The sequence below is a fragment of the Massilia sp. TWP1-3-3 genome (assembly GCF_049897805.1).
GTDB lineage: Bacteria > Pseudomonadota > Gammaproteobacteria > Burkholderiales > Burkholderiaceae_D > Telluria_A.
The window spans coordinates 56885-146922 of sequence record NZ_JAFCWX010000015.1 but is presented as its reverse complement, the minus strand read 5'-3'; the positions used below and the strand labels follow the sequence as shown (position 1 = coordinate 146922).

The 90038-nt window shown below is 64.2% G+C and carries 82 protein-coding genes (1 of these 82 cut by a window edge); 43 read left to right on the top strand and 39 right to left on the bottom strand.

From position 1 onward, the window contains the following. Nucleotides 1-115: 115 nt before the first annotated feature. Both ACP7D4_RS16685 and ACP7D4_RS16680 read right to left on the bottom strand, forming a co-directional pair. Complete coding sequence (locus ACP7D4_RS16685; RefSeq protein ID WP_426210192.1) at nt 116-682, bottom strand: SRPBCC family protein; 567 nt, start codon at nt 680-682, stop codon at nt 116-118. Between the two features lie 406 nt (nt 683-1088). Then, nucleotides 1089-1976, bottom strand: a complete 888-nt coding sequence (locus ACP7D4_RS16680; protein ID WP_426210190.1) for a GGDEF domain-containing protein — start codon at nt 1974-1976, stop codon at nt 1089-1091. Nucleotides 1977-2185: 209 nt separating this feature from the next. On the opposite strand from ACP7D4_RS16680, the gene ACP7D4_RS16675 reads away from it, so the two are divergent. The 4 genes from ACP7D4_RS16675 to ACP7D4_RS16660 all read left to right on the top strand — a co-directional run bounded on the left by ACP7D4_RS16675 (nt 2186) and on the right by ACP7D4_RS16660 (nt 5336). Next, on the top strand, nt 2186-2749 hold the full coding sequence (locus ACP7D4_RS16675) for a CBS domain-containing protein (RefSeq protein WP_426210188.1): 564 nt from the start codon (nt 2186-2188) through the stop codon (nt 2747-2749). 238 nt (nt 2750-2987) lie between these two features. Then, the gene (locus ACP7D4_RS16670) at nt 2988-4022 is read left to right on the top strand and encodes an alcohol dehydrogenase catalytic domain-containing protein (RefSeq protein ID WP_426210186.1); all 1035 of its coding nucleotides are present in this window, start codon (nt 2988-2990) and stop codon (nt 4020-4022) included. 11 nt (nt 4023-4033) lie between these two features. Then, nucleotides 4034-4570, top strand: a complete 537-nt coding sequence (locus ACP7D4_RS16665) for a hypothetical protein (protein ID WP_426210184.1) — start codon at nt 4034-4036, stop codon at nt 4568-4570. Nucleotides 4571-4637: 67 nt separating this feature from the next. Beyond that, nucleotides 4638-5336 (top strand): aspartate/glutamate racemase family protein, encoded by a 699-nt coding sequence (locus ACP7D4_RS16660; RefSeq protein ID WP_426210182.1) that lies wholly within the window; start codon nt 4638-4640, stop codon nt 5334-5336. Nucleotides 5337-5354: 18 nt separating this feature from the next. Here ACP7D4_RS16660 and trpS read toward each other — a convergent pair whose 3' ends face one another. After that, a complete protein-coding gene (gene trpS, locus ACP7D4_RS16655; RefSeq protein WP_426210180.1) occupies nt 5355-6365 on the bottom strand; it encodes a tryptophan--tRNA ligase in 1011 nt (336 codons plus the stop codon). A 31-nt stretch (nt 6366-6396) separates the two neighbouring features. Here trpS and ACP7D4_RS16650 point away from each other — a divergent pair, with 31 nt between their 5' ends. Together ACP7D4_RS16650 and ACP7D4_RS16645 are read left to right on the top strand one after the other, a co-directional pair. Beyond that, nucleotides 6397-6675 (top strand): hypothetical protein, encoded by a 279-nt coding sequence (locus ACP7D4_RS16650; protein WP_426102097.1) that lies wholly within the window; start codon nt 6397-6399, stop codon nt 6673-6675. A 61-nt stretch (nt 6676-6736) separates the two neighbouring features. Beyond that, on the top strand, nt 6737-7150 hold the full coding sequence (locus tag ACP7D4_RS16645; RefSeq protein WP_426102099.1) for a hypothetical protein: 414 nt from the start codon (nt 6737-6739) through the stop codon (nt 7148-7150). Between the two features lie 44 nt (nt 7151-7194). On the opposite strand, the gene ACP7D4_RS16640 is transcribed toward ACP7D4_RS16645, so the two are convergent. After that, the gene (locus tag ACP7D4_RS16640; protein ID WP_426102101.1) at nt 7195-7683 is read right to left on the bottom strand and encodes a phage regulatory CII family protein; all 489 of its coding nucleotides are present in this window, start codon (nt 7681-7683) and stop codon (nt 7195-7197) included. Between the two features lie 86 nt (nt 7684-7769). Here ACP7D4_RS16640 and ACP7D4_RS16635 point away from each other — a divergent pair, with 86 nt between their 5' ends. Further along, nucleotides 7770-8267: a hypothetical protein gene (locus ACP7D4_RS16635; RefSeq protein WP_426210178.1), complete on the top strand. Its 498-nt coding sequence runs from the start codon at nt 7770-7772 to the stop codon at nt 8265-8267. 305 nt (nt 8268-8572) lie between these two features. Here the strand turns inward: ACP7D4_RS16635 and ACP7D4_RS16630 are convergent, their stop codons facing one another. From ACP7D4_RS16630 to ACP7D4_RS16610, 5 genes are all read right to left on the bottom strand, one after another. Beyond that, complete coding sequence (locus tag ACP7D4_RS16630; protein WP_426102103.1) at nt 8573-9145, bottom strand: hypothetical protein; 573 nt, start codon at nt 9143-9145, stop codon at nt 8573-8575. 95 nt (nt 9146-9240) lie between these two features. Next, entirely contained in the window at nt 9241-10731 is a 1491-nt protein-coding gene (locus tag ACP7D4_RS16625) for an ATPase domain-containing protein (RefSeq protein ID WP_426102105.1), read from the bottom strand. Then, the gene (locus ACP7D4_RS16620; protein WP_426102107.1) at nt 10724-11221 is read right to left on the bottom strand and encodes a hypothetical protein; all 498 of its coding nucleotides are present in this window, start codon (nt 11219-11221) and stop codon (nt 10724-10726) included. Before ACP7D4_RS16620 ends, ACP7D4_RS16625 begins: the two co-directional genes overlap by 8 nt. 85 nt (nt 11222-11306) lie before the next feature. Next, nucleotides 11307-12245 carry a sensor histidine kinase gene (locus tag ACP7D4_RS16615; RefSeq protein ID WP_426210177.1) on the bottom strand — a complete coding sequence of 313 codons (939 nt, stop codon included), beginning with the start codon at nt 12243-12245 and terminating at the stop codon, nt 11307-11309. Between the two features lie 255 nt (nt 12246-12500). Beyond that, nucleotides 12501-12941 (bottom strand): hypothetical protein, encoded by a 441-nt coding sequence (locus ACP7D4_RS16610; RefSeq protein WP_426210175.1) that lies wholly within the window; start codon nt 12939-12941, stop codon nt 12501-12503. Nucleotides 12942-13045: 104 nt separating this feature from the next. Here ACP7D4_RS16610 and ACP7D4_RS16605 point away from each other — a divergent pair, with 104 nt between their 5' ends. Then, nucleotides 13046-15127 carry a putative bifunctional diguanylate cyclase/phosphodiesterase gene (locus ACP7D4_RS16605; RefSeq protein WP_426210173.1) on the top strand — a complete coding sequence of 694 codons (2082 nt, stop codon included), beginning with the start codon at nt 13046-13048 and terminating at the stop codon, nt 15125-15127. A gap of 67 nt (nt 15128-15194) precedes the next feature. On the opposite strand, the gene ACP7D4_RS16600 is transcribed toward ACP7D4_RS16605, so the two are convergent. Continuing rightward, nucleotides 15195-18179 carry an ATP-binding protein gene (locus ACP7D4_RS16600; RefSeq protein WP_426210171.1) on the bottom strand — a complete coding sequence of 995 codons (2985 nt, stop codon included), beginning with the start codon at nt 18177-18179 and terminating at the stop codon, nt 15195-15197. Between the two features lie 415 nt (nt 18180-18594). Here ACP7D4_RS16600 and ACP7D4_RS16595 point away from each other — a divergent pair, with 415 nt between their 5' ends. The 5 genes from ACP7D4_RS16595 to ACP7D4_RS16575 all read left to right on the top strand — a co-directional run bounded on the left by ACP7D4_RS16595 (nt 18595) and on the right by ACP7D4_RS16575 (nt 23198). Further along, complete coding sequence (locus tag ACP7D4_RS16595; protein ID WP_426102347.1) at nt 18595-19284, top strand: response regulator; 690 nt, start codon at nt 18595-18597, stop codon at nt 19282-19284. A 521-nt stretch (nt 19285-19805) separates the two neighbouring features. After that, the gene (locus tag ACP7D4_RS16590; RefSeq protein ID WP_426210169.1) at nt 19806-21107 is read left to right on the top strand and encodes a hypothetical protein; all 1302 of its coding nucleotides are present in this window, start codon (nt 19806-19808) and stop codon (nt 21105-21107) included. A 24-nt stretch (nt 21108-21131) separates the two neighbouring features. After that, nucleotides 21132-21455 carry a hypothetical protein gene (locus tag ACP7D4_RS16585; RefSeq protein ID WP_426102119.1) on the top strand — a complete coding sequence of 108 codons (324 nt, stop codon included), beginning with the start codon at nt 21132-21134 and terminating at the stop codon, nt 21453-21455. After that, nucleotides 21343-22152: a S8 family serine peptidase gene (locus ACP7D4_RS16580; RefSeq protein WP_426210167.1), complete on the top strand. Its 810-nt coding sequence runs from the start codon at nt 21343-21345 to the stop codon at nt 22150-22152. Before ACP7D4_RS16585 ends, ACP7D4_RS16580 begins: the two co-directional genes overlap by 113 nt. After that, complete coding sequence (locus ACP7D4_RS16575; RefSeq protein ID WP_426210165.1) at nt 22149-23198, top strand: S8 family serine peptidase; 1050 nt, start codon at nt 22149-22151, stop codon at nt 23196-23198. Before ACP7D4_RS16580 ends, ACP7D4_RS16575 begins: the two co-directional genes overlap by 4 nt. Nucleotides 23199-23293: 95 nt before the next feature. On the opposite strand, the gene ACP7D4_RS16570 is transcribed toward ACP7D4_RS16575, so the two are convergent. The 3 genes from ACP7D4_RS16570 to ACP7D4_RS16560 all read right to left on the bottom strand — a co-directional run bounded on the left by ACP7D4_RS16570 (nt 23294) and on the right by ACP7D4_RS16560 (nt 27160). Continuing rightward, nucleotides 23294-25849 carry a protein kinase domain-containing protein gene (locus ACP7D4_RS16570; protein ID WP_426210163.1) on the bottom strand — a complete coding sequence of 852 codons (2556 nt, stop codon included), beginning with the start codon at nt 25847-25849 and terminating at the stop codon, nt 23294-23296. Nucleotides 25850-25950: 101 nt separating this feature from the next. Next, nucleotides 25951-26661: a hypothetical protein gene (locus ACP7D4_RS16565; RefSeq protein WP_426102129.1), complete on the bottom strand. Its 711-nt coding sequence runs from the start codon at nt 26659-26661 to the stop codon at nt 25951-25953. Nucleotides 26662-26809: 148 nt separating this feature from the next. Then, the gene (locus ACP7D4_RS16560) at nt 26810-27160 is read right to left on the bottom strand and encodes a hypothetical protein (protein WP_426102131.1); all 351 of its coding nucleotides are present in this window, start codon (nt 27158-27160) and stop codon (nt 26810-26812) included. A gap of 184 nt (nt 27161-27344) precedes the next feature. Between ACP7D4_RS16560 and ACP7D4_RS16555 the strand changes: the two genes are divergently transcribed. Next, nucleotides 27345-27872 carry a hypothetical protein gene (locus tag ACP7D4_RS16555; protein ID WP_426102133.1) on the top strand — a complete coding sequence of 176 codons (528 nt, stop codon included), beginning with the start codon at nt 27345-27347 and terminating at the stop codon, nt 27870-27872. 232 nt (nt 27873-28104) lie between these two features. Here ACP7D4_RS16555 and ACP7D4_RS16550 read toward each other — a convergent pair whose 3' ends face one another. The 5 genes from ACP7D4_RS16550 to ACP7D4_RS16530 form a co-directional block, all read right to left on the bottom strand. After that, nucleotides 28105-28365, bottom strand: a complete 261-nt coding sequence (locus ACP7D4_RS16550; RefSeq protein WP_426210161.1) for a hypothetical protein — start codon at nt 28363-28365, stop codon at nt 28105-28107. Between the two features lie 4 nt (nt 28366-28369). Beyond that, complete coding sequence (locus tag ACP7D4_RS16545) at nt 28370-30733, bottom strand: PAS domain S-box protein (protein ID WP_426102137.1); 2364 nt, start codon at nt 30731-30733, stop codon at nt 28370-28372. Nucleotides 30734-30866: 133 nt separating this feature from the next. Continuing rightward, the gene (locus ACP7D4_RS16540) at nt 30867-31610 is read right to left on the bottom strand and encodes a SapC family protein (RefSeq protein WP_426210159.1); all 744 of its coding nucleotides are present in this window, start codon (nt 31608-31610) and stop codon (nt 30867-30869) included. Between the two features lie 159 nt (nt 31611-31769). Then, nucleotides 31770-33158 carry a M16 family metallopeptidase gene (locus tag ACP7D4_RS16535; protein WP_426102141.1) on the bottom strand — a complete coding sequence of 463 codons (1389 nt, stop codon included), beginning with the start codon at nt 33156-33158 and terminating at the stop codon, nt 31770-31772. Next, complete coding sequence (locus ACP7D4_RS16530; RefSeq protein WP_426210158.1) at nt 33158-34471, bottom strand: M16 family metallopeptidase; 1314 nt, start codon at nt 34469-34471, stop codon at nt 33158-33160. Before ACP7D4_RS16530 ends, ACP7D4_RS16535 begins: the two co-directional genes overlap by 1 nt. 190 nt (nt 34472-34661) lie before the next feature. Between ACP7D4_RS16530 and ACP7D4_RS16525 the strand changes: the two genes are divergently transcribed. The 5 genes from ACP7D4_RS16525 to ACP7D4_RS16505 all read left to right on the top strand — a co-directional run bounded on the left by ACP7D4_RS16525 (nt 34662) and on the right by ACP7D4_RS16505 (nt 40802). Further along, nucleotides 34662-35279 (top strand): LysE family translocator, encoded by a 618-nt coding sequence (locus tag ACP7D4_RS16525; protein WP_426102145.1) that lies wholly within the window; start codon nt 34662-34664, stop codon nt 35277-35279. Between the two features lie 109 nt (nt 35280-35388). Then, nucleotides 35389-36390, top strand: coding sequence for a hypothetical protein (locus ACP7D4_RS16520; protein WP_426102149.1), 1002 nt, complete (start codon nt 35389-35391; stop codon nt 36388-36390). A 136-nt stretch (nt 36391-36526) separates the two neighbouring features. After that, on the top strand, nt 36527-38140 hold the full coding sequence (gene kaiC / locus ACP7D4_RS16515; protein ID WP_426210157.1) for a circadian clock protein KaiC: 1614 nt from the start codon (nt 36527-36529) through the stop codon (nt 38138-38140). Continuing rightward, nucleotides 38137-38484, top strand: a complete 348-nt coding sequence (locus ACP7D4_RS16510; protein ID WP_426102153.1) for a circadian clock KaiB family protein — start codon at nt 38137-38139, stop codon at nt 38482-38484. The genes kaiC and ACP7D4_RS16510 overlap by 4 nt, the downstream gene beginning before the upstream one ends. Continuing rightward, nucleotides 38481-40802, top strand: a complete 2322-nt coding sequence (locus ACP7D4_RS16505) for a putative bifunctional diguanylate cyclase/phosphodiesterase (RefSeq protein ID WP_426102155.1) — start codon at nt 38481-38483, stop codon at nt 40800-40802. The genes ACP7D4_RS16510 and ACP7D4_RS16505 overlap by 4 nt, the downstream gene beginning before the upstream one ends. Before the next feature lie 25 nt (nt 40803-40827). Here ACP7D4_RS16505 and ACP7D4_RS16500 read toward each other — a convergent pair whose 3' ends face one another. Further along, nucleotides 40828-40974, bottom strand: a complete 147-nt coding sequence (locus ACP7D4_RS16500; protein WP_426102157.1) for a hypothetical protein — start codon at nt 40972-40974, stop codon at nt 40828-40830. Nucleotides 40975-41194: 220 nt separating this feature from the next. On the opposite strand from ACP7D4_RS16500, the gene ACP7D4_RS16495 reads away from it, so the two are divergent. Together ACP7D4_RS16495 and ACP7D4_RS16490 are read left to right on the top strand one after the other, a co-directional pair. Continuing rightward, complete coding sequence (locus tag ACP7D4_RS16495; protein WP_426102159.1) at nt 41195-41383, top strand: hypothetical protein; 189 nt, start codon at nt 41195-41197, stop codon at nt 41381-41383. Nucleotides 41384-41488: 105 nt separating this feature from the next. After that, nucleotides 41489-42481: an alpha/beta hydrolase family protein gene (locus ACP7D4_RS16490; protein WP_426210155.1), complete on the top strand. Its 993-nt coding sequence runs from the start codon at nt 41489-41491 to the stop codon at nt 42479-42481. 126 nt (nt 42482-42607) lie between these two features. On the opposite strand, the gene ACP7D4_RS16485 is transcribed toward ACP7D4_RS16490, so the two are convergent. Together ACP7D4_RS16485 and ACP7D4_RS16480 are read right to left on the bottom strand one after the other, a co-directional pair. Next, on the bottom strand, nt 42608-43909 hold the full coding sequence (locus ACP7D4_RS16485) for an NCS2 family permease (RefSeq protein WP_426210153.1): 1302 nt from the start codon (nt 43907-43909) through the stop codon (nt 42608-42610). Nucleotides 43910-43946: 37 nt separating this feature from the next. Then, complete coding sequence (locus ACP7D4_RS16480) at nt 43947-45212, bottom strand: glycerate kinase type-2 family protein (RefSeq protein WP_426210151.1); 1266 nt, start codon at nt 45210-45212, stop codon at nt 43947-43949. A 100-nt stretch (nt 45213-45312) separates the two neighbouring features. On the opposite strand from ACP7D4_RS16480, the gene ACP7D4_RS16475 reads away from it, so the two are divergent. The 6 genes from ACP7D4_RS16475 (at nt 45313) to ACP7D4_RS16450 (ending at nt 52118) form a co-directional block, all read left to right on the top strand. Then, nucleotides 45313-46230, top strand: coding sequence for a LysR substrate-binding domain-containing protein (locus tag ACP7D4_RS16475; protein ID WP_426210150.1), 918 nt, complete (start codon nt 45313-45315; stop codon nt 46228-46230). A 257-nt stretch (nt 46231-46487) separates the two neighbouring features. After that, nucleotides 46488-47345 (top strand): c-type cytochrome, encoded by an 858-nt coding sequence (locus ACP7D4_RS16470; RefSeq protein ID WP_426102167.1) that lies wholly within the window; start codon nt 46488-46490, stop codon nt 47343-47345. Between the two features lie 66 nt (nt 47346-47411). Continuing rightward, nucleotides 47412-48779, top strand: coding sequence for a cbb3-type cytochrome c oxidase subunit I (locus ACP7D4_RS16465; RefSeq protein WP_426102169.1), 1368 nt, complete (start codon nt 47412-47414; stop codon nt 48777-48779). Nucleotide 48780: 1 nt separating this feature from the next. Beyond that, nucleotides 48781-49611 carry a CbbQ/NirQ/NorQ/GpvN family protein gene (locus tag ACP7D4_RS16460; RefSeq protein WP_426210148.1) on the top strand — a complete coding sequence of 277 codons (831 nt, stop codon included), beginning with the start codon at nt 48781-48783 and terminating at the stop codon, nt 49609-49611. 6 nt (nt 49612-49617) lie between these two features. Next, a complete protein-coding gene (locus ACP7D4_RS16455; protein ID WP_426210146.1) occupies nt 49618-51684 on the top strand; it encodes a nitric oxide reductase activation protein NorD in 2067 nt (688 codons plus the stop codon). A gap of 50 nt (nt 51685-51734) precedes the next feature. Continuing rightward, nucleotides 51735-52118 (top strand): OsmC family protein, encoded by a 384-nt coding sequence (locus ACP7D4_RS16450; protein WP_426210145.1) that lies wholly within the window; start codon nt 51735-51737, stop codon nt 52116-52118. Nucleotides 52119-52139: 21 nt separating this feature from the next. On the opposite strand, the gene argP is transcribed toward ACP7D4_RS16450, so the two are convergent. After that, on the bottom strand, nt 52140-53027 hold the full coding sequence (gene argP, locus ACP7D4_RS16445; RefSeq protein WP_426210143.1) for an HTH-type transcriptional regulator ArgP: 888 nt from the start codon (nt 53025-53027) through the stop codon (nt 52140-52142). Between the two features lie 116 nt (nt 53028-53143). On the opposite strand from argP, the gene ACP7D4_RS16440 reads away from it, so the two are divergent. Together ACP7D4_RS16440 and ACP7D4_RS16435 are read left to right on the top strand one after the other, a co-directional pair. Beyond that, on the top strand, nt 53144-53758 hold the full coding sequence (locus ACP7D4_RS16440; protein ID WP_426102179.1) for a LysE/ArgO family amino acid transporter: 615 nt from the start codon (nt 53144-53146) through the stop codon (nt 53756-53758). Between the two features lie 52 nt (nt 53759-53810). Next, nucleotides 53811-54557, top strand: a complete 747-nt coding sequence (locus ACP7D4_RS16435) for an SDR family oxidoreductase (RefSeq protein ID WP_426102181.1) — start codon at nt 53811-53813, stop codon at nt 54555-54557. 21 nt (nt 54558-54578) lie between these two features. Here the strand turns inward: ACP7D4_RS16435 and ACP7D4_RS16430 are convergent, their stop codons facing one another. Beyond that, complete coding sequence (locus ACP7D4_RS16430; protein WP_426102183.1) at nt 54579-55190, bottom strand: RNA polymerase sigma factor; 612 nt, start codon at nt 55188-55190, stop codon at nt 54579-54581. A 234-nt stretch (nt 55191-55424) separates the two neighbouring features. Then, nucleotides 55425-56063: a transporter substrate-binding domain-containing protein gene (locus ACP7D4_RS16425; RefSeq protein WP_426210141.1), complete on the bottom strand. Its 639-nt coding sequence runs from the start codon at nt 56061-56063 to the stop codon at nt 55425-55427. Nucleotides 56064-56235: 172 nt separating this feature from the next. Here ACP7D4_RS16425 and ACP7D4_RS16420 point away from each other — a divergent pair, with 172 nt between their 5' ends. Together ACP7D4_RS16420 and ACP7D4_RS16415 are read left to right on the top strand one after the other, a co-directional pair. Further along, nucleotides 56236-57057, top strand: coding sequence for a class II glutamine amidotransferase (locus ACP7D4_RS16420; RefSeq protein WP_426210139.1), 822 nt, complete (start codon nt 56236-56238; stop codon nt 57055-57057). A 54-nt stretch (nt 57058-57111) separates the two neighbouring features. Further along, nucleotides 57112-57330, top strand: a complete 219-nt coding sequence (locus ACP7D4_RS16415) for a TOBE domain-containing protein (RefSeq protein WP_426102189.1) — start codon at nt 57112-57114, stop codon at nt 57328-57330. A 153-nt stretch (nt 57331-57483) separates the two neighbouring features. On the opposite strand, the gene ACP7D4_RS16410 is transcribed toward ACP7D4_RS16415, so the two are convergent. Next, on the bottom strand, nt 57484-57951 hold the full coding sequence (locus ACP7D4_RS16410; protein WP_426210137.1) for a hypothetical protein: 468 nt from the start codon (nt 57949-57951) through the stop codon (nt 57484-57486). A 289-nt stretch (nt 57952-58240) separates the two neighbouring features. Here ACP7D4_RS16410 and ACP7D4_RS16405 point away from each other — a divergent pair, with 289 nt between their 5' ends. After that, nucleotides 58241-58561: a DUF883 family protein gene (locus ACP7D4_RS16405; RefSeq protein ID WP_426102193.1), complete on the top strand. Its 321-nt coding sequence runs from the start codon at nt 58241-58243 to the stop codon at nt 58559-58561. 220 nt (nt 58562-58781) lie between these two features. Here ACP7D4_RS16405 and ACP7D4_RS16400 read toward each other — a convergent pair whose 3' ends face one another. Then, the gene (locus ACP7D4_RS16400; protein ID WP_426210135.1) at nt 58782-59885 is read right to left on the bottom strand and encodes a GDSL-type esterase/lipase family protein; all 1104 of its coding nucleotides are present in this window, start codon (nt 59883-59885) and stop codon (nt 58782-58784) included. A gap of 308 nt (nt 59886-60193) precedes the next feature. Here ACP7D4_RS16400 and ACP7D4_RS16395 point away from each other — a divergent pair, with 308 nt between their 5' ends. From ACP7D4_RS16395 to ACP7D4_RS16375, 5 genes are read left to right on the top strand one after another with little or no spacing between them, the layout of a single operon-like run. Then, on the top strand, nt 60194-61228 hold the full coding sequence (locus tag ACP7D4_RS16395) for an ABC transporter substrate-binding protein (RefSeq protein ID WP_426102197.1): 1035 nt from the start codon (nt 60194-60196) through the stop codon (nt 61226-61228). Nucleotides 61229-61239: 11 nt separating this feature from the next. Further along, on the top strand, nt 61240-61818 hold the full coding sequence (locus ACP7D4_RS16390) for an SCO family protein (protein ID WP_426102199.1): 579 nt from the start codon (nt 61240-61242) through the stop codon (nt 61816-61818). An 11-nt stretch (nt 61819-61829) separates the two neighbouring features. Then, nucleotides 61830-62285: a hypothetical protein gene (locus ACP7D4_RS16385; protein WP_426102201.1), complete on the top strand. Its 456-nt coding sequence runs from the start codon at nt 61830-61832 to the stop codon at nt 62283-62285. A 52-nt stretch (nt 62286-62337) separates the two neighbouring features. Beyond that, the gene (locus ACP7D4_RS16380; protein WP_426102203.1) at nt 62338-63096 is read left to right on the top strand and encodes an ABC transporter permease; all 759 of its coding nucleotides are present in this window, start codon (nt 62338-62340) and stop codon (nt 63094-63096) included. Then, nucleotides 63086-63826 carry an ABC transporter ATP-binding protein gene (locus tag ACP7D4_RS16375; protein WP_426102205.1) on the top strand — a complete coding sequence of 247 codons (741 nt, stop codon included), beginning with the start codon at nt 63086-63088 and terminating at the stop codon, nt 63824-63826. The genes ACP7D4_RS16380 and ACP7D4_RS16375 overlap by 11 nt, the downstream gene beginning before the upstream one ends. Before the next feature lie 13 nt (nt 63827-63839). On the opposite strand, the gene ACP7D4_RS16370 is transcribed toward ACP7D4_RS16375, so the two are convergent. Then, nucleotides 63840-64454, bottom strand: a complete 615-nt coding sequence (locus ACP7D4_RS16370) for a TadE/TadG family type IV pilus assembly protein (protein ID WP_426102207.1) — start codon at nt 64452-64454, stop codon at nt 63840-63842. Beyond that, a complete protein-coding gene (locus ACP7D4_RS16365; RefSeq protein ID WP_426210133.1) occupies nt 64451-65917 on the bottom strand; it encodes a pilus assembly protein TadG-related protein in 1467 nt (488 codons plus the stop codon). Before ACP7D4_RS16365 ends, ACP7D4_RS16370 begins: the two co-directional genes overlap by 4 nt. Before the next feature lie 209 nt (nt 65918-66126). Here ACP7D4_RS16365 and ACP7D4_RS16360 point away from each other — a divergent pair, with 209 nt between their 5' ends. Further along, complete coding sequence (locus tag ACP7D4_RS16360; protein WP_426210131.1) at nt 66127-66702, top strand: RNA 2'-phosphotransferase; 576 nt, start codon at nt 66127-66129, stop codon at nt 66700-66702. 96 nt (nt 66703-66798) lie between these two features. Here the strand turns inward: ACP7D4_RS16360 and ACP7D4_RS16355 are convergent, their stop codons facing one another. Beyond that, complete coding sequence (locus ACP7D4_RS16355; RefSeq protein ID WP_426210129.1) at nt 66799-68676, bottom strand: potassium transporter Kup; 1878 nt, start codon at nt 68674-68676, stop codon at nt 66799-66801. A 171-nt stretch (nt 68677-68847) separates the two neighbouring features. Here ACP7D4_RS16355 and ACP7D4_RS16350 point away from each other — a divergent pair, with 171 nt between their 5' ends. Genes ACP7D4_RS16350 through ACP7D4_RS16340 form a run of 3 tightly spaced genes read left to right on the top strand, consistent with a single transcriptional unit; the run spans nt 68848 to nt 73019 of the window. Further along, nucleotides 68848-71391 (top strand): ATP-binding protein, encoded by a 2544-nt coding sequence (locus ACP7D4_RS16350; RefSeq protein ID WP_426210127.1) that lies wholly within the window; start codon nt 68848-68850, stop codon nt 71389-71391. Continuing rightward, complete coding sequence (gene kdpE / locus ACP7D4_RS16345; protein ID WP_426102217.1) at nt 71388-72089, top strand: two-component system response regulator KdpE; 702 nt, start codon at nt 71388-71390, stop codon at nt 72087-72089. The genes ACP7D4_RS16350 and kdpE overlap by 4 nt, the downstream gene beginning before the upstream one ends. Nucleotides 72090-72116: 27 nt before the next feature. Next, on the top strand, nt 72117-73019 hold the full coding sequence (locus ACP7D4_RS16340) for a cupin-like domain-containing protein (RefSeq protein WP_426210126.1): 903 nt from the start codon (nt 72117-72119) through the stop codon (nt 73017-73019). Between the two features lie 23 nt (nt 73020-73042). Here ACP7D4_RS16340 and ACP7D4_RS16335 read toward each other — a convergent pair whose 3' ends face one another. From ACP7D4_RS16335 to ACP7D4_RS16325, 3 genes are all read right to left on the bottom strand, one after another. Further along, nucleotides 73043-75685, bottom strand: a complete 2643-nt coding sequence (locus ACP7D4_RS16335; RefSeq protein ID WP_426210124.1) for a hypothetical protein — start codon at nt 75683-75685, stop codon at nt 73043-73045. A 119-nt stretch (nt 75686-75804) separates the two neighbouring features. Beyond that, nucleotides 75805-77331: a family 43 glycosylhydrolase gene (locus ACP7D4_RS16330; RefSeq protein ID WP_426102223.1), complete on the bottom strand. Its 1527-nt coding sequence runs from the start codon at nt 77329-77331 to the stop codon at nt 75805-75807. Between the two features lie 89 nt (nt 77332-77420). Continuing rightward, complete coding sequence (locus ACP7D4_RS16325; RefSeq protein ID WP_426210122.1) at nt 77421-79070, bottom strand: M28 family metallopeptidase; 1650 nt, start codon at nt 79068-79070, stop codon at nt 77421-77423. A 142-nt stretch (nt 79071-79212) separates the two neighbouring features. On the opposite strand from ACP7D4_RS16325, the gene ACP7D4_RS16320 reads away from it, so the two are divergent. Beyond that, the gene (locus ACP7D4_RS16320; protein WP_426102227.1) at nt 79213-79692 is read left to right on the top strand and encodes a GNAT family N-acetyltransferase; all 480 of its coding nucleotides are present in this window, start codon (nt 79213-79215) and stop codon (nt 79690-79692) included. Here the strand turns inward: ACP7D4_RS16320 and ACP7D4_RS16315 are convergent. The 7 genes from ACP7D4_RS16315 to ACP7D4_RS16285 all read right to left on the bottom strand — a co-directional run bounded on the left by ACP7D4_RS16315 (nt 79676) and on the right by ACP7D4_RS16285 (nt 89429). Continuing rightward, nucleotides 79676-82171, bottom strand: coding sequence for a cellulose binding domain-containing protein (locus ACP7D4_RS16315; protein ID WP_426210120.1), 2496 nt, complete (start codon nt 82169-82171; stop codon nt 79676-79678). The two genes, ACP7D4_RS16320 and ACP7D4_RS16315, sit on opposite strands and share 17 nt — an antisense overlap. 126 nt (nt 82172-82297) lie before the next feature. After that, entirely contained in the window at nt 82298-84619 is a 2322-nt protein-coding gene (locus ACP7D4_RS16310; RefSeq protein ID WP_426210118.1) for a PAS domain S-box protein, read from the bottom strand. Then, nucleotides 84609-85424: an alpha/beta fold hydrolase gene (locus ACP7D4_RS16305; protein ID WP_426210116.1), complete on the bottom strand. Its 816-nt coding sequence runs from the start codon at nt 85422-85424 to the stop codon at nt 84609-84611. The genes ACP7D4_RS16310 and ACP7D4_RS16305 overlap by 11 nt, the downstream gene beginning before the upstream one ends. A gap of 48 nt (nt 85425-85472) precedes the next feature. Further along, nucleotides 85473-86681 (bottom strand): lysophospholipid transporter LplT, encoded by a 1209-nt coding sequence (lplT, locus tag ACP7D4_RS16300; RefSeq protein WP_426210114.1) that lies wholly within the window; start codon nt 86679-86681, stop codon nt 85473-85475. Further along, nucleotides 86681-87493, bottom strand: coding sequence for a GNAT family N-acetyltransferase (locus tag ACP7D4_RS16295; protein ID WP_426210112.1), 813 nt, complete (start codon nt 87491-87493; stop codon nt 86681-86683). Before ACP7D4_RS16295 ends, lplT begins: the two co-directional genes overlap by 1 nt. 10 nt (nt 87494-87503) lie before the next feature. Further along, nucleotides 87504-88553: a hypothetical protein gene (locus tag ACP7D4_RS16290; RefSeq protein WP_426102239.1), complete on the bottom strand. Its 1050-nt coding sequence runs from the start codon at nt 88551-88553 to the stop codon at nt 87504-87506. A gap of 132 nt (nt 88554-88685) precedes the next feature. After that, nucleotides 88686-89429 carry a lysophospholipid acyltransferase family protein gene (locus ACP7D4_RS16285; RefSeq protein ID WP_426210111.1) on the bottom strand — a complete coding sequence of 248 codons (744 nt, stop codon included), beginning with the start codon at nt 89427-89429 and terminating at the stop codon, nt 88686-88688. A 119-nt stretch (nt 89430-89548) separates the two neighbouring features. Here ACP7D4_RS16285 and ACP7D4_RS16280 point away from each other — a divergent pair, with 119 nt between their 5' ends. After that, nucleotides 89549-90038, top strand: partial view of a methyltransferase gene (locus ACP7D4_RS16280; protein ID WP_426210110.1) — the start only. 530 nt of this gene lie beyond the right edge of the window; the window shows 490 of its 1020 coding nt (coding positions 1-490); its start codon is at nt 89549-89551; its stop codon lies off the right edge, out of view.

Sequence of the window (90038 nt, the reverse complement as noted above, 5' to 3'; positions counted from 1 at the left end):
TCGCCGCGATACTGCGTCAAAAATGCTCGCAAGGCCTCGGCCTTGCTCCGCTTTTGTTCCTTGTCTCTCGGCGATTTCGGAACATTTATAAGCAACGAACTTTCAACTCAGGACACTAGTGGCTGGTACCGGCCTCGGGCTGCGGCGCGATCGTACCGCGCCAGGCGCCCGTTTCCTGGCCGCGCAGTTCGATCATTTCCTTGAAATTCTTCAGGTTGCCGCGAGCCGTGGCACGCACCGCGCCCAGTGCATCGCCCACCATTTCGATCCCATTCTGGGGTTCGTAATACATTTCGAGCGTGATCCGGGTACGCGAACGCGACAGGCTGCGGAAGGTGACGCTGCCACCGTTCGGCGTGCCCGACGTGCTGCGCCACGCAATGCGCTTGTCGGGCACCTGCTCGGTGATCTCGGCATCCCATTCGATATCCTTGCCAGCGATCGAAGCGTGCCAATGCAGGCGCTTGTCGTCGAGCTGCTTGACTTCGTGGACGCTGTCCATGAAGCGCGGGAACTCTTCAAACTGGGTGAACTGATCGTAAGCGACCCGCACCGGTACATTGACATCGATGTCTTCCTCGACGCTGGATGGGGACTGAACGCCACGTGATTGCTTCATTTGCTTCGCAAGCAGAGCACCGCCCAAGGCGAGCGCGGTCAGGGTAACGATTCGATACAGCATAGTGTTCCTCCTGGTCAATCAGGTTTAAGAATGCGCAGCTTCAACAGTCAGCTCGTTGCGAGGCGGCGCAGTGTGACCCGCCCCATCGCAAGCGCTCCATTATGTACTTTATAGCAAAGTTGCACACGACGCCCGTGCGAAATAGAAACCGACACCCAGCATCTCCGTGTCGGGATTAGTAGACGTCGTGACCAATTTAACCGGACGCCCACTGTGCGCAAATAGGTGCACCCCCGCCTATCCTGTAGGACCAGTCCTTCCCATCCGGTGCATGTTGAAGAAAAGCACGGGACCGACTCGCCAGTTTTTGTGCGCGCCTTTCGCAACCCTCGGCGCGCACATCAAGTGCGTTGTCGGCGAGGGCCGCGGCATGGAAGCGGCGCGGACACTGTCGCAACAGGCCTGCTCAACTGCCGATCGTCACGCAATTGCGCCCGTTTTGCTTGGCCCGGTACAAGGCGTTGTCTGCGCGCTGCAGCAACTCGGTGAGCGAACTGACTTCGTCGCGCGACATGGTCGCCACGCCGATGCTCACGGTGATCGGAACGGCGCCAGCCTGGGTGGAGACGGGCGTGGCGGCCACCGCCGCGCGCATTCGCTCGGCAACTTCGAGCGCGCCGGCGAGGTCGCAGTCAGGCAGCACGCACAGCATCTCCTCGCCCCCGTAGCGCCCCAGCGCGTCATAGGGCCGCAACCCGGCGCCCATGCGGCGCGTCACCTCGCGCAATACCTCGTCGCCGGCCAGGGGGCCAAGCGTGTCGTTGACGTCCTTGAAATGGTCCAGGTCGCAAAAAATGATCGACACCGCATGCTGCGAGCGTCCCTGGCGCGCGACCTCCTTGTGCAGCAGGTCGATAATTGCACCGCGACTGTAAATATCGGTCAGCGCGTCGCGCGTGGCGCGGTAACGCAATTCCTGCTCCAGCTCGGCGATGCGGCGCCCGGCCCGTACCCGTACCAGCACGTCCTGCGCACTGAAAGGCTTGGCGATGTACTCGTCGGCGCCGGCGCCCATGGCCGCGACGGCGGACTCGGCTTCGGTGTGCGCGGCAAGCAAGATCATATAGACATACCGCTCCCGCACGCTGTCGCGGATCGTGCGGCAGACGTCGATCCCATCCATCCCGCGCATCAGCGCGCCGAGAATGGCGACCAGCGGACCGTCCGGCGCGGCCAGCAGGCGCGCGGCGGCGGCGCCATCATCGGCTACCACGACCTCGTGGCCCCATTTGGTCAGCATCTCCTTTAGCAACAGGATCGAGGCGTCGTCGTCATCTGCGATCAGGATATTCATTCTCGTACTCCAAGGAAATGTCAAACCCAGCCTACCGTGTAAGATCTGTGTCTTATCTTATTGGTACGCGTTGGAAACAGCAAGTAAGTTTCTTGCTTCCCGAGCAATGTGTTCATTCGACAGCACAGCGTTGCTGCGTACGCTAACGAACAGTCAGGCATGGTGTGCCGGCTTAAGCTCCATGACAAATCGCACTTGAGGAGCCACCCGTGACCATTACCCCCCTGCCCGATATCGAACCGGACCGGCTGCCGACCTCCACCAACGAGATCGCATTTGAAACGGTCTCGTTCGCGGCGAGCGTTCCCGCATCCGATCAGCAAGTCACGGCGGCCGAAGTGGCGGTGGCCGTTGAACTGGTGTCCACCGTCGGCAAACCAATCTCGCAGGTCATGGAAGCGACGCTGTGGACGGTGCACGCCGAAGATTCGATCGAGAAAGTCGAGGAGATCTTTGCCGCGCAAGGCTTGGCCTCGGCCCCGGTGGTCGGCTCGAACGGGGCCATCGTCGGCATGCTGGGCGCGCCCGAGCTGGCTGCCTTTCATGCCGAAGGCAAAAATGCGAAGGCGGTGCAGGCCTGGGAAATCAGTCGCATCAAAACGTTCGAAGTGAGCCCGACCGACACGGTCGAAGAAGTGGCCAAGCTGATGACCGAAAACAAAATTGAACATATTTCCGTGACCGAATTCGGGCGCCTGAAGGGCATTGTTTCGGCCCAGAACTTGCTGCAGGAAATTCTCAACGTGCTGCCGCATGAGGCGCCCAAGGAATAAATCGGGCGCGATGCTGACTGGCGGCACCAAATGGCGGAAAAACCCGCCATTTTTTCTGTGCGCCTATCGCTATTGTTTTACCCTTCCCCTATGTTGAGTGCATGCGGCCCGCTGGTGCCGCTTATTGAGCTGCAAGTATTGGGCTGCAAGTAATGAGCTTCAGATATTGGGCTGCAGGTATTGAGCTGTAGATAAGGAGCTGCAATCTCACAGCAGGTTCATCAACTACGGGGGAACTATGATCGCCATGGATTACCGCGGCCCCTACCGCGTGCGCGCAACACTAAAACCCGACCCGGTCATCGAGCATCCGAACGACGCCATCGTGCGCGTCACGCGCTCGTGCATCTGCGGCTCCGACCTGCACCTGTACCATGGCCTGGTGCCCGACACCAGGGTCGGGACCACCTTCGGCCATGAATTTACCGGCGTCATCGAAGAACTTGGCCCATCGGTCACGTCGCTCAAGGTCGGCGACCGCGTGTTGGTGCCCTTCAATATCTTTTGCGGAGCGTGCTTTTTCTGCGATCGTGAACTCTACGGCAACTGCCACAACACCAATCCCGAGGCCAGCGCCGTGGGCGCCATCTACGGCTACTCGCACATGGCCGGCGGTTACGACGGCGGCCAGGCCGAGCTGGTGCGCGTGCCCATGGCCGACGTCGGCCCCATCCTCATTCCCGACGATATCGACGACGACGACGCCGTGATGCTCACCGATGCGCTGCCCACCGGTTATCAGGCAGCCGAAATGGGCGACATCGCCGAGGGCGACACGGTCGTCGTGTTCGGCGCCGGTCCGGTCGGCATCTTCGCCGCAAAGTCAGCCTGGCTGATGGGCGCCGGGCGCGTCATCGTCGTTGACCATGTCGAGTACCGGCTCGACTTCGTGCGCAAGTTTGCGCAGTGCGAGGTCGTCAACTTCAAGGACGTGCGCGACATGGCATTGCACATCAAGAAGATGACGGACTGGCTGGGCGCCGACGTGTGCATCGACGCCGTCGGCTGCGAGGCGTCGGGCAGCGCGGCGCAAACGCTCAGCGGGCGTTACCTCAAGCTGCAGGCCGGCGCCGCCACCGCCCTGCACTGGGCCATCAATTCGGTGCGCAAGGGCGGCAATGTGTTCATCGTGGTCATCACGCACCGCGTGCCGCTGGAGGAAGTGGCCGACGCCTATCACATGTTCTCGAGCAAGCTCGACAACTGCATCAAGACCATCCTCGTCACTCCGCCCCTGCGCGAGACGCTGAAGGCGGGCGGCACACTGCACTAACGGAGGCTCGCATGGACAATCCCAACGCACACATCGGCCATACCCACCCCACCCGCCGTTCGCGCGCCGAACTCGAAGCCATCCCCGGCTGGGGAGCCGACCTCGACCGCAAAGACCGTCCCGGCGTGCCCATGGAGCGCACGCCGCCCCGCGTCCATGATGGCAAGCACCGGGAGCAGCCGGAACAGCAACAGCGGAACATTGAAGTGTTCGTCTCCCCGGAGCGGCCCGGCCTGACGCCTCTTTTCGGCACCAGCGTCCCGCCCAGCGGGCTATCCCGCCTGATGCGTCGTTTTGCTTACAAGTTGACCGAAAACGATATTCGCCACTGGTTGCTGCTGTTGCTGGCCGACCGCGTCAACGTGATCGAAGGTATCGGCCAGGACCTGGGACGAGGTCACCTTCCCAACCTGCTCGCGGAGATGAGCATCAAGGCCGAGTGGCAGCATAACAAGGCCGGTCTGGTGCGCAAGGCGGCCATTGTCGCCGCCATCGCGGGAACGGGATACTACTTGCTGCAGCGGCACGACGACAGGGACGCGCGCTGAGCGTGGCAATGGCTTGCTGAAACTGCATGGTGTGTGGCCTAATACTTGTTTTCCTACGGACGGCAGCATGCAGACCAAAACGATCGGCCTGCTCGGAGGCATTGGCTGGGCTTCAACGGCGCAGTATTACCGCATCCTCAACGCCATGACGGCTGAACGCATGGGCGACGCGCACAGCGCCCGCCTCGTCGTGCTGAGCATGAACCAGTTCGACTTTACGTCGCGCGCGGGCGAGGCCACGCCGCACGCAATCGAGCAATTTCTGATTGAACAGACGCAACGCCTCAAGGCGGCCGGCGCCGATTTTTTCCTGCTATGCGCCAACGGTGCGCACCGCTTCGCGCCGACCGTCGTGGCGCAGGCGGCACTGCCCTTCATCAGCATCGTGGACGAGACCGCCAAGCGGGTGCAGGCGTCGGGCCTGCGCAAAGTCGCTTTGCTGGGCGTGCGGCAGACCATGTCCGGAACGTTTTATCATGCCGCTTTGGCCGCGCGCGGCATCGACATCGTCACGCCCGATGCTGGCGACCAGGACAAACTGCATGAAATCATTTACGCAGAGCTCGTTCACCACCGTATCACGGCAGCCAGCCGGCGCGTTTTCCAGCAGATCATTGGCAAACTGGCCGCCGCGGGAGCGCAAGGCGTCATCTTGGGCTGCACCGAAATACCTCTGCTTATCAGCCAGGCCGACGTTGACATCCCGGTATTTGACACGACCGCCATCCATTGCGAGGCCGCGCATGCGCACGCGTTCGCGCCCTGAAATGCGCGCGGCCTGGTCTTAAAAGTAGCGCAGGCCGAGCGCCGCCCTCACCTCGTCGGCAGTCCTGGCAGCAACGTCGCGCGCCTTGAAGGTGCCATCCTTGAGCATCTGCATGACCGCACCGGGATCTTGGGCAAATGCTTCGCGGCGCGCGCGGACTGGCGCCAGCATCTCTTGCAGCACGCCTTCCAGGCGCTTTTTGACCAGGCTGTCGCCCACGCCGCCGCGCACATAGCGCTCCTTGAGTCCGGCGAGCCCTTCCTGGTCCGGGTCAAAGGCATCGAGGTAGATAAACGCGACGTTGCCCTCCAAATGGCCCGGGTCGTCCACCCGCAGATGCAGCGGATCGGTGTACACCTGCTTGACCGCCGCGCGGATCTCATCGGCGCTGGCGCCGAGGTTAATCGTATTGCCGAGCGACTTGCTCATCTTGGCCTTGCCGTCGATGCCAGGCAGGCGTCCGAGTGCAGGCACCAGGGCCTTGGCCTCGACCAGGATCTCGCGCTGCGCCAGGCGGTTGAATTTGCGGACGATCTCATTGGTTTGCTCGATCATCGGCACCTGGTCGTCGCCCACCGGCACCAGGGTTGCCTTGAAGGCGGTAATGTCGGCCGCCTGGCTGGCCGGGTAAGTCAAAAAGCCGGCGGGAATATCGCGCTCGAAACCGCGCAGGCGAATTTCTTCCTTCACCGTCGGATTGCGCTCCAGGCGCGCCACCGTCACCAGGTTCAGGTAATAAAAAGTCAGTTCGGCCAGCTCCGGTATCTGCGACTGGATCAGGATCGTGGAGATAGCGGGGTCGATGCCCACCGCCAAGTAGTCCAGCGCCACTTCGAGCACATTGCGGTGCACCTTGCCGGTGTCTTCCATATTGTCGGTCAAGGCCTGGGCATCGGCGAGCATGATGAACTGGCGATAGTCGTGCTGGTAGGCCACGCGGTTGCGCAGGCTGCCGACAAAATGGCCGAGGTGGAGCGGGCCGGTCGGGCGGTCGCCGGTCAGGATAATGGGGAGCGTGGCGCGGGTCATGGGGTACCTGTAGTCTGAGCCGGAGCCCACCGTGCAGGCGAAAAAACCGCCGCATGGTCGGGGCGGCGTTGATGAACATCTCGTGGCTATTCACTGGCTCCGCGTTAAGGGCGGCGCCACCAGTTACGGCTCGTACGATGTGGATTTTGATTCGTCATGGCCCACATGGTTTCAAATTGCTGAAGGCTTGTCAAGTGCGCAGCAGCAAGCCGCTTACTCCGCCATGCGGTCGCATCGCAGCCGGCCGGCTCGGATGCGACGGCAATTGTGGCTGCCGATTACCGCCGCAAAGCCCAAAAATCGATGCTAAGCCCATAATATTGTTTGCTATAGTGTCGGCATTATTCATTCACCCGGCAGGAGAATCGAGCATGAACGGAGCAGGCGGGACCAGCGGTGGCATCGGCAAATTTTTACTCGGCCTGATCATGATGTGCGGAGGTTTTTACCTTTTGCTCAACGGCATTGTCGTCAGTTCGAATTTCGGTCTGGGCACGCGCCTGTTCGGCTCGGGCGCGATGGGGCTGACCGGCGGCATGATCCTGATTCCCCTGATCATCGGCATCGGCATGGTGTTTTACAACGCCCGCAGCTACCTGGGCTGGCTGATTGGCATCGCCTCGTTCGGTGCCTTGGTGTTCGGCGTCATTTCCTCGGTCAGCCTGAATTTACGCACGATGACCGCGTTCGAACTGCTGGTCATCCTGACGCTTGCCTTCGGCGGCCTGGGCCTGTTTCTCAATTCGCTGCGCCCATCGCGCGCCCCCCAGCCGCAAGCGCGCTAAGCGCCAAATTCCGGCGACAACCACCCTTTGGAACGGGGGCGGCTTTAGGGGCGCGACTCGGCTTGCATCTTCAGGCGCGCGCGCCACGCGCCCATTGCCGACAGCGCCGAGTGAAACTCGCGCTCGATCAGGTCAGCTTCGGCGATCGTCACCACGCCATCTCTTAACGCGCCCGAGACCGCCTCGGCCACCGCGCCCACCTCGCTCATTACCCTGCATACCGTCTGCGACAGGTCGTCGCGTCCCACGCAGTCGGGCTGCGGCACCAGGAACGCGGCCATCCCGTGACGCATCAGCATCGCGTGCAGCGGCAAGTGCGCATCCTCCACGCCCGCCTTGTGACAGTGCTCGACGATGACGGATACCTCTTCAAACGACGGGTAGTGCGACGAAATCGTCGGCGACAGCTTGTTGCGCAGCACGTTGGCGGAGATGCCGATGGTGACCGCCAGCGCTTCCAGCCCGCCCGGATAACGGCGCGCCACGGTGTACAGGGCGTCGTGCTGGTTCATGTCCATATATCTGCGAGTCATGGTGAATCTGTTCCTTTTTTACCGGTGCAGCGCACCATACGTACGATTATTCTTCTCTCAACTTTTACTTCTACTTAAGAACAACCATGAAGTCCACTCTTTTTGCCCTGCTGCTGGCCACGCTGCTGCCCGCCATGTCCGAGGCGTCAGCCAAGGCTTCGTCGGCGCGTTCGTTCAAGAGCGGATCTTCCTCTCAAAGAGCGGTCGCGACAAGTGGCAGCGCACGCACACAACCGCAAGGCCGGCGCGCCGCCGAGCACGCATGCACTGCCCCGCCGCCAGCGCCAACTTCGATGCCGCCCCCCGCGCCCATTCTCGTGCAGCGCGCGTCAAGCGGACCAGGCTACGTCGTCACCGGCTTTCTGCTCGGGCGCGCCACGTCGAGCGCGCATGCGCACCGCAGCAGCGATTCCGCCGCCTCCCCGAACACGGCCGGGCAACGGGCCCCGTTCGTCAGCATGCTGCTGCCTCTCTTGCCCTGGCTGGCCTTGCTGGCGCTGCTGGCTTGGCTGTGCTGGCGTGTGCGGCACATCCTGCGCCGCGCCCTAGCCTCCACCAGCGCCAATTATTCCTTCAAAAGGTAGGGTCCCGGGCGCCGGCCTGGGCGAACACGACGACACGCTTTGGCGTGAGCAGTTGGCCGACACGCTGCGCCTACATGGAAGAGTTACAGAAAATTTTAGATGCGCTCAGCCGGCGTTTGGCCGATTTTGATTCCCAGGCAAAAAGAGCCGTGCAGGCGCTGGCAACGGCTAATGCACGCAAATCCGCTCGACCAGGCGGCCGAGATCGACGCCATCCGCCAGTCAGTTCCAAACGGCGGGCGAAAGCACGCTGGAACGCTTGAAGCGGCCCGGCCGTAGCGGCGTGAGGGGGGCGTGAGGGAAGCCTATTCCGTACCGGCCGGTCCCGTCGCCTGCTTCACCGGCGCATCGAGGCGGTATACCGCCACCACCTTGAAGGCGCTCGTCTCGGTCGCCTTCTCGGTGTGGAGCTCGGTACAATCCTCGGCCACCAGGCTGCGCCAGTTGTACACGCCCAGCTTGGAAAACACGGGCGCCGCCTTGGACGTGGCGCCCAGGTCGATGGCGATCATGGCATTGCGCGGCGAACCGGTGTAGTTCACCGACAGCAGCTCAAAGCCGAAAGCGCCCAGCCACGGTTCCCACAAGGCCTTTTCGGTGCCCGCCGTGATCCGGGCGAGCATGTCGGCCAGCGTGATGCCTTTCTTGACGAGCGGGCGGATTGCCGCCAGCGACGGCGCATGGCGCGGATCTGGCGCCAGCTTGCCGGCCCCGCGGGCGGCGATCGCCTTGAGCTCCTTGATGATGGCCGCATCACGCTCCGTATAGTCGCGCATGCGGGCATACAGTTCGCCGTCCAGGAATGGATTGGCGACTTTTTCTTTCTGGGAGCGCGCCAGGGCGCGTTTGGTTGGTGCAGGCTTGTTCGGCGTGGTCATGATCTTGATGGGTAAATGGCAGGGGCGCAGTTTATCACCTTGCGGCGCCGCGCCCCGCCGCGGCGTTCCCACAGCGTTGCCTGCGCGGCTGCACCTCAGCGCGACAGGTACAAATTCTTGCGCGTGCGCGCGGCGCGCCGGCTGCGCACGGGCTGGCCCGACAGGATGCCGGAGAAGCCTGTCAAGCGCCGCCCGATGGTGATGTGCTCGCCGTTGATATCGAAAAAGCGCACGTCCTTGCTGTGCGCGCTACCGCGCACCTTGACCACGGAAACGACCCGCTTGAACTGGCCGTCCAGTTCAATGTAGCGCTGCATGATGATGGCGTCGGCCAGGAACGCATTGCCGTACGAGCTAAATTGCAGCACGGTGTAGCGGTCTTCCAGCTCGGCCGTCATGAGGACGGTGGCCCCCATCCCGGTCAGCACCGCCACCAGCCGGTACAGCGACTCGCGGAAGTTGTCGCGGAAAATGGACGACAGCGCCAGCTCAAAGCCGGACAGGGAATCGATTACCACCCGCGTCGCCTTTTTTTCCTTGATCATGGCCACCAGGTCGTGCAGGATCTCGTCAATCGACAAATCCAGCGTGCGGGTATTGATGATGCCCACCGCGCCAGACTCGACCAGCCGGTTGAGCTTTAAGCTGAGCAGCTGGTTCGGACTCTTTTCAAATGCGGCGATGACGCCCGTTTCGCCCAGGCGCGCCCCTTCGGCCAAAAATTCGGTGGTGAGTACTGTTTTGCCGGAACCGGACGGCCCCACCAGCAGCACCGAATAGCCTTGCGGCACCCCGCCGCCCATCATCTCGTTCAGCTCGGGCACGCCCAGCGACAGGCGCTTGTCGGCGCCAAAGCCGGGCCGCTCCGAGTCCGGTTCCTGCATCATTGCGCGCGGGAACACCTCGACCCCGGTGTCGTCGATGCGAAAGGTATGCGAGCCCAGCCGTTGCGAGCCACCCCGCATTTTCACCACTTGCATCTTGCGCACCATCGAATCGCCGCGCACCAGCTGCGACAGCCACACGATGCCGTCGGCCACGGTAAATACGGGTCCCGATTCAGCTTCGGGCTGCAGGTATTCGCCGATCAAGAACGTGGTCGCCTGCCAGCTCGTCATCTGCATGCCCAACTGCTGCACAAAGTACTGCAGGCCGGCAGCGCCATGGTCGTTGGACGGTGCCGACTGCGCCACCGAACGGAACGAATCGACGAACACCAGGCTCGGCTCGAACTCCTGGACTTCGTCGGCAATGCGCGCAAGCACGCGTTCAAAGTCGCCATCGACCATGTCCGAGGCCAGGTTGACGAACTTGATCGCGCTGTCGATCTTGTCGAAGTCAAAAAACTTGAATTGCTGCTGGTAGCGCAGCATTTTCAGGGGCGGCTCGCCGAGCACGGTAAAAAAGATCGCGCGCGACTGCGGGTTGGCCATGGCAAACATCATCTGGTGGGCCAGCGTGGTCTTGCCGCTGCCGGGCGTGCCGGCGATCAGGTTAAAGGAAAACTCGGGAACGCCGCCGCCCAACAGTTCATCGAAGCCTTGCACGCCGGTTGCCAAACGTTTGATTTCTACCCGCTTATCCATCGTGCTGTTCCTTGCTAATTACGCCTCCGCGCGCGCGGCCGAGTGCGGACTTCAAAATCAACTTCGTCATGTGCGATCCGACCAGCACGGTCAGGATGTCGACCAAGGTGCCAAATAATAGGATGCTGGCGGCCCGTACCCGCTCCGGTTCCTGGCCCGCAAAGCACAGCCGGAACAGTTCGAATTCCGGGTCGGCCGGACGGGCGCGCGGGTCGAATTGCATCCACGGAAAATCGCGTCCCACGCGTTTTGCGGTGCGATACAACAGCGACTCGAAGCCGTCTTCGCCGATGATATTCGACAATGCGTTGGCCAGCGTCTGGAGTAGTTCGATGCTGACATCGACGCTCCCATCCGGGCTGCCGGAAAGGACGCGTTCGATGATCGCGCGCGGTAGTTCTTCGTCTGTCGCCATAGGACCTGCAGAGGTGAGAATAAATAGGTAGTGGTCGTGCCAGCCAATGTTTGTCGAGGCGACGACCGCAATCACGCCGCTGTCGCATCATACCACTTCGTCCCAGGTTGTCGTTCCCCTGTGCGCGCTGCAGCGCCAGGGTAAACCTCATCGCAGCGCCTCATCGCGGGCCTGGCGCGCGCAGCGGCAGCACGACCGTAAACTGGCTGCCGCAGCCGGCCCCGGCACTGTCGACCCGCACCGAGCCGCCATGCAGTTGGGCGATCGAACGCACCAGCGTCAGGCCGATGCCCAGCCCACCCGACCAGGCGTGGGTGCGCTCGTCGCGGCCCTGCTCGAACAGATCAAAAATATGCGGCTGGTCTTCGCGGGCGATGCCTTTTCCCTGGTCGCGCACGGCCACCGCCACGCCGTCCCCGCGCAGCGAGGCGGCCACCACGATGGCCTGGCGCGGCGCCGAAAATTTGCTCGCGTTAAGCAGCAGGTTGGAGAACAACTGCGCCAGTCGCACCGGGTCGCCCTCGAGCGCCAGCGGCGCGGCCGGCAGTTCAACCTGCACTGCTTGCTCGCGCGCGGTCAACGCACTGTGCGCAATGTCGATCGCCCCCTCGATCACCTCGTGCAGCTTGAGCGGGCAAGTGCGCAGCGAAATCTTGCCGGTCGTAATACGGGAGGCGTCGAGCAAGTCGTCGACCAGGCGCACCAGGTGCGCCGCCTGGCGCTCCACGATGGCCAGCAACCTGGGCAGGCGCGGGTGATCGATGACCAGCGTGCGCATGACGCTGTTGGCCACGGCAATGGATGCCATGGGATTGCGCAGCTCATGGGCCAGCATCGACAAAAACTCCGTCTGGCGCTGCGCTGCGGCCTCGGTCGCGGCGCGCGCGTGGTCGGCGTCGCAAGCCGAGCGCACCAGGCGCTCGTTAGCCTGGCGCAGCAAGTTCAGTTCAACGTGCGCGTCGGTCAGATGCTGCTCTTCGTTCAGCAGGCGCCGGTTAAGTTCGGCCAGCACGCCCTTCAGAACCTGGTTTTCAAGGTGCAAGGCCGCGATCGCGTGCTGTGCGTCGAGCGGACCGGCTGCTGCCGCTATCTGATCCATGTTATCCCTGTCCCCTTTGCGCGGGATGCGTGCGAACCGCAGAAAAACCCCCGGCGACGGAGCCGGAAAGCGCGCTGTACAGCACTAACCTGGAATATGTTACTTGAAAGTTTCCTTCCAAAACTTTAATAATCGCTCGCAATTCGCCTCCAAACAACAGCGACCAACTAGCACGCCTTTGTTGCCCGAATTGACCGCAAGTTACAAGCAAGCCGGGATGAACTGACCGATAATGCGCGCGCAAGTATCCGTGCGCTAATGCTCGCTTTGCGGCAAAGGAAATTCGAAACACACACTGCTCACGGCAAGGACCGGGACCGCGTGCGTATCCCATTTCCGGCTGTAGTCGGACAGCGCGATCAAGCCTTCGATGTCGATCAGGATTTCAAACGCGGCGCCGCCCTTGAACATTTCGAGCAGCAGCGCAAAGCGCTGCGCCGACTGGTTCACCGCGACGCTGCATTGGGCGCGCTCGCCGGCGGCGGCGTAGCTGAGCGTAAACGGTTGCGGCGTGCACGCGCTGGTGATCGTCATCACCCAGCGCGCATCGTGCAGCGCTTGCGCGTCGGCCGTGTAGATCTGCGCGTCGCCCGTGGCGTGCATCTGGACGGTGATGGCCGGCGCGTGTTCGATTCCCGCGCTGTGCCTGAGTGACAACTGAACCGGGCCTGTCTCGAAACTCAATCTGGTCGGCATGGCGACTTTCCTGGTGGCTCGCATGGCGCGATCTTACCATCGGCGTCGGAACCGATCCTGTATTGGCGTGTCCAAGTGAATGGCAAGCAGAAAAAGGACCGGGTATGACGCTGGCGCGCTTCATCCACGAACAGATTGATGCCATTCTCGAAGACTGGGTTGCTTTCGCACGCGAGGTTCCATCAGCCCACAACTTCGACCTTGCGGTTTTGCGTGACCACGCGGCGGGCATTTTGGCCGCCATCGCCGCCGACCTTGATCACCTCCAGAGCGACGTGCAGCAAGAACAAAAATCAAAGGGTCTGGGGCCGTTAGGACCGGTCCCAAGTGAAGCCAAAATTCACGGCTCCAACCGGCTGCTCGACGGCTTTAGCGTCAACGATACGGTCTCCGAATTTAGGGCGCTGCGCGCTAGCGTGCTACGTCGCTGGAGCGCAGCGCCCGGCGATGTCGCCGGACCAGGCTGTATCGAGCTGACACGCTTTAATGAAGCCGTCGACCAGGCATTGACCGAGTCGCTGGCCGGTTTTTCTGACGACAAGGCGCGCAGCACACGCCTGTTCGACGCGCTGCTGTCGGTCTCGCCCGACCTGAGCTTCATTGTCGGCCTCGACGGCGTGCTTATCTACGGCAACCCGGCCCTTGCGCACGCCTTTGGCTCGCCGCTCAGCGCCCTGACGGGCAAACCGTTTGCGCGCGGCGCGGGCAGCGCCGGCTTCTTGCGGGATGTGCGTCTGGCGGCGCAAACAAGAGCGCCAGCACGCGGCGAACTACTGCGCAAGCACGAAGGTCGCGACCTCGTCTACGAATACCTGCTCGCGCCGGTCGAAGACGAGCAGGGCGGGGTCGAGGCCGTGGCCGGCAGCGCGCGCGACATCACCGAGCGTAAGGCAGCCGAAGATAAAAACCGCATCAGCGCGCACTACGACAACCTGACCGCCCTGCCCAACCGTTACCTGTTCGGCGACCGGCTCGACCAGGAAATCAAGCGCGCCGGACGCATCGGCTTGCCGCTGGCGCTGCTATTCATCGACCTGGACGGCTTCAAGCAGGTGAACGACGACCTCGGCCACGAAGCGGGCGACGACTTGCTGCGCCAGAGCGCGCAGCGGATCGGTCGCTGCGTGCGCGGCACCGACACCGTGGCCCGCTATGGCGGCGACGAATTCACCGCCTTGCTTACCGACATCACCAATTTACCGCACGTGGACATCCTGGCCCAGAACATCCTCGACGAACTGGCGCGCCCGTTCACGCTCGGCACCCGCAGCGTGACCATCTCCGGCTCGATCGGCATTGCGCTCTACCCGCGCGACGCCATCACCGCCGAAGAACTGGTGCGCCATGCCGACAAGGCCATGTATGCCGTCAAGCACGACGGGCGCAGCAGTTTCGCCTTTTTTACGCCCGAGATGCGCGCTGCGGCCAACGGGCGCATGAAGCTGATCGCCGAATTGCGCCAAGCCATGCCGCTGGGCCAGTTGCGCGTGTATTACCAGCCAATTGTCGAGCTCACGCACGGCCTCATCATCGGCGCCGAAGCCCAGGTGCGCTGGCAGCATCCGGTACTGGGATTGCTCGCCGCCGAGCAGTTTTTTGGCCTGGCCGAAGAAGCCGGGCTGGCCGGCCCGATCGACGAATGGGTGCTGGCCGACGCGCTGGCCCGCGCCCAGGAATGGCGCGCGCAGCGGGGCACGCAACTGCTGGTCAGCATCAACAAGTCGCGCGTGGCCGGCTCAGGCCTGGCCGACGGCGCCCACTGGGAAGCCATTCTCGCCACGCTGGCGCGCGCGCCCTTCCCCGTGGCCCTCGAAATCACCGAAGCGGCGCTGCTCGACACGCGCAGCATGGTTGGCCAGCTCACGGCCGCCGGCGTCCAGCTGTGCCTGGACGATTTCGGCACGGGGCGCTCGTCGATGAGCAGCCTGACCATGGTGCCGCTGACCGGGCTGAAAATCGATCCGTCGCTGGTGCACCGGCTCGACCAGGAAGCGCCGCGCGCGCTGGCCGCCGGCATTATCGTGGCCGCGCACGGCCTGGGCGTGAAAGTGATTGCCGAGTGCGTTGAAAGTGCGGGGCAAGCTGAACAGCTGCGCAGCATCAGTTGCGATTACGCGCAAGGATTCTATTTTTCCGAAGCGCTGGCGTCGGCCAAGTTCGCCGAACTGCTGAAGCGCAGCGCGTAAATGGCGCCGCAGTCCCCCGGCATCATTTTTCGAAAGAACCGTTCTGCGCCAGGGGGCCGCTGAAAAACTATGCTGCCTGCAGCAGCGGCGCGGCCCGGTGCGTGATCGCCGCGAGCACCTTTTCCAGTAAGGGCAGGTTGAGTGGCTTGACAAAATAATGGTCGAACCCGGCCGCCATGGCTTCGGCCCGGTCATACTCGCCTCCGTAACCCGTGTTGGCAATGAGGGTCGCGTTGGCATTGTGCGCAAACCGGCGCAGGCGGCGCGCCAGCTCGTTGCCGTCCACGCCAGGCAAACCGATGTCGAGTATATACACGTCATAAGCAGTGCTGGCAGCGCGTTCCAGCACCGCCTTGGCCGAATACTCGACGCGCACTTGGTGCCCGAACGTTTCCAGCCACATGCCAAGGATGTTGGCGGCATCGGCGTTGTCGTCGACAATGAGCATGCGCAGCGGCGCAATCGTGGCGGCCTGGCCAGGCCGCTCCGGCGCGGGGGTGCCGGCTGGCGCATCCATCGCCGGCAACAGCACCGTGAAGGCCGAGCCGCGTCCGGCCCCATCGCTCTGGGCGCGCACGGCGCCGCCATGCAGCGTCACCAGGCGCTGCACCAGCGCCAGGCCCAGTCCCAGCCCGCCCTGCGAGCGGTCCGACGAACGCTTTTCTTGCGAAAACAGCTCGAACACATGGGGCAGCAAGTCGGCATTCATGCCGACCCCGTCGTCGCGTACCGTCATGGCCACTTCGCCGCCGGCCTGCCGCACTTCGACCTGGATGTGCCCCTTGGCGGGCGTGTACTTGGCCGCGTTTTGCAACAGGTTCGTCAGAATCTGGACCAGCCGCTTGCGGTCGCCCATCACCATCGCCGGCACGCCCGGGTTGTCGATCGACAGGCGGTGAGAGCGCTCCTGCATCATCGGCATGACCTGCTCCACCGCTTCGCCCACGATGCTCCAGATATCCTGGGCCGAGTGCTCCAGCGTGACCAGGCCGGAGGTGACGCGCGAGACGTCGAGCAAGTCGTTGATCAGGCTGGTCATGTGATCGGCCTGGCGCGCGATCACGGCGCCCATGCGCTGCACCTGCTTGCCGTCGCCGTGAACCATGTCGAGCAGCTGGGCGGCGGCGCGGATGGGCGCGAGCGGGTTGCGCAGCTCATGCGCGAGCATCGCCAGAAATTCATCCTTGCGCACATTGGCGTCCTGCAGCGCCTGTTGCGCGTTTTTCAAGCCCGTCACGTCGATGGCCACGCTGCGCACCGTACGCGCCACGCCGCTCTCGTCGGCGATGAATTTGCCGTGAATTTGCAGCCACAGCGGTTCGTCGACGCCGGCGCGCTTGATGCGCACCACTTCCTCGTAACTGCCGCAATGCGCTTCGGCCGCCTCCCCGGCGCGCGTGAGGCGCTCGAGGTCTTCTTCCCAGACCGACTTCCAGACGTCGCCAATGCTGGCCCAGGTGCCGCCGAATACTTCCCGCGTATTTTGCGAAAACGTGATCTGTTCGGTGACCAGGTCCCAGTCCCAGATCGCCATGCGCGCCGCGACCATGCCTTCGCCCATCCGCTCGCGCGTGGTATCGAGCGCCTCCTTGGCCAGGTGCCGTTCGGTGGTGTCGCTGCCCTCGACAAAAATGCCGGTGACGGCGCCATTGGCGTCAACGATCGGCTGGAACACGAAGTCGACATACACCAGCCTGGCCGGCTCGCTGGCGCGCGCTTGCATCAGCAGCGGCACATCGTGCGCGGCGCGCGGGGTGGCGCTGGCGTAGGCGGCGTCGAGCAGCTCGAAATAGCCCTGCCCTTCGACTTCGGGCAGCGCGTCGCGCACGGCCAGGCCGAGCAGCGCGCGCTCGCCGACCACGCTCATATAAGCGGCGTTGACGAATTCATACACATGCGCGGGGCCGCTGAGCATGGCCATGAAGCCGGGCGCCTGCTCGAACAGCGAACGCAGGCGCTCGCTTTTGGCGCTGCGCGCAAAGGTCAAGGCGCGTTCGGCCTCGCGCTGGCGCTCTTGCGCATCGGCGTGCTCCATCGCGTTCCAGATGCGCTCGGCGATATCGCGCACCAGCGGGATGTGGCTGGGCGACCATTGACACGGGGCGTCCTGGTGCAGCGTCAAGATGGCGACCAGGGCGCCCGCCTTGATCACGGGCACCTTCATGCAGGCGCGCGTTTGCAAACCGGCATACGCGGCGGCATGCGCGGCCGTGCGCGGGTCGGCTTGAACGTCGGCAATCGTGACGACCTCGGCCGCGCAGAGGGCAGCGCTCACGGCCGGGCCGTAGGCGTCGATGGCGCCGCCCACTCCCGCCAGGCTGGGCACGCGCTCGGCTTCCCATGAATGACGCGTGACAAACCGGCTGCCGCCGGCGTCAACTTCGGCGTAATCGATCTGCGACACGGGCAAATAATCGCTGAGCAAATGAAACGCGGCGCTCGCGATCGCGTCCGAGTCGGTCAGGCCGCGCAAGGTGTCGGCGATCTGCAACTGGAGCGTGCGATTGCGCTCGCTTTCTTCGCGCCGCGCAATTTCGTCGGTCAGGCGCTGGTTGATCGCTTCGAGCGCGACCCTGGCGCGGTGTTCGGCGCTGACGTCGCTGCAAATGACCAGCACGCCGCAGACGCCGCCCTCGTCGCGGATCGGGCTGTAGCCATAGTTCCACCAGAGGTCTTCGCGCGCGCCGCGCCGGGTGACGGGAATGAGTTGGTCTTCGTGCCAGGTGGCCGGGCCGCCGGCCATGATAGCGTCCACTTGCGGGCCGATCACGGACCAGATTTCACCCCAGGTTTCCCTGCCGCTCTGGCCCAGCATGCCAGGGTGGCGCTCCGGCCCCAGTGTATCGCGATAGCTCTCGTTATAGAACTGCACCAGTTGCGGCCCCCACCACACCAGCATGGGCTGGTGCGACGCCAGGATCAGGTGCAAGGTGTGCTTGAGCGTGTCTGGCCAGGCGCCGGGTGCGCCCAGCGCCGTGGCCGCCCAGTTTTTTTCGCGCATCAAGGCGCCGAGTTCACCACCCTGAGCGAGAAATTCCGGGGTTAATTTCATGTAGTTTTTTCCACCGGCGCTACTGTACTGACAACTGCCTGGGACGCCGAATCCGCAAACGCTGCTGCTTTGGCGACCCGCCCCGCTGCGCCGGGCGCGCCCACTAACCTGCTTTCCGACAGTATTGCTCCTTACCGCTCGCGTGTATGCCGGGTACCGAACACAGTGCGCGCGACGTGGGCGTTTTTACCGAAAATTGAAGAAAAGGGAGCGGGCGTACAAATTCGCTGGACATTTTTGCGGCAGTGCAGCATTATTAGCTCGTCTCCTCCAACTTCTACCAAGAATTGGATTTGCCTGCCCTTCGGGGCAGGCTTTTTTTTGCCCGTCGCATGTCGCCGCGTATCAGGCCGCCAACAGGAGCGCGGTGACAGGCGCCGTGTCGCGCCACGGCGCCCTTTGCTATCATGGTGAAATGAACAATGTGCTGCTCATCGACGACGACGTGGAACTGGTGGAGATGCTGCGCGACTACCTGACCCGGGAAGGTTTTGGGATGGGCATGGCGTACGATGGCGCAAGCGGCGCCGCGCTGGCGCTCGGCGGGCAATTTTGCATTGCCATCGTCGACGTGATGATGACGCGCATGAACGGCATTCAAACGCTGCGCCTGATCCGCGAAAAAAGCCGCTTGCCCATCCTGATGCTGACCGGGCGCGGCGACGACACCGACCGCATCCTGGGGCTGGAACTGGGCGCCGACGACTATGTCACCAAGCCGTGCACGCCACGCGAACTGACGGCGCGCATCCGCGCCATCTTGCGGCGCGCCCATCCGCCGCCGGACAACAGCAGCGGTCCGGTCACGCTGGCGGTGGGCAAGCTGCTCATGGTGCCGTCGCTGCGCCGCGCTTCCTGGAACGGCGCCATGCTCGCGCTCACCAGCACCGAATTCAACCTGCTCGAAGTGCTGGCCATGCATCCGGGCCGCCCCGTGAGCAAGAATGAACTGTCCGAGCTGGGCCTTGGCCGGCCGCTGGCGCGCTTCGACCGCAACATCGACGTTCATCTGTCGAGCCTGCGCCACAAGCTCGGCCTGCTCGACGATGGCCGCTCCTGCCTGCTCACCGTGTATCGCCAGGGCTACCAGTTGATCAGCGAGTAGCCACGCCAGTGACGAGTGCAAGCAGCTGGTCGTGCCCGGGGCCGGCGCCAAGGACGTGCTGAACTCCGGCGGCCGCGCCTGGACCTTGGCATTACCCTGCCCGTGCCGGCCCCAAAATAAAGTCTGAACTCTGCGCCCTGCCGCGCGCCTAACTGGACACGGGCGCCGGCAAACGGGCCGGCGCCACCAGACGGGGCATGCCATGGGCGGCAAACTGCATCGCTGTGCAATAACCATGCTGCTGGCCATCCTGGCCGGCGCGCTCGCCGTCGCCCGGGGGGCGCCGGTCAGCCTACCGGCCTACGGGGTCGACGTCACGCAAAGCTCGGTGTCGGGCCTGTCGGCAGGCGCCTACATGGCGGTCCAGATGCACGTGGCGCACTCGTCGATCATGCAAGGGGTGGGCGTGTTCGCCGGCGGCCCTTACCACTGCGCCGAGGGCAATGTCTTCATCGCCCAGACGCGCTGCATGAGTCCCAACCTCTTTTTCCCGGCGCCTACGGCGGGCGACATCGCGCGCTTTGCCCAGCTCACGCGCGCGCGCCGCCGCCGGCCTGATCGACAACCCGGCCAATCTGGCGCGCCAAAAGGCCTGGATCTTCGTCGGCACCGACGACGACGTGGTGCGCCCGGCCGTGGTCGACACCCTGAGCGCCTACTACGCCAACTTCATGCCGGCCCAGAACATCGTCTACCGCCATGACATCGAGACCTTCCATAACCAGGTTGTGCTCGAAGGCGACCGCCGCGTGCAGCCTTGCGCCTACAAGAACAACGCCATCTTGCGCGACGCCTACGTCAACGACTGCGACTATGACGCCGCGGGCGAACTGTTGCAGCATATCTACGGGCCGCTCGCGCCGCGCAACGGCGGCGTGCTGTCGGGCAGCTTCATCGCATTTAACCAGAATGAATTCATCGCCGGCGCGCGCAGCGCAGGCATGGACGACAGCGGCTGGGCCTACGTGCCGGCCAGCTGCGCGCAGGGCGCGCAATGCCGGGGGCACGTGGCCTTTCACGGCTGCTTTCAGTATGCACAGTATGTCGATGACGCCTATGTGCGCAACAGCGGCCTGAATCAATGGGCCGACAGCAACAGGTTGATCGTGCTGTATCCGCAGACGGTAAGTATTGCGCTACGCAACCCGAATGGCTGCTTCGATTGGTGGGGCTATACCTCGCCCGACACTTACGACACGCGCAACGGCGTTCAGATCGCGCCCGTCAAGCGCATGCTCGACCGCCTGGCCGCGCCCCGCACGGCGGCCGGCGGCGGCGGCGCCGGCGAGGTACACCAGCTGGTCTTTGCCAGCAATGCCGCCGACGACGGCTACGTCAAGGCGCGCGCCGGCGGCGGCGCTGCCGAAACGGGCGTTTTTTCCAGCCTGGCCACTGGCCGGGGCAGCGACGGCAAATTTAATCGCGCCGTGCTCTCGTTCGACACCAGCGCCATTCCCGCCGGCGCTACGGTCGTGCGCGCCGTGCTGCGCGTAACCCATCACTGGCGCTTTGGCCACCCGTGGGACGACGCCGCGGCCGGCCCGATCACGATCGACGTGGCGCGCGGCGTCTTTGGCGCGCGCGCCAGCGCCGAGCCGGCCGACTGGGGGGTATCACCCACGGCCGCGGCAGTGGCCAGCATCGCCCGGTTCACCGGCGCCGGCCTGTCGGGTCCATTTAGCGCGGCCGGCCTGGCGGCGCTCAACCAGGGCAGCGGCGCCATCACTCAACTGCGGCTGCAATTTTCCGACAAGCAGAGCGCACCGGGCTATGTACGCATCGCCGACGGTGCGCTCGCCACGCTGAGCGTTGACTACCGCTAGCGCAACCATCACCAGGGAGCAAACATGACCGACACCACATTTTTCTGGCAGGGCGGACGCAAGATCGCGGTGCGCAAGGACGACGCCGACATCACGATCCGGGCCGCCACCGCCGAACAGGCGCAGCAGGCGGCGGCGCGCGCCGGCGTCAATCTGCTGCAAGTGCAAAGCGTGGCGCCCGGACTGGTGCGCGCCACCGTGCCCGGGCCGGAGCGCGAACGGGTCGGTCGACGCCATGCGCGCGGCCCGCCATGTCGTGCACCACGTCTACCGCGACCGCGAAAGCGGCGAGACCGAATACCTCATCACCGAGAGCTTTTTCATCAAGTTCAAGCCCGACACGCCTGACGAGCGCAGCAGTGCCTATTTGCAGGACCGGCACCTGGTGCGTGAGCGCGACCTGGGCAACCTGACTTACCTGGTGCGCGTGACCGACGCCACCGGCAGCAATCCGATCGGCGCGGCCAACGCCGCCGCAACTGACGCCGACATCGAGTACGCCGAGCCGAACATCATCCGCCCGTTGACCAGGTTCGCCTTCATTCCCGCCGACGAGCGTTTCGCCCAGCAGTGGCATTTGCATGCGCCGGCCAGCGTCGCGCCCGACCTGGTGGCGGGGGCCGGGATTTTCGCGCCGGACGCGTGGGACAGCACGCTGGAACGGCGCGACATCGTGGTGGCCGTCGCCGACGACGGCTTCGACCTGACCCACCCCGACTTCCAGGGCCAGGACAAGGTGCGCGCGCGCCTGAACGCGGTGCTGGGCGGCGATGCCGACAATGCGTCGATCGCCTGGAACGACGACGTGCAGCCGCGCGCCGGCAACTACCATGGCACGCCCTGCCTGGGCGTGGCCGTGGCCGAAGGCAATGGCAGCGGCGTGATCGGCGTGGCGCCCGGCTGCGCGCTGGTGGCCGTGCGCTTTCCGCTGGGCGCCATGTCGGACGCCCATTTCATCGTCATGTTCGACAAGATCTCGACGCTGGCTGACGTGCTCTCGTGCTCTCGTGCTCATGGGGCGTCGGTCCCGCCGACGCCCCCATGAGCCGCGCGCTGCATGATGCCATGGCCAGGCTGGCGCGCAGTGGCAGGCGGCGCGGCAAGGGCCTGGTGTTTTGCATTGCGGCGGGCAACAGCAATTGTCCGGTGGCCGACCTGGACAATACGCTCGCCTACCGCTACCGCTACCGCGACCACGACGGCGCCCTGCGCAGCTACCGCGGCCCGATCGATCGCTGGGTCGCCGCCCACCCGGACGTGATCACCGTCAGCGCCAGCACTTCGCGCAAGACGCGCGCCCCCTATTCGTCCTGGGGGCGCCAGATCAGCGTGTGCGCACCGTCCGACAACTGGGACAACCTGGGTCTGTCCACGCCGCCCGGGCGCGGCATTACTACCACCGACAACGAAGGCGCAGGTCCAGGGTCTGACTTTACGCCCGACTCGCGCTTTACGGGACGCTTTGGCGGCACCTCGAGCGCCACGCCGACGGTGGCCGGCGTGTGCGCTCTGGTGCTCTCGGCCAATGCACAACTGTCCGCGCTGCAGGTCAAGACCCTGGTGCAAGGCACGGCCGACAAGGACCTGTCGCTGGCTACCGACACCGCCGTTAACCGAGCGGGCGACATCAACGCCGACGGCTTCAGCCTGTGGTTCGGTTACGGCAAGGTCAACGCGGCGCGCGCGGTGCGCCAGGCCTTGGCCGGCGCGGCCGACACGCGCCGCATCGACCTTGGGCAAGAGCCCAACCTGGCTATTCCCGACGCGGGCGCGCCGGTGGCCAGCGCCATCGACGTCAACGACGACGGGCGCATCGGCGACATCCGCCTGCAGGTGGACATCCGCCACACCTATATTGGCGACCTGCGTATCGAGCTCATTGCGCCCGACAACAGCGCCGTGCTGCTGCATAACCATGCCGGCGGAGCGGCGCACAACCTGGTGCGCGCCTATACGCCGCAAGACACGCCCGGCCTGCGCGCACTGCTCGGGCGCCCGATCCGTGGGCGCTGGCAGCTGAACGTGCGCGACGACGCCGGCTTCGATGTGGGACGGCTCGCCGCGTGGCGACTGGCCGCGCGCGTGACGTAGCAGCCAGTGACGTAGCAGCCAGTGACGTAGCGGCCAAGGACGTAGCAGCCAGTGACGTAGCAGCAAATGACGAGCCGCCAGTCACGGCACGCGCATCAGTCGTCAGGCAGCTCGCGCGCTCGTCGGCCGCTGCGTTTTTCGCGCTCGCGCTGGCGCAGCACGTCGATCATCACATTGAAGGTGCGCGCCAGGCGGCCGATCTCGTCGGCGCTGGTGACCTTGATGTTGGCGCCCTCGTAGTCGCCTTCCTTGAGCGCGTTGGCGGCCGCAGTCAGGCGCGCAATCGGGCGCACGATGCTGCGCGCGAACAGCACCGCGAGCACCAGGAACAGCACGCCGACCAGCACCACGCTGAACAAAACATTTTGGAACAGCTTGCGCAACGGCGCTTCGAACACGCGGCGCGATTCGCTCACGCCCACCACCCAGTCGTGGCCCTTGACCGGCGCAAAGCCTGCGTGTTCTTCCTCGTCCGACAGCGTCGACACGTAAGTGACGCTGCCGGGCGCCGTGGCGCCCACCAGCGTGCGCGCCAGCTGTGGCATGTGGACGCTGTCGATGTGCTCGCGCGCAAAACGCTTGTCGGCCACGATCCGCTTCTGGGTTGGCGCCGACAGCACGCCCAGGCTGCGATACAGGTGCTTTTCGTCTGGATAGTAGATCAGGATGCCGTCGCCGTCGATCATGAAGGGCACCCGGTCGGTCCCGGCGGTAATCCCCTGCAAAATGTCGGCAATGCTGCTCGCCTTGATGCGCAGGACCACCACGCCCAGCACCTTGCCGGCGCTGTCGACAATCGGATTGGCGTAAAACATGCCCCGCTTGCCGTCGCTCGCGCCGACCAGGATGCCGGTGCGCGCGGCGCGCCCCTTGACCGCCTCTTTAAAATACTCGCGAAAGCCATAGTTGTTGCCTTCGACATTGGGCCCGCTGGCCGCGAGCGCCAGGCCATCGGGGTTCATCAGGAAAATGAGGGCAACATCGGGGTGGGTCCGGATCAGGTTGCCCATCTTGGCCAGTACCACCTGCTTGCGCGCCGCGTCCGCGCGCCGCAGGTAGTCGATGAATTCGGCCTCGGTGGCCGCGTAGTTGGCCAGGTTCTGGCTATCCTCGACCAGTTGCGCCACCTGGCCGGCGCTGCTGGCGGCAATGCGCTGCAGATTGCGCATTTCGCTGGCCGACACCGCCTTCACCGAACCGTTCAAGTTGTAGTAGGCCGTCATCAGCATCGGCAGCAGCGCGGCGAGCACCATCGCGATCGTCATCTTCAGCACCAGCGGCCAGGAGATCGGATGGGTCACCGCGCGGCCCAGCCGCACGGCGCGCCGCTTGAGCAAGCGCGGCGAGTCGAGCAAGGCGCGCCAGCTCGCGTTGCCCATGCCGATGTCGGCGTCGGTGTCGGTGTCGGTGTTGGTGTCGGTGTTGGTGTCGGTGTCGGTGTCGGTGTCGTCTTCACGCAGCGCGTCGCGCAGCGCCAGGCTGCCCGCGTGGGCGGCGAACAGCTGGCGCGAAAACGCTTGCAGGTTCTGCGGACGGGCCGCAGGGTCGAGCGCCAAGGCCCAGTCGACGGCGCCCAGGAACGCGCCGCTGTAGCGGCCCTGCCCCGCTTCGAGCGCGCTGACCATGGTGGCCGCGCCGCGCTCGCGCTGCGGGGCGGCGGGCGGCTTGGCCCCGGTAACCATCCAGTACAGCGTGGCGCCGAGCGCATAGATGTCGGTCCACGGCCCTTGCGCCGCACCGCCGTACTGCTCGGGCGGCGCGTAGCCGGGCGTGACGACGTCGGCCAGCGTGTCAGCTTGGCCGGCCGCCAGGCGCGCCGCGCCGAAGTCGAGCAGCACCAGGCTGCCGTCGTCCTTGCGCCGGTAGATGTTGTCGGGTTTGACGTCGCGGTGCAAAAAGCCGGCCTGGTGCACCACGGCCAAGCCGTCAAGCAAGGGCTGCAGCAGGCCGAGCAACTCGCTTTCGGCGGTGGCCCTGCACTGCGGCCACCATTGCTTGAGGCTCTGGCCGCGCTCGTATTCGAGCACCATATAAGCGGTGCGGTTGGCTTCGAAAAATCGCGCCACGCGCACGATGTTCGGGTGGCGGAAGGTGGCCAGCGTGCGCGCCTCGACCAGGAAATTATCCAGCCCGTCCTGGTACAGGGTCCCGACTTCGGGGCAGCGCGGCGACACCGACTTGTCGCCCGAGCGCTGCGCCAGTTCGCCCGGCAGGTATTCCTTGATTGCGACCTTGGCGTTCAGGTGCACGTCGGTGGCGAGGTAGGTCACGCCAAAGCCGCCCTGGCCCAGCACGGCGTCGATGCGGTACTCGGCCAGGTGAAAGCCAGGCGCGAGAACCAGGGCGGTTTCGGACGTGGCCACTTTGCCGGGCGTGGGCGTGCGCGGGTAGAGCACGGTGGCGTCGTCGATGGCCGGGCCAGGGCGGTGCAGGACGGTGGAGTCGTCGTCCAGCGGCGCGCCGGGCATCGGCAACGGCGCCCGGCGCGGTGCAGGCGCAGCCAGGCTGAGCGTGTGGACCGCGCGCAGGCGCCGTTCCATGGCGACGATCTTTTCCAGGGCGGCCACGCGCCGTTCGAGGACGGCAGCGCGTGTGGCAGCTTGTGCCCGCAGCGCCTGGTCCGGTCCGTCGACTGTTTCGCTGTCCGCCATGGAGAACCTTATCAAAAAGTACAGGCGGATGCTAGCATGACGCGCTCTGCCTTTGGCGATTTTCCCGCGTCCGGCGCCGAAACTGGCGGAGCCGTTCCTCGCTATTTACCCAGTAGCAGAAGGCTCTGGGTCCATTGGGGCGCCCACGCAAACAGAAAATCATGCGTCTCGAACGCGCGGTTCAGGCGCGAGATGGGCACCCGGTGCACCTCGTTCAATCCAAGCGCGAGCGTGACGGGATTCCACAGCGCCTTGTTCCTCGATTGTTTCGCGCTGCCCTTCACGCGCGCGCCATCGTCCCCGAAAATGCCGCCCGCCTCGGCCAGGGCGCGCTCCAGATCGATCCTGACCATGCCGGCAAAGGCGAGCAAGACCTGTGCACCGCTGATGCCATCGCGCGATTCCCGGGCTGGCTCGACTTTGACCGGCTGCGCTTCGGCGGCGCGCTTGCATTGCGCGGCGAGGCGCTCCAGGTCTTTCTTGAGGAAGCGCAGCTCGTGCAGCGCGCGCCGAAAGCCGGGCGGCGGCAACGTGGCGACAATCTTGTAGGCATCCTTGGTCATGGTGATCAGCACATCGTCGCTGCCCGCAGCCAGGCGGGCAATATCCTGCTCGAAAAAGATCGGCGCGGCGTACCCGCCGTTGGCGTCGCCAAACAAGGCGGCATGCGCGGCATCAAAATCGAGCCAGACGTAGGGCGTGACGCCATGCTCGAGCAGGCGGGCCAGGCTCCACGGCGAGCCGGTCTGGTGAGCCAGCCAGGCGCTGGCCTGTTCAACGGTGGCCCGGAAAGGGAGTTCGGAAATCGTCATGGCGTGTCTTTCGCTAGGCAAACAGCCGACACTCTGCCCTAGTTGGGCCGATTTGGAAAGGGCGCGCCCCCGGGCCGGCGCTGGCAGCCGGTCGGGCTCGACGATGCCGGACCGGTCATGTCCATTCCCGGCTCGCTTTCTTCACGTCTTAGGCAAACAGGTCGATGGTGCGGCCCAGCGGCGACGACTTGGCTGCCTGGGAAACGCTGCCGGCGGACGAGGCGAGCGATGCAGCCGGCTCGGTTTTGCCCGTTGCCAGCAGCGCCTGGCGCCGTTCGCCGGCCTGGTCGGAGTGCGCGATGCGCTGTTCAACCTGACTGATCTTGCCGCGGATGGCGTCGATTGCCGCCTTGCCCTGTGGCGTTTGGGCGGTGGCGCAATTGATGCATTCGGATAGTTGCTGCTGCAATCGCTGCAGTTGCGCCAGCAAGGCGGCAGCCACCGGGGCGACGTCGGCGATATCGGTGGCGCCAGCAGTGGATCCGGCAAGGGGCGACATGTCTTTCTTTCGGCGGGCAGTGCAAGCAAGCGCGACTGCGGTGGTTCATCTTAGCACCGGGCGCAAACGAGCGACGCGCATGCCGTTGCGGCAATCGGACGCTTTCCAATGAGCAGTGGAGCGAGGGGGTAAAAACCGGGCGATAATGGTGCGATTAGGAAACTTGGCAGCGATAGAGGATGAAATGAAATATTTAATGGCGTTTGCCGTGCTCGCGCTGGTCTCCCGGCTCGGTTTTGCCACTGGAAACGTGGCGGTGGCGCACCACAAGCTGCTGACGTGGCCGGGAATGAACCCGGTGCAGTTTGGCTGTTACGTCGAAAAGACCTTTGGCGTCAGGGACAAGCGTTTTAACTGCAGCGCCAAGCCTTACGTCGCCGGTGGCAACCCGTGCACGGCTGCCGACGCGTATGAAGAAGGTCCTGCCTTTCCGGATGCGGCTGCGGCGAAGATCCACCCCGACATCAAGACCATCGACCTGAGCTGGGAGCACGGCGACCTGCAGCAAATTTCGGTCGATTTCAAGCGCAAACTGAGCCGCAAGGAGATCGCCACGATTCTATCGTTGCCGGAAAACTTCGAAGTGCCGCAGGAAAAGATGAAGTTTATCCGCATCTACATCCAGGAATGCAGCAGCGATGGCAGTTGCCTGGGCATTCAGATGTTCGACCATCAGGGTGCGGGCGACATCGATTGCGGCGATGTGAAGTGAGGCCGGTGCATGGGGCCCGCTGACGATGGTGGTGAGAACTAAGGCCATCGGCTCTATGGGTACCCGCGTGCGCGAGTACGCTATTGTTCTCGATTTCGGTTCGCAAACTTCGCGATTTCTGTCGGGCCGACCGAAACGGGTTTTACTGCACCCTCGTGCGCGAGCACGATAATTATAATGAAGATATTGGTGAAAAAGTCAGCGGTCCTTGTGCCATGGGACCGCAGCCACGCTACTCCGGCGTCGACGGATCGGCGTCGCCCCCCGGATGCGCCAGCGCCTGTTGCTCCAGCTCGGCGTCGGAGACCAGCGGTACGCCTTCGGCCGGCGCTATTTCTGGTGCGAACGGCTGGCCCGTCGCGCTATCTGCCGCCGGCGGCGGGTTGGCCAAATCCAGCACCGATTCAATGGCGTGTTCGATCTGGACGGTGAGGTCATCGTCTTGCGGGTGCGTATTGCTGGTCATGGTGGCGCCTTTGTTGGGGTTAGTCATTTGACTATGCCCTATTTCTGCCAAACGAGGCAACACGCGTGCATCCGCCCTGCTTTAAAGCGATTTTTTCCAGCAGCGCCAGCAATTTGCGGGTGTCGACCGGTTTGATGAAATGGTGGTCGAAACCGGCTTCGGCCGTATTGCGACGATCGCTTTCCTGGCCATAGCCAGTGATGGCGACCAGCACGCAGGCCCCTGTGCGCGGATGCTGGCGCAGGCGCCGGGCCAGCTCGTTGCCATCCATTTCAGGCAGGCCGATGTCGAGCAGGCAGGCGTCAAAGGTTTGCCGCTCGATGCATGCCAGCGCGTGGTCGGCGCCATGGACCACCGTCACCGCGTGGTCCGACGCTTCGAGCAGCATGCCGAGCATCAGGGCCGCGTCGACATTGTCGTCGACCAGCAGCACCCGCAAGGGCACGTGCTGTTTCTCGTCAAGCGGCAAGCCTTCGCAGGCTGCATCCGGCCCGCCCCGCAGCGCCAGGCGCGGCAGCGCGACGCGAAACGTACTGCCCTGCCCCGCTCCGGCGCTGTAGCAGCTCACCGAGCCGCCGTGCAGCTCGACCAGGTTCTTGACCAGCGCCAGGCCCAGGCCCAGCCCGCCGGAAGAGCGGTCCGGCGTGTGCTCGGCCTGGGTGAACAGGTCGAACACACGGGCGGCCAGCTGGCGCTCGATGCCGATGCCATTGTCGCTGACCGTCAGCAGCACCATGTCCTGGTCGACTTCGGTACGCAGCACAATGGCGCCGCCGGCCGGCGTGTACTTGGCCGCATTGTTAAGCAGGTTGGAGACGATCTGCACCAGGCGCTTGTTGTCGCCCATTACGGTCGTGACGGCCGGCGTCAGGTGCAGGGCCAGCGCGTGCTGCTTGTTGCGGATTAGCGGGCTGGCCTGTTCGACGGCGTCGGTAACGATATGGCGCATGTCGAGCGCCACCTTGTCGAGCGTGACCAGGCCGCGCGTGACGCGCGAGACATCGAGCAGGTCGTCCACCAGGTGGGTCATGTGCGACACCTGGCGGCTGATGATTTCGCTGGTCTGGCGCACCCGCGCGGCGTCCGACTTGCCCAGCTTGAGCAGTTCGGCGGCAGCGCCAATCGGGGCCAGAGGATTGCGCAGCTCGTGCGCCAGCATGGCCAGGAATTCATCCTTGCGGCGGTCGGCGTCGCGCAGGTTTTCTTCGGCTTGCTTGCGCTCGCTGATGTCGGCAATCGTCCCCACCAGGTAGGCGCCGGCGTTGGGCCGCGGCTGGCTGCGCCCGTACAGCTCAACCCAGCGCACCTGGCCGTCGCGCCGAAGAATGCGCCCCTCAAACTTGAAGCGGCGGTCTTCGGCCAGCGTGACCGAGACCGCATGCTCGAAGGCGGCAATGTCGTCCGGGTGCAGGAAAGTGGCGGCAAATTGCGCGGCGTCGACCGGGCCGCTGGAAGTGGGAATGCCCAGGATCTGGTAGCCGCGTGCGTTTTCCCACGTAACATTGCCCGTTTCCGGCTCCCACGCCCACAGGCCCAGTTCGGCGGCGTCGGTTGCCACGCGCAATCGCTCGGCACTCGATTGCAGCGCTTTCTGGTTTTGCTTGCGCTCGGTGATATCGGCAAAGGTGACGACCGCGCCCGCTTGCCCGCCCTCGCCGGCCATGGGCGCCACCGCGTAAGAGACGGCAATGGCGCGCCCATCCTTGTGCCAGAACACTTCGTCCTCGATGCGCACGGCAGCGCCTTCCCGCACCGCCTTTGCCAGCCGGCATTCTTCCCACGGATAGGCGCTGCCGTCGGCATGGTGATGGTGCACCACGCTGTGCAACTGGCGCCCGATCAGTTCAGCCGGCTCATAGCCGAGCATCTGGGCACCGGCGCGGTTGATGAAGGTGCAGATATGGCCCGGCCCGATGCCATAGATGCCCTCGCTGGACGACTCGAGCAGCAGTGAAAACCGCTCATGGCTGGCGCGCAGTTCGTCATTGGCGCGGCGCACTTCGGTGACGTCGCGCGAAATCGCCAGGATTTTCTCGACCTGCCCGCCGGCACCGAGCACCGGCGTGACGATCACGTCCCACCATTTGGGCGTCGCTTTGGCGGTCGGACAGTAGGCTTCGAAGCGGCCGGTGCGCCCGGCGCGCGCGTCGGCCAGCGCAGTGCAGATGGCGCCGCTGGACGCTTGCGGCCACAGGCTTGCCCACGCCCGCCCGGCAACGCTGCTGAAATCGTCAATTTCCATCAGGCACTGACCATTTTTATTCATCGACAACACGCAGCCGTCGGGATCGAGCATCTTGACGCAATCGTTGCTGCTTTCAAAGATCGCAGTGCCGATGTCGGTCACGGTGACGGTCGCGCCGGTGTCAGCGCCGTGCGGGATGGGATCGAGCATGGAAATGGGTGTTTCCTGTAGAGCAAATGGCGTGGCGGACGGCACGCTCGTCTATTGCGCAGATTGTACGGTATTGACGCGCCCGTTCGATTGGATGAGCCCGGCTACCGACCGTGACGAACCATGACCTGCTTCAGCTTGCCGGCGAATGGCGTTCCTCCATGCGCACGGCCAAGTGGGGAATTTGCTTGAGCGACAACAGATGGGCATGCGCCAGGGCCATGTCGCCGCTGCGCACCATGGCCAGCACGGTGGCGTCGTCAAGCGTGGCCAGCTTTTCTGCATCGATGATGACGACGCCTTCCACCACCAGCTTATTGCCATTTCGCAAGACCTCGAACGAACGCGCCGTCAGCAGGCCGAGGGTGGACAGGCGTTCGGCAAAAGCGTTGGTGTTGAGCATTTCGGCGTGAAAATGTTGCAAGAAGTCGATGGCGGCAGCCAGCAGTGGCGTTTCCTTGCCTTGCGTGTCGAACAGGGGCTGTCCTGCCGCTTCGTTCAGGCCGGCAAATGCTTCGTCGATGCAAACGGTCATCTCCGGCTCGCCGTCGCCGCCACCGCCGGACAGCACAAAGGGATAACGGCGCACAAAGGCTGGCACATAGCTGCCCGCATCCCATTTACCGGCCGCATCGACAAACAGATTTTCGGCGTTGTTCAAACCCACCATGGCGGCCAGCGTGTACGGCCCGCCATCATTGCCGACAAACACAAGCGGATAGCTTGCTGCCGCGTCGATCAGTTCCGTGCTGGCGAGCAGCAGCGAATTGGTATGCGCCGCGAAAAGAAAATTGCTCTTGCCCGTGTCGAGCTTGAGGTTGCGATGGTGTTTACGATTGAGCGCGGCCGGCCGCTGATAAAAGTTCGTCGATGACACGTTGATTTTCCTTAGACATTACGTAGATCGGAAACGACATTCTCCAAGGTAACGTGAACTAAGCCCGGAAACAACTGTTTTCCGCAAATAAGCCAGCACCAAGCGCCACGGCCACCCCGGGGTCAGTTCCCCCATTGCGATGGGAACTGGTTGGGGGGTTTATTGTGCGGGCTGGAAGCCGTCGGCGTTGATGTCGAGCTCGGTGACTTCGCCGTACTTGGCAGCCACCTTGCGGATGTCGACAGCCTTGCCGATCAAAACCATTTGCAACTTGTCGCGCGGGAAGTGCTTGTCGATCAACACCTTGGCGCGCGCCGGGGTCAGGCTGTCGACGTCTTTGCCGAAGTTGTCGATCTGCTCGCGCCCCACGTTCGAGACGTACATCTCGCCCAGCAGCGTAGCGAGCTGCTGGCTTGTTTCAAAGCGCGATGGAAACTGGCCCTTGACGTAGGCTTTGGCCGAGTCGAGCGTGGCCGCGTCGATTCCCTTGTCCCACAGCCGCTGGTACGTCTTGAGCGCGAGCGCCAGCGCCGGCTCGGTGCTGGGCGAGGCGGTAAAGCTCGAGATGCCGAACGTGCCCGTTTGCGACAGCGTGCCGAACTCGCTGCGCGCACCATAGGTCAAACCCGAATTGACGCGCAATTCGTCGTTCAGCCATGAGGTAAAGCGCCCGCCCAGCACGGTATTGAGCACTTGCAGGGGCACATAATCCGGGTCGTTGCGGGCAATGCCGGCGCCGCCGATCAAAAATGTCGTCTCGGTGGCGTCAGCTTTATTGATTAGCCATACGCGCGCCTTGTCGGCCTTGACCTTGCCGTTTTGCTGGGCGGCAGGTGCGGCGCCGCTCGCCGTCCACTGGCCAAACAGTGCGCTGATGCGCGCGCGCATCTCGGCCGTCTTGAAGTCGCCCACCACGATGATGGCGGCATTGTCGGGACGATAGTAGCGCCGCTGGAACTCCTGCACGTCCTGGCGCGTGATGGCGCTCATGCTGGCAACGGTGCCGGCCGGCGGGTTGGCGTAGGCGCCATCGCCAAACAGCATGCCCCGGTAGTACGACTTGACGACATTGCGCGGCGCTTCCTTCGCTTGCTTCAAGCCCAGTACCTTGCGTTCGCGCAGCTTGTCGAGTTCGGCGGCGTCCAGGCGCGGCTGCTGCACGATGTCGGCCAGCATCGGCAGCAAGAGCGCGGCGTCGTCGCGGGCGAAACTGGCAACCAGCGCCGATTGCTCTTCATTGCTGGCACCGCCCAGGGTGGCGCCATGAAAATCGAACACTTGGTCGATGGTCGCCTTGGCGTGTTTGCTGCTGCCAAGCAGCAAGGCGTCGCCGGCCAGGTTGGCCAGGCCGCGCTTGCCGGCATCATTGACCGCACCTGCCTTGAGCACAGCGCTCACCGCGATCAGCGGCGCTTCGTGGCGCTCCATCAGGTACACGGTCAGGCCGTTGGGCAGGCGCGTGGTCTCGAACGGGGGCAGGCGGAACTCGGCCGCGCCGGTGCCGGCGCTGGCGGCGACCAGGCTCACGGCAACTAGGTGCTTGATCATCAATCCTCCTTGGCAGCGAGCACGCCAACGGTGCGCTGCGATTTGGTCAGGTAGGTGGCGGCGACACGCTTCAGGTCGGCCACGGTCAACTTGCGGTATTGCTCGGGCGCGTCGAACATTTTTTTGTAGTCGCCAAAGAACACTTCATAGTTGCCCAGCTGCTGGGCTTTGCCGTTGATCGTTTCTTGATTGCGATAAATGCCCACCAGCTTTTGGTTTTTGACCTTCTGCAACTCGTCCTCGGTGACGCCCTTGTTGATCACCCGGGAAACTTCGTCCAGCATTGCTTTTTCAAGCTGGGCCGGCGTGACCTTGGCCCCGGCCACGGCAAACAGGTACAGCAAGCCCGGATCGAAACCGTCGATGCCGTCGGCGCCAACCGTCGTTGCCAATTGCTGGTCGACCAACGCCCTGTACAGGCGCGACGACTTGCCGTCCACCAAAATGCTTTGCAGTACGTTGAGGGCGTAATAGTCGGCGTGGCCAATCGGCGGCACCTTGTAGGCAATCATCAGATTGGGCGAGGTGACCGACGCCTTGGCCACGAATACGCGCCGTTCGCCCTTTTGCGGCGGCTCGACGGTGCGCACGGGAGGCGGCAGCGCGCGCTTGGCGATCTGGCCGAAATACTTGCTTGCCAGTGCCTGCACCTGGTCGGCCTTGACGTCGCCCACCACGACGGCCACGGCGTTATTGGCGGAATAATACACATTGAAGTAGCGCTTCAAGTCGTCCAGTGTCCAGGCCTTGATGTCCGACTCGTGCCCGATCACGGGCCACGAGTACGGGTGGGCCTGGAAAGCGACGCCGTTGATTTCTTCCTGCAACAGGCGCACGTTAGAGTTTTCCAGGCCGGTGCTGCGCTCGGACAGCACCACGCCGCGCTCGCTCTCGACGACCTTGGGATCGATGGCCAGGTTGGCGATGCGGTCGCTCTCCAGCGCAAAAATGGTTTCCAGCGATGCCGCCGGGAACCAGTCCTGGTACACCGTCACATCGTTGCTGGTGTAAGCGTTGTTGCTGCCGCCCTTCGCTTCCATCACCCGGTCGAACTGCTTGGGCCCGTAGTGTTTCGAGCCGTTGAACATCATGTGCTCAAAAAAGTGCGACAGCCCCGTGGTGCCCGGCGCCTCGTTGCGCGAGCCGACTTTCCAGAACGTGTACATATTCGCATTGGGAATGGTGCTGCTCTCAAGCACGATGAACTTCATCCCGTTGGGCAAGGTGAACGTCTTTACTTCGCCGGCGCTGAGCGCGTGCGCGCCACTAGCCGCACCGAGCAGCAAGACGGCGGCCATGATTTTCCACTTCATGTTCTTCCCTTCAAAAAACCTGTTTTGAATGCAATGGCAAAGAATACGGTATCCGGCAAGGGATGGATAGTGCGGGATAGTGCGGGATAGTGCGGGATAGTGCGGGATAGCGCGCAGCAAAACGGCGTTGGCAGGCAGATACACGGGCTGTCGCGTTACACTGGTGACAATCGGTTGCCACTTTGACACCATGAACTTGCCCACGCTCGCCCTCTTTATTCCCGCCTGCCTCGCCCTGAACATGGCGCCCGGGCCGAACAACCTGCTCTCGCTGGGCAACGCCACGCACTACGGCTTTACCCGCTCATGCGCGGCCGGCCGCGGTCGTCTGGCGGCGTTTGCACTCATGCTGCTGCTCACTTCGGCCGGGCTGTCGGTGCTCTTCAACGCCTCCGTCATGCTGTTCATGGCGATCAAGGTGCTCGGCGCGCTGTACCTGTTCTACCTTGCCTTCCAGCTATGGACCAGCCAGCCGGTGCCAACTAACGGCGTGCAGTTGCCGGCCAAGGGATTGGCGGCGCTGGCCCGGCAAGAGTTTTTTGTGGCGGCGGGCAATCCAAAGGCAATCCTGATCTTCACCGCTTTTCTGCCGCAGTTCGTCAACCCGGCCGCGCCCACCGGCATGCAGTTCGCCGTGCTCGGCGCCTTGTTCCTGCTGCTTGAATTGCTCGCCATTGCTGCCTACGCCTACATGGGCGTCTCCCTGCGCCGCTGGTTTGCCCACGCTCGCGGACAGCGCATTTTCAACCGCAGTTGCGCGGCGCTGCTGGCCGCCGCCGGCACCGGGCTGCTCGCCGCGCGCCGCTAAACGGCGCCGCTCAAGCCACCGGTTTTGCTTACCATTTTCAATTGAACCAGGCCCCAACAGGCGTATGCTGAAGTTTCACATCAGAAATACGCCTTGTTCAGGAGCCATCATGTCCGTCGATCTGTCCAAACTTGCTTCGCAAATAGCCCTGTTCAAGGGCCAAGGCGTCACGTCGCTGTTCGACAAGCCGAGTTCCTCCTGGGAATTTGACCCGCTCGGGCGCGCCGCTGGCGATGCGCGCTTTTCCAACGGACTGGGTAACGCCCTGTTCGAGCGCGGCGGCGCGTCAGATAACAGCGGCGATCCGCTTGCCGGCATGCCCTCGTTCGGCAATTTGATGGACCAGTTCAGCGCGTCGCTGCGCCAGGACCAGTTGCCAACCTCAACGACGCCCACGGCGCTCGACGCGGCCGGCAACTTCAGCCGCCCCGGCCAGAACATGGTGACGGTGCTCAACCGCGTCGAAGTGACCTTCAAGGCGCAGTTTTCGGAACTGGGAGAAATGCGCCACAGCCTGGTGAGCGAACAGGCGGCGGCCAAACAACTGGGCGCACTGGGCCCCGGCAGCAGCGCAGCCGATATCAAGGCCGAACTCACCCGTTTCGTGAGCAGCTACAACGCCGGCGTGAACCGTTTTGCGCCGGCAGTGGACAAGGGCGGCATCCTGGAAGGCAGCTGGGAAGCCGGGCGCGCCCGCTTTGCCACCCGGCGCGATATCGGCTATAGCTTGAACGGCGCCGACGTCGGCATCAAGGGCGACCTGGCCCAGCTGGGCATCACGACCGATCCCAAGACCGGCCTGGCCGCCATCGACGACGCCAGGCTCGACGGCGCCTTGACCCGTGACCGGGGCCATGTGCTGGCCTCCGTTACCGCGTTCGCCAATACCTTCGTGACGACGGTTGATTTTCTTAATGCCAAGGACCACGGCCAGCAGCGGCAAATGGCCAACCTCGACCGCGCCGTGCACTGGATTGGCGAGCACAAGGCGGCCGTGCAAAAGGAATTCGGCGCCGGCGCGGCAGCCACGCCGAACGCGGCCTTCGCCAAGGCGGCGGCCCATTATGACGAGATGGCTCGGCTCGACGGGCCACCGGTCAAGCCGGCCTGACGCGCGGCGCTGCGGCGCTGCCCGCAGTCCGTTTTTTTGCGCGGTTGTCCGAACTTCGTCTGGACCCAAAAGTCATACTTTGTCAAGGTTCCACGCTTTAAGGTGTGGTCATGTATCCAGTCGTGTTTGTTCCCAAATGCAACTAAGTAAAGCAAAGACAGGTATTATTGGCCTGGATGAACTGACCGGTGGCGGTCTGCCCAAGGGCCGTCCAACGCTCGTGTGCGGACCTGCCGGATGCGGCAAGACGCTGTTGGGAATGGAGTTTCTGGTGCGCGGTGCGCTTGAATTTGGCGAACCGGGCGTCTTTATGGCGTTCGAGGAAACCGTCGCCGACCTCACCACCAACGTCGCTTCGCTCGGGTTCGACTTGGACGACCTGGTCGCCCGGCGTATGCTGGCAGTCGATTTCGTACGCGTGGCGCGCAGCGAACTGGAACAATGCGGCGAATACGACCTCGAAGGCCTGTTCGTCCGGCTCGCTTTCGCCATCGACAGCATCGGCGCCAAGCGGGTCGTGCTGGACACGGTGGAAGCGCTGTTTCTGGGCCTGCCCGACCCTGCCATCTTGCGCGCCGAGCTGCAACGCCTGTTTCGCTGGCTCAAGGACAAGGGCGTCACGGCCATTGTTACCGGCGAGCGAGGCGATCAGGCCGGCAGCTTGACGCGCCAGGGACTGGAGGAATACGTGTCCGACTGCGTCATCGTGCTCGACAACCCTGTCACCAACCTGATTTCATCGCGCCGGCTACGCGTGGTCAAGTATCGCGGTTCTACCCACGGCAATAACGAATACCCGTTCCTGATCGACAGTAACGGCATTTCGTTGCTGCCAATCACATCGCTGGGGCTGGAGCACGAGGCCAGTGTCGAACGGGTGCCCAGTGGCGTGGCAGGTCTGGACGACATGCTCGGCGGGGACGGCTATTACCGCGGCAGCAGCGTGCTGGTGTCGGGCACGGCTGGCACTGGCAAGAGCAGCTTCGCTGCCCATTTCGCCGCCGCCGCCTGCCGTCGCGGCGAGCGCGTGCTGTACTTCGCGTTTGAAGAGTCGCCCGCCCAGATCATGCGCAACATGGCCGCAATCGGCCTGGACCTGCGCCCGGCCTTCGACGGCGCAATGCTGCGCTTCCATGCGTCGCGTCCTACCCTGACCGGGCTTGAAATGCATTTGGCTATCATGTTCCGTCAAATAGCATTGTTCGATCCGCAGGTCGTCATTGTCGATCCGCTCAACAGCTTCGTCAACGCCGGCAATGCCAACGACGTCAAGCTGATGCTGCTACGCCTGGTGGACTCGCTCAAGCGCCAGCAGATCACGGGGTTTTTTACCAGCCTGACCGCCGGCGGGAAAGCGCTTGAGCAGACCGACATCGACATTTCCTCGCTGATCGATACCTGGCTGCTGGTGCGCGACCTTGAGAGCGGCGGCGAACGCAATCGGGCACTATCGATTTTGAAATCGCGCGGCATGGCCCATTCGAATCAGATCCGCACGTTTTTCCTTACCGCCGACGGCATCGCCTTGAACGCCGACCAGCGTCAGCGCGACCAAGATATTGCCCGCATGCAGAGCGAACTGAATAGCAAAAGGGCTGCGATGGAATCGACCCTGTCCGCCATCCGCGCCGACTTCGCGCTCCAGGAGGCCGCAGCGTTAAGCGCAATCGAGCAAGAACTGGTTAGTCAGGATAACTTGGCTACCATCCACCGCCAGCGGGTCCACCTGCGCACGGACGGCCGCCCATGAACCAGATCGGCAGTGACAATGCCGGGCGCAGCGATGCCGATGCCGCCTCCGTCCCAGATGCTGACCAATGGACGCTGCGTCTGTACGTCGCCGGCCGCGGTCCGCGTTCGCTACGCGCGGTGGCAAATATTCACAAGATTTGTGCTGACAGGCTTGACGGGCGCTACCGGCTCGAAGTGATTGACCTGTATCAGCAGCCGCAGCTCGCACAGGGCGAGCAAATCGTCGCCCTGCCGTCGCTCATCAAGCGCCTGCCCCAGCCGCTGCAGATGATCATCGGCGACATGTCCAACGCGGACCATATCGTGCTTGGGCTGGGCTTGCAGGAGAGAGAAGCATTATGAAAGCAAGCAAGTCACGCTTTGGCACGCGTAAGCCAGTCGGCGCCGGGCTGGCCCTTGACGGCGTGCCCGGCGCCGGCAACGGCACCGTCCACCTGAGCGCGGGGCAGCTCAGGCAGACCGTGCGCGCCATTCGCAATGGCAAGGTCGATGCGCTGTTCGTGTCCGGACGCCAAGGCGAATGGATGTTCACGCTCAGCGGCGCCGACCACGCTTACCGCGTGCTCATTGAAGACATGTCCGAAGGGGCGCTGACGCTGACCGCCGACGGTATCGTCACGTATGCCAACCGGCGCTTCGCCGAACTGCTTGAGGTGCCGCTGCATCAAGTAATCGGTTCGCGCATCGAGGCATGGTTCGCAAGCGACAGCCACCGAGCCCTGCACGCGCTGTTGGCCGACGGCCTGGGCACCAAGCGCAGCGTTGAACTCGACCTGCTGACCGCCGCCAGGCGGCGTGTTCCGGTGATGTTATCGAGTAGCCCATTGATCCTCGAGGGCATGCCGAACGCGATCTGCATGGTCGCCACCGACCTGACCGGGCAAAAGCGCAGCGAGGCGGCGATTGAAGCGCGCCAGAGCCTGCTTAAAGCACTTGAAGAGCAGCAGCGCACCGAAGAAGACCTGCGCCAGAGTCTGGAAACCTTGCGTTTGCATGACAGCGCTTTGGGCGCCATTTCCCAAGGGGTAGTCATCACCGATCCGCAACATCGCATCACTTACGTCAACCGCGCGTTTGAAAACATGACCGGCTACACCAGCGCCGAGGTGCTGGGCCGTGCGTCGAGCATTCTCCAGGGGCCCGATACCAACGGCGAAACACTGCGCGACAAGGACGAGGCGCTGCGCACGTCGCACGCGTTTCACTGCGAGTTGCTGTGTTATCGCAAGGATGGCAGCACCTTCTGGAACGAACAGTCGATCACACCCGTGTTCGACACGGACGGCGTGGCGGCCCAGTTCGTGCGGGTGTTGCGCGATATTACCCAGCGTAAAAAAGGCGAGAATGAAATCCGCCGCCTGGCCCACTATGACCAACTGACAGGTTTGCCCAATCGCAGCCTGTTCCGCGACCAGCTGGCGCGGGAAATTAAACGCTCCACGCGCACTGGCTTGCCGATCGCGCTGTTTTTCATCGACCTCGACGGTTTCAAGGAAGTGAACGACCGGCTGGGCCACGACGCCGGCGACCAGCTGCTGCAGCTGGCCGCCCAGCGGATCAGCGTCAGCGTGCGCGAGACCGACATGGTAGCGCGCATCGGCGGCGACGAGTTCACCGTCATCCTTAGCGGCATCAATACGCTGGTCAACGTCGAACTGATCGCGCGCGAAATCATTGACGAACTGGCCAGACCCTACCTTGTTTGCGGCAAGGACATCCAGATTTCCGCCAGCGTGGGCATTACTTTGTTTCCGCAGGATGCCAACACGGCCGAAGACCTGATCAAAAATGCGGACCAGTCGATGTACGAAGCAAAAAAAGCGGGACGCGGCCAATTTAACTTTTTCACCAGCGCCATGCAGGAGGCTGCCTGGGCGCGCCTGAAGACACTCGACGCGCTGCGCTTTGCGCTGCCGCTGCGCCAATTGTCGGTGTATTACCAGCCCATTGTCGAACTCGTCAGCGGGCGCATCTTGAAGGCAGAAGCCCTGGTGCGCTGGCATCATCCGCAAAATGGTCTGGTGTTTCCCGACGAATTCATCAGTTTGGCGGAGGAAACCGGATTAATTGGCGGCATTGACGAGTGGGTGCTGGGCGAAGCGCTGGCCGATGCGAACGCATGGCGTCTGATGTTCGGCGAATCCATACAAATCAGCGTCAACCGTTCGCCAATTGAATTCATGAGCAAGGAACCGATGAAAGTACTCGACACCCATTTCGCCTCGCTTGGCTTGGCACAGATCTCGTTTGAAATTACCGAGGGCATCTTGCTGTGCGACTCGCCGTGCGTAATGGAGCGGCTCAGCAATTTAACAGCGGCCGGCGTTCAGCTAGCCATTGATGACTTCGGCACTGGCCATTCGTCGATGGCGTACCTAAAAAAATTTCATGTGAACTACCTCAAGATTGATCAGTCTTTTGTACGCGACATGACCACCAACGAAGACAGCCGCACAATCGTCGAAACGATCATCATGATGGCCCATAAGCTGGGCTTGAAAGTCATCGCCGAAGGGGTTGAAACGGCCGAGCAGCGCGACTGGCTGCGCGAGGCCACTTGCGACTTTGCGCAAGGCTATCTGTTTTCGCAAGCAGTATCGGCGCCGGAATTTGAGAAGTTGCTCAGGCAAGACAAGCTGTTGCACACGCTGCCGGCCTGAGCGACACCTCGCGACGCCGAGCGCGTCATGATCGGATGAGCGCAAGCTTGACCAGTTGCCAGCCCAGTTCGCGTCGGATTTCATCGGGCGTTGGCGGCGGCTTGGGATCGTGGGAGCGGCGTTGCAAATAGGCGCGCACTTGCTGCTTGGATGGGTGCGTCGTGTTAGCCATGACAACCCTCGCTTTCCGTTGGGTTTTGTTCAGCCTGACTGGGTCCAGGAGCACCGCCCTTGCCGCGCTCAACTTCAGTATCGAATTTCCTTCAGCACACATACTGTCCAAACGCAATATATGCCGTTTTAGTGACTGGCATGGCGCATCGTGCAAAGTGATTGAAAATGTTATTGACCGATGTTATGGTGTGCTACCTCACCATATCACAAGGATCTTTATGAAGCCCGTGCTGCACGCCCTGAAGCCACTCGCGTTGCTGTTTGCCCTGTCTGCCCTGCACGCCAATGCCCACGCAGGCGTGCTCAAGGAGCACCCCGGGAACTGGCTGGGTGAATTGAACATTCCGCAGGGCCCGACGCTAAAAAGCGGCCTCGAGATCTTCACCCGGGCCGACGGCTCGACCTAGGCCAGCTATGCAAGTCCGGACCAGGGCAGCTACGACATTCCCGTCGCCCGCATCAGCGAGGACGGCAATACCGCAGAGCTCGACCTGACTTTTGCCCAGATGACCTTGACCTGGGTTGACGATCACTTCGAGGGCGAGTGGAAGCAAGGCGGCGAAACCTATCTTGTCGACAAGCTAACGCCAGTGGCGCAGTTCCCCAACAAAACCCGGCCGCAAACGCCTGTCGCGCCCTTCCCCTACCTGGAACAAACGTTATCGATTCCAAGCAATGACGGTGTGATGCTGGGCGCCACGCTTTCTTTGCCGCGCACAAGCAAGCCGACGCTGGTGATCCTGGTGCACGGCAGCGGGCCGCAAACGCGCAACGAAGAAAACGCGGGGCACCGCACGTTTGCCGTACTGGCCGACCATCTGGCGCGCCGGGGCATCGCCGTGCTGCGCTTCGACAAACGCGGCATTTCGCGCTCCACCGGCGACTTTGCCAACCACACCCAGGCGCAGCTGACCGAGGATGTGCATGCCGTCGTCGACGCGATGCGCGCGCGCAAGCAGTTCGGGAAAGTCGGCTTGATCGGGCATAGCGAAGGCCCGATGATCGCCGCCGCAATCGCTGCCGCCTACCCGCAATCGGTCGACTTCCTCGTCTCGCTGGCCGGGGTTGGACTGCCCGGCAAACAATTGATCGTCTTGCAAGACCGGCTGGCGGCCAAGGACCGGGGCGCCACTCCCGCCGAGCAGGATCGCCTGGCAGCGTACGTCGGCACGTTTTATGACATCGTCAATCGCCAACACCGACCCCGCAGCGCGGATCGCGGCGCTCAAGGCGATGCGCAGTGCCCTGCCGGCGTCGGACCAGGAATTGATCACGAAATACAAGATGACCAACGGTACGCTTTCACTCTCGATGGCAGGCGAACCGGCGCTGCGCGTGATCCTGATGGCCAATCCAGACGACAACTGGCGCGCCGTCAAGGTACCCGAGCTGGCCTTGAACGGCAGCATCGACCACCAAGGCGGTCGAGAGCCTGGCCGGCATTGTTGCCTCGCTCAAGGCGGGCGGCAACCGTCACGTGGAATCGGCCATACTGCCGTCGATAAACCACGCCCTGCAAACGGCGCTGACCGGCGCGGAACCCGAATATGGGACGATTGACGAAACCGTCGCGCCCGTGGTGCTGGATCGGGTCGCCGCGTTCGTCGGCAAGCAGCGCCCGGCGCGCGCACCTACCCGGCGCCCAGGTAAGCGAACTTGAACAGGAACACGGCGGCAATGACCCAGACGACCAGCCGCACTTCGCGCGCGCGCCCCGTCAGCAGCTTGAGCGCCGCGTAGGAAATGAAGCCGAACGCCACGCCCGTGGCAATTGAATAGGTGAACGGCATCGTCAGCGCGGCAATGGCGGCGGGAACGCTTTCGGTGCTGTCGCTCCAGTCGATGTCGGCCAGTTCGCGCAGCATCAGGCAAGCCACGTACAGCAGCGCGGGCGCGGTGGCATAGGCCGGCACCACGGAGGCGAGCGGCGAAATGAACAGGCAGGCCAGGAACAGCAAGGCGACCGCAACCGCAGTCAAGCCCGTACGCCCGCCCGCCTGCACGCCGGCGGCGCTTTCAATGTACGCCGTCGTGCTCGAGGTGCCCAGCACGGCCCCGGCGGCAATGGCCACGCTGTCGGCCAGCAGCGCCTTGTTCAGCCGTTCCATCTTGCCGTTGACCAGCAGGCCGGCACGGCTGGCAACACCCATCAGGGTGCCGGTCGCGTCGAACAGTTCCACCAGAAAGAACACCAGCACCACGTTGAGGATGCCGACCGACAGCGCGCCCATGATGTCGAGCTTGAACAGCGTGGCGTCGATCAGGGGAATGGGCGCCACCACGCCGTTGAACTTGTTGTCGGCAAAGAAAAAACTGAGCACCGTCACCAGCAGGATGCCGATCAAGATCGCCCCCTTGACGCGCAGTTTGTCGAGCGCGACGATGATGAAAAAGCCGGCAATGGCCAGCAAGGCGCTGGCCTGGTGCAGATCGCCCACGCCCACCAGCGTGGCCGGATTGGCCACCACGATGCCGGCGCTGCGCAGCGCGATCAGGCCCAGGAACATGCCGATGCCCACCGTGATGGCGGTGCGGATGGCGCGCGGAATGCCGTTGACGATCATTTCACGCAGTTTGAAGACGCTCACCAGAATGAACAGGCAGCCCGAAATGAACACCGCACCGAGCGCCACCTGCCACGGCAGCCCCATGCCCTTCACGACCACGTAGGCAAAATAGGCGTTCAAGCCCATGCCGGGCGCCAGCGCAATCGGGTAATTGGCATACAGGCCCATGATCAGCGTGCCCAGCGCGGCGGCCAGGCAGGTGGCGACAAATACCGCATCCTTGGGCATGCCGGCGTCGCCCAGGATCGATGGGTTGACGAAGATAATGTAAGCCATCGTCAGGAAGGTCGTCAGGCCGGCCAGCAGTTCGGTCCGCACGTCCGTGCCGTTTTCCTTCAGCTTGAAAAAATGTTCCAGTATCGACATGCCGCTCTCCTGTGCGCTCTTCTGTAGTAGGCAGAGCTTACAGCACCAGCAGCGCGCGCAGGTCGTTCACATTGGTGCGCGTGGCGCCGGTCACCACCAGGTCGCCCAGCGCAGCAAAAAAGGTGTAGGCGTCATTGTTTTCCAGCAGCGAGCGCCCATCCAGGCCGAGCGCGGCGGCGCGCTCCAGCGTATCGGGCCCGCACACGGCCCCGGCATTGTCCTCGGAGCCATCGATGCCGTCGGTGTCGCAGGCAATCGCGTACACCCCGCGCGCGCCGTCCAGGGCTAGCGCCAGGCTCAGCAAATACTCGGCGTTGCGCCCGCCGCGGCCCGTGCCGCGCACGGTCACCGTGGTTTCGCCGCCCGACAAAATCACGCACGGCCGCACGAGTTGGAGCGCGACCCGGCGCGCGAGGGCGGCATGTTCGAGCGCCACCGCGCGCGCCTCGCCCTCGATCGCGTCAGACAAGATGAGGGGCGTGATGCCGGCAGCGCGCGCGAACGCGGCAGCGGCCGCCAGTGCATCCTTGGCCGCCGCGATCACCTGCACGCTATTGCGTTCAAAGCCAGGCGCGCCCGGCTTGGGCGTCTCGCCGGCACCGGATTCAAGATGCGCGCGCACCTCGGGCGGGGTAGCGATCCCGTATTCGCGCAGCACGGCCAGCGCATCGGCGCAAGTGGTCGGGTCAGGCAGCGTGGGGCCGCTGGCGATGGTGCCCGGGTCGTCGCCCGGGACATCGGAAACGAGCAGCGTGACCACGCGCGCCGGCGCGCAGGCCAGCGCCAGGCGCCCGCCCTTGATCGCCGACAGGTGCTTGCGCACGCAATTGATTGCCGCAATCGGCGCGCCGCTCTTGAGCAGCGCGCGGTTGATGGCTTGCTTGTGTTCGAGCGTGACGCCGGGCGCGGGCAGCGCCAGCAGCGACGAGCCGCCGCCCGACACCAGGCACAGCACCAGGTCATGTTCGGTCAGCGCGCCGGCCAGCGCCAGCATGCGCGCCGCCGCGTTCCTGCCTGCCGCGTCCGGCACCGGGTGGGCCGCCTCCACCACCTCGATCGTCTGGCACGGCGCGCCATGGCCGTAGCGCGTGACGACCAGGCCGGACAAGGCGCCCTGCCAGTGCAGTTCCACGCTGCGCGCCATGGCGGCGGCGGCCTTGCCCGCGCCCAGCACCAGCGTGCGGCCCTGCTCGGGCGACCGCGGTAAATGGGGCGGCAGGCAGCGCGCCGCGCCGACCGCGTCCACGGCCGCGCCAAACAAGCCTTGCAGGAATGCGCGCGCGTCTTGGGCGTTCATGTTCATGGGCCAACCTCGCAAAAAAACCTACTGTATAAACGAAGCTGCTCCCCGTCAACCTGGAATGCATGACATGGCATCGCGATTTTGTATTGTAGAATTTGCCATGTTAAAACTCAGCCTCGATGCCTTGCTCACCGTCGACACGATCGCGCGCCGCGGTTCGTTCGCCGCCGCTGCCAAGGAACTGTTCCGCGTCCCCTCGACCATTTCCTACACCGTCACCAAGCTGGAGGAAGACCTGGGCGTCAAGCTGTTTGAACGCTTCGGGCCGCGCGTGGCGCTCACCAGCGCCGGCGAAGAATTGCTCAAGGAAGGCCGCTACCTGCTCAAGGCGGCCAGCGACCTGGAAGCGCGCGTGCGGCGCGTGGCATGCGGCTGGGAAACCGAACTGACCATCGCAATCGATTCGATGCTCTCGCCCGCAGGCCTGCTGGGCGACATTGCCGCGTTCTACGACATTGCCGACCAGACCCGCCTGCGCATCGGCAAGGAAGAGCTGTCCGGCACCTGGGAAGCGCTGCTCGAGCGGCGCGCCGACCTGTTGATCGGCGCGGCGGGCGCCGGCCCGTCCGGCGGCGGTTACACTGCCGAGCCGATGGGCACGGTGTCGTTCGTCTTTGTCGTGGCCCCAGACCATCGGCTGGCGGGCGTGACCCACCCCCTCGGCAAAGCCGACCTGAGCCACCACCGCGCGATATCCGTGGCCGACTCGGCGCGCCTGCTGCAACCACGCACCGTTGGCCTGCTGTTCGGCCAGGACACGCTGGCCGTGCCCGACATGTTGACCAAATACCAGTTCCAGCGCGCCGGCATCGGCTTCGGCTTTTTACCGGAGAACTGGGTGCGCGACGACATCGCGCGCGGCCTGCTGGTGGAAAAGGCGGTCGAAGAAAGCAAGCCCGATGAAACGCTGTACCTGGCGTGGCGCAGTGGCGAAACGGGCGCTGCGCTCACTTGGTGGAAGGAGCGCCTGCGGGCCGACAATCCGCTGGCGCGCATGCTGGCCTCGACGCATGCTTGAACGCCATGCGCCTTTAAGCGCGCCGTAGCGCGATCATTTTCTGTTGTTCATGCTCACCGCACGATTGAAAACGGCGCCGAAAAAAAATGCGCAAGTGATAAGCTTGACCCGTATTCTCATGGAGGTCGCATGCAACGATGGTCCGTTTCGATCAAGCTGTTTGCCTACGTGGTGGTGGCGCTGATGCTGGCAGCCATGGCCTACGCCGCCTTTACGGCCGCTAAATATTGGCCTGCAATCAGCGTGTAGCGGGCTCCATGAACAAACGTCAAGCACGCTTGTTTGCGATCGGATCGTCGCTGCTGGCCGTCGTCGCTTTCATTGGTCTGACCATCGACAGCCACCGCCAGTTCGGCAAGCTGACCAACGCGGACAAGATCACCGCCGAGGTCAGCCGGGGAAAGGATGTGTGGCACAACAACAATTGCATCAACTGCCACACCGTGTTTGGCGAAGGTGCGTACTACGCGCCTGACCTGACCAAGATCACCAAGCTGCGCGGCAACGCTTATCTGACGGCCTACATGCGCGACCCGTCCAAGTTCTACGACGAAACGCGGCACCGGCGTTTGATGCCCAAGCAAGACTTGAGCGAACGCGACATCAGCGACCTGATCGCCTTTCTCGATTGGATCAGCAATGTCGACAACCAGAACTGGCCGCCGCGCCCGCTGCTGGTCACCGGATCGACTTTCCCCGGCACCGATCTTGGCGTGGGCCAGAGCACTGCAGTGGCACAGGCCGGCGCACCGCCGGCGGCGCGGCCGGTCAAAGGCGGCGACAATCCGATTGCGCTTGGCGAACGGGTGTTTCGCAGTGCCACCCCGGCCTGCGCCGCCTGTCACTCGATCGCGCCCGGGGTGAACATGGCCGGCCCTTCGCTTGCCGGTCTGGTCGCGCGCACCGAGGCCATGCTCGCGGGCGGCGCCTACAAGGGCAAGGCGACCGACGTTGCCGGCTATATCGCCGAATCGGTGCGCAATCCCAGCGCCCACCTAATCTCCGGCGCCATGTATTCGGCCAATGGCGTCTCGTTCATGCCCGACACCTATGGCAAGTCCCTGACGCCGGGGCAGATCGAGCAGTTGACCGCTTACCTGACTTCCCTGAAATAACCCGAACCGCAAGCGCCATGGCCCCGCCATGCCGGTTGCAACCGATGCCCCTGCTGGAGTCTTGCCATGAGATACAAGTCGCAATCCGTCGCCTACTGGTATTTTGCCGTGGCCCTTGCCCTGTTCGGCTTGCAGCTGGTGTTCGGCCTGCTGTCCGCCACCAAGTACCTGGGACCGGATCCCCTGCTGTATATCCTGCCTTTCGACGTCACCAAGGTGATCCACACCAACCTCTTGATCGTCTGGGTGCTGGCCGGGTTCATGGGCGCGACCTACTGGATGGTGCCGGACGAGTCGCGCACCGAACTGCACAGCACCAAGCTGGCTTACATCCAGCTTGTTTTGTGGGTGCTGATGGGGGTAACCGCCATCATCGGTTACCTGTTTCGCTTTGGCACCGGCAACAAGCTGCTGGAACAGCCGCTGCCGCACAAGATCGTCATCGTCATCGTGATGCTGATGTTCCTCTATAACATTGGCATGACGATCCGCAAGGCGGGCCGCCTGACCACCTCCGAAGGCGTGCTGATCGGCGGCCTGGGCCTGGCCGCGCTGCTGTATCTGCCCGCCTTGCTGCACTATGAAAACTATACCGTGTCGATCTACTACCGCTGGTGGACCATCCATTTGTGGGTGGAAGGCGTATGGGAAATGATCCAGGGCGGCTTTCTGGCCTACCTGCTGATCCGGCTTTCCGGCGCCGACCGCGAAGTGATGGAAAAGTGGCTGTATGTAATCGTCGGCCTGGTGTTCATTGCCGGCGTGCTGGGTACGGCCCACCACTACTATTGGGTGGGCGTGCCGAGCTATTGGCTGCCACTGGGCGGCTTTTTCAGCGCGCTTGAACCGCTGGCGCTGATCGGCATGGCCATCTTTGCGTACTCGACTATCCGCCGTTCCGGCATGGCGCACCCCAACAAGCTGGCCCTGCACTGGACGGTGGGCAGCGCCGTGTTTACGCTGTTTGGCGCCGGCCTGCTGGGCCTGGCCCATACCTTCCCGTCAGTGAACAAGTGGACCCATGGCACCTTGATTACCGCCATGCACGGGCACGCCGCCTTTTACGGCGCGTATGCCATGATCGTGCTGGCCATGATTACCTACGCCGCGCCATCGCTCACGCGCCGCCCCGAAGAGGGCACTGCCATGGGCTACTGGTCGTTCTGGCTGCAGCTGGGCGGCATGTTCGGCATGACGCTCTCGTTTGCCACGGCGGGCATCGGCCAGGTCTACCTGGAGCGCATCATGGGCCTTGGTTTTCTCGACACCCAACTGAAAATCCAGATCCACTTCGTCATGCTGATCATCACCGGCTCCATTTTTGCCGTCGGGGTCGCCTTGTTCATCATCGATTTCTTCCGCCACGCGCCACGGTTCGAGGTGTCGACCGAACCGGAACCGGCCTTGCGTCCGGTCCAGGCCAGGGGCGCCTGACTTGAACGATCGCATCGACCCCGACCTCGACCTCGACCTCGACCTCGCAGCGCGCGCCGAAGCGCCGTATTACCTGCCCAGCGGCGGCGAAGTAGCCCTGTTCGAACAGTGCCATGCGCGCCAGCTGGCCGTCATGCTCAAAGGGCCGACCGGCTGCGGCAAGACCCGCTTTGTCGAGTACATGGCCTGGCGCCTGGACCGGCCGTTGATTACCATCTCTTGCCATGACGACTTGAGCGCGAGCGACCTGGTCGGGCGCTTCCTGATCGGCGCCCAGGGCACCGAATGGCACGACGGCCCGCTCACGCGCGCAGTGCGCGAAGGGGCAATTTGCTACCTCGACGAAGTGGTGGAAGCGCGCCAGGACACGGTGGTGGTGATCCATCCGCTGAGCGACCACCGGCGCATGCTGCCGATTGACAAGACCGGCGAACTGCTGCCTGCCGCGCCCGGTTTTCAGCTGGTGGTTTCCTACAACCCGGGCTACCAGCGCATGCTCAAGGACATGAAGCCGAGCACGCGCCAGCGTTTCGTCGCACTCGACTTTGCGTTTCCATCGCAAGAGCAGGAAACGGCCATCGTCGAGCGTGAAGGCGGCGCCCCATACAGCCTGGCGCACGCGCTGGTGACACTCGGGCGGCGCCTGCGCACCCTGCAAGACCGCGGCCTGGCCGAAGTGCCCAGCACGCGCCTGCTGATTGCCGCGGCGCGCCTTGCAAGCAGCGGGATTGCCGTGCACCAGGCCTGCTACGCGGCGATCGTAGCGCCGCTGTCGGACGAGCCTTCGCTGGTCGCCGCCATGCGCGACCTGGTCGACGCCAGCTTCGTCTAGCCGGCCATGGCCGAGGCGGAAGACGTTATTACCGATGCGGCGCGCCACGCCACGGTTTTCGTACGCGCCATGTGGCAGCGCCATCGCGCCTCGGCATCCGCATCTGCACCGCGCCCGCTTGCGCTGCATGACATGGCCGCGCGCCTCGACCTGCTTGCCAGCGCCGTGTTCGGCCGCAATTTTACCGTGCGCGTGGCGCAGACACCCGCGCCGCCGACCTGGCTCAACAAGCTGTTTCTGCGCGGCCAGGCGCCGGCCCAGGGCGCCGCCTTGCCCTGCACGGACGGATACAGCATCTGGCTGCCGGCCAGCTTTGGCGCGGACTTGAACGACGCGGTGGCAACCCAGCGTTACCGGGTCGTGATGCTGCAGCAAGCCATGCGCGCCGTGCGTGGCAGCGCCCTGCACTGTCCGTTTGATGCTTCCCCCTTGCTGCAAGCACTGTTTCTGGTGCTCGAAGCGCGCGCGGCCGACGATGCGCTGGTGCGCCTGCTGCCCGGCATGGCCGCGCCACTTGCGGCCACGCGCGCCCGCGCGCTGCGCGAGCGGCCACCGTTGTCGGCCTTTGCGCCTGCGCTGCAGGTGCTTGAACGGCTGGTGCGCGCCGTGCTGAACGCCGCGCCCGGGGCACCCTTGCCGAGCGCCAGCGTACCCGGTCTCGACACCGGCGGCTTGCGCCTTCCTGCCACGGCGGGCGAGGTGCTGGACCAGGCCCGACAACTGCATCGCATGTTGGGCGCGTCGGTAGGCAGCGTGCGCGGACGCGTGCTATTTATCGATTGCTGGAGCGGCCAGTTGCGAGCGGCGCCAGGCGCGCCCGCGCAAACCGGACTTGCGGAGCACGCCGAGGACGCCGCAGGGGGCGCGCCGCGCGCCGCCCGTCTGGCGCGTCGTCCAACTGTTCGCCCGCCAGGCGAGGACGAAGACGAAGACGGGCCGCCAGGCCCATCCATGGTGCAGACTGCGCAGCCACACGAGCAGGCCGAAGACCCGATGGGTTTGCAGCGCCCGACCGACCGCGATGCCACCAGCGCCGCCCAAGACTTTGCCGACTCGCTGGCCGAACTGCCGGAGGCGCGCCTGGTCAGTTCGCCCGCACCGCCGAAAGAAGTGCTGCTGTCGGACGATCCGCCCGAAGCGGCTGTCCGCCAGGCCGGGGCCGGCGCCGCGCAAGCTGACGCCGAGCAGCGCCACTATCCCGAATGGGATTATCGCAGCCAGGCTTACCGCGAACCCGGCGCCACTGTGCTGCTGTCGAGCGCGGCGTCGGGGCCACGGCAATGGGTGGAGCAGATTCTGGCCGAGCGCGGCGCCATGCTGCGCGAGATCCGGCGCCGTTTCGAGCTGTTGCGCGCGCAGAGCACGCGCCTGCGCAAGCAGCTCGACGGCGCCGAGATCGACATGCAAGCCTGGGCCGACAGCCAGGCGGACTTGCGCGCCGGGCTGCCGCTGGCGCAGCGCCTGTACCAGTCGGAGCGGCGCGCACGGCGCGACATGGCCGTCATGCTGCTGGTGGACGTGAGCGGCTCCACCGATGGCTGGATTGCACAGAACCGGCGCGTGATCGATATCGAGCGCGAGGCGCTGCTGCTGGTGTGCATCGCGCTCGACGGCATGGACGAACGCTTTTGCGTGCAGGCATTCTCGGGCCAGGGGCCGCAGGGCGTGGTGGTGCGCAAAATCAAGGACTTCGGCGAGCGCTATGACAGCACGGTAGCGCAGCGCATTGCCGGCCTTGAGCCGGAAAAATATACCCGCGCCGGGGCCGCCATTCGCCATGCGTCTGCCGTGCTGATGGCCGAGCCGGCCGAGCATCGGCTGCTGTTGCTGCTCTCGGACGGCAAGCCGAACGATGTGGACGAGTATGAAGGGCGCTACGGCGTCGAAGACATGCGCCAGAGCGTGACCGAGGCGCGCCTGCAAGGCATTGCGCCGTTTTGCCTGACGGTCGACCGGCAAGCGGCAAACTACCTGCCGCTGGTGTTCGGGCCGCAGCACTATGCGCTGCTGCCGCGCCCGGAACTGCTGCCGCTGATCTTGCTCGACTGGCTGCGCAAGCTGATGAGGCCTTGACAGCGCGTACATGTTGGATAATAGGTCAATATCCCGACCAGGAGCTGGACATGGAAATCAAGGTTTATCGCGGCGCCGGCAAGCTGCAGCACGTCATCGAGATCGGAGCGCACCAGGTGCTCACCGACGAACCGGTGGAGTTTGGCGGCGAAGATACCGGCCCCGCCCCGCACGACTTGCTGGCCGCGTCGCTTGGCGCCTGCACCGCGCTGACCGTCACGCTGTATGCGCGCCACAAGCAATTCGACTTGCAGGATGTCCAGGTCCGCGTAGAGCACGAGCAACAGGACGGCGCCTACGTCTTCACGCGGCACATCCATTACGTGGGCCAGCTGGACGACGCACAGCGGGCGCGCATGACGGCGGTGGCGAACAAGTGCCCGATCCATAAGCTGTTGTCCGGCAAATTTGCGATCGTCACTGAGGAAGAATAAAGGTAAAACTCGCCTTGACGGTCATTGCAGCAAGACTGCGCGGGCGGCGGCGACCACCTGCGCGCTGAGGCGCTCGAGCTTGGGCGACTGTACGCGCCAGGAATGCCAGTACAGCATCACGTCAGTCGGTTTGTCGGGCGCCAGGTCGACCAGTTTGCCCTCCTCCACGTCGTTTGCATACTGCTGCTCGGGAATCATGCCGTAGCCCAGCCCCAGCCGCACCGCGTTGGCGAAGGCATCGCTGGCAGGCATGTAATGACAGGGGTAACTTCCCGGCGGCAAGCCCAGCTCGCGCAGCAAAAAGTCCGATTGCAGTGTGTCCTTGCGGTCGAACACCATCAGCGGGGCCACGCGCGCCGCTTCGCGCTGCAAGCCGTCGGGAAACCAGGTCCGTGCGAAGGCGGGACTGGCCAGCAATCGGTAGCGCATCACGCCCAGCGTCTGCACCTCGCAGCCGCGCAGCGGCTCGGCGTGGCTGGACACGCCGGCCAGCGCCAACCCCTGCGCGAGCAAGGTGTAGGTGTGGTCCTGGTCGTCGAGCATGATGTCGAGCAGGATGTATTCGCGGATCAGGAAGTCGGCCAGGCCCGGCAGCACCCAGGTGGCCAGCGTGTCGTTGTTGACTGCCAGCGCCACGCTGAGCGGGCGCGCCGCGTTCTCGCCGCTGTCGGCGATGAATTCGTCTTCCAGCAGGCGCGCCCGGCGCAGATATTGCACCAGGCGCTGGCCGGCGGCCGTCGCCCGGCACGGCTTGCTGCGGATGATCAGCGGCATGCCCAGCTCGCTCTCCATCGCGCTGACCCGCTGCGACACGGCCGACGCGGTCAGGTGCAGCCGCACGGCCGCCTGTTCGAAACTGCCGCTGTCGATCACGGCCAGCAGCGCTTCCCCCTTGCGAGCATCGAGCATGCCATGCCTCCAACATTAACGAATCTTAATTATACTGAGATAAATTAAATTGCCTATGTTTGCCGCCTGCTGGACGGCAAAATGACTGTCATTGACCACGCTGACAGGCAGACACCATGTTCGACCTCACCATTTTCCTGAACGGCTCCGGCGTCGCCGCAGGCCTGATCATGGCCATCGGCGCCCAGAATATCCACGTGCTGCGCACCGGCATCCGGCGCCAGCACGTGGGCTTGACCATCGTCACCTGCATCTTGATCGACGCCGTCCTGATCGCCTTGGGCGTGGCCGGCGCCGGTACGTTGATCCAGTCCTCGCCCACGCTGCTGTCGGTGGCCAAATGGGGCGGCGCCGCGTTCCTGCTGTGGTACGGCTTGCGCAGCTGGCGCGCCGTGTTCGCCGACGGCGCCATGCAGGTGGCGCTCGACCAGGTGCGCACCACGCGCCGCCAAGCCTTGCTGCAGGTGCTGGCGCTGTCGCTGCTCAACCCCCACGTCTACCTCGACACGGTGGTGTTGCTGGGTGCAATCGGCGCCGCCTTTCCCGCCCCCGGGCGGCCATCCTTCGTGGCGGGGGCGGTCTGTTCGTCGGCAATCTGGTTCACGTCGCTAGGCTACGGCGCGACCCGCCTGTCGCGCCTGTTCGCCAAGCCGCTTGCCTGGAAGTGGATCGACGGCATCGCCGGCACCATCATGCTGGCCTTGTCGGCCTCGCTGGCGGCCGGCGCCTGATGCTGCTTGACTCCAAACACCCATTGGGCCCTGGCCGGTATAGACTGACGCCATGCAAAAAATTATCCTTATCACGGGCGCGGGGCGCGGCATCGGCGCCGCCTGTGCGCTGCTGGCCGCCAGGCGCGGCTACCAAGTGTGCGTCAATTACCGGACCGACCATGCCGCCGCCGCGGCCGTGGTGGCCGCCATCGCGCAGGGGGGCGGCGAAGCGATGGCCGTGCAGGCTGACGTAGCCGACGAAAGCGCCGTGGAAAACCTGTTTGCCCGGCTCGACGAGCGCTTCGGCACGCTGAGCGCATTGATCAACAATGCCGGCATGCTGTCGCGCCAGATGCGGGTCGACCAGATGGATAGCGCGCGCATCAACCGCATCCTGGCCACCAACGTCACCGGCAGCTTTTTGTGCGCGCGCCAGGCGGTGCTGCGCATGTCCACCCGGCATGGCGGCGCGGGCGGCGCCATCGTGAATATATCGTCGCGCGCCGCGGTGCTGGGCTCGGCCGGCGAATATGTCGACTACGCCGCGTCCAAGGCGGCCGTCGATGCCTTGACCACGGGTTTGTCGCGCGAAGTGGCGCACGAAGGCATCCGCGTCAACGGCGTGCGCCCCGGCCTGATCGACACCGCCATGCATGCCAGCGGCGGCGAACCGGGCCGCGTCGCGCGCCTGCAAGCGTCGGTGCCCATGCAGCGCGGCGGCCAGCCGGGCGAAGTAGCGCAGGCCGCCTTGTGGCTGCTATCAAGCGAAGCGTCGTACACGACGGGCACCTTCATCGACGTCTCGGGCGGGCGCTGAGCGGCATCTCGTCGCCCGTAGTCACGCTGCGCGCGCGCCGCATGCGCTTGCCATGGCATGCGACGACTGCTCAAGGTGGCGCCGGATCTGCCGGCAGCCGCGCCTGATCCAGGTTTTCGCCGTACCCAGCGGGATGGTCATTTCCATGGCCACTTCGTGGTGCGTCATGTCATGAAAAAAAGCCAGTTCGATCGCCTGACGCGATAGCATGCCCAGCGTCGCAATGCCGGCGGCGAGCTGGCGCTCGCGCTCGGCTTGCTCGGCGGCCTCGCACGGCCCGCCCGCCAGGTCGATGCTGGCCGAGGCGGCGTCGTGGCTGTCGTGATCGGTCAGGTGTTCACGGCGCGCGTTGGCGCGCACGCAATCGATGGCCTTGTTGCGCACGATCGTGCTCATCCATGTCATGGGCGCCGCGCGTGCGCAGTCAAAACGGCGTGCATCGCGCCAGATGGCCAGAAAGCTCTCTTGCACCACTTCTTCGGCAATGTCGCGCGACTGGACGATGCGGCCGGCAAAACGCAGCAGGCGGCGCGACGACAAGGCATGCAGCTGGCCAAAGGCGCGCGCGTCGCCGCCGCCGACACGGCGCAGTAACGCGACAAGTTGATCCGGTTGGGCTTCACGGGGCAGCATGCTCTTCTCTCGATCCAGGTTTAACGCGTAAGTTGAGGTCGGCTGACCTTGCCGGCCAGCTCGTCCACTTATACGTGCGTTTTACCCGAATCGAACGTGCGATAACGAACACTCAACAAGGAATACAGCGCCCTGCCGAACAAGTGTTGGTTTTAATGTTGATTCAATGACCAGAGCCGTGCGGCTTGCCAAAGCCCACCGCCCTTTTTGCGCTATTTCGCGATGGCCGTTCGCTCAACGCGCACGCGCCCAGCTGGCGTGGATGCGGGCCAGTTCGCCATTGTTTTTGAGCGTAAAGAGCGCCCTGTCGAGCAACTGGCGCGCCCCCAGGGGCGTCTTGCGGCTGACATGAAAATAGATCGGCTCTTCCTTGACGACCCAGTTGCTGTCGTCAACCTGCAGGCCCAGCGTGCGCAGCTGCGCCGCGTAGGCTGCGCTGCGCTGCGTGTTGATCAGCGGCTTGAGGCGCACCAGCTCGGCCATGCTGGAAACCGTCGTCCTGTCGTCGCGGCGCGCGGCAAGCCGGTGCTTGACGGTGTACAGGGGCGGGCCGGCGATGACGGCAATCTGGCGCCGCCGTTCGCTCTCGAGCAGGGCGCGGGCGCCATCGATAGCGCCGCTGGCAAGGCCCTGTTTGAGGAAAGGCAAGGAGCGCGTTTCCAGCTCGCGCGCGAAGCGCAGCCCTGGTTCCACTTTTTCAATCGCGGCCAGGATATCGGGACACAGGCCCGTCAACTTGCCCCTGCCCACGATCCACTTGGGTGGAATACTTTCCTGCGCCAGCACGCGCAAGGTGATCGGCGCGGCTTGGGCGTGGGCCAGAGCGGCGATGACTGCCAGTGCACAGACTGGGAGCCTGACAAGTGGATGCATGATGTTCTCCGGGGAGCGTTTTGATTGTAGGCCTGCGAAAAAATAAATACCAGAACAAAACACGCGACGGTGAGGCAGCAACGCGGTTTTTGCTATATCCATTCTCGAAAACATTCGTTCACCTGCAAGGCGGCCCGCACTAGACTCGGTGCAAAGGTCAACAAGGAACAACATGTGCCAGCTTCTCGGAATGAACAGCAGCAAACCTGCCGCGCTGGGCTTCAGCTTTGCCGGCTTCGCCCAGCGCGGCGGGCGCACAGGCGAACACAAGGATGGCTGGGGCATCGCTTACCATGACCCGGACCGTTGCCACTTGATTACCGACCAGCTCGCCTCTTCGGACTCGCCGCTGGCCCGCCAAGTAAGCCAGGCGCCCCAGCGCTCGCGCAATGTGCTGGCGCACATCCGCAAGGCGACCCAGGGCTTGCCATCGCCCGACAACAGCCATCCGTTTACCCGCCTGCTGTGGGGCCGCACCTGGTCGTTCGCCCACAATGGCAACCTGGAAGCGTTTCATCCGCTGTTGGATGGCGCCTTTCGCAGCATCGGGCAAACCGACAGCGAACGCGCCTTTTGCTTTTTGCTGACGCGACTGCAGGCCAGGTTTCCCGCTCGCGCACCGGGACGCGCCGACTTGTTCGCCGCTATTGCCGACATCGCAGCGAGCGTTGCCCGCTACGGCAGCTTTAATTTTTTGCTGTCCGATGGCGAGGTGCTTTTCGCGCACTGTTCCACGCACTTGCATTATGTGGTGCGCGAATATCCGTTTCGCCGCGCACACCTGATCGATTGCAATGTGGCGATCAATTTCGGCCAGCACAACCATCTGGACGACCGCATGAGCGTCATCGCCACCACCCCGCTGACCACCGGCGAAGCGTGGCACGCCTTCGCGCCGGGCGAACTGAAAATGTTCGCGCACGGCGCGCCCTGCGCGGTCGGCGACGCGGCGGCGACCGCGCCCGCATGCATGGGCCTAGCGATCAGTTACTAAGCGACCAACGCAGCTACGCAACAACCCGACAACACCACAACTTAGGAGTCACACATGGCTATTACGCACATCAATGTCCGCAACCAGTTTCGCGGCACCATCAAGGAAATCATTTTCGGCTCGGTCGTCTCCGAGGTCGATGTCGAGACCGCGCACGGCATCGTGACCTCGGTTATCACGACCCGCTCCATCAACGACCTGGGCTTGAAGGTCGGCACCGAAGTTATCGCGCTGGTTAAATCGACCGAGGTGTCGATCGCCAAAGTGCAGTAGCGGACCGGCAGATTCGAGCGTTGTGCAATTTCTCAAGCAAGGTTGCTCTACTAAGGATTGCTCAACTAAGGATTGCTCAGCGAAGGATTGCTCAGCGGAGGATTGCTCAGCTAAGGGTTGCACAGCCAAGGTTGCTCAGCTAAGGTTGCTCAGCTAAGGGTTATTCAACTGGTAGCGGCGGTAATCGTAGCTGGCGCGGTAGGTGCGCAAGGCCCGCCAGTAGCGTTCGACCAATGCGGGGTGCTCGGCGTAGAACTGGCGCGAGACCATCAGGTACACGGGCGTGTGCTCGAACACCTTCCTGGTGCGCTCGATCTGCCCTGGATACTGGCGTGCGATCAATTGATCGGCCTTTTCCATCATCGCGACCACGCCGTCAACCCTGCCGGCGGCCAGCTTGGCAAAGGGAGGATCGAGCGCCTTGGCGCCGTCGTCGTAGGCCGCGCCAAGCTGCTTGAAGCGCTCGATCACATACATGAAGCCGGACTGCACGCCCAGGCGCTTTTCGCCCAAGCCTTGAAAACGCACGCCATCCCAGTCCAGCGGCGAGCGGGGGCGGCGGTAGACGGAGTACGTCATCACGCCCATGGCCTTGCTGGCGTCGACAGTGCCACCTGTCATCGGGAACGCTGACCGGCGACGCGCTCGACAGAAGCGGCAGCAGCGCCAGCAACGCCGCGACATGTCGTTTCCAGACAGCCAACATTTCCAACTCCCGATTGCACATTGATGCCGAAGCGTAACATGCCGCTGGCAGGTCTTCGGGAAAATTGGCTAAAAGCTAACCCCGTCCGTACGCTAGCGTACAGATCGCAGATCCCGCAAGAACTATGCTGTCTTACGGAACGAAAAACCTGTGGTGCGCTACGCGGGTCGCTCGATTAAAGATGTGCCACCAAGGAGAATTACCATGTTCAATTCAAACAAATCTGTCAGCAATGCAAGCCGCGAAATGCAGTCGATGATCAGCGAAGCCGAGCAAATGCTTAACGATGCCAAGACCGCGACGGGCGACAAGGCCGGCGAACTGCAAAAGCGCGGCATGCAATTGCTCTCGTCAAGCATCTCGAAGGCGCACGAACTTGAACGCATCGCGATCGATTCAGTGCGCGACATCGCCACCTCGACCGACAATATGGTCCATGCCAACCCATGGCGCTCGGTCGCCGGCGCAGGCTTGATCGGCGCCGGCCTCGGCCTGGTGTTGGGCATGGCGCTTGCGCGCGAGTAAAGCGAACCGGCAGCTTGCTGCCGCGTTCTAGCCGGGTGAAGTCCGTTAGCAGTGGATTATCTGCGATGCGATTTGTTCCCGGCCACAAGCGCCCCGCGGGGCGCTTTTTCATTGGAAAGGCTCGAAGCTGTACTACTCGCCCCGAATCCAAAAAACCCTCGGCCTACCATGACGTGGTGATGAAATTTACGGCGGACACAACCCTCCTGTCGGGCGCCGCTCACAGCACCGTGAGCGTGTCGATATTGGCCAGGCCGGCGCCGGTGGACTTCAGGCTGATCACGTTGGCCGTCGCCCCCTTGAGCGTGACCGTCACATCTTTGATGACCCAGCCGGTCCACGAACCGGAAGGGTTAAAGCTGATGCTGGTGGCGATGCCGTTCACGACCAGCTGCCCGCTCCTTGCCGCCGAGCTGCCATTGGCATAGCGGATGCGCAAGGTGCGCGTGCCGCCGCCCTTGCCGATGACACCATTGATCGTCATGACCCCGCCACTTGCCGGGAAACTGACGTAACCCCGCCCCTGCCAGCCGCCATAGGCGCGCGCGCGCGCGGTGCCGGCGCCGCTCAGCACGCCCGCTTCGGCCGGATAAGGGACAGCGCCAATGAAGCTGCGGATGCCGAGCCTGTTCTCCTCGATGCCCTGCGCGACCAGACGCGCGATCTGGGTGGCGCCGTATTCCTGGAAGTGCGTGATGTCATGTACGCCGTTGGGAAATACCGGATACTGGCCCGCCTCCAGCCATAGAAATACATCGGTGGTGGCCGGCACGCCAATGCCGTTGTAGAACGCGATGCTCTTGGCGTTCAGGTCGATCAGCGGCACGCTTTTTTCTGTGGCGAGTTGCTTCATGGCGGTGCTGCGATCGACAAAGTCGTTCAGAAACTGAGCGCTGCTGTCGTACCGACGGCGCCCCATCGGCGTGACCAGCACCGGAATCGCCCCGTACTGGCGCGACAGGTCGATATACATGGCGAGGTAGGTCTTGTAGCTGGTGAACGGATCGGTATGCAGCCGAACGTCGCTGTAGCCGTCGTTGTGCCCGAACTGCACGAACAGATAATCGCCAGGCTTGATGACGCCGAGGATCGCCGACAGCCTGCCTTCATCGACAAAACTCTTGCTGCTCCGGCCGCCCACGGCGCGGTTGCTGAAGGTAACGCCAGTTGTGAACAAGGCCGGGAGGCGGGCGCCCCACCCCTGCTGCGGGTAGTTATTCGCGCCGTTGGTCATGACGGTGGAGTCGCCGGCAAGGTAAATGACGGGCGCGGCCAGGGCCTGGTGCGCGAACCCCGCTAACAACATGGACAACATGGACAACATGGTCACCATGGATAACAAGAAGGCGCGACAATTCCTCACCAAATACCAGTGTGCTTTCATGATTTTTCTTTCTCTTGTATGCTGGCGCCGCGCGCACATGCCTTAATCAGACTGCAGGCGCCCGCAGGCGGTTCGGCGCTTGCGAAAAAAAATCCGCGCCCCTAAGAAAAACGAGCCACATGAGAAAAACGGGCCGTCAGCGGCGGCCTGGCTTACACTGTCGCAATACAGAATGTCTGCTTGGTAACGCGTCCAGTGTACAATCGGGCGCAACAGAACGGTAACAACACACACACGCAGGCTTTACGATGAATGACGATTCTGGCGCTTTCCAGCTGCGCCGCCGCCAAGTACTTACGGGTGCGCTGGCAAGCGCGCTGCCGCTGGCCGTGCCTTCCCTGGCCTTTGCCGCACCCGAGCCGTTGATCGTCGGCGGTTTGCCCGTCACCTGCAACCTCACGCTCCCGGTCGCCTGCATGGCCAAGGCCACCAGCAACGCGAAAGCCGGCAATACGGGCCAGGCTTTCCAATACAGCAAATACAGCGGCTGGCCCGAGATCAAGGAATCCTTGATGACCGGGCGCATCCAGGCTGCCTACATGCTGGCCCCGCTCGTGATGGACCTCACCGACAAGCGCATTCCCCTCAAGATCGTGTCGCTGGGCCACCGTTCCGGCGCCGTGATCATGGTGCGCACCGATTCGGCCCACAAAAGCTTCAAGGACTTGCGCGGCAAGCGCATCGCCATTCCGAGCCGCTTTGCGGTCGACTTCCTTTTCCTGCGCAAGATGCTGGCGCGCGAAGGCATGTCGCCCAAGGACATCACGGTCATTGAAATGCCCCCGCCCGACATGCCGGCCGCACTGTATGCCAATGCGGTCGACGCCTACTGCACGGGCGAGCCGTTCGGCGCAGCCGCCCAGCGCGCCGGCTACGCTCGCCCGCTGTCGATGACGCGCAACGAGTGGCGCAATTACATCTGCTGCGTGCTCACCGTGCGCCAGGAACTGATCCGCGATAACCGTCCGCTGGTGCAGGATCTGGTCAACCATGTGCAGGCGGCCGGCAACTGGCTCGACGCCACGCCGGTCAATCGCGCCAAGGCGGTCGCTATCGCATCTGGACGCAAGTACTTCAATCAAGACCCGGCAGTGCTCAAGTTTGTGATGGAAAACCCGGCCGACCGCGTCACCTATGGCGACCTGCGCATGCTGCGTCCCGAGTTTGACGAGTTGATGAAACTATCGATCGAAGCGGGCACGCTGAAAAAGCCGGTTGCCTACGAAAGCTATATGGACGAGAGCTTCGTCAAGAACCTCAAGCCGACCATCATCGCGCTGTAACCTGGAACGCCATGAAGCCTGTATTTTCCCTCGCCCTGATCCTTTCCTTGCAAGCCGGTGCCGCGCAGGCAGCGCCGGCATTGAAGGCGGGCGTGTTCGAGCCGCCGCGCGCCGCGCCGCAATTCTCCCTGCCGTCGTCGAACGGCCAGTTCAAACTGAGCCAGTTGCTGGGCAAGGTCGTGGTGCTTGAATTTGGCTACACCACCTGCGTCGACGTCTGCCCGGTGTCGCTCGCGGCGCTGGCCGACGCGCGCAAGAAGCTGGGCGCCGCCGCGGCCGACGTGCAGGTCGTCTTCATCACCGTCGACCCGGCGCGCGACAAGCCGGCGCGCCTGAAGTCGTATCTGGCCGCGTTCGACCCCAGCTTTATTGGCGTGACCGGCAGCCAGGCGCAGATCGATGCGCTGCTCAAGTCGTACGGCATCAGCGCCGCCCGGCGCGTGGCCGGAGGCGACGCCAAGAACTACTTCATGAGCCATTCGTCTTACCTGTATTTCATCGACCGCAAAGGCATGCAGCGCGCGATGATGCCGTTCGGGCGGCCGTCCGACGAGATGGTGCACGACCTCAAGCTGCTGCTGCAGCCCTGAGGCGCAAGGGTTTGCGCATCAAACGCAATGCCGCACTGCTGGCGGCCACGGTGATCGCGCTGATTGCGCTGATTGCGCCAGCTGCGCTGTGGGCCGCCCTGGCGCCGCTCGCCGGGGCTTCGCGCGACTACCTGTTCGAGATACCCAAAGGGACCTGGGCGCGCCGCATGGCGGGCGAAAAAATCGAGATCCTGCCTTCGCGCGTGGTGCTGACGCTGGGCGTGCGCGACGTGCTTTTGCTGCGCAACAGCGACACCGTGCCGCAGATCTTCGGACCGGTACTGATCATGCCGGGTCAGGACTTCCGGCTGCCGTTCGCGCAGGTATCGGAAAACCAGTTCGACTGCACCGCCCATGCCAGCGGCCAGATGACGGTGGTTGTTGAACCGGCGCCGACGCCGGGCTGGCCGCGCCTGCGATGGCGCCTGGCCGCATTCGAGCGCCGGCTTCATCCCGATTCACCTTGATTCACCTTGATTCGCCTTGTTACCTTTCACGATTACCCTCACTAGGCAGCTGATGGAAAAGATAAAAAACGCGTTACCCTCGATTGTGCTGATGGCGCTGCTGATCGGCCTGTGGTGGTGGGTGGTGGTTGCCACCGACAGCCTGATCTTCCCCACGCCTGGCCAGGTGGTCGCCGGCACCATGGAACTGGCGGCCGACGGCACGCTGTGGGAGCATATTGGCGCTTCGCTGTTCCGGGTTGGCTGCGGCTTTGCGCTGGCGGTGCTGGTGGCAGTGCCCATGGGACTGTGGATGGGCCGTGTTGACGCCGTCTATCGCACCTTGAATCCGGTCTTCCAGATCATGCGGCCGATCTCGCCGATCGCCTGGATTCCGCTGGCGATTTTATGGTTCGGCGTGGGCGACGTCTCGCCGGTGTTCCTGATTTTTATCGCCGCCGTGTTCCCGATGATCGTGCAAACGGCTGCCGGCGTGCACACCATCGAGCGGCGCTACCTGCATGCGGCGCAAAATTTCGGCGTCTCGCGCAGCACCCTGTTCCGGCGCGTGATCGTGCCGGCGGTGCTGCCGGAAATCGTGGTGGGCATGCGCATCGGCCTTGGCGTGGCGTGGCTGGTGGTAGTGGCCGCCGAGATGATCGCCCTGCATTCGGGGCTGGGCTACCTGATCATCGATTCGCGCAACGCGGGCAACCGCTACGACCTGGTCATCGCCGGGATGATCATCATTGGATTAATCGGACTTCTGCTCGACGGCGTCATGCGCCTGCTCGAAGGACTCAAATCGGTAAGGTGGCGCTATGGAAGATAAGATCGTCGTCAAGGACATCAAAAAGCATTTCGGCAGCGGTGCGAACGCGCTGCCCGTGGTCGGGGGCGTGAGCTTGCGCATCGCCGATGGCGAATTCGTCGCGCTGGTGGGGCCGTCCGGCTGCGGCAAGTCGACGCTGATGAAAATCATTTCCGGCTTCGAGCAGCCGGACGAAGGCCAGGTCAGCATTGACGGCAGGCCGGCCAACCAGCCCAGTGCGAAAGGGATCGTCATTTCGCAGCACGGGTCGGTGTTTCCATGGCTGACGGTGCAGCAGAACCTGATGTTCGGCCTGAACGGCGACGGCCACGGCGACAAGGCCGAACTGGCCGATCACTACGCGGCCATGGTGGGCTTGAAGGGTTTCGAGAATGCCTACCCGCGCGAACTGTCGGGCGGCATGCTCAAGCGCGTTGAAATTGCGCGCGCGCTGGTCGTCAAGCCCGAAATTCTCTACATGGACGAGCCGTTTTCGGCGCTCGACGCGCTCACCAACCTCAAGATGCGCACCGAGCTGCTGCGCATCCTGGCAAAAGAGCGGCACACGGTGCTGTTGATCACGCACGATGTGGAGGAAGCAATTTACCTGGCCGACCGCATTTTCGTGCTGTCGCAACGCCCCACGATGATCCAGGCCACCTTTGAAGTCAAGCAGGCGCACCCGCGCAAGCTGTCGAGCCCGGAACTGCAAGAGCTCAAGGACAACATCCTGGCCGAGCTGGGCCTGTAGCGCGGCTGCGACCTCAATTGCACAAGGCCGATCCGGGAACGTAGCCCAGCGACTCGGCCCGCACGATGGTCGTGGCGACCGGATAGTTCATCGGCAGTTTAACCAAGGGAAAAAGCGGCTCGTAAGGCACCGGCGTGCATTCGCTGCCGCCCGGCTGGCAAATGCGCACGCGGATCAGCCTGATACAGCTCGCGTCCCCGTTATCCTTGGCGCAATTGACGCGGTTGCGGGCGGGACAACTGGGCATGGCAGCCGCAGGCATGGACACCATGCTGCTGCTGCTGTTTGAATCGTGCTGCATCGACATGTAATCGATGCGGATATGCTTGTCGGTAATCGGCTTGCCCAGCGCCAGTTCGCCGGGTCCGTCGCGAAATACGGCCGCCTGGCGCAGCGCGTTCATGGCCGCGGCATCGTTGAAGTCGGTGACCGATGCAGATCGCGCCGCGCGCCGGGTGACCTCTTGCAACGTGTTCCACATGTACAGCCCGCGCGCCACCTCCAGGATCGTAAATACCAGCACGAAAAAGAACATGGCCAACAGGGCGAATTCAAGCAGGAATGAGCCAGCCTGGCGTGCGGCGGGCGCCCTTTTCATACTTTTGACAACGTGCGATGGGGTGTTCATTTATAGAGCTCCACGGTGCCGCCCAGCGACTGGTCCGTAGCAATTCCCGCAAATTCTGCGTAAATGCTGGTGGACGTGGCTGGAACTGTCATGAAAAATTTCCCTACTGCCAGGACGGTCGCGCTGGCCTTGGCGCCATTGGATACCGGACACAGCAGCAACGGGATATTCAGGACGCGTCGATTGCGCAAGCCGCGCCCATGTGCGGAGCTTGGTTTAAGGTCGGTGGCGGCACTGCCGGAAAAATACGGCGCGGTGGAATAGCCGGATTTGGTATCAGGCAGCCCGGGTGCAAACAAGGCGGGCCACAGCGTCTTGTCGAGGGTGACGTAGCCGCCGGCCGGCTCGGTGGGTGACGCCAGATAGGCGCTGTACGGTACCGGCTTGGCATACGACCAAAGTAGTCCGTACTTGGCTGCCGTATTGCTGCCGGGAAGCGGAATCGGATCCGCAACAGTGAGCAACTTCCCGTTATCGGTCATCGTCGTGGCCGTTTGACCGGCTGGTGTCGTCGCCATCCATGAATTGCTGGCGGTATAAACAAACGACTTGATGTTGGCGTCCGGCGGCGCCATGCGATAGCTGCAGGAGCCGCCGCTGTACTGGTCGAAGCGGGAGTTGAGCTGTTCGTAAAGGCTTGCCAGAGGGAACTTCTTCTTGACCGAAATCTGTCCTTTCATGACCCCTGACATTGGCAAGGTGCCGGAGCATACAAAGGGACCCACGTCAGCGGCGGTGGTATTGCTGGCGCCACTGGCGCCGGACGCAGCGATGGGGTCGACGACGAAATGTTCAGGCGATGAGCCGCCGGGGTTGAGCTGCATCAGGTCATAGCCTACACCGCGGCGAAACCCGTATTGCACCAGTTCGTTGCTGGGCGAGCGGGACGAGGCCGGCACCGTCGACATGGCGCACAGCGCCAGCGGCATCACGTTGGTCGTCGAGCGGCCGGCAACGGCGCTCGCGCCCGTGGTGGAGCTGTCCAATTTGGTCGACACGAAGCGCATCAGGTAGTTGTCGATGGTGTTGGCCGCGGCGCCCAGTTCAGCTGTATCGACTTTGGCGAACATGACGCCTTCGGGTGCTGCGCGGGCCGCCGTTGCATCCATCCAGCCGGCGCCCTTGGGAGCGGTGCTGAATTTGAGCGCGGCGTCGGACCAGGTGAAGGTGGCGTTCTCATAGGCGAACTTTTTACCCGCGGCGGCCGTGGCGGCAACGTTCAACGCTGCATCGATGCTGCCGGCGGTACCGGACAGTTTTTCGGCCGCTGCCAGCGCGGCGGCGTCGGCCGCCGATTGCAACTCGACTGTACGATTGTACAAACGGCTCAGGTCGAGTGCCATGCCCAGGAAGGCGAGCATCAAGATCAACAGCACCGCGAACAGGACGGCAAAGGCGCCACGCTGATGCGGCCCCGGATGCTGCAGCGTGGGCCGATTCGTCGGCAATCTGTTCACTGTCATCGCGTTTTCTCCCGTGCAATCCAAAGCTGAAGCACCCATTTGCATCAAAGCAAATGCTAGCGGAGCGGACAGTGGGAGGGTTGATCTGGGGCAAAAATTACAAGATCAGCCGCGTGGCTTTGACGGCTACTTATTTATCTGCCATCACTAAGCTATCGTAACCAAGCTATCGCCCGGGATACAATCATGGTTAAATTGAAAGATCCGCGATGAATAGCCCAAATAACCTCGAACGCTGCAGCAAATTTCTGTCATTAATTCTCAGGCACGAGCCACACAAAATTGGCTTGGTGTTGGATGGCAATGGATGGGCCGATGTCGATCGCTTGCTGCAGCAAGCTGCCGCCCATGGCGTCGCCATCGCGCGCGCGTTGCTGCAAACGATCGTCTCAAGCAGCGACAAGCAGCGCTTTGCCTTGAGCGATGACGGCCAGCGCATTCGCGCAAACCAGGGCCACTCGATCGCCAGCGTCGACCTTGACCTCGGGCCGAGCGCCCCGCCGCGATTGCTCTATCACGGTACCGCAAGCCGCTTCATTGACCCCATCAGGGCATCTGGCCTGATTCCAGGATCGCGTAATCACGTGCACCTGTCCGCCGACCTCGCTACGGCGAGCAAGGTGGGATCGCGCCATGGAAAGCTGGTCCTACTCACCGTGCGCGCTGGCGATATGGCAGAAAACGGCCATGCCTTTTATGTATCGCAAAACGGTGTCTGGCTGACGGCTGCAGTGCCCGTTGCATACCTCATCTTTTCCGATACCGACCGCAGGCCACTGGAATAGCGCGGAAAATCGAGCTCGCCCACAGCGCCCGTTGAAGGCCCTACAATGTTGGCCTGGCTACATCCCCCCTCAGTTCCACCCTCAGTTCCACGACGTTCAAATCTCGATCTGGGTGCCCAGTTCAATCACCCGGTTGGCCGGGATCCGGTAATAGTCGGCGGCGCTGCGGGCGTTGCGCGACATGGAAATGAACAGCTGCTCGCGCCACGGCCACATGCCGCCTCCCGGCGTCGCAATGACGGTCTGGCGCGCGATAAAAAACGACGTTTCCATCATCGCCACAGGCGCCGCCTTGTCCTCCCACGCCTCGAGCAGTGCGGGAATGTCCGGTTCGTCCTTGAAGCCGTAGCAGGCCATGAGCTGGAAGCAGTTGTGCCCCAGGGCCGTGATGACGACGCGCTCCCCTGGCCCGACGTAGGGCTGTTCCAGTATGCGCACGGTGAGGAAAATCACCCGTTCATGCAGCACCTTGTTATGCGACAGGTTATGCAGCAGCGCATGCGGCACGCCGTCGCTCTCGCTGCGCAGGAACACCGCGGTGCCCGCCACCCGCACCGGCGGCGCGACGAACAGCGACTCCAGAAAGGCGTCAAGCGGGATGGCATGCTTTTGCAGATTGGCGAACACCAGCCGGCGCCCGCGCTTCCAGGTCATCATGCCGGTGAACAGAATGGCGCCCAGCAGCAGCGGAAACCAGCCGCCATGAAACAGCTTGAGCGTGCTCGCCGAGAACAGCACAATGTCGAGCACACAGAAAAACCCGGTCGCGGCAAGGCACAGCGCAAGCGGCAACTGCCAGCGATAGCGGGTGACGAAATACGTCAGGATGGTTGTGGCCAGCATGGTCGCCGTCACCGCGATGCCGTAAGCGCCGGCCAGGTTTTCGGAAGAGCCAAAGCCCACCACCGCCAGCAGCACGACCGCCATTTGCAGCCAGTTCACGGCCGGCAGGTAGACCTGACCGATTTCACTTTCCGACGTGTGCAGCACCCGCATGCGCGGCAGCAGCCCCAGTGCAATGGCCTGCTTGGTCATTGAGAAGGTACCCGAAATGGTCGCCTGCGACGCGATCACCGCCGCCATGGTCGACAGCGCCACCAGCGGATAGATGCTCCAGCTCCCCAGCTGGTTGTAAAACGGGTTGACCACGCTTTCCGGATGCACCATCAGCAGCGCCCCCTGTCCCAGGTAATTGAGCGCCAGCGCCGGAAACGTGATGGTGGACCAGGCAAGGCGGATCGGCGCTTTGCCAAAATGGCCCATGTCGGCGTACAGCGCTTCGGCCCCGGTAAAGGCCAGCACTACGGCGCCCAGCGCGATAAAGCCGGCAAAGCGGTTGGCCAGCAGGAAGCGCAAGGCATGCACGGGATTCATCGCGGCCAGCACCTGCGGCGCCTTGGCGATATTGATCACGCCCATGACCGCCAACGCCAGGAACCAGGCCAACATCACCGGCCCGAACCAGCGGCCGATGCCGGCCGTGCCGTGCCGCTGCACCGAATACAGCCCGATCAGGATCACGATGGAAATCGGCACCACGTAGCGCGCCATGCCGGGCGCGGCCACTTCCAGGCCTTCGATGGCGCTCAGCACCGAAATGGCCGGCGTGATCACGCTGTCGCCGTAGAACATGGTGGCGCCGAACACGCCAAGCACCATCAGCGGGACATACCAGCGCGACTTGCTGGTGACGGAATTGAGCGCCAGCGCCATCAGCGCCATGATGCCGCCCTCGCCCCGGTTATCTGCGCGCAGCACCAGCGCCACATACTTGAGCGAGACGATCAGCGTGAGCCCCCACAGAATCAGCGAGATGATCCCGAGCAGGTTCGGGGTGGACAGCGCCAGGCCGTGGGCCGGATCGAAAATCGTCTTGAAGGTGTACAGGGGACTGGTCCCGATGTCGCCGTAAACGATGCCTACCGCCGACAGCGTCAACGCTGCCAGGCGGCCTTGCTTGTGCTCTGAGCTCACAGCTATTCCTTGTTGGTTGATGGATGAAGCCAAGCCAAGCTTATCGACTAGCGCGTAAAAAAATCATCAAGACTTGCCCGGCCCGTATATTGAAAGCGTAAAAACGCCGCTGCACTGGGCCTGGCAGGGTGGATATGGCACAATCACCGGATACCGGCAACGTCACACCTTATGTCCAGCAGCGATCTCGAAGCTCCCCGCCCCCCGTGCAAGCGCGGCAGCCTGCGCATTTATTTTGGCGCAGCCGACGGCGTGGGCAAGACCGACGCGATGCTGGCGGCGGCCCGCCTGCTGCAGCAGCAAGGGCGCGACGTGCTCGTCGTCGCCCCCGCTGCCGGGTTCGACCTTGACGCCGCGCTGGCGCGCAAGCCCGCTGTGGTGGTGCTGGGCCAACTGGCCAGCCCCAACCCCGCGCCCGCGCGCCATCCGCGCCGCTGGCAAGATGCCGACGAATTGCGCAGCGCCGGCATCGACGTGTTCACCACGCTCAACGTCGACCAGCTGGAAAGTCTGTTCGACGTGGTGCGCGCGATCACCGGCGCGGTCCCGGCGCACTCGCTGCCCGACACGGTGTTTGACGGCGCCGAGCAGGTGGTGTTTGTGGACGGCGCGCCAGACGTCCCGGGCGCCTTGCACCCACTGCGCGAACTGGCCCTGCGCCGCACTGCCCAGCAGGCCGAACACGCCGCGCGCGCGCACCGCGGCGCCGGCGCGGGAGCGGCCTTGCTGGCCTGCGTGGCGGCCGACGACCAGGCGCAGCACGTGATTCGCAGCGCGGCCCGGCTGGCCGGCCAGGTGAACGCCGACTGGCACGTGATCCACGTTGAAACGCCCTCCATGCAGCGCCGGGGCGCGGCGGGGCGCGAGCAGCTCGCGCAAGCTTTTGCGCTGGCGCGCAGCCTGGGCGCCAGCACCACGCTGCTCGCTGGCAGCGACATCGCGCTGATGATCGCCGACTACGCCCGCAGCCAGCATTTTTCGCGCATTGTCCTTGGCCGCAGCCGGCGCAGCGGCGCCCTGCCGTGGCGCGCGCCGCAGCTGCGCCGCATCGCCGCCTACGCGCCTGATATCGACCTGATCGAAACCGGCCACGCCAGCACGGCCCCGGCGCGGGCCGACGTTGACACTGGGGTTGGCACCAGTGTTGGCACCAGTGTTGGCACCAACGGCGCGCCGCCCGCACAGGCGCATCCCCGCTCGCGCCGCCAGCGCTACCTGCTCGGCGCCGGGGCCAGTGCGCTGACGGCCGCGCTCACCGCGCCCTTGCTGCCGTACTTCGACCTGGCCAACATCGCCATGCTGTTCCTGCTTACGGTGGTGCTGGTAGCAGTGCGCTTGGGGCGCGAAGCGTCGGTGGTGGCCGCTGTGGTGAGCGCCGCGGCGCTGCTGCTCAGCGCGCGCGGCATGGCCATTGGCGCCGCCGACCTGCAGTACAGCGTGATGTTCCTGGTGATGCTGGCGGTCGGCCTGATCACGGCGAGCCTGACGGCCGATCTGCGCTACCAGGCGCGCTTTGCGCTGCAGCGCGAAGCGCGTTCGCGCGCGCTGTACGAATTTGCGCGCTCGCTCTCGAGCGCACTGCAGACCGAACAGGTGTTCGAGATCACCCAGGCCTTTATCCGGCAAACCTTCCAGGCGCACGCCACGCTGCTGCTGCCTGACGGCGCCGCGCGCCTGGCCTATCCGAGCGCGCAGCAAGGCGTCGTGCATGTGCCCGTCATGAGTGTGCTCGACATGGGCGCGGCGCAGTGGGCATTCGACCGCGCCCTGCCGGCCGGCGCCGGCACCGACACCCTGCCCGGCAACAGCTTTTATTACCTGCCGCTGGTGGCGCCCATGCGCACGCGCGGCGTGCTGGCCATCTGGGGCGGGCAGGAAGGCGCCGCGCTGGCGCACGAACAGCGCAAGCAGCTTGAAACCTTTGCCGCACTGGCCGCAATCGCGCTTGAGCGCGTGCATTACGTGGAGGTGGCGCAAGACGCGATGGTGCGCATGGAATCGGAGCGGCTGCGCAACTCGCTGCTGGCAGCGCTCTCGCACGATTTGCGCACGCCGCTCACGTCGCTGGTGGGCCTGTCCGAGTCGCTCGCGCTGTCGCGCCCGGCCCTGAGCGAAGCGCAAGCCGAGATGGCGTTCGCGCTGCGCGATGAAGCGGTGCGCATGAGCACCCTGGTGTCGAACCTGCTCGACATGGCGCGCATGCAAAGCGGCCACGTGCGCCTGAACCTGCAGTGGCAGACGCTGGAAGAAATCGCCGGCAGCGCGCTGCGCGCCAGCCGCTGGCAACTGGCGCGCCACGTACTGTGGACCAGCATTGCGCATGACCTTCCCCTGGTGCGCTACGACGCGGTGCTGCTCGAACGGGTGCTGTGCAACCTGCTAGAAAACGCGGCCAAGTACACCCCGCCCGGCTCGCGCATCGGCATTACGGCCCAGCCCAGGGGCAGCATGATGGAAGTGACGGTGCATGACAACGGCCCGGGCCTGCCGCCGGGGCGCGAGGAAGACATTTTCGAAAAATTTACCCGGGGCGAGCGCGAGTCGCCGATTCCCGGTGTCGGCCTGGGCCTAGCCATTTGCCGCGCCATCGTCGAAGCGCACGGCGGCGCGATCCGCGCCGGCGCCTCGCCCGAAGGCGGCGCCGCCTTCATTTTCAGCCTGCCGCTTGGCACGCCTCCCGAACTACCTGCAATGGACGAGCAAGGACCAACATGAGCGAGACCAATCCAATAGCCCTGCTGGTAGAGGACGAGCCGCAAATCCGGCGCTTTGTGCGCATGGCGCTCGACGCCGAAGGCTGGCAAGTGTTCGAAGCCGAATCGATGCGGCGCGGCCTGATCGACGCCGGTACGCGCAAACCCAATTTGATCATCCTCGACCTTGGTTTGCCGGACGGCGACGGCATCGACTTCATCACCGACGTGCGCTCCTGGTCGCGCGTGCCGATCATCGTCCTGTCGGCCCGCACCGATGAAACCGACAAGATCGCCGCGCTCGACGCCGGCGCCGACGACTACCTGAGCAAACCATTCGGCGTAGGCGAACTGCTGGCCAGGGTGCGCGCCACGCTGCGGCGCCAGGGCCAGCCGCCACTCGACGCCGGCGCTCTGGTATGCTTTGGCGACGTCCAGGTCGACATTCAAAAGCGGCTGGTCAGCAAGGCCGGCAAAGGCGTGCACCTGACCCCGACCGAATACCGCTTGCTGTGCGTTCTGGTGGTCAACGCCGGGCGCGTGGTCACCAATCCGCAGCTGCTGCGTGAAGTGTGGGGGCCGTCCAACAGCGAAAATGGCCACTACCTGCGCATCTACATGGGCCACTTGCGCCAAAAGCTTGAAGACGACCCTACCCAGCCGCGCTACCTGCTCACCGAAACCGCGGTCGGTTACCGGCTGCTGTTGCAGGCCGATTGATTGGCCTTTTTAAGAGAGAAAAATTTGGTGGACAACAACCCGGCACTGCCGCCGCGGCGGGCATCGAACGCCACCTCGCCCGAGCAAGCGCTTGCCAACAAGCTGGCGCGCGAACAAAAAGATGCGCTGGTGCGCGGCGTGACCTCGATCGAGGCGATGCGCGACGCGATCCGGCGCGCGGCGCGCGAGCTGCCCGCCATTGCCAGCGTGCCGCGCCTGGGCACGCTCGATGCCGCAGCCTTTCGCGCGCGCGCCGCACAGGGCTTGCCGTTTTTGCTCACCGGCCTGGTGGGCCGCTGGCCGTTGTCAAAGCTCACGCCGCAAACGTTGCGCGAGCGTTACAGCGACCTGGCGGTGCGCGCGCGGGTGGGCGACTACATCAACACCGCCTTTGCTCCCGACCGCGCGATGCAGGATATGTCGATGCTGGCGTATCTTGACCTGGTGGCCGGCGACGCGCAGGCGCTGCCGCCGTACCTTGGGAACCTGGAATTGCGCGCCTTGAACAAGCTCTGTTACTGGCCCGCGTATTTCGACAAAATGGGGCCGCCGCGCTTTTGGCTTGGCCCGGCAGGCACGGTGACGCCGCTCCACTGCGATTACGACGACAATATTTTCGCGCAGGTCTGGGGCACCAAACGGATTTTTTTGGCGCCGCCCCATCACGACCAATTCCTGTACCCGAGCGAAGCGAACGCCATTTTATTCGGCTCGCCGTTCAACCCGGAGGCGCCTGACTTCGACACATTCCCGCAGGCGCGCCAGGCCACCATGATCGAGTGCATCGTCGGACCCGGCGAACTGCTGTATGTGCCTGCCGGGTGGTATCACCAGGTGCGCGCGCTGACGTTTTCGCTGTCGGCCAACCGCTGGGCCAGGGCGCTGCCGTTGGCCTTGACAGGCGAGCTGTCGCTGCAGCGGCAAGGCTGACCGGGAACAGCAAAACGCCTGCGCTACTGACGCCGCTTTCCATAGTGGAGCTGCACCGATGCGATCTCCACCGCGCGGGCATCGTCGCCGGCGTGCTCGCCGGCGTTGCGATACACCCGCAGCTCCACCCGCTCGATATTGTCCGGCCTGATCTTCCCGCGGCCGCGCGCGGCGGGACCGGGGCGCCAGTAGTTCCACGTCCCCGGATAGGGCGTGGGTGTGAGTGCACTGCGCGCGAAGGTCAGCGCGTCGAGCCCGATATGCCGCGTGCTCCACTGCGCCCCCGCGCGCATGCTGGCGCGCCAGCTTGAACCGTCCTTTTCAATCAGCAGCACGTCAAGCGTTTTGCGCTTTCCGCCGGCCGCTTTAAGCCGCACGCTCAGCGTGCTGGCAGTGGCGGCAGCCGCCCCGCGCGCCGCGATGCGTTCCCCGACAAACACCGATCCGGCATACTGCTGCGCCACCTGCGGCGCCTTGAGCTGCGGGAGCGCCAGCGACAATGCGAGCGCGTTGCTGTTCTCGCCTGGCACCAGCTTGAAGCCCGATGCGCCGTCCGACTCGGACAGCCGCGCAAACGTCAGCGCCGCCGTGTCGCGCGGAGGATTGAACAGTTCCAGCGCCTTGTCGGCACCCGTTACCGTAAAGCGCCACACTTCACGCGCCTCGAACGGCCAGCGGCCGGGTTGTCCGCTCGCCTGGTCCGGAAACGCGGTCGCCTGTGCGCCCTCACCCTGCACTACGATGAACTCATATTGCCCTTCCGGCAGACGCGCCGCTTCCACGGGCGCGGCGTAGTCATAGCCGCGCACATGGCGCAGCGCAATCGGCTTGCCAAAATCGCGGGTCCCCGCGTCGCGGATGTACAGGTTCAGCCGCTCAGGCTTGCTTTGGCTGGCCAGGCGCACGCGGATCGTTGCGGGTGCGCCGGTCACAAACTCGCCTGGCGAGAGGTTTTGCACCAGGTCGGGATAGGTTTGCTGCGCATTGACGTGAAACTCGCGCAGGCCGACGCGGTTGACGGTGGCCGGCAGGGTCGCGAAGTCCACCGGGCCGGAGCGGCTCAGTAGCCACACGCCCGGCTCCACTTCGACGCTGCCCGACTGCGCCCGGCGCGCGCTCGCCGCAGCGTTTGCCGGCACGGTCAATGGCGTGGCGCTAAAGCCAGGACCCAGGTCAGGCAGCGCAATACCCATCTGCCAGGGGCGAAAGTACAGGCGCGAGACCACCTTGCCCGGCTGCGGCTGGGCGAACGGATCGCCTACGAGCAGCGCGTCCGGATAGACTTCGAGGCGCCACACGCCGTCGCGTATCTTGTCGAGAAAATAGGCGCCCGTGCCTTCATACGACACCACTGGCGACGAGCCGAAGCCCACGACCCGTTCAAGGCCGGCGGCGTTGCGCGGCGCGACTGCCGTGTCGCCCGCGTGCATGAACGCGTCGGCGGCATTGAGCAGGCTCGAATCGGTCTCGTAGTCGACACTGAAGTCGCCAAACTTGGTCGAGGCGGGATACGCGCCGTAAGAGGCCATGCGCGGCAGGCGGCGCATGGCCTCGCCCGCAATGACGGCGCTGACGGCCTTGCGCGGCGTATGCACCAGGTTGATGAAATGGGTTTGCCACGACAGATTGTACGGCGCGGTATCCAGCATGTCGTAGGCGAATACGGCGGCGAATTGCGCGCCCACGCTGCGAAAGGTGCGCGCCATGGCCGGATACAGGTAGCCGGTGTTCAGGTCAGCCTGGTCGAACTCGTAGACAATGCGCGCCTTGTGCAGCAGCGCAGGGTCGAGCAGCGCGGGATAGCTGTCCACGGCGGGAAGGAAGTTGCCTTTCAATGTATGACCCGACACCAGCCCGGAGGGATACCAGCCAAAATCGATGCCCTGCACGTTGGACTTGACCAGCGCCTCCCGAATGGCGAAGTCCTGCGAATAATTGTGAAACGTGATCTGCTCGCTGCCGGTGCCGCGCACGGCGTCGACCAGCGCGTTGATGTAGTCGACCGACTGCTTGAGGTTCTCCGGGTGGTGCACCGGTTCGTTGATCATTTCCACGAACAGGATCGCCGGATCATCCTTGAGCGCGGTGCGCGTATACGGATTGACGTGATTGAGCACCTGGCCGATATAGTTGGTCTGCGCCGCGATTGCCTTGGGGTTGGTGCCCAGCGCGGCGCGCTCGTACAGCGACGAGAAGCCCGCCGGCTTGTAGTCTGGATTGCCGATCTGGTCGGCATAGGACGAACCATACGTGACGATGGGGCTGAGCAGCATGCTGATGCCGCGCTCGCCCGCCTTGAAAATCAGGTAGTCCATCAAGCCGGTGTGCACGTCCTCGGTCAGGTTGCCCTCGCCGTCGCTACTTTCCCAGTCGCCCCACGAACACAGGCGCAGGCCATCCCAGCCCATGCGCGCGAAGTGGCCCATGTCGGCGTCGATCAGCTTTTTCATGTCGGCGCCCACGCGCTTCGCCAGCCGGTAGTCGCCGGAGGCAAAGGCGCAATAGTTGGCGCCGAACAGGCGCACTTCCTGCCGGTCCGCCTTCCAGCGCATCACGCCCTGCTGGTCGACGACAATGCGCGCAGGGGCGGCGAGCAGCGGCGCGGGAATAGTGCCAAACGAACAGGCGGCGATCAATCCAAGTAGCGCGCGGGGAAAGGTTTTCATGTATGCAGGGCATTTGTGCGAAATTCAGGAAGCCCATCATAGGATACGTTTGCGCCAAGAAACACTTGAGAAGCATTCACTTTTTACCGTTTTCCATACGGTATTTGCATACGCCGGGCCTACTCCCGCGTTAGCGCGAAATCGTCAACGTACAGCCAGTGTCCTGCCTTGCCTTCCGAATAGACGCCAAGCTGGATGCTGCCGTTGCTGACCATAATCCCCGGGATCACCATCTCGGTCCACGCATCGATGGCGGTATTGATTGGGCGCGCCAGGTCCGCGCCGCCATAGCCATGCACATACACCTTCGCGACGGCCTGTCCGCCGCTGCTTCTTACCCAGGCCTTGAGCGTGTAGCGCCCGTTGGGCAGCGCGATGTTTTGCAAGGTGCTGCCCATGGTTGGCGCCGCATGGCTGAGCGCAAGGGCCCAGCGCCCCGTATGGCCGCCCAGCAGGTTCATGGTGGGCCCCGCATCGGCCAGGTTGGTCCAGCTGGTCACCCATCCCGCAACACCCGTTTGCGTCACGCGGTCCGCCTCAAAGCTGGGATTGCGCACATAATTGTTGCCGCTGCCGACACGCCAGGTGCCCTGCCCCGCATCCAGGTCGAACTGGCTGAGCGAATGGAACACGGGCGAGGCGCCGTCGAACGACAACGGCAGCCACTGGTTGTAGCCGATGCCGTTGCCGGCAAAATTGCTCCAGCGGTCGCCCGCAAACAGGATCGTCGTTGCCTGGCTGCCTTGCACGGGAATGAAGAACCCGGTCTGCGATACGTGGGAAAAGTCGGCCTGCGTGCCCGGCATGATTTTCTCGGCCGAATACGGTCCCGTGATGCTGCTCGCTGTCATGTAGTACGTATGCGAGGCGTTCCACCCATGCAAGTCCGACGAGCACAGGTAATACAGGCCCTGGTACTTGAACATGGCGTTGCCTTCGCGCCCGCCCGCCGGACTGGAGAAGACCCTGGTGGCAGGTTCCACCGCCAGGTAGTCATCAGCGCGCAGCGGCGCAACGTACGCGTGCGCGCGGCCTTTCGCGTTGCTGAAGATCAGATAGGGTTGGCCATCATCGTCGACGAATACGGTCTGGTCGCCGGTGGCGGGGGTGACCACGTTCTCTATCCGTGGCTGCAGGTGGTGATACACAAAAGGACCGGTAGGCGTGTCGCTGACGGCAAATAGCACGCCGCCACCCATGGCGCGGCTTGCGTACTGGCTGATCAGCACATACTTGCGCGTGCGCTTGCTGTAGACCACGCCCAGACGCCCCAGCCACGCATCCGGCTCAAACACCTGGCCGGCGCCACCGGCCTGGATGACATTGCCTTCGAATTTCCAGTTCACCAGGTCGGTGGAGGAATACGCGGTCACTGCACTAAAGCGCGCGTTTCCTTTTTCCCCTACTGGCCTGGCGGCGTAGCGCACCGCTGCCTCGTATTTGGCGCCATACCAGTAGTAGGTATCCTTGACCTTCAAGATGCCGCCGCCCTGGGAATAGATGGGATTGCCGGCCGTGTCTTTCCAGAAGGTGTCGTTTTGCACCGGCAGCGACGCTGCGCGCAGCAGGGCCGGGCCGAGCATGACGAGCGCCGCCAGCAGGCGGGCAAGGTGGCAGAGGAATGGTTTGAGAGGTGTGGTGAACATGGCGCCGGTCCGACAGGAGGGCGCCCTATTATGCTGGAGGAAGGCGGGGGATGGCAGTCATCTGCGTGATTGTATCCATCCCTCAACAATTACTTGCGCATCGAAGCGCTGGCGTCGCGCGCGCCGCGGAACTCCGAATCGGACGACCAGTTTGGCCAGGTGCTGGCGTTGGCCAGGTCCGCGCCCACGCCATACAAAATCTCCAGGTCGCGCGCCATGCCGGTGAACGGCCACTTCTCGCTCCACTGGTCGGACGGCTGGTGGTAATTGTTTTCTGTGTACGCTTCGGACGCCGCTTTGCCGGCCGCTACGCCACCGTCAACCCAGTCGTCACCGGAATCGAACGACACGGCCGGCACGCCCCGCTTGGCAAACGAGAAGTGGTCGGAGCGGAAAAAGTGGCCCGCTTCCGGCTTAGGATCGGGCGTGTAGCGCAGCTTGTACTGCCCGGCCTTGGCCACCAGCTGATCGAGCAAGTCGAACTTGGCGCTGCCCGAAATGGTGAAGTTGCGCGTCGGCCCATGGGGGCTGAGCGCATCAATATTAATCACGCCCACCGTCTTGGCCAGCGGATAAACCGGATTGGCTGCATAGTATTCGGAACCCATCAGGCCGCGCTCTTCGGCCGTCACCGCCAAAAACACCACGCTGCGTTTCGGCGCCGGCTTTTGGGCGTACACGCGCGCCATTTCCACCAGCGCCGCAATGCCGGTGCCATTGTCAATGGCGCCGTTGTAGATGGTGTCGCCCTTGGCGTCCGCCAGTCCCACGCCCAGATGGTCCCAGTGCGCGCTGTACATCACATATTCGCCCTTGCGCCCGGTGCCTTCGCGCAGCGCCAGCACGTTCTTCGATTTGATGACCTGCGCGTCAACGGCGTAGCTGGCCGACAGGGTCACGCCCTTGAGTTCGACGGGGCGAAAATCGCGCGTTTGCGCCTGCTTTTTAAGGTCCTCGAAGTTGGCGCCGCCGCGCTTGAACAAGTCCACCGCCAGCTCGCGCTGGATCCATGCTTCCATGGGCGCGTGCGACTTGGCCGGCTCCTTGCGCACGATGTCGAACATGACGTTGGTGTTGGAGTTCTTGACCGTCGCCCACCCGTATGACGCCGGCGCCGTTTCATGCACGATGATCGTGCCCACCGCGCCGCGGCGGGCCATTTCTTCAAACTTGTAGGTCCAGCGGCCGTAATAGGTCATGGCCTTGCCGCCAAATTCGCCCGCGCCCGTTTCAAAATCCGGGTCGTTGATCAACACGAGCGCCAGCTTGCCCTTCAAGTCCACGCCCTTGAAGTCATCCCACTTGCGTTCCGGGGCGCTCACGCCATAGCCGACGAATACCAGCGGCACGTTGGTGAAGTCGACTTTTTTGTCGCCGTTCATGGCCGCGCGGATCGCCAGGTCGTCGCCCTGGGCCAGGCTCTGGGTCTTGTTACCGTCGTTCACCGACACGGTCACCGGTCCCTTGATTTCAAAGCGGCCCAGCGGCACATCCTGCGTCCAGCCGCGCTTGCCGCCGGCAAGCTCGCCGCCAGGCTTGAGCCCGGCGGCCTTGAACTGGGCGACCAGGTAAGCGACGGTCTTGGTCTCGCCCGCCGAATCGGGCGCGCGGCCCTCGAACGCGTCGGACGAAACCACCTTCACGTGCTGCGACAAGCGCTGCGGGTCGAACAGTTGCGTGGGCGCTGCGCTGGCGGTAGCGGCTGCTGAAACCAGCACGAGGAATGTGGCGTTCTTCAATGTAAAACTCCATGTTGGACGTTGATCGAGGGTACGGGCCAGAGTATCGCCGCAATACGGGCCTCGGTCAAACTTGGCGCCCGGCTACAGGGCGCGCCAAGACCGGTTATATTATCGACAATACTTTTTTTACTGGAGCAGTATGCACATCGCCATCGAATCGCCGGACCAGGCCGACGTCATCGCCCTCATTGCCGACCTTGACGCTTACCAGGACAGCCTGTACCCGCCGGAGAGCCGCTATGCGATGGATCTGTCGTCGCTCACAAAGCCGAACGTCCGTTTTGCCGTCGCGCGCGACGGCGAGGGCCGGGCGCAAGGCTGCGGCGCGATCGTGTTCTATGCGGGCTATGGCGAACTGAAACGCATGTACGTGCGTCCCGAGAGCCGCGGCCAGGGCGTGGCGCGTGCCATCTTGACCGTGCTCGAGGCTTGCGCACGGCAAGACGGGATGCGCAGTTTCAAGCTCGAGAGCGGCCCGCACCAGGGCGCAGCGCTGGCCTTTTACGCCAGCTGCGGCTATGCCACCTGCGGGCGTTATGGCGACTACAAAGTCGACCCGAACAGCGTTTTCATGGGCAAGGACGACACCAGCCCGGCCGCCATCACAGAGGCGCGCTAACGCTGCTCGGGCCGCTGGGGCCGCACATCTCGCCCGTCACCAGCGGCGCCGATGCGCGCGCGCCAGGCATTCTGCCCTGCAGGCCAAACTCCACATTCTGGCCGGGATAAATGACGCGGTTGTAGCTCTGGTTCCCCGCGCGGTAGGGATTGGCGCCACTGACAATCGCATTCCAGCTGCCGCTCACCTGGCTGCCGTCCGCGTACGACCAATTGACATGCCAGCCATCGATCGCGGCACTGCCGCGATTGGTGATGCGGACCGCCGCAGTAAAGCCGCCGCCCCACTGTCCGGTGACGATGTAGCTGCACTGGGCAGGCAACACCGGCACCGGCACCGGCGCCGGCGCGATGGTCCCGTAGGCGATGCCACGCCCGGCGGTGCTCAGGTATACCGTGCCGTAGGTAGTCATGTCGCCGATGATGAAGCGGCCGTTGGCCGGCCCGCCATACTCGTGCGCGTCGTCATTGATGCGCGTCCAGGATGCGCCCTGGTCGGTGGAGCGGTAGGCGCCGCGCACGCCATTCACGCTCCCCCAGATATACACTGCCGGATAAAGCGTCCCCGGCGCGGCCTTGCCAAAGCCGACCGCAGCGGCGCTGCCCACGCCGGCCAGAGTGGAAAACGACGCGCCCGAATCCGTCGAGCGCGCCAGCCCGGCGCCGTTGAGCGCGACCCAGACGTCGCCTTCCCGGCCGGGCGCGACGCGCACCACGTTCGATGCGCCTGCTGGCAGCGCCGCGCGCGCGCCGAAGGACGCGCCGCCGTCCACGCTCACCAGCATGCCCGCGCCGCTGTACAGGTAGAACTTGCGCGGGTTGACTGCATCGGCCACCGGGCGCGCATTGAACACGTCCACGCCGGCCACCGTGCTCCAGCTGGCGCCAAAGTCGAGCGAGCGATACACCCGCGCCGCGTTTTCGGGCGCATGCAGCAGGACTGACGCGTCGGCCGCCAGCGCCACCTGCCCGCCCCTGCCACGCGTGGTGGCCGCGCGCTTCCAGGTCATGGCGGTGTCGGTGGAGTAGTACATGGCCGCGCCCGAACGCACCACCACGGCGCTATTGCGTGCGGCGACATCAAGCCCGCTGGTCGAGCCCACCGCCGGCGCATGCATGGGCGAATAGCGCGCCACATCCGCATGCCGAAAGCCGTCGTAATCCATGATCGCCGAGAGCATCGGTCCCTGGGCAATACTGACGGCATTGAGGGCGACGGTTTCTTCCAGGCCGGCCACGGTAAAGTCCCAGGTCGCTGGCGTCAGGCCCACATCAGCGCTGCGAAAGACGCCATTGCCCGAGGTTGCCCAGACGGCGCGCGTATCGAACGGGTCGAACTCCACCGAGCCTGTCCAGTGGATCGACTGGCCCGCCGCCCATGACACGCCGTGCACGTCTTTGGCAAAGCCGCGCTGCACCACGTCGGTCCAGGTGGCGCCGCCGTTGGCGGAGGTAAAAATATGGTCGCCGTAAGCGCTATCTTGCTGCAGCCAGGCGTTGGTGGTGGACGCCACCAGGCGCAATGGGTTGTCAGGGGCCACGCTGATGCCGCCAAACGGCGCGCCAATCGCCGGCGGCGTGATGTTCGACCAGGCGCCCGAGGCCAGCGCGTACTTCCAGATCTGGCCCTGGTTCATCGGTTCCGGCAGCGACCAGTGCGGGTGCGGTCCGGCGCCGTTGGCGTAGGTGATGAACAAGTTGCCGTCCGACCCGAGCGCGGCGCGCTGGGGCATCAGCGACGACGGCGCGCCGGCCACCGGGGCGAAGCTGGCGCCGGCATTGCGGCTCAGGTACAGCGACGGCCCGGCAGCCCCGGCGCGCGAGACGCCCACCACGATGCGCTGCGCCACGCCATTGACCACGCTGGCCGGGTCGAGCAGCACCAGGCAAATGCCATTGCCGTTCGGGGTCGACGTCACATCCAGGCTGTCCAGGCGCTGCCAGCTGCTGCCGCTGTCGGTGCTGCGAAACAGGCCGTTGGCGCGGGTGCCCACATACAGCACGTTGCTCGAACCGGGGTCAACTTGCAGCCGTTCGCCGTTCTGGCGTCCCATGCCGTTGCCGTGCGCCTTGAACTGGGCGCTGACGTCGATGCGGGTAAAAGTTTTTCCAAAGTCGTTGGAGCGCAAAATCATGCTGCGCCCATTGTTGAAGTAACTGGTCCCGGCCAGCAGGTACAGCTTGGCGCTGTCGCGCCGGTCGAGCGCGATCGCTTCCACGCCCAGCAGGCCCGTTTCGTCCTCGGACACCCAGTCCATCAACGACACCCAGCGCGCGCTGCCCGCGTCCCAGCGATAGGCGCCGCCCACGTCGGTGCGGGCATACGCCAGTCCCCGCATGGTTTTGCTCGGCACCACGGCCGCGACGAAACCGCCGCCGCCCATGCTGACAGTATTCCAACGGTAGGGTTCGGCGCCGGCCAGGGCCGGCAGCAGCGCGCAGGCGAGCGCCAACAACTTGCGAAGTGGGGAAATGGTCATTGGGATGCGCTTTTCGGTGGCGTCAGGCTAAATATTTGACAAGGACCGTGATCGTCCACCTTGCGCGCCCTGCTGTCCAATCGCTTTTTTCGCGTTCCCGATGCCGTTTGCGGGATCGACGCCCCGCTATCTGCGCAGCAGCTTGTCAAGCGCCATAAAATCGACCGGCTTGACCAGGTGATGGTCAAATCCCGCGGCAACAGCGGCCTTGCGGTCGGCATCCTGCCCCCAGCCAGTGGCGGCAATCAAGATCACTTCCCGGCCCCACGGCTCGGTGCGCAGGCGCCTGGCAACCTGGTAGCCGTCCATGTCGGGCAAGCCAATATCGAGGACCACCGCGTGCGGGCGAAACTGCTGCGCCAGCGCCAGCGCACTGGTGCCGTTGTAGGCGCACTGCACGCGGTAGCCGAGCATCTCGAGCGCCATCTGCAGCGTATCGGCGCCGTCGGCATTGTCGTCGACCACCAGCACGCGCCGCAGCGCGTCGATCGCCTGCGGCGCGGCGGCAGGCACTTCGGCCACCTGCAGGGGCGCTGCCGGCAGCGGCAGATACAGCGCGAACTGGCTGCCGCGCCCCGTCCCTTCGCTGCTGGCGCGAATGCGCCCTCCATGCAGCGCGACCAGGCCGCGCACCAGCGACAGGCCAATGCCCAGGCCGCCCTGGGCGCGGTCCAGCCCCGGCTCGAGCTGGGCGAACATAGTGAATACTTTGTCCAGGTTTTCGGGCGCAATGCCGATGCCCGAATCACGCACCGTGATCGCCGCCTCGGCGCCTCGCCGCTCGCCGCTGAAAACGATCAGGCCGCCGTCGGGCGTGTATTTGATCGCGTTATTGAGCAAATTGGTCAGGATCTGGACCAGGCGCGTCGGGTCGGCCTCGAGCGTCACCGGTTCGATCGGCAAGTGCATCTCGAGCCGGTGGCCGGCCGCCGCCAAGCGTTCCTGCACTGCCTGCACGGCGTCTTGCATGACCGCCGTCAGCGCCACCGGTTCGCGCCGCAGTTCAAGCCGGCCCTGAGTGATGCGCGACACTTCCATCAAGTCGTCCACCAGATGGGTGACCTGGTTCATCTGGCGCTCGAACACTTGCTGCGCCCACTGCATCTGGGCGTTGCTGCTCGCTTGCAGCTTGAATATTTCCAGCACATTGCGCAGCGGCGCGAGCGGATTGCGCAGCTCGTGCGCCAGCGTCGCCAAAAATTCGTCTTTGCGGCGGTCGGCGTCGGCCAGCTGGGCGTTCAGGACGCGCAGCTGGGCCGCGTCGCGCTGGCGTTCGGTCATGTCGCGATGGACGCTGACGGCGCCGTAGCTGTTGCCCTTGCGGTCGCGCAGGGGCTTGATCACGGCCTCGCTGCAGCCTTCGCTGCCGTCGCGCCGCACAAACACCAGGTCGCCGCGCCACTCCCATTCGCCCGTCACGGCGCGCTGCACGGCCTGGCGCACTTGGGTCGCGTCTTCCGGGCGGTAAAACTGCCCCATGTCGGCGCCAATTGCCTCGGCGCTGCGGTAGCCCAGCATGCGCTCGGCTGCCGGATTGAACTCACGTACTTTTCCCTGGCCATCGGTGACGATGATGGCGTCGCTCTGGTCGGCAAAAATGGCCGCTTGGCGCATGGCGCTCCACTCCGCTTCAACCCGGTCGGTGATGTCGATGGCAATGCCGTACAACATCAGGCGAGCGCTATCCTGTTCGCTGGCCAGGCGCACCTGCCCTTCCATCGGGATCCAGGTGCCGCTCGCATGGCGCATGCGAAATTCCACGGTGCAGTCGCGCGCCAGCGCCTCGGCCGCGCCGATCGCCTGTTTCAAGCCTTCCAGGTCCGCTTCGTGGATCAGCGCATGGAAGGCTTGCTGCGTTCCGGGAAACGATCCCTCTTTCAAGCCGGCCAGCGCCTCCAGTTCGCTGCTCCACCAGACGGCGGTCGAGCCCACCTGGCGCGACCAGACACCCATCTTGGCGCCCCGCATGGCAATGCCGAGCACGTCGCGGCTTTCCTGCAGCGCGCGCACCGCGTCGCGCCGCGCCAGCAAAGCTTCTTCGGCATGTTTGCGCGCGGCCAGCAGCTCGGACTCGTACTTGCGGCGGTCGGTGGCGATGAACACGGCCGTCTCGTCGTACACCTGGCCCTCGTGCGTGCGGCGCAGGCAGTTGAACAGCATCGGCAGCGTGTGGCCGGCCCGGTGCCGCATGTCGAGCTGGACTTCGGCGACCGACCCTTGCATTTGCAGCAAGGGCGCCAGGTGGGTCTGGTGAAACACCTTGCCGCCGATGGTAAACAAGTCCTGCAGGCGGCGCTGCCCGACCAGGTCGGCGGCGGCAAAGCCCAGCCATGCGCAAAATGTGTGATTGACGCGCAAGATCTTGCCGTACGCATCGGTAACGACCAGCCCGCACGCTGCGTATTCGAACAGCGCGTCAGAATCGGGCAGTGCGGCCTCACTTGTCATCGGCGAACCAGGGTTGTAGAAAGGCCTCCATCGCAACCGTGCTGGCATGCGGCGCGGAGAGGTGCGGGCAATGGCCCACGTTGTCGATCACCTTGAGCGTGCTGCGCGGCAGCGCCCGTTGCATGTATTCGCCCACCGCCACCGGCGCGATCAAGTCATCGCTGCATTGCAGGATCAGGGTCGGCGCCTGGCAGCGCGCTAGTTCCTTGCGGTAATCCGACAGGAAGGTCACGCGCGCAAAGTGCTTGGCGATATTCGGATCGGTGCGGCAAAAACTGTTGGTCAGTTCCACGCCCAGTTCGGGTTGGTCGGGCGCGCCCATGATGGCGGGCGCCATCGCGCTCGACCAGCCGAGGTAATTGTTTTCCACGGTGGCCAGCAGCTCGTCGATATCCTGGCGCGAAAAGCCGCCGATATAATCCTGATCATTGATGTAGCAAGGCGAAGGCCCGATCATGACGTGCGCCAGGAAGCGCTCCGGCGCCTTGTTGGCCGCCAGCATGCCGATCATGGTGCTGACCGAATGGCCGACAAAAATGACCGGGCCGGGCGCGAATTGGTCGATAATTTCCAGCACGTCATCCGCATAGCCCTGCAGGCTGTCGTACTTGCCGTAATCGTAGGCGGCCAGGTCCGAGTTGCCGCTGCCAACCAGGTCGAACAGCACCACCCTCGCGTGCTTTTCAAAGTGAGGCGCAAGGTAGCGCCACATATTCTGGTCGCAGCCAAAACCGTGGGCGAAGAGGATGGTCGTTTGACCTGTGCCGCGCACGTGCACGTTATTGCGCTTGCTGATGTCTGTCATGAAAGCTCGCTCTTTGCGGATGGATAAGGTAATTTTATCATTGCGGTCTCATCCATTTACCAGTGCGCCCGTGCGGCGCATGCCGGCCATGGTGGCGGCCATCACCAGCACCCCCACGGCCGCGATGCTGGCAAACAGCGATACGCCAGTACTGCTGAGCAATCCATAGCACAGCAACACGGCAAAAGCGGCGCCGTTTTCAAAAAAGTTTTGCACGGCGACCGATTGCCCGGCATGCATCAGGCTATTGCCGCGCTCTTGCAACAGCGCGTTCATGGGCACCAGCAGCAGGCCCGCCAGCAGGCCGATGCCCGCCAGCACCAGCGCCGCCGTCGGCGCCGTGGTCACCCACGGCATGAGGACGATCAGCGCGCCGACGCCCAGTCCGAGCGGCATGACCGACAGCGCCTTGTGCAGTGGCACCAGGCGGGCGGCACCCACGGCGCCGCCGATGACGCCCAGCGCAAGTGCGCCCTGCAGCAGCGCGGCGCGCGCCAGCGGCAAACCGAGCACATCGGTGCCCCAGCGCAAGACTAAAAACTGCAGCACCGCAGCCACGGCCCAGAACAGAGAGGTGGCGGCCAGCGACCGCCCTGCCCCGGGGTCAGACCACAGCGTGCGGCAAGAAGCAACGAAGCGCCCCACCAGGCGCGCCGGATCGCGCAGCGCATGGGGCGCAGTGGCGCGCACCGGCGGCACCGCCAGCGACGCCGCAACGGCGCACGCGAACAACAGTAGCGTGCCCGCCGTTGCCGACCGCGCCGGGGTGCCGATAAAGGCCATCTGAAAGGCTGGATCGACCAGCACGCTGCCCAGCGCCACCCCGCCCAGCATGGCGCCGACGGTGGCAATTTCCATCCATGCGTTGGCCGCTACCAGCTGCTCTTGCGCGAGCAGTTCGGGCAGGATGCCGTAGCGCGCCGGTGCGTGCGCCGACGCGCCGAACCCGATCAGCGCAAAGGCCAGCAAAGGATGCAGGCCGGCCAGCAGCAGCGCGCAGCCGGCCAGCTTGAGCACATTGGTCAGCACGATCACGCGCGACTTGGCAAAGGCGTCAGCCACGGCGCCGGCAAAGGCGCCCAGCAGCACATACGACACATAAAAGCACACGCGCAGCGCCGGCGTCATCCATGCGGGCGCCGCGCGTTCGTTCAACAGGCCGATGGCGGCGATCAGCAAGGCACTGTCGGCCAGCGCGCCAAAAAACTGCGCCAGCACCAGCGCCGCCAAGGTGCGCCTGGCGCCGGCCAATCGCATCAGTGCTGTCCCAGGAAGTGCTTGCGGTAGCGCGGGGCCAGGTCGTCCAGGCGCAGCATGATGGGCAGGTCGGCCGTGTTGAAAGCGCGGTCGAGTGCCGGCGGGCCGAGCAGCATGGCGCCGCAGCGCAGATAGCCTTTGATGAGCGGTGGCGTGTCGGGTGCAAAGCGCGCCGTCGGCTCCGCAGTGGGCACGCGCGGCGAGCCCAATTCGAGCGGATGGCGCGCGCGCACCTGCCAGCAAGGCGCGGCCAGGTAGCGCGGGTGCAGGCTTTCCCAGATGGCGGTGGCAGCCTCCGGCCCGCCGGCCAGGCTGATGCTGGCGCAGCCGATCATGGTTTCCAGGCGCCGCTGCAGCATGTAGCGACCCAGCGCGCTCCACAAGGCCAGGATCACGCCGCCGTTGCGGTAGTCGGGATGCACGCACGAGCGGCCCAGTTCCAGCGCGCGCGGGCGCAGCGCGCGCAGCGGCGCCAGGTCAAACTCGGCGTCGGAGTAAAAGCCGCCGGCGCGGCGCGCCCCATCGGGCGCCAGCACCCGGTAGGTGCCCACCAGCAGCGGCTGGCCCGTGGCGCTCGCCGCATGCACCAGCAAATGGTCGCAGAAGGGATCGAAGCGATCCGCGTCAAGCCCGCTCTCGCGCGCCGGACCCGGCAAGCGCGCGCCCAGTTCGCCCCCAAAAATCCGGTAGCGCAGGCGCTGCGCGGCGCGCACCTCGTCTTCGCAGCCGGCCCACGTCACGGTCAGCGCTGCGCCGCCGCGCGCATAGCCGGCGGTGCAATCGGGTACGGTATGACTATATTGGCTCAGCATGCGCAGCTCCTCAGTTCGATGGGGGATAGCAGGCAATTAGCGCCTGCTGGCGCCGGTGATACCGGTACAGGGCCACAAGAGCGACCGGCACCGCCCCGCGCTTGCGCAGCGCAGCGCCAATGGCAAACAGCACGCGCTGCTTGGCAAAGACCATGGCCAGGCCTTTTAGCAGGGACGTGTCCGGATCCCACGCGTGAATCGCTTCGGACCCGGCGCCGTTCACTTCAATGATGGTGAAACCGGCGCCGCGCGCCAGTTCCTCCGTCGTATTGAAACGCACGTCGAAGCGGCCGCAGTAAAACTGCGGCATGTCGCGCGCAATGGCGTCGATGGCCGCCAGCAGCTGCGGCGTGATCAGTGCCGCGCCGTTCCGGTACAAGCCGCCAACGCGAGTGGAACCGATGGTGGCCAGGCGCACCTGTTCGTGCGCGGCCGGAATCCGGCTGCCGTTGCCGACGGCCTGGTGCTTGCCGCCGTTGCGCAGGCGCCGCGCGCGCGGGTCGGCATCGATCAGCGCGTCGATCGTGCGCACGCCGTCGCCCACCACGCGGGGAAAATAACGCAGCGCCAGCCCGATCAGGCGCGCCTTGCCCGTGTCCGGGTCGCGCGCGTAAAAAATGCCGGCTTCGCCTTCTTGCGCCAGATAGGGCTGCAGCACCACGCTTTCGCCTTGCGGATAGGCCGCCAGGTACGCGAGCAAATCGGTCATGCACGCGACGCGCCGCACCCCGTAACCGCACAGGCCAAGGTCAGGCTTGACGACCAGCGGAAAACGCAGCGCGGCGGCGCCCAGCGCCTCGGTCAGGCTTGCCGCGTCCAGTTGCGGCCCGGCGCACACGCCAATATACGGGGCGGTGGCCGCGCGCGCGACGGCGCCCATGCCCGCGAAATATTCCATCTTGCCCTCGCCCACCAGGCCACCGGCCGTGATGCACGGATTGGCGCACGAGGGCAAGGTGGCGCTGCGGTAACGCAGCGCCAGCCATACCCACTGCAGCGCGAGCGGCACGCAAATGAGCCACTTGGGCATGCGCTCGAGCGTGCTGCAGCGCGGCGCCATGCCAGCCTGCCAAGCCGCGCCCGGGGGATGGGCGGGGACGCGCTGAGCAGTGCTGTCGAGAAGAGGTTTGAATTGAATAAGCATAATCGGCCCAGCATGGCATTGCTAGCTCGACATTGTCTGTGCGCTACTTCACGAAGGACCGAGGCGCGCCAGTGCTGCCGTCACGGCTTGCTCGGCAGCAGCGGCAAGCTCGCGCCGACGCAGGCCGTGGGGCGCGATCGGGGCCAGGTAAGCCACGCGCGCCACCATCGACGGACCAGACAAGATCAGCCTGACGCTCTGTGCAAAGGTGGTCGCACCCACGTATTCAGCGCTGCGGTGTGCCTCGCCCTCCCCGTTGAAATAAGCGAGGGCGACGGGCTGCACCGCAATTGCCGCGCCGCGCGCTGCCTCGAACAGGGCCGAATGAAACGGCAGCATGGCGCCCTGCGGCGCGCTGGTGCCCTCAGGAAAATATGCGATCTGGCTGCCGCCGTCGATATGGCCGACCACGCGCAGCAGCAGCGGCCCCAGCGCCCGCCGGTTGCCGCGCTCGATAAAAACAGTGCCGGCGCGCATGGCCAGATAGCCCAGCACCGGCCAGCGGCGCACCTCGGACTTGGCGATAAAGCGGCAGGGTTGGCAGGCATTCAACACAAAAATATCGAGCCAGGAAATATGGTTGGCGACGATCAGCGTGCCGGCCGCCGCAGCAGGCAGCGCGGCAAGCTCGATGGCAACGCCGCAAATGCGCAGCAGACGCGCTGACCAGCGCTGGATGTGGCGCAGGCGAGCGGCTTGCGAACAGAAGGGAAACACCAGTGTGCACGTAAACAGGCCGGCGACGATGTGCAGGCAAAACAGCGCAAGGCGGACGGGGTAGGCGGCGCTCAACAGGACTCCAAAATGTGCTAACCATACACAAATACGTGTTTGTGCGCCGCCCGTGTGCGTCGCCGTGTATGTAACAATCCCAGCGAGGCAATTCCCCCAACTTTTGCTGGAGACAATCGATGACTGCACTTCAAGACGCGCCGCGCCATTCCCTGTCAGGCCCCGCTGCGCCATTTGCCACTGCGACCGCCGCGCGCGGCGCCGCCTTGCTGGCCCTGGGGCTGGCATTAAAACAGCGCGCGTATGCCTTTACGACGGTCACGCCGGCGACCCACGCGCGCGTCAACGCCCGCGCCGACGCCCGCCGCTCTGCCGACCTGGCCGGCATCTTCGGCTGGAGCCGGCCATTTTGCGCTGACGTTCCCGATGCCGAGCTGCTGCAATGCATGCGGGACGCCGGCGTTGTGACCGGGGTGGACGATGCGGATGGCGCTCTGCTCAGCCAGGTTCGCGCATCGACCCTTGACGGCCAGCTGTATTTTCACTCCGCATTTCCCACCAGCGCCAGCGACGCGGTCTTTTTCGGCCCCGATACTTATCGCTTCATTCGCGCCCTGCGCGGGGCACTGGCAGCGTTTCTCGGTCCGATCACGCGCGCGGTCGATATTG

What these genes read in the sequence shown, in the direction of transcription:
- ACP7D4_RS16685 (WP_426210192.1), bottom strand. Translation starts at nt 682, where the DNA reads ATGCTGTATCGAATCGTTACCCTGACCGCGCTCGCCTTGGGCGGTGCT.
- ACP7D4_RS16680 (WP_426210190.1), bottom strand. Translation starts at nt 1,976, where the DNA reads ATGAATATCCTGATCGCAGATGACGACGACGCCTCGATCCTGTTGCTA.
- ACP7D4_RS16670 (WP_426210186.1), top strand. Translation starts at nt 2,988, where the DNA reads ATGATCGCCATGGATTACCGCGGCCCCTACCGCGTGCGCGCAACACTA.
- ACP7D4_RS16665 (WP_426210184.1), top strand. Translation starts at nt 4,034, where the DNA reads ATGGACAATCCCAACGCACACATCGGCCATACCCACCCCACCCGCCGT.
- ACP7D4_RS16660 (WP_426210182.1), top strand. Translation starts at nt 4,638, where the DNA reads ATGCAGACCAAAACGATCGGCCTGCTCGGAGGCATTGGCTGGGCTTCA.
- trpS (WP_426210180.1), bottom strand. Translation starts at nt 6,365, where the DNA reads ATGACCCGCGCCACGCTCCCCATTATCCTGACCGGCGACCGCCCGACC.
- ACP7D4_RS16645 (WP_426102099.1), top strand. Translation starts at nt 6,737, where the DNA reads ATGAACGGAGCAGGCGGGACCAGCGGTGGCATCGGCAAATTTTTACTC.
- ACP7D4_RS16640 (WP_426102101.1), bottom strand. Translation starts at nt 7,683, where the DNA reads ATGACTCGCAGATATATGGACATGAACCAGCACGACGCCCTGTACACC.
- ACP7D4_RS16635 (WP_426210178.1), top strand. Translation starts at nt 7,770, where the DNA reads ATGAAGTCCACTCTTTTTGCCCTGCTGCTGGCCACGCTGCTGCCCGCC.
- ACP7D4_RS16630 (WP_426102103.1), bottom strand. Translation starts at nt 9,145, where the DNA reads ATGACCACGCCGAACAAGCCTGCACCAACCAAACGCGCCCTGGCGCGC.
- ACP7D4_RS16625 (WP_426102105.1), bottom strand. Translation starts at nt 10,731, where the DNA reads ATGGATAAGCGGGTAGAAATCAAACGTTTGGCAACCGGCGTGCAAGGC.
- ACP7D4_RS16615 (WP_426210177.1), bottom strand. Translation starts at nt 12,245, where the DNA reads ATGGATCAGATAGCGGCAGCAGCCGGTCCGCTCGACGCACAGCACGCG.
- ACP7D4_RS16610 (WP_426210175.1), bottom strand. Translation starts at nt 12,941, where the DNA reads ATGCCGACCAGATTGAGTTTCGAGACAGGCCCGGTTCAGTTGTCACTC.
- ACP7D4_RS16605 (WP_426210173.1), top strand. Translation starts at nt 13,046, where the DNA reads ATGACGCTGGCGCGCTTCATCCACGAACAGATTGATGCCATTCTCGAA.
- ACP7D4_RS16600 (WP_426210171.1), bottom strand. Translation starts at nt 18,179, where the DNA reads ATGAAATTAACCCCGGAATTTCTCGCTCAGGGTGGTGAACTCGGCGCC.
- ACP7D4_RS16595 (WP_426102347.1), top strand. Translation starts at nt 18,595, where the DNA reads ATGAACAATGTGCTGCTCATCGACGACGACGTGGAACTGGTGGAGATG.
- ACP7D4_RS16585 (WP_426102119.1), top strand. Translation starts at nt 21,132, where the DNA reads ATGACCGACACCACATTTTTCTGGCAGGGCGGACGCAAGATCGCGGTG.
- ACP7D4_RS16580 (WP_426210167.1), top strand. Translation starts at nt 21,343, where the DNA reads ATGCGCGCGGCCCGCCATGTCGTGCACCACGTCTACCGCGACCGCGAA.
- ACP7D4_RS16575 (WP_426210165.1), top strand. Translation starts at nt 22,149, where the DNA reads ATGAGCCGCGCGCTGCATGATGCCATGGCCAGGCTGGCGCGCAGTGGC.
- ACP7D4_RS16570 (WP_426210163.1), bottom strand. Translation starts at nt 25,849, where the DNA reads ATGGCGGACAGCGAAACAGTCGACGGACCGGACCAGGCGCTGCGGGCA.
- ACP7D4_RS16565 (WP_426102129.1), bottom strand. Translation starts at nt 26,661, where the DNA reads ATGACGATTTCCGAACTCCCTTTCCGGGCCACCGTTGAACAGGCCAGC.
- ACP7D4_RS16560 (WP_426102131.1), bottom strand. Translation starts at nt 27,160, where the DNA reads ATGTCGCCCCTTGCCGGATCCACTGCTGGCGCCACCGATATCGCCGAC.
- ACP7D4_RS16555 (WP_426102133.1), top strand. Translation starts at nt 27,345, where the DNA reads ATGAAATATTTAATGGCGTTTGCCGTGCTCGCGCTGGTCTCCCGGCTC.
- ACP7D4_RS16550 (WP_426210161.1), bottom strand. Translation starts at nt 28,365, where the DNA reads ATGACTAACCCCAACAAAGGCGCCACCATGACCAGCAATACGCACCCG.
- ACP7D4_RS16545 (WP_426102137.1), bottom strand. Translation starts at nt 30,733, where the DNA reads ATGCTCGATCCCATCCCGCACGGCGCTGACACCGGCGCGACCGTCACC.
- ACP7D4_RS16535 (WP_426102141.1), bottom strand. Translation starts at nt 33,158, where the DNA reads ATGATCAAGCACCTAGTTGCCGTGAGCCTGGTCGCCGCCAGCGCCGGC.
- ACP7D4_RS16530 (WP_426210158.1), bottom strand. Translation starts at nt 34,471, where the DNA reads ATGAAGTGGAAAATCATGGCCGCCGTCTTGCTGCTCGGTGCGGCTAGT.
- ACP7D4_RS16525 (WP_426102145.1), top strand. Translation starts at nt 34,662, where the DNA reads ATGAACTTGCCCACGCTCGCCCTCTTTATTCCCGCCTGCCTCGCCCTG.
- ACP7D4_RS16520 (WP_426102149.1), top strand. Translation starts at nt 35,389, where the DNA reads ATGTCCGTCGATCTGTCCAAACTTGCTTCGCAAATAGCCCTGTTCAAG.
- kaiC (WP_426210157.1), top strand. Translation starts at nt 36,527, where the DNA reads ATGCAACTAAGTAAAGCAAAGACAGGTATTATTGGCCTGGATGAACTG.
- ACP7D4_RS16510 (WP_426102153.1), top strand. Translation starts at nt 38,137, where the DNA reads ATGAACCAGATCGGCAGTGACAATGCCGGGCGCAGCGATGCCGATGCC.
- ACP7D4_RS16505 (WP_426102155.1), top strand. Translation starts at nt 38,481, where the DNA reads ATGAAAGCAAGCAAGTCACGCTTTGGCACGCGTAAGCCAGTCGGCGCC.
- ACP7D4_RS16500 (WP_426102157.1), bottom strand. Translation starts at nt 40,974, where the DNA reads ATGGCTAACACGACGCACCCATCCAAGCAGCAAGTGCGCGCCTATTTG.
- ACP7D4_RS16495 (WP_426102159.1), top strand. Translation starts at nt 41,195, where the DNA reads ATGAAGCCCGTGCTGCACGCCCTGAAGCCACTCGCGTTGCTGTTTGCC.
- ACP7D4_RS16485 (WP_426210153.1), bottom strand. Translation starts at nt 43,909, where the DNA reads ATGTCGATACTGGAACATTTTTTCAAGCTGAAGGAAAACGGCACGGAC.
- ACP7D4_RS16480 (WP_426210151.1), bottom strand. Translation starts at nt 45,212, where the DNA reads ATGAACATGAACGCCCAAGACGCGCGCGCATTCCTGCAAGGCTTGTTT.
- ACP7D4_RS16475 (WP_426210150.1), top strand. Translation starts at nt 45,313, where the DNA reads ATGTTAAAACTCAGCCTCGATGCCTTGCTCACCGTCGACACGATCGCG.
- ACP7D4_RS16470 (WP_426102167.1), top strand. Translation starts at nt 46,488, where the DNA reads ATGAACAAACGTCAAGCACGCTTGTTTGCGATCGGATCGTCGCTGCTG.
- ACP7D4_RS16465 (WP_426102169.1), top strand. Translation starts at nt 47,412, where the DNA reads ATGAGATACAAGTCGCAATCCGTCGCCTACTGGTATTTTGCCGTGGCC.
- ACP7D4_RS16455 (WP_426210146.1), top strand. Translation starts at nt 49,618, where the DNA reads ATGGCCGAGGCGGAAGACGTTATTACCGATGCGGCGCGCCACGCCACG.
- ACP7D4_RS16450 (WP_426210145.1), top strand. Translation starts at nt 51,735, where the DNA reads ATGGAAATCAAGGTTTATCGCGGCGCCGGCAAGCTGCAGCACGTCATC.
- argP (WP_426210143.1), bottom strand. Translation starts at nt 53,027, where the DNA reads ATGCTCGATGCTCGCAAGGGGGAAGCGCTGCTGGCCGTGATCGACAGC.
- ACP7D4_RS16440 (WP_426102179.1), top strand. Translation starts at nt 53,144, where the DNA reads ATGTTCGACCTCACCATTTTCCTGAACGGCTCCGGCGTCGCCGCAGGC.
- ACP7D4_RS16435 (WP_426102181.1), top strand. Translation starts at nt 53,811, where the DNA reads ATGCAAAAAATTATCCTTATCACGGGCGCGGGGCGCGGCATCGGCGCC.
- ACP7D4_RS16430 (WP_426102183.1), bottom strand. Translation starts at nt 55,190, where the DNA reads ATGCTGCCCCGTGAAGCCCAACCGGATCAACTTGTCGCGTTACTGCGC.
- ACP7D4_RS16425 (WP_426210141.1), bottom strand. Translation starts at nt 56,063, where the DNA reads ATGCATCCACTTGTCAGGCTCCCAGTCTGTGCACTGGCAGTCATCGCC.
- ACP7D4_RS16420 (WP_426210139.1), top strand. Translation starts at nt 56,236, where the DNA reads ATGTGCCAGCTTCTCGGAATGAACAGCAGCAAACCTGCCGCGCTGGGC.
- ACP7D4_RS16415 (WP_426102189.1), top strand. Translation starts at nt 57,112, where the DNA reads ATGGCTATTACGCACATCAATGTCCGCAACCAGTTTCGCGGCACCATC.
- ACP7D4_RS16410 (WP_426210137.1), bottom strand. Translation starts at nt 57,951, where the DNA reads ATGACAGGTGGCACTGTCGACGCCAGCAAGGCCATGGGCGTGATGACG.
- ACP7D4_RS16405 (WP_426102193.1), top strand. Translation starts at nt 58,241, where the DNA reads ATGTTCAATTCAAACAAATCTGTCAGCAATGCAAGCCGCGAAATGCAG.
- ACP7D4_RS16400 (WP_426210135.1), bottom strand. Translation starts at nt 59,885, where the DNA reads ATGTTGTCCATGTTGTCCATGTTGTTAGCGGGGTTCGCGCACCAGGCC.
- ACP7D4_RS16395 (WP_426102197.1), top strand. Translation starts at nt 60,194, where the DNA reads ATGAATGACGATTCTGGCGCTTTCCAGCTGCGCCGCCGCCAAGTACTT.
- ACP7D4_RS16390 (WP_426102199.1), top strand. Translation starts at nt 61,240, where the DNA reads ATGAAGCCTGTATTTTCCCTCGCCCTGATCCTTTCCTTGCAAGCCGGT.
- ACP7D4_RS16380 (WP_426102203.1), top strand. Translation starts at nt 62,338, where the DNA reads ATGGAAAAGATAAAAAACGCGTTACCCTCGATTGTGCTGATGGCGCTG.
- ACP7D4_RS16375 (WP_426102205.1), top strand. Translation starts at nt 63,086, where the DNA reads ATGGAAGATAAGATCGTCGTCAAGGACATCAAAAAGCATTTCGGCAGC.
- ACP7D4_RS16370 (WP_426102207.1), bottom strand. Translation starts at nt 64,454, where the DNA reads ATGAACACCCCATCGCACGTTGTCAAAAGTATGAAAAGGGCGCCCGCC.
- ACP7D4_RS16365 (WP_426210133.1), bottom strand. Translation starts at nt 65,917, where the DNA reads ATGACAGTGAACAGATTGCCGACGAATCGGCCCACGCTGCAGCATCCG.
- ACP7D4_RS16360 (WP_426210131.1), top strand. Translation starts at nt 66,127, where the DNA reads ATGAATAGCCCAAATAACCTCGAACGCTGCAGCAAATTTCTGTCATTA.
- ACP7D4_RS16350 (WP_426210127.1), top strand. Translation starts at nt 68,848, where the DNA reads ATGTCCAGCAGCGATCTCGAAGCTCCCCGCCCCCCGTGCAAGCGCGGC.
- kdpE (WP_426102217.1), top strand. Translation starts at nt 71,388, where the DNA reads ATGAGCGAGACCAATCCAATAGCCCTGCTGGTAGAGGACGAGCCGCAA.
- ACP7D4_RS16335 (WP_426210124.1), bottom strand. Translation starts at nt 75,685, where the DNA reads ATGAAAACCTTTCCCCGCGCGCTACTTGGATTGATCGCCGCCTGTTCG.
- ACP7D4_RS16330 (WP_426102223.1), bottom strand. Translation starts at nt 77,331, where the DNA reads ATGTTCACCACACCTCTCAAACCATTCCTCTGCCACCTTGCCCGCCTG.
- ACP7D4_RS16320 (WP_426102227.1), top strand. Translation starts at nt 79,213, where the DNA reads ATGCACATCGCCATCGAATCGCCGGACCAGGCCGACGTCATCGCCCTC.
- ACP7D4_RS16315 (WP_426210120.1), bottom strand. Translation starts at nt 82,171, where the DNA reads ATGACCATTTCCCCACTTCGCAAGTTGTTGGCGCTCGCCTGCGCGCTG.
- ACP7D4_RS16310 (WP_426210118.1), bottom strand. Translation starts at nt 84,619, where the DNA reads ATGACAAGTGAGGCCGCACTGCCCGATTCTGACGCGCTGTTCGAATAC.
- ACP7D4_RS16305 (WP_426210116.1), bottom strand. Translation starts at nt 85,424, where the DNA reads ATGACAGACATCAGCAAGCGCAATAACGTGCACGTGCGCGGCACAGGT.
- lplT (WP_426210114.1), bottom strand. Translation starts at nt 86,681, where the DNA reads ATGCGATTGGCCGGCGCCAGGCGCACCTTGGCGGCGCTGGTGCTGGCG.
- ACP7D4_RS16295 (WP_426210112.1), bottom strand. Translation starts at nt 87,493, where the DNA reads ATGCTGAGCCAATATAGTCATACCGTACCCGATTGCACCGCCGGCTAT.
- ACP7D4_RS16290 (WP_426102239.1), bottom strand. Translation starts at nt 88,553, where the DNA reads ATGGCGCCGCGCTGCAGCACGCTCGAGCGCATGCCCAAGTGGCTCATT.